At 73.9% G+C, this 115,343-nt stretch carries 24 protein-coding genes and 1 pseudogene (2 of these 25 only partly in view); 6 read left to right on the plus strand and 19 right to left on the minus strand.

The window, feature by feature from the left end; genetic code table 11:
- From H4696_RS18115 to H4696_RS50185, 3 genes and pseudogenes are all read right to left on the minus strand, one after another.
- A protein-coding gene (locus tag H4696_RS18115; RefSeq protein ID WP_420831566.1) for a type I polyketide synthase crosses the window boundary here: on the minus strand, nt 1–3,169 show its 5' portion. 16,343 nt of this gene lie to the left of the window's left edge; only the first 3,169 of its 19,512 coding nucleotides appear in the window; the start codon lies at nt 3,167–3,169; its stop codon lies off the left edge, out of view.
- A gap of 385 nt (nt 3,170–3,554) precedes the next feature.
- Nucleotides 3,555–23,519, minus strand: a complete 19,965-nt coding sequence (locus tag H4696_RS50180) for a type I polyketide synthase (protein ID WP_225956835.1) — start codon at nt 23,517–23,519, stop codon at nt 3,555–3,557.
- A gap of 23 nt (nt 23,520–23,542) precedes the next feature.
- Nucleotides 23,543–31,792 (minus strand): annotated as a pseudogene (locus H4696_RS50185) (type I polyketide synthase); the annotation flags it as partial.
- A 323-nt stretch (nt 31,793–32,115) separates the two neighbouring features.
- On the opposite strand from H4696_RS50185, the gene H4696_RS18195 reads away from it, so the two are divergent.
- Genes H4696_RS18195 through H4696_RS18205 form a run of 3 tightly spaced genes read left to right on the plus strand, consistent with a single transcriptional unit; the run spans nt 32,116 to nt 35,238 of the window.
- Nucleotides 32,116–33,513 (plus strand): glycosyltransferase, encoded by a 1,398-nt coding sequence (locus tag H4696_RS18195; RefSeq protein ID WP_086863764.1) that lies wholly within the window; start codon nt 32,116–32,118, stop codon nt 33,511–33,513.
- A complete protein-coding gene (locus H4696_RS18200; protein WP_086863763.1) occupies nt 33,510–34,481 on the plus strand; it encodes an ATP-binding cassette domain-containing protein in 972 nt (323 codons plus the stop codon). The genes H4696_RS18195 and H4696_RS18200 overlap by 4 nt, the downstream gene beginning before the upstream one ends.
- Nucleotides 34,471–35,238, plus strand: coding sequence for an ABC transporter permease (locus tag H4696_RS18205; protein ID WP_086863762.1), 768 nt, complete (start codon nt 34,471–34,473; stop codon nt 35,236–35,238). The genes H4696_RS18200 and H4696_RS18205 overlap by 11 nt, the downstream gene beginning before the upstream one ends.
- A gap of 76 nt (nt 35,239–35,314) precedes the next feature.
- Here the strand turns inward: H4696_RS18205 and H4696_RS51055 are convergent, their stop codons facing one another.
- The 4 genes from H4696_RS51055 to H4696_RS18225 form a co-directional block, all read right to left on the minus strand.
- Nucleotides 35,315–44,752 carry a type I polyketide synthase gene (locus H4696_RS51055; protein ID WP_192782384.1) on the minus strand — a complete coding sequence of 3,146 codons (9,438 nt, stop codon included), beginning with the start codon at nt 44,750–44,752 and terminating at the stop codon, nt 35,315–35,317.
- Between the two features lie 7 nt (nt 44,753–44,759).
- Nucleotides 44,760–69,920, minus strand: coding sequence for a type I polyketide synthase (locus H4696_RS18215; protein ID WP_192782385.1), 25,161 nt, complete (start codon nt 69,918–69,920; stop codon nt 44,760–44,762).
- Between the two features lie 26 nt (nt 69,921–69,946).
- Nucleotides 69,947–96,520 (minus strand): type I polyketide synthase, encoded by a 26,574-nt coding sequence (locus H4696_RS18220; protein WP_192782386.1) that lies wholly within the window; start codon nt 96,518–96,520, stop codon nt 69,947–69,949.
- 136 nt (nt 96,521–96,656) lie between these two features.
- The gene (locus H4696_RS18225; protein WP_086864921.1) at nt 96,657–97,688 is read right to left on the minus strand and encodes a GDP-mannose 4,6-dehydratase; all 1,032 of its coding nucleotides are present in this window, start codon (nt 97,686–97,688) and stop codon (nt 96,657–96,659) included.
- A gap of 195 nt (nt 97,689–97,883) precedes the next feature.
- Here H4696_RS18225 and H4696_RS18230 point away from each other — a divergent pair, with 195 nt between their 5' ends.
- Nucleotides 97,884–98,939 carry a DegT/DnrJ/EryC1/StrS family aminotransferase gene (locus H4696_RS18230; RefSeq protein WP_192782387.1) on the plus strand — a complete coding sequence of 352 codons (1,056 nt, stop codon included), beginning with the start codon at nt 97,884–97,886 and terminating at the stop codon, nt 98,937–98,939.
- 209 nt (nt 98,940–99,148) lie between these two features.
- Here H4696_RS18230 and H4696_RS18235 read toward each other — a convergent pair whose 3' ends face one another.
- The 11 genes from H4696_RS18235 to H4696_RS18285 all read right to left on the minus strand — a co-directional run bounded on the left by H4696_RS18235 (nt 99,149) and on the right by H4696_RS18285 (nt 112,356).
- Nucleotides 99,149–99,433 (minus strand): HPr family phosphocarrier protein, encoded by a 285-nt coding sequence (locus tag H4696_RS18235; protein ID WP_086863021.1) that lies wholly within the window; start codon nt 99,431–99,433, stop codon nt 99,149–99,151.
- Between the two features lie 24 nt (nt 99,434–99,457).
- The gene (gene ptsP / locus H4696_RS18240) at nt 99,458–101,125 is read right to left on the minus strand and encodes a phosphoenolpyruvate--protein phosphotransferase (RefSeq protein ID WP_086863020.1); all 1,668 of its coding nucleotides are present in this window, start codon (nt 101,123–101,125) and stop codon (nt 99,458–99,460) included.
- Nucleotides 101,126–101,159: 34 nt separating this feature from the next.
- Nucleotides 101,160–102,215 (minus strand): zinc-dependent dehydrogenase, encoded by a 1,056-nt coding sequence (locus H4696_RS18245; RefSeq protein WP_086863019.1) that lies wholly within the window; start codon nt 102,213–102,215, stop codon nt 101,160–101,162.
- Complete coding sequence (locus tag H4696_RS18250; protein ID WP_086863018.1) at nt 102,212–102,667, minus strand: PTS mannitol transporter subunit IIA; 456 nt, start codon at nt 102,665–102,667, stop codon at nt 102,212–102,214. The genes H4696_RS18245 and H4696_RS18250 overlap by 4 nt, the downstream gene beginning before the upstream one ends.
- A complete protein-coding gene (locus H4696_RS18255; protein ID WP_086863017.1) occupies nt 102,657–102,965 on the minus strand; it encodes a PTS lactose transporter subunit IIB in 309 nt (102 codons plus the stop codon). Before H4696_RS18255 ends, H4696_RS18250 begins: the two co-directional genes overlap by 11 nt.
- Before the next feature lie 34 nt (nt 102,966–102,999).
- Nucleotides 103,000–104,112 (minus strand): mannitol-specific PTS transporter subunit IIC, encoded by a 1,113-nt coding sequence (gene mtlA, locus H4696_RS18260; protein WP_192782388.1) that lies wholly within the window; start codon nt 104,110–104,112, stop codon nt 103,000–103,002.
- Between the two features lie 79 nt (nt 104,113–104,191).
- Nucleotides 104,192–105,127 carry a 1-phosphofructokinase gene (gene pfkB, locus H4696_RS18265; protein ID WP_086856994.1) on the minus strand — a complete coding sequence of 312 codons (936 nt, stop codon included), beginning with the start codon at nt 105,125–105,127 and terminating at the stop codon, nt 104,192–104,194.
- A gap of 272 nt (nt 105,128–105,399) precedes the next feature.
- On the minus strand, nt 105,400–105,669 hold the full coding sequence (locus tag H4696_RS18270; RefSeq protein WP_086856996.1) for a hypothetical protein: 270 nt from the start codon (nt 105,667–105,669) through the stop codon (nt 105,400–105,402).
- 16 nt (nt 105,670–105,685) lie between these two features.
- A complete protein-coding gene (locus tag H4696_RS18275; RefSeq protein ID WP_225955732.1) occupies nt 105,686–106,378 on the minus strand; it encodes a helix-turn-helix transcriptional regulator in 693 nt (230 codons plus the stop codon).
- A gap of 371 nt (nt 106,379–106,749) precedes the next feature.
- On the minus strand, nt 106,750–109,560 hold the full coding sequence (locus H4696_RS18280; RefSeq protein ID WP_086856993.1) for an AAA family ATPase: 2,811 nt from the start codon (nt 109,558–109,560) through the stop codon (nt 106,750–106,752).
- 6 nt (nt 109,561–109,566) lie between these two features.
- Nucleotides 109,567–112,356, minus strand: a complete 2,790-nt coding sequence (locus H4696_RS18285; protein WP_192782389.1) for an AAA family ATPase — start codon at nt 112,354–112,356, stop codon at nt 109,567–109,569.
- Between the two features lie 375 nt (nt 112,357–112,731).
- Here H4696_RS18285 and H4696_RS18290 point away from each other — a divergent pair, with 375 nt between their 5' ends.
- Both H4696_RS18290 and H4696_RS18295 read left to right on the plus strand, forming a co-directional pair.
- A complete protein-coding gene (locus H4696_RS18290; RefSeq protein WP_225955733.1) occupies nt 112,732–113,661 on the plus strand; it encodes a DUF742 domain-containing protein in 930 nt (309 codons plus the stop codon).
- Between the two features lie 40 nt (nt 113,662–113,701).
- Entirely contained in the window at nt 113,702–114,367 is a 666-nt protein-coding gene (locus tag H4696_RS18295) for an O-methyltransferase (RefSeq protein ID WP_086865743.1), read from the plus strand.
- A gap of 147 nt (nt 114,368–114,514) precedes the next feature.
- Here H4696_RS18295 and H4696_RS18300 read toward each other — a convergent pair whose 3' ends face one another.
- Nucleotides 114,515–115,343, minus strand: the 3' portion of a protein-coding gene (locus H4696_RS18300; RefSeq protein WP_211299777.1) for an HAD-IIIC family phosphatase. It continues 242 nt past the right edge of the window; 829 of the gene's 1,071 nt are visible here — the last part of the coding sequence; the start codon falls outside the window, past its right edge — the gene reads right to left on this strand; its stop codon occupies nt 114,515–114,517.

Consider the following 115,343-nt stretch of genomic DNA (forward strand, 5'->3'; position numbering starts at 1 on the left):
CCGGGTGCAGGCCGAACGACGCGGCTTCGGCCTCATGTTCCGGTGGCAGCGCGACTTCGGCGAGGACCTCGTCGCCCAGCCGCCAGGCCGCGCGCAGCCCCTGAAACGCCGGGCCGTAGCCGAGTCCCTGCCCGGCCAGGCCCTCGTAGAAGCCGTCCAGGTCCAGGGGTTCGGCGCCGGCGGGCGGCCACTCCCCCGGCAGGGCCGCGGCGGGCGCGCCGCCGACGCCGAGGCGGCCGGAAGCGTGCCGCACCCAGGTTTCCTCCTGCTGGGAGTAGACGCTGACCGACCGGCTCCCGTCTTCGGCGGCCGGACCGGCGACGACCTGCACCCGCACGCCCCCGGACGCGGGCAGCACGAGCGGCGCGGCGAACGTCAGCTCTTCGACGCGGGCGCAGCCGACCTGTGCGCCGGCCCGACCCGCCAGTTCCAGGAACGCCGTCCCGGGCAGGAGTTTCGTCCCGAGGATCTCGTGCTGGCCCAGCCAGGCCTGCCGCCGCACGGACAGCTCGCCGGCGAACAGGAAGCCGCCCGACTCGGGCAGTTCGACAGCCGCGCCGAGCAGCGGGTGCCCGGCGGGGTCGAGCCCGACCTGGCCGAGGTCGCCGCCGGCGCCGCCCTCGAGCCAGTAGGTGCGGCGTTGGAAGGCGTAGGTGGGCAGGTCGACGACGCGGGCGCCGGTGCCCTCGTGCCACGCCGTCCAGTCGAAGGCGCCGCCGCGGACGTGCCAGCGGGCCAAGGCCGCGAGCAGCGTGGCGGTTTCGTCGCGGCCGCGGCGGGCGGTGGGGATGCAGTCGGCGTCCGGGCCGGTCAGCTCGGCCGTCATCGCCGAGAGCGTCGCGTCCGGGCCGACTTCGAGGAACGTGGTGACGCCGCGGCCGGTCAGGTCGGCGACCGTGTCGGCGTAGCGGACGGCGTCGCGCACGTGCCGCACCCAGTAGTCCACTGTGGATACGTCGCCGGAGGCGATCATCGGAATCGACGGCGCGGCGAAAGTAAGCGTTTCCAGTACCGCGCGGAAGTCGTCGAGCATCGGGTCCATCAGCGGCGAATGGAACGCGTGACTGACCGTGAGCCGCTTGGTCTTCTCGAACCGCGCGGCGATGGCGAGGACCGCGTCCTCGGCGCCGGACACGACCACGGCGTCCGGGCCGTTGACGGCCGCGATCGAGACGTCTTCGGTCAGCAGTGGCAGGACGTCGGCTTCGGCCGCCTGGATCGCGACCATGGCACCGCCGGCGGGCAGCGCCTGCATCAAGCGGCCGCGGGCTTCGACGAGCTTGACCGCGTCCTTCAACGACAGCACGCCGGCCACGTGGGCCGCGGCGATCTCGCCGACGGAGTGCCCGGCGACGAAGTCCGGGCGCACGCCCAGGGATTCGAGCAGGTGGAAGAGCGCGACCTCGAAGGCGAACAGCGCGGGCTGCGCGAACCCGGTGTCGTCCACAGTGGACGTCTCCGGCAGGTCGAGCAGCGCGAGGATCTCTTCGCGTGCCTGGGTGAACACCGGGAAAGCGAGCGTCTCACCCATGTCGGCGCGCTGGGAACCCTGGCCGGTGAACAGGAACGCCGACGCGCCGGGGTGCCCGGCCGAGCCGGTGTGCACGCCGGGGGCGGCCGCGGAGGTGGCGAGCGCGTGCAGGCCGGTCAGCAGCTCGTCGCGGCCCGCGCCGGTGACCACGGCCCGGTGCGGAAAGGCGACGCGCGTGGTCGCGAGGGAGTGCGCGACGTCGAGCGGGGTGTGCCCCGGGCGGGCGTCGAGGTGGGCCAGCAGCCGGGCGGCCTGCTCGCGCAGCGCGTCCGGCGTACGGCCGGACACCGGCCACAGGTACCCGGCGGGCTCCCGGCGTTCGGGGGCTTCGACCGGTTCGGGGACCGGCTGTTCGAGGATCAGGTGCGCGTTGGTGCCGCTGATGCCGAACGACGAAACGGCGGCGCGGCGCGGCTTCCCGGTCTCCGGCCACGGGCGCGGCTCGGTCAGCAGCGAGACCCGCCCGGCTGTCCAGTCCACATGGGACGTCGGCGCGTCGACGTGCAGGGTCCGCGGCAGCACGCCGTGGCGCATGGCCTGGATGGTCTTGATGACGCCGCCGACCCCGGCGGCGGACTGCGTGTGCCCGACGTTCGACTTGAAGGACCCGAGCCACAGCGGCTCGCCCGCGCGCTCGCGGCCGTAGGTGGCCAGCAGTGCTTGGGCCTCGATGGGGTCGCCCAGCACGGTGCCGGTGCCGTGGGCCTCGACGGTGTCGATGTCGTCGGTGGTCAGCCCGGCGTTTTCCAGCGCCTGGCGGATCACGCGCTGCTGGGAGGGGCCGTTGGGGGCGGTGAGGCCGTTGGAGGCGCCGTCGGAGTTGACCGCGGAGCCGCGGATGACGGCGAGCACTTCGTGGCCGTTGCGGCGGGCGTCGGACAGCCGTTCCAGCAGCAGGAGCCCGGCGCCTTCGGAGAACCCGGCGCCGTCGGCGGCCTCGGCGAAGGACTTGCAGCGGCCGTCGGAGGCGAGGCCGCCCTGGCGGTCGAACTCGCCGTAGAGCCCGGGGGTGGCCATCACGGCGACCCCGCCGGCGAGGGCGAAGGAGCACTCCCGGGCCCGCAGCGCGCGGGCGGCCCAGTGCAGCGCGACCAGCGACGACGAGCACGCCGTGTCGACGGTGACGGCAGGGCCTTCAAGGCCGTAGAAGTAGGCGATGCGGCCGGAGATCACCGAGGATTCGGTGCCGGTGACCAGGTAGCCCTCGACGCCGTCGGGCAGCGCGGCGAGCCCGCGGCCGTACCCCATGGACCCGGCCCCGACGAAGACACCGCCGGTCCCGCCCTCGACCTCGCGCGGGTCGATGCCGGCGCGTTCGAAGGCTTCCCAGGCCAGCTCGAGGACGATCCGCTGCTGCGGGTCCATGGCCAGCGCCTCGCGCGGCGAGATGCCGAAGAAGGCGGGGTCGAAGTCCCCGGCGCGGTGCAGGAACCCGCCCTGGTGCCGGGATTCCGGCCAGCCGCGGCCCTCGGGGAACCCGGTGACGGCGTCGACACCGTCGTCGACGAGCCGCCACAGGTCCTCGGGCGACTGCACGCCCCCGGGATACCGGCAGCTCATGGCGACGACGGCGACCGGTTCGGCCGCCGCGGCGAGCAGCGTGGTGTTCTGCCGCCGCAGCTGCTTGTTCTCCTGCACGGCGACGCGCAGTGCTTCGACGACTCGATCCGACCCGGCCGGCATAGACATCTCCAGGGTGAGCGTGTTCTTACCCGGGTGACGCCACCGCGACGGCGTTCGGCGCCGAGCGACGTCCACTTGCCGGGGAGTCAACCGCACCCCCAGCAGGGAAACCCCCAGACTTGCCCTTCGACCTGCGGTCCGCCCCGAACGCCCCGGAACCCCAGCTCAGCCCCGGTCCCCTCCCGCCGCCCCGCGAGCGCCCCAATGTGGCGTTGGTTGCGTCAGACGCACCCAATGTGGCGTTCGGTGCGTCTGACGCACCGAACGCCACATTGGGGCGCTTGCCGGGCACGACCGACGCGGCACTTTCACGTGAAAGTGCCGCCTCCGTGAGCCCCGGTCAGGCTTCGTCGCCGCCCAGGACGAAGCGGACCAGGTCGTCCGCGTCCATCTCGCCCACGTCGCCGTCCTCGGACTCGGGGGTGGCATCATCCGAGCGCTCCGCCGCCTCCGACAGCAGCTCCACCAGCCCCAGGGAACGCAGCTGGTCGAACGACACCGAAGCCAGGAACTTCCGGACCCTCGCCTCCTCCGCCGACGCCGGGACGTCGGCCTCGTCGCCGAACAGCTCGCGGTGCAGGTGGGCCGCCACCGCCTGAGACGTCGGGTGGTCGAACACCAGCGTCGACGGCAGCCGCAGGCCGGTGCGCTCGCCCAGGACGTTGCGGACCTCCACCGCGGCCAGGGAGTCCACGCCCATCTCGCGGAACGCCTGTGACGGCTCGATGTCGCCCGGTTCGCCGTAGCCGAGCAGCTCGGCCGCCACCGTGCGGACCAGCTGGAGCAGCGCGTCCCGCCGTTCCGCCGGGTCCAGTCCGGCGAGTTCCTCGTGCAGCGTCGCCTCGGCCACCACCGCGTCGCGTTCGGAGCCCGCCGCCGACAACGCCTGGCGGACCTCCGGCAGCTCGCTGAGCAGCGGGCTTTCGCGGGGCAGCGTGAACGTCTGCGCGAAGCGGTTCCAGTCGAAGTCCGCCGCCAGCACCGAACCGCGGACGCTCAGGGCCCGCCCGAACGCCACCATCGCCTCTTCCGGGACCAGCGGCACCAGGCCGTGGCGCTGCATGTGTTCGAGCATGTCGCCCTGCATGGCCATGCCGGCCTCGCCCCACACGCCCCAACCGATCGACACCCCCACCAGGCCGCGGCGCTCGCGGTCCTCGGCCAGTGCGTTGAGGTAGGCGTTCGCGGCGGCGTACGCGCTGAGCTTGCCGCTGCCGAGCATGCCCGACACCGACGAGTACAGCACGAAGAAGTCCAGCTCCCGGTCCCCGACCAGCTCGTCGAGGTGCCGCGCACCCTCCACTTTGGACTTCAGGACGCCTTCGACCTCCTCCAGGGTCAGCGTGACAACGTCGGCGCCGTCCTGGGCGACGCCCGCGGCGTGCACGACGCCGCGCAGCGGGTCCGTCTCGGGGATGGCCGCCAGCACCGCGGCCACCTGGGCGCGGTCCGAGACGTCGCACGCGACCACCGAAACCTCGGCGCCGCGGCCGGTCAGCTCCTCGACCAGCTCGGTCGCGCCCGGGGCGGCGGGTCCGCGGCGGCTGGTCAGCACCAGCCGCCGGACGCCGGCGTCGGCCAGCCAGCGGGCCGTCTCGACGCCGAGCGCGCCCGTGCCGCCGGTGATGAGGACCGTGCCCGGCCCGGCCAGCGCCGGGGTGACCGACGGGGTCTCCGCCGCCGTCGTGCGCCGGAGGCGGCGGCCCAGCAGGCGGCCGTCGCGCAGGGCGATCTGGTCTTCGCCGCCGAGGCCGGCCAGCACGTGCGGCAGGTGCCGCAGGTCGGCTTCGCCGGGGTCGGCGGGCAATTCGACCAAGCCGCCCCAGGCCGCCGCGCGTTCCAGCGCGACGGTGCGGCCGAAGCCCCAGACCGCCGCCTGGCCGACGGTGTCCGCGGCCGCGTGCCGTCCCTCGACCGGCAGCGCTTCGCGGGTGAGACACCACAGCTTGGCTTCGACCCCGGCCCGGGCCAGTGCCTGGACCAGCACCGCGGTGAGCACGACGCCCGGTGGCGCGGTCGGCGCCGCGTCGATCGGGCGGGTGCTCAGCGCGAGCAGCGACACGACGGCGTCGAACGGCCCCGCCAGTTCCCCGAGCCGAGCGGTGAGGGCGGCCGGGTCGGGGTCGGTCACGGTGACGACGGTGACGTCGCCGGGGAGCGCAGCGAGCACCCGCGCGCCCCAGTCGCCGGTGTCCTCCGGGACGACGGCCAGCCAGCGGCCCGGCCCGGCGGCACCCGCCGGGGGCTTCAGCGGCGTCCAGTCGATGCGGTACCACCAGCGGTCGACGGCGGCTTCGGTGCGCAGCTTCTCCCGCCACGACGACAGCGCGGGCAGCACGGCGTCCAGCGCGGCCCGGTCGACCTCCAGCGCCGAGGCCAGCACCTCGCCGTCGGTCGCCGCGACCAGGCCCCACAGCCGCGCGTCGGCGGCACTCTCGCCGCCCTCGGGGACGGCCTGCGGAGCCGGTTCGGGCCAATAGGTCTTGCGCTGGAAGGCATACGTCGGCAGCGGCACCCGTGCGGTGACGCCGGCTCGTTCGTAGAACGCTTCCCAGTCGATCGTGACGCCTTGGGCGTGTGCCCCGGCGACCGCGGTGACCACCCGGCGCCAGTCGCCTTCGCCGGTGTGCAGCGTTTCCTGGAACACCAGCGGTTCGCCGGTGCGGTCCATGGTCTGTTCGAGGGCCATCTTCAGCACCGGGTTCGGGCTGGGCTCGATGAACGCGCTCGCGCCGCCGGCCACCATCGCGTCGGCCGCTTCGCCGAACAGGACGGTCTGGCGCAGGTTCCGGTACCAGTACCGGGCGTCCAGCTCCGCGGTGTCCAGCAAGCCGCCGGTCACCGACGAGTAGAACGGCACGTCGGAACTGCGCGGCGTCACCGGCGCGAGCAGTTCGAGCAGGTCGTCCTCGAGGAGTTCGACCTGCGGCGAGTGCGCGGCGAAGTTGACCCCGGCCAGGCGCCAGCGCATCATCCCGGCGGCAGAGAGCCGCTTTTCCAGTTTCGCCATGGCGTTCTCGTCGGCGGAGACGGTGACCAGCTTGGGCCCGTTCACCGCGGCGATCGAGACGTCGTCGCCCACGAGCGCGCGGACGTCGTCGACCGGGGCCACCACCGAAAGCATCACACCGGTGCGGGCAAGCTTCTGCCGGATCAGGCGGCTGCGCAGGGCGACCACGCGCGCGCCGTCCTGAAGGGACAGTCCACCCGCGACACACGCGGCGGCGATCTCACCCTGCGAGTGCCCGGCGACGGCGGCGGGTTCGACGCCGAACTCGCGCCACAGCGCGGCGAGCGACACCATCACCGCCCACAGCGCGGGCTGGACGATGTCGACCTCTTCGAGAGCTTCGGCGTCGTCGAGGACGTCGAACAGGGACCAGTCGACGAACTCGCTCAGCGCGGCGGCGCACTCGGCCATCGTCGCGGCGAACACCGGCGACGCGGCCAGGAGGTCGCGAGCCATCCCGGCCCACTGCGAACCCTGGCCGGGGAAGACGAAGGCCGGGTTGCGCGTGCCGAACGCGCGTCCGGTCACGACGTCCGGGGCCGCCTCACCCGCGGCCACCGCGGCGAGCGCCGCGACGAGCCCGGCCCGGTCCTCGCCGACGACGACGGCCCGGTGCCCGAACGACGTCCGGCCCGCCAACGCCCGGCCGACGGCGGAAACATCCTGGTCGGTGAGGTGCGCCAGCAGCCGTTCGGCCTGCCCGCGCAGGGCACCGGCGGTCCGCCCGGACAGCACCCACGGCACGATCGACGGCGGCTGCGCCGGTTCGGGCGCGGGCACCGGCGCCGGGCCGGCTTCGAGCACGGCGTGCGCGTTGGTGCCGCTGATGCCGAACGACGACACCGCGGCGCGGCGCACGCGCCCGGTCTCCGGCCACGGCCGGGCCGCGGCCAGCACCTCGACGCCGCTGTCGTCCCAGTCCACATGGGACGACCGGGTTTCGGTGTGCAGCGAGCGCGGCAGGACGCCGTGGCGCATCGCGAGGACCATCTTGATGATCCCGGCGACACCCGCGGCGGCCTGGGTGTGCCCGATGTTGGACTTGACCGAGCCGATCGGCAGCGGGTGTTCCCGGTCCCGGCCGTAAGTCGCGATGAGGGCCTGCGCCTCGATCGGGTCGCCGAGCGCGGTGCCGGTGCCGTGCGCCTCGACCGCGTCCACGTCCGAAGTGGACAGCCCGGATGCGGCGAGTGCCTGGCGGATCACGCGTTGCTGCGACGGGCCGTTCGGCGCGGTCAGGCCGTTGGACGCACCATCGGAGTTGACCGCGCTGCCGCGCACGACCGCGAGGATCTCGTGGCCGTTGCGGAGCGCGTCGGACTGCCGTTCCAGCACCAGCATGCCGACGCCCTCGGCGAAGCCCAGCCCGTCGGCGTCGTCGGAGAACGCCTTGCAACGGCCGTCGGCGGCGAGCCCGCGCTGGCGGCTGAAGCCGACGAAGGTGCCCGGCGTGGCCATCACGGTCGCGCCACCGGCCAGCGCCAGTTCGCATTCGCCGCCGCGCAGCGCCTGCGCGGCCAGGTGCAGGGTGACCAGCGACGACGAGCACGCCGTGTCGACGGTCAGCGTCGGGCCTTCGAAGCCGAAGGTGTAGGCGACGCGGCCCGAAGCGACGCTCGGGGAGCTGCCGTTGCTTTCGTAGCCGTCGGTGTCGGCGAGGTGGTTGAGCGTCAGGCCGTAGTCGTTGTACATCACGCCGACGAACACGCCGGTGCGGCTGCCGCGCAGGCTCACCGGGTCGATGCCGGCGCGTTCGACGGCCTCCCAGCCGGTCTCCAGCAGCAGGCGCTGCTGGGCGTCGGTGGCGAGGGCTTCGCGCGGGTTCATGCCGAAGAACTCGGGGTCGAAGTCGCCCGCGTCGTGCAGGAAGCCGCCTTCGCGCGTGTACGTCGTGCCCGGGTGGTCCGGGTCCGGGTGGTAGAGCGAGGCGACGTCCCAGCCGCGATTGGCCGGGAACGCCGTGATGGCGTCGCGTTCCTCGGCGAGCAGCCGCCAGAGGTCCTCGGGCGACTCGACGCCGCCGGGGAAGCGGCAGCTCATGCCGACGATGACGATCGGGTCGCCGGCCACCGCGGCCGGCTTCGGCGTCTCGTCGGCGACGGCCCCGGAGCCGAGCAGTGCCTCCAGGAGGTGCTCGCCCAGCGCGGCGACGGTCGGGTAGTCGAACACGGCAGTGGCACCGAGCCGGACACCGGTCACGCCGTCGAGCCGGTTGCGCAGCTCGAGGGCGGTCAGGGAGTCGAAGCCGAGCTGCTGGAACGTCTGGCCGGCGTCGATCGCGCCGCCGTCGGCGTGCCCGAGCACCTGCGCGACCTGGGTGGTGACCAGCTCGCGGACGGCACGGGTGCGCCCGGCGGCGTCGAGCGCGCCGAGCCGCTGGACGAGCCCGACGGCCGCTTCGGCGCCCGCCGCGGACCGCTTGAGCGGGACGCGGATCAGGCCGCGCAGCACCGGCGGGACGTCGCCCAGCGCACGCAGCACCGGCAGGTCGAGCCGGACCGGGGCGACGTCGGGGACACCCGCGGCGAGCGCGGCGTCGAACAGCGCGGTGCCGAGTTCGGTGGAGATGGCCGGAGTGCCCGCGCGGGCCATCCGCGCGAGGTCGGCGTCGGACAGGTCGCTGGTCATGCCGCTGCCGGACGCCCACGGGCCCCAGCCGAGCGAGGTCGCGGGCAGGCCCTGTTCGTGGCGGTGCCGGGCGAGGGCGTCGAGGAAGGCGTTGGCGGCGGCGTAGTTGGACTGGCCCGCGGTGCCGACGGTGCCGGCGACCGAGGAGAACACGACGAACGACCGCAGGTCCCGGGTCAGTTCGTGCAGGTTCCAGGCGCCGGCGACCTTGGGCCGCAGGACGCGCTCGAAGCTCTCCGCGGTCTGCGAGCCGAGGACCCCATCGTCGAGGATGCCGGCGCTGTGCACGACGGCGGTGAGCGGGTGCTCGAGACCGTCGATCAGGGTCCGCAGCGCGTCCCGGTCGGCGACGTCGCAGGCGGCGGTGGTGACTTCGGTGCCGTGCGCGGCGAGTTCCGCGACGAGGGTGGCGACTTCGGCGGGGTCGCCCCCGCTGCGGCTGACGAGCAGCAACCGCCGCATCCCGTGCTCGGCGGCGAGGTGGCGGGCGAAGACCGCACCGAGGCCGCCGGTGCCGCCGGTGATGAGGACGGTGCCGTCGGGGTCGCCGAATTCCCGTGCTTCGGGTTGAAGTGCGACGCGGGCGAGCCGTCCGCCGTGCACGCGGCCGTTCTTGACGGCGACCTGCGGTTCGCCGGCCGCCAGTGCGGCTTCGAGAGTGCTGCTTCCGTCGGTGTCGACGAGTGTGAGGCGGCCCGGGTGTTCGGCCTGGGCGGAGCGGACCAGGCCCCACACGGCCGCGGCGACGGGGTTGCCTTCGGTGGCACCGCGGGTGACGACGGCCAGGCGGGTCTCGCGGAGGCGATCGTCGGCGAGCCAGCGCTGGAGGAGGTCCAGGACGCGGGTGGTGACGGCGAGGGCGGTGGCCGCGGGGTCGTCGCCGGGCGGGTCGAGCAGCGGGAGGACGACGAGACTGGGCGCGGCGGTGGCGGCGGCTTCGAGGTCGGTGAAGGATTCTGCTTCCCGAAGCACATCAGCCGACCCGAGAACGCCGAAATCGGTGAGTTCCTTCGGCTCGACGGCCAGTGGGGTCCAGGTGAGCCGGTACAGGTTCTCCTGGCTGACCTGCCGGACCTCCGTCGGCTGCCGCAGGCGCAGCGTGGCCACCTCGGCCACCGGCTCCCCCGCGGTGTCGGCGATCGCGAGGGAAACCCCCGCGGCCGTCCGCGTGATCCGCACCCGGACCGAAGCCGCGCCGGTGGCGTGCAGCTGCACCCCTTCCCACGCAAACGGCAACCCGGCTTCGCCACCCAGCAAGCCGATCGCGTGCAGGCACGCGTCGAACAGCGCCGGGTGCAGGCCGAACGCGCCCGCCTCCCCCGCGTCGTCCGCGGGCAGGGCCACCTCGGCGAACACCTCGTCGCCGGACTGCCACGCCGCCCGCAGGCCGCGGAACGGGCCGTCGTACGACAAGCCGCCGTCGGCCAGGCGCTCGTAGTGGTCGGAAAGGTCGACCGGCGGAACCGCGGGCGGCCAAGGGAAAGCAGCCGTCGCCGCACGGCGTGGGCCGAGTACGCCGGTCGCGTGCTGGACCCACGTCAGGTCGTCGCCGTCTTCCGGTCGCGAGTGGACGGTCAGCGTCCGGCGCCCGTCCTCGCGCGGTGCGGACACCCGCAGCTGCAGCTGGACCCCGCCGCGCTCGGGCAGCACCAGCGGCGCCTCCAGGATCAGGTCGTCCAGGCACGGCGTCCCGGCTTCGTCCCCGGCCCGCAGCGCCAGCTCCGCGAACACCGTGCCGGGCAGCACGACCGCGCCGCCGACGACGTGCCCGCGCAGCCACGGGTGCCCGGACACCGACAGCCGGCTCGTCAGCAGCACCTCGCCCGACCCGGCCGGGCGCACCACGGCCCCGACCATCGGGTGCCCGCCGACGCCCAGGCCGGCCGCCGTCGCGTCGCCGCGCGGGGTCGCGCCGCCGCGGGGCCAGAACCGCTCGCGCTGGAACGCGTACGTCGGCAGGTCCACGCGCCGGCCGCCCGGCAGCACCGCGGGCCAGTCGACCCGGGCCCCGACGACGTGCAGCCCGGCGAGCCCGGCCAGCGCCGCCCGCGGCTCGGGGGTTTCCTTGCGCAGCAACGGAACCGTGACCGCGTCGGCCACCGTACCCGCCGTCATGGCGGAGAGGACGCCGTCCGGGCCGAACTCGGCGAACACGCGCACGCCGTGCTCGTGCAGCGCCGTCACACCGTCGGCGAACCGGACCGTCCGGCGCACGTTGTCAACCCAGTGCTCCGCGGTGAAGTCCGTGACGAGCGCACCGGTGACCGTCGAAACCACGGGGATCCGCGGCGGCGCGTAGGCCAGCTCCAAAGCCACCGCGCGGAACTCGTCGAGCATCGGGTCCATCAGCGGCGAGTGGAACGCGTGGCTCACCGTGAGCCGCTTGGCCTTCTCGAACCGTTCGGCGACAGCGAGCACGGCTTCTTCGGCTCCAGCGAGCACCACGGCGTCGGGGCCGTTGACCGCCGCGATCGCGACGTCGTCGCCCAGCAGCGGCTCGACTTCCGCGGCGGTGGCGCGCACGGACACCATCGCGCCACCCGCCGGCAGCGCACCCATCAGCTCGGCGCGCGCCCGCACCAGCGTGCACGCGTCGGCCAGCGACAGCACACCCGCGACGTGCGCGGCCGCGATCTCGCCGACCGAGTGGCCGAGCACGTAGTCGGGCCGCACGCCCCACGACTCGAAGAGCCGGTACAGCGTGACTTCGAGGGCGAACAGCGCGGGTTGCGCTGCGGCCGTGTCCGCGAGCCGCCGCGAGTCCTCGCCCCAGACGACCCCGGCCCACTCGCCGGGCAACTGCTCGGCGATCGCGTCCCAGGCCTGCGCGAAGACGGGGTACCGGGCATAGAGCCGACGTCCCATGCCGAGCCGCTGGGCCCCCTGCCCGGCGAACAACGCGGCCAGCTTCGCCGATTCGACGACCCGGCCGGTGACGACGGCGGGGTGCGATTCGCCGGACGCCAGCGCTTCCAGCGCCGCGGACAGTTCGGCGCGGTGCTCCGACAACACCACCGCGCGGTGGTCGAACGCGGCCCGGCCGGTGGCGAGGGTGTACCCGGCGTCGACGCGGTTGACGTCGAGTCCGGCCAGCCGCGCGGCCTGCTCCCGCAGCGCGCGTTCGGTCGTGGCCGACACCGGCCACGGCACGACCCCGGCGTCCGGCGGCGCTTCCGCGAGCACCGGTTCCGGGGCCTGCTCGATGATCGTGTGCGCGTTGGTGCCGCTGATGCCGAACGACGACACCGCCGCACGCCGCACCCGGCCGGTCTCCGGCCACGGCCGGTTGTCGGTGACGACCTCGACGTCCCCGGCTGTCCAGTCCACATGCGACGACACTTCCCCGGCGTGCAGCGACGGCGGCACGACCCCGTGCCGCAGCGCGGCGACCATCTTGATCACGCCCGCGACACCGGCCGCGGCCTGGGTGTGGCCGATGTTCGACTTCACCGAGCCGAGCAGCAGCGGCGTTTCCCGCTCCTGGCCGTAGGTCGCGAGCAGCGCCTGCGCTTCGATCGGGTCGCCCAGCGTGGTCCCGGTGCCGTGGCCTTCGACGACGTCGACGTCCGAAGTGGACAGACCGGCGACTGACAACGCCTGCCGGATCACGCGTTGCTGCGACGGGCCGTTCGGGGCGGTCAACCCGTTGGACGCGCCGTCGGAGTTGACTGCGCTGCCCCGGACCACCGCCAGGACCGGGTGGCCGTTGCGGCGGGCGTCGGAAAGCCTTTCCAGCAACAGCATCCCGGCGCCTTCGGACCAGCCGACGCCGTCCGCGCCGTCCCCGAAGGACTTGCAGCGGCCGTCCGGGGAAAGCCCGCGCTGGCGCGAGAACCCGACGAACGTGCCCGGCGTCGACATCACCGTGACGCCACCGGCCAGCGCCAGCGAGCACTCCCCCGAGCGCAGCGCCTGCGCGGCCCAGTGCAGCGCCACCAGCGACGACGAACACGCCGTGTCCACCGTGACCGCCGGGCCCTCCAGCCCGAGCACGTAGGCGACGCGCCCGGATGCGACGCTGCCCGCGCTGCCGTTGCCCTGGTATGCCTCCAGGTCCGCGCCCGCGACCAGGCTGTTGTAGTCGTTGTACATCACGCCGGCGAACACGCCGGTGCGGCTGCCGCGCAGGGTGCGCGGGTCGATGCCGGCGCGCTCGAACGCCTCCCACGAGACTTCCAGCAAGAGCCGCTGCTGGGTGTCGGTGGCGACGGCCTCGCGCGGGCTCATCCCGAAGAACGCGGCGTCGAACTCGGCGGCGTCGTGCAGGAACCCGCCGTGGCGCGTGTAGGACGTGCCCGGGTGGTCCGGGTCGGGGTCGTAGAGGGCGTCGACGTCCCAGCCGCGGTCGGCCGGGAACTCGGTGATCGCATCGGTGCCGCCGGTGACCAGCTCCCAGAGCTGCTCGGGGGTGGTGACGCCGCCCGGGTAGCGGCAGCTCATCGCGACGATCGCGATCGGCTCGTCGGCCACCGCCGCGGTCACCGTTGCGACGTCGACGCGGTCGCCGTCGCCCTCGCCCAGTTGCTCGCCGAGGTGGCGGGCCAGCGCGGTGACGGTCGGGTAGTCGAACACCGTCGTGGCCGGCAGCGCGACCCCGGACGCGGCGGTCAGCTTGTTGCGCAGGTCGACCGCGGTGAGCGAGTCGAACCCCAGTTCCTGGAACGTCTTCGCGGCCGGGACGGCCGTGGCGTCGGCGTGCCCGAGCACCAATGCGACCTGCTCGCGCACCAGCGTCAGCAGCGCGTCGGCGCGCTCTTCCGGCGTCAGCCCGGCGAGGCGGCGGAGCAGCCCGGCGGCCCCGCGGCCGGCCTGCTTGCGGCCGGTGACGCGGACGAGGCCGCGCAGCAGCGGCGGGATCTCCGGCTGGGTGCGGAGCACCGGGAGGTCGAGGCGGACCGGCAGCAGCACCGCGCGGTCGGTGGTGAGCGCCCGGTCGAACAGGCGGATGCTCTGCTCCGGCTGCAGCACGGGCATGCCGAGCCGGGCCATCCGCTCGAAGTCGGCTTCGCTCAGGGTGCGGGTCATGCCCGTCGCCGCGGCCCACGGGCCCCAGCCGAGCGACTGCGCGGGAAGGCCGTCGGCGGTGCGGTGCAGGGCGAGCGCGTCGAGGAAGGCGTTGGCGGCGGCGTAGTTCGCCTGCCCGGCGCCGCCGAAGGTGCCGGCGACCGAGGAGAACGAGACGAACGCGGCCAGGGGGAGGTCGCGGGTCAGCTCGTGCAGGTTCCAGGCCGCGTCGACCTTGGGCCGCAGCACAGCCGCGAGCCGTTCGGGCGTGAGCGAGCCGAGGACGCCGTCGTCGAGGACACCGGCGGTCTGCACGACCGCGGTGAGCGGGTGCTCGCTCGGAACGTCGTCGAGCAGCGCCCGCAGTGCGTCGCGGTCGGCGATGTCGCAGGCCCGGACGTCGACTTGGGCTCCGGCCGCGGTGAGCTCGGCGGCCAGCTCGGCCGCGCCCTCGGCGGCCGGGCCGCGGCGGCTGACCAGCAGCAGGTGCCGGGCGCCGTGCTCGGTGACCAGGTGCCGGGCCAGCAGCCCCCCAAGCCCGCCGGTGCCCCCGGTGATGAGCACGGTCCCGTCCGGGTCCCAGCCCGCACTTTCACGTGAAAGTGCGGCTCCCTGGTCGGCACTTTCACGTGAAAGTGCCGCTTTGCGGTTCAAAGCGTAGCTTTCACGTGAAAGTGCCGCGTCGGCGCGGGCGACGCGGGCGGCGCGGGGTTCGCCGTCGACGAGCGTGAGCTGCGGTTCTCCGGTGGTGAGCGCGTTGGGCAGGGCGGCCAGGGACGCATCGGTGCCGTCGAGGTCGATGAGCGCGACGCGGCCCGGGTGCTCGACCTGCGCGGTGCGGACCAGGCCCCAGACGGCGGCCGCGGGCAGGTCGGCCCCGGTCGTCGCGCCGCGGGTGACGAGCACGAGCCGCGCGGGCCGCTCCTCGGCCAGCCAGTCCTGCAGCAGGCCCAGCACGTGCGTGGTCAGTTCGTGCGTCTCCTGGACGACGTCGGCGGTCTCGTCGGCGGCCAGCGGCCACAGGACGACGCCCTCTTCGCCGTCCAGTGGGCCGGAAAGCCGGGTGGCGGCCGGGAAAACGCCCGCCACGCCGAGCGGATCGACGCCGGCGACCGAGACCGCGCCGGTTTCGGGTGCGCCGACGGCGATCGGCGTCCAGTCGAGCTGGAACAGCGAGTCGCGGTCGGCGGCCGGGGCCGCGGTCTGGGGCCGCAGCACCAGCGAGCGCACAGTCGCGACCGGTTCGCCGTCGAGGCCGGTCAGGTGCAGGGACACCGCGTCGTCGCCGAGGGGCGAGACGCGCAGCAGCACCGCGGTCGCGCCCGAGGCGTGCACGGTGACGCCCTCCCACGAGAACGGCAGGGCGCCCGGGCGGACGGTGGCGCCGAACGAGGTGGCGTGCAGGCACGCGTCGAGCAGCGCCGGGTGCAGCCCGAACGCCTCGGCGGGCTCGTCCTCGGGCAGCTCGACTTCGGCGTAGACGTCCTCGCCGTGGCGCCAGGCGGCGGTCAGGCCGCGGAAGGCCGGGCCGTACTCGAAGCCCTGGTCGGCGAACCGGTCGTAGAGGCCGTCGAGGTCGATCTCGGTGGCGTCGGCCGGCCGGACGACCGGTGCGGCGGGCTCTCCGGTGGCGCGCAGCGTGCCCCCGGCGTTGCGGAGCCACAGCTCGTCCGGCGCGTCTTCGCGGCGTGAGTAGATCGTGACGGGCCGGTCGCCGTCCTCGCCCGGTGCGCCGACGGCGACCTGGACCTGCGTACTGGCCTCCTCGGCCAGGACCAGCGGCGCTTCGAGGGTCAGCTCGCCGACGACCGGGCAGCCCGCCTGCTCACCGGCCGCGGCGGCCAGTTCCAGCAGCGCGGTACCCGGCAGCAGCAGCGAACCCGCGATCCGGTGCCCGGCCAGCCACGGGTGCGCAGCGAGGGAAAGCCGTGTGGTGTAGAGGAATCCGCCGGACTCGGGCAGCTCGATGCCGCCGCTGAGCATCGGATGCGCGACGGCGTCGAGCCCGGCACCGCCGGTCAGCAGTGCCACGCGCGGCCAGAACCGCTCGTGCTGGAAGGGGTACGTCGGCAGCTCGACGCGGCGGCCACTGTCCAGGTAGGACGCCCACTCAACTTCGACCCCGTGCAGGTGCAGCGCGGTGAGTGCGTCGACGACGGACTCTTCCTCGTCGCGGTCGCGGCGCAGGCACGGTACCGCGACCGCTTCCGGCGGCAGGGTTTCCGCGGCCAGCGCGCTGAGCACCCCGGCCGGGCCGAGTTCCAGGAACGCGGTGACGCCGTCCTGGACCAGGGTCATGATGCCGTCACTGAACCGGACGGCGCCGCGGACGTGCCGCACCCAGTAGTCCGCAGTGGACAGTTCCGGACCGGCGACCGCGCCGGTCAGGTTCGACACCACCGGCAGCTCGGCGGCCGCGTACTCGATCGTCTCCGCGACCGCGCGGAAGTCGTCGAGCATCGGGTCCATCAGCGGCGAGTGGAAGGCGTGGCTCACGGCGAGGCGGCGGGTACGGTGCCCGTCCGCGGCGAACGCGGCGGCGATCTCCGTGACGGCGGCCTTGTCGCCCGAGATGACGACCGACTCGGGCCCGTTGACGGCGGCGATGGACACCCGGTCGTCGAGTGCTTCCGCCACCACGGCTTCGGGTGCGCCGATCGCGATCATCGCGCCACCGGCGGGCAGGGCGGCCATCAGGCGGCCACGGGCGGCGACCAGCCGACACGCGTCCTCGAGAGAGAAGACTCCGGCGACGTGTGCCGCGGCCAGCTCGCCGATCGAGTGCCCGAGCAGCAGGTCGGGGGTGACACCCCACGAACGCACGAGCCGGTACAGCGCTACCTCGATCGCGAACAACGCGGGCTGGGCGACGTCAGTCGATTCAAGCGACGCCTCGGCGTCGAACATCCGCTCCTGCAGCGAAGGGTCGAAGTGCGCGCAGATCTCGTCGAGCGCGGCGGCGAACACGGGGAACCGCTCGGCCAGCTCGCGGCCCGCTCCGGCGCGCTGGGCGCCCTGACCGGTGAACAGGAACGCCGTCCGGACGCCGGATACCGCTTCGCCGACCGCGAGCCCGGGAGCGTCGGTGCCGTCCGCGAGGGCGGCGAGCGCGGCCAGGGGGTCGCCGGTCAGGACCGCGCGGTGCTCGAACGTGGTGCGCGTCGTGGCCAGGGACCAGGCAACGTCACCCGGGCCGGACGCCAGCAGCCGGCTCGCCTGCTCCCGCAGGGCTTCCGGGGTGCGGGCCGACAGCAGCCACGGCGCGGGCCGCCCGGCGGAAGCGGGTTCCGGCTCGGCGGCCGGGGGTTGTTCCAAAACGACGTGGGCGTTGGTGCCGCTGATGCCGAACGACGACACCGCCGCGCGGCGCGGACGCCCGGTCTCCGGCCACGGCCGGGTCGCGGTGACCAGCTCGATGTCCCCGGCCGTCCAGTCCACATGGGACGAAGGCGCGTCGACGTGCAGGGTCTTCGGCACGACACCGGACCGCAGCGCGTACACGGACTTGATCACGCCCGCCACACCCGCCGCGGCCTGGGTGTGCCCGAGGTTCGACTTGATCGAGCCGAGCAGCAGGGGCCGGAACTCGTCGCGGTCCTGGCCGTAGGTGGCCAGCAGGGCCTGGGCTTCGATCGGGTCACCCAGGGTGGTCCCGGTGCCGTGGCCTTCGACGACGTCGACGTCCGAAGTGGACAGACCGGCGGCGGACAACGCCTGCCGGATCACGCGTTGCTGCGACGGGCCGTTCGGCGCGGTCAGGCCGTTGGACGCGCCATCGGAGTTGACCGCGCTGCCCCGGACGACCGCGAGCACCGGGTGGCCGTTGCGGCGGGCGTCGGAAAGCCGTTCCAGGACCAGGACACCGACACCCTCGGACCAGCCGACCCCGTCGGCGGCGTCCGCGTAGGACTTGCAGCGGCCGTCGGCGGCGAGCCCGCGCTGACGGCTGAAGTCGATGAACGTCCCCGGCGTCGCCATGACGGTGACACCACCGGCCAGGGCCAGCTCGCACTCACCGCGCTGCAGCGCGGTCGCGGCCATGTGCAGCGCGACCAGCGAAGACGAGCACGCCGTGTCGACCGTGACCGACGGTCCTTCCAGGCCGAAGACGTACGAGAGGCGCCCGGACAGCACACTGCCCGCGTTGCCGGTACCGAGGTAGCCGAGCGAGTCGGCCGGGAACTCGACGTTCGCGCCGAGGTAGTCGTGGTACATGATCCCGGCGTAGACACCGGTGCGGCTGCCCCGCAGGGTTTCCGGCCGGATCCCCGCGCGCTCCAAGGCTTCCCACGACGTCTCGAGCAGCTGGCGCTGCTGCGGGTCCATGGCGAGGGCCTCGCGCGGGGAGATGCCGAAGAAGCCGGGGTCGAAGCCGGCGACGTCGTCGAGGAAGCCGCCTTCGCGGGTGTAGCTGGTGCCCGCGTGGTCGGGGTCCGGGTGGTAGAGGGCGTCGACCGGCCAGCCGCGGTCGCCCGGGAAGCGGGAGACGCCGTCGCCGTCGCCGAGCACGAAGTCCCACAGCTCGTCGGGCGAGGTGATGCCGCCCGGGTAGCGGCAGCCCATGGACACGATGACGACCGGGTCGGTCTCGACCGGGGCCGTACGCACCGGGGCCTGGACCGCTTCGAGGGTGCCGACGAGTTCGTCGTGCAGGTGGCGAGCGAGGGCGAGGACCGTCGGGTAGTCGAAGACGAGCGTCGCGGGCAGCCGCAGGCCGGTGTCGGCCTGGACGGCGTTGCGCAGCTCGACCGCGGACAGCGAGTCGAACCCGAGGTCCGAAAAGGACTGTCCGGGTTCGACCTGGCCGATCGAGCTGTAGCCGAGCAGGCCGACGACGTGCGTGCGGACGAGGTCGACGAGCGCTCGCTGCCGATCGGCCGGGGCCAGCCCGGCGAGGCGGGCGGTGAGCCCGGAGTCGGCGCGGGCCCGGCGGCGCGTGCTGCCGCGGACCAGGCGGCGCAGCAACGGTGGCACTTCGGGTGCGGCGGAAAGCGTATCGAGGTCGAGCCGGACCGGCGCGAGGAGGGCGTCGTCCGCGCCGAGAGCGGCGTCGAACAGGCTGAGGCCCTGGTCGAGGGTCAGCGGCGGGGTGCCGGCGCGGGTCATCCGGTCGAGGTCGGCGTCGGTGAGGGTGCCGGCCATGCCGGTCTCCCACGCGCCCCAGGCGAGGCTGACGGCGGGCAGGCCGCTCGCGCGCCGGTGGGCGGCGAGGGCGTCGAGGTAGGCGTTGCCGGCGGCGTAGTTGCCCTGCCCGGCCGCGCCGAAAACCCCGGCCACGGACGAGAAGAGCACGAACGTCTGGGCGTGCTCGGCGAGTTCGTGGAGGTGCCAGGCGGCGTCGACCTTGGGTCGCAGGACGGCGTCGAGCTGGTCTTCGCTCAGCGCCCCGAAAGTCGCGTCGTCGAGCACGCCCGCGGTGTGCACGACGGCGGTGATCTCGTGCTCGGCGAAGACCGCGGCCAGTGCTTCGCGGTCGGTGACGTCGCAGGCGATGGCGGTGGCTTCGACGCCCAGCTCGGCGATCAGCTCGGCCGCGCCCGGGGTGTCCGGGCCGCGGCGGCCGAGCAGGAGCAGGCGGCGGGCGCCGTGTTCGGCGACCAGGTGCCGGGCGAGGTGCGAGCCGAGCCCGCCGAGCCCGCCGGTGATCAGGACGGTGCCGTCGAAGCGGCCTTCGGACGCGGGCGCGACGGCGGCTCGGCCGAGCCGCGGGACGTGCAGCTTCCCCTCGCGGACGACGACCTTCGGCTCCCCCAGCGCAACGGCCGCGCCGAGCAGCGCGTCGTCGGTGGTGTCGACGAGGGTGATACGGCCGGGTTGCTCGGCCTGCGCCGAGCCGAGGAGGCCCCAGACCGGCGCGGTGGCGAGGTCGGTGGAACTGGCCACGACGACCAGGTGCGAGTCGGTGAAGCGGTCGTCTTCGAGCCAGGTCTGGACGGTGTGCAGGACTTCGCGCAGCGTCTCGCGGACAGCTTCGGGGGTGTCGCCGCCGGAGGGCCGGTAGACGACGTGGGAGGGCGTCCCTGTGGCCTCGCCGAGCGCCGGCCAGTCCACCGGGCCCGCCGCCGCGGTGGCCGGGACCGGGACCCAGTCCACGGTGAACAGCGATTCGTGCCGGGCCTTCCGCCCGGCGCCGGTGCCCGCGGCGACCGGGCGCAGCGCCAGCGCCTCCACCGACGCCACCGGCTCGCCCGCGGTGTCGGTGACCTCGATCGCCACCGACACCGGGTCGGCCGCGTCGATCCGGACCCGCAGCGCCGAGGCGCCCGGCGCGTGCAGCGTCACGCCCGTCCACGCGAACGGCAACAGCCGGTCGGCGTCCTCGCCGCGGTCGGCCGCGCCCAGGGCGTGCAGCGCCGCGTCGAGGACGGCCGGGTGGAGGCCGTACGCGTCCGTCGCACCCGCCTTCCGCGGGGCGGTGACCTCGGCGAACACCTCGGTGCCCCGGCGCCAGACGCGCTCCAGGCCCTGGAACGCCGGGCCGTAGCCGAACCCGGCGGACGCGAGGCCGTCGTAGAAGCCGGTGAGGTCGACCTCTTCGGCGTCCGCGGGCGGCCAGGCCAGCGGCACCGGATCGGCGGCCCCGGGGGCCAGCACGCCGCCGGCGTGGCGCTCCCACGCCGTGTCCTCGGGTTCGTCCTCGAGTCGCGAGTGGACGGTGAACGCGCGCCGCCCCGCGTGGTCCGGGGCGCCGACCAGCAGCTGCAGCCGGACGCCGCCGCGTTCGGGCAGGACCAGCGGCGCTTCCAGGGTCAGCTCGGCGACGCGCGGGCAGCCGACGCTGTCGCCCGCCCGCATCGCCAGCTCCAGGAAAGCCGTGCCGGGCAACAGGATCGCGCCCATGACGACGTGGTCGGCCAGCCACGGCGTCGCCGCCGCGGAGAGCCGGCCGGTGAACAGGTGGCCCTCGCCGTCGGCCAGGCCGGTGGCCGCGCCGAGCAGCGGGTGCCCGGCCGCGGTCAGGCCGAGCCCGCCCGGGTCGGTCGCCGCCGCGCCCGGCGGGGTCGCCTCGGGCCAGTAGCGCTCGTGCTGGAAGGCGTACGTCGGGAGGTCGATCAGCCGCGCGCCCGTGCCGGCGTAGAAGCCCCTCCAGTCCACGGGAACCCCGGCGACGTGCAGCGCCGCGACGGCCGTGGCCACGGACTGTTCCTCCGGCCGCCCGGACCGCAGCAGCGGCACGCACTTGACGTCGTCGCCACTCACCATCGCGGACAGCACGCCGTCCGGTCCCAGCTCGACGAACCGGGTGACGTCCCGCTCGGCCAGCCACCGCACGCCGTCGCCGAAGCGGACGGTGTCCCGCACGTGGGAGACCCAGTACGCCGGGTCCTGCAGCTCCCCCGCGGTCGCGGCGCGGCCGGTGCGGTTCGACACGACCGGCAGCGTCGCCTCGCCGTAGGAGATCCGGCGCGCGACGGCGGCGAACTCACCGAGCATCGGTTCCATCCGCGCCGAGTGGAAGGCGTGGCTGACCCGCAGCCGCTTGGTCCGCCGGCCGCTCAGCGCGGCTTCGAGCGCGACGATGGCCGCCGCGTCCCCGGAGAACACCACGGAGTCCGGCCCGTTGACCGCGGCCAGCGAAACCTCCGGGCCGGTGATCAGGCCGAGGGCTTCGGCTTCGGTGATTTCGGCGGCGAGCATCGCGCCACCGGCCGGCAGCTCCTGCATGAGCCGGCCGCGGGCGGTGACGAGCGCGCAGGCGTCTTCCAGGGAGAACACCCCGGCGACGTGTGCCGCGGCCAGCTCGCCGACGGAGTGCCCGAGGAGGTAGTCCGGCCGCAGCCCCCACGACTCCACGAGCCGGAAGAGCGCGACCTCCAGCGCGAACAACGCGGCCTGCGCGTGCTTCGTGTCGTCGAGCCCGGTACCGGTCCGCACGACCTCGGCGAGCGCCGGGTCGAGGTGGGCGCACACGGCGTCCCAAGCCTCGGCGAACACCGGGAACGCTTCCCGCAGTTCGAGACCCATCCCGGCACGTTGTGATCCCTGTCCGGTGAACAGGAACGCCATAGCGCCCGAAGTCGCGACACCGGAAGGGCCGTTCCCCTCGGCCAAAGCGGTGAGCCCGGCCCGCAGATCGTCCACAGTAGACCCAGTGAGCACCGCTCGATGAGGCAGCGCGGCCCGTGAAGTACCCAAGGAGAAAGCGAGGTCCAGCGGTGACGAGTCCACAACGGACAACAGCCGCGCGGCCTGGCCGCGCAAGCCCGCTGCGTTCTTGCCCGACACTGGCCAGTTCAGCACCCCGGGCACCCGCGGCGACGGCTCGGCGACGGCCTCGACCGCGGGCGCCTGCTCCAGGATGACGTGCGCGTTGGTCCCGCTCAGCCCGAACGACGAGACACCGGCCCGGCGCAGCCGCCCGGTCTCCGGCCACGGCCGGGTGCCGGTGACCAGGGCCAGCCCGCTGCTGTCCCAGTCGAGCGCCGACGTCGGCGCGTCGACACCCAGCGTCTCCGGCAGGACGCCGTGCTGCAGCGCCAAGACCATCTTCAGCACCCCGGCCACGCCGGCGGCGGCCTGGGTGTGCCCCAGGTTCGACTTCACCGAGCCGAGCCACAGCGGTTCGCCGTCGCGGTCCCGGCCGTAGGTGGCGGCCAGCGCCCGGGCTTCGATCGGGTCGCCGAGCGTGGTGCCGGTACCGTGCGCCTCGACGGCGTCGACGTCGGCCGGGGTCAGCCCGGCACCCGCCAGCGCCGCGCGGATGACGCGCTCCTGCGCCGGCCCGCTCGGGGCGGTGAGGCCGTTGGACGCGCCGTCCTGGTTGACCGCGCTCCCCCGCAGCACGGCGAGAACGCGGTGGCCGTTGCGCTCGGCGTCGGACAGCTTCTCCAGCACGAGCACGCCCGCGCCTTCACCCCAGCCGGTGCCCGCCGCGCCCTCGGCGAACGAGCGGCAGCGGCCGTCGGGCGCGAGCCCGCGCTGACGGCTGAAGGCGATGAACAACGTCGGGGTGGCCATCACGGTCGCGCCGCCGGCCAGCGCCAGCGAGCAGTCGCCGCGGCGCAGGGCGTGCGCGGCCAGGTGCATCGCGACCAGCGACGCCGAGCACGCCGTGTCGACGGTGATCGCGGGCCCCTCCAGGCCGAGCGCGTAGGCGACGCGTCCGGAAAGGACACTGGAGGCGTTGGCCGTGGAGAGGTAGTCCTCGGCGCCTTCGGCCGCGCTCGCGGCGAGGTGGATGTAGTCCTGGAAGTTCGTGCCGGAGAACACGCCGGTGGATGAGCCGCGCAGCGACGCCGGGTCGATGCCCGCGCGCTCGATCGCCTCCCACGAGATTTCCAGCATGAGCCGCTGCTGCGGGTCCATGACCAGCGCTTCCCGCGGCGAGATGCCGAAGAACGCCGGGTCGAAGTCACCGGCCTCGTGCAGGAAACCGCCGTGGCGCACCGAGGACGTGCCTCGCGAGGTGCCGTCCGGGTCGTGCAGCCGGTCGACGTCCCAGCCGCGGTCGGCCGGGAACTCCGTGATCGCGTGCCGCCCCGAGGACAGCAGGTTCCACAACGCTTCGGGCGTCGACGCGCCACCCGGGAAGCGGCAGCCGAGCCCGACGATCGCGATCGGTTCCTGGTCGGCCGTCTCGGCCTCCCGCAGCTTCGCGCGCGTCTCCTGCAACTCCACGGTGACGCGCTTGAGGAAGTGCCGGAGCTTCTCTTCGTTGTCCATCAGCGCTCGCCCATCCTGCGTGCTCACGAGATCCCGAACTCCTTGCCGAGCAGGTCGAACATTTCGTCGTCCGAAGCCGCGAAGACGTCTTCGCCGTCCGCGCGCTCCGGCCGCAGCCCGTCGAGCAGGCGGTGCAGCCGCCGGGACACCGCGTCCCGGCGGGTTTCGTCGAGGTCACCGGCCGTCATCGCCCGTTCCAGCGCGGCCAGCTCGGCGTCCAGCGGATCGGCCGCGGGCTGACCGTCCGGCACCAGCTCCGCGCGCAGGTACTGCGCCAGCGCGAGCGGCGTCGGGTGGTCGAAGACCAGGCCCTGCGGCAGGTTCAGCCCGGTGCGGCGGGCCAGGAGGTTGCGGAACTCGACCGCGCTCAGCGAGTCGAAGCCGAGCAGGCCGAACTTCGCCTCGGGCTCGATCGCGTCCCCCGAGGCGTGCCCGAGGATCATCGCGGCCGCCGTCCGCACCGCCTTCGACAACGTGCTGACGCGCTCGGGTTCCGACATCCCGGCCAGCTGCTCGGCGAGCGGCGCCTCGGCGGTATCCGGGGCTTTGCGCGCGGCTTCGATGGCCGTGCGGGCGCTGGGGATGCCGTCGAGCAGGTGCGTCGTCCGCATGAGCGCCATGCCGGGCGCGTACCGCGTCCAGTCGATGTCGGCCACGGTGACCGAGGTGTCCCCGCGGCGCAGCGCTTCCCCGAGGGCGAGCAGCGCCCGGCGCGGGGCGAGGGCGGCGGCGCCGCTGCGGCGCATGCGTTCCTGGATGGCCGGGTCGGCCGCCATGCCGACCTCGCCCCACGCACCCCAGGCGACCGACAGCGCGGGCAGCCCGGCGGCGGCCCGCTGTTCGGCGAGCGCGTCGAGCACGGCGTTCGCGGCGGCGTAGCTGCCCTGCCCGGGCCCGCCGACGGTGCCGGCGATGGAGGCGAAGAGCACGAAGAGGCTGAGGCCGGTGGTCAGTTCGTGCAGGTTCACGGCGGCGGTGGTCTTGGGCCGCAGGACCGTTTCGAACCGGCTCGGGTCGACGGCGTCGACCACGCAGTCGTCGAGCACCCCGGCCGCGTGGACGACGCCGCGCAGCGGGAACTCCTCGGGCAGGTTCTCGATGAGGGCCCGCAGGGCGTCCCGATCGGAGACGTCGCAGGCGGCGACGGTCACCCGTGCCCCGGCGGCGGTGAGTTCGTCGGCCAGTTCGCGGGCGCCGGGCGCGTCGAGCCCGCGGCGGCTGGTGAGCACGATGTGGCCCGCGCCGGCGTCGGCGAGCCAGTGCGCGAGCTTGCCGCCGAGGGCGCCGGTACCACCGGTGACGAGCACCGTGCCGTCCGTGGGCACCTCGCCTCCGTGTCCAGTGGACGGTCCGGCCGGGTCGGGCACGAGCCGTCGCACCAGCGCGCCGTTCGCGCGCAGGGCGATCTGGTCCTCTTCCCCGGCCGCGGCCAGGGTTCCGGGCAGCCGGGTCAGTGCGCGGGGTTCGAAGTCCGGCGGCACGTCGACGAGCCCGCCCCAGCGACCGGGGTACTCCATCGCGGCCACCCGCCCCAGACCCCACACCGCGGCCTGCGCGAGGCTGCCCGCCGCGTCGCCCGGCCCGGTCCGCACCCCGCCGGTGGTCAGGCACCACAGCGGCGCGTCGACCCCGGCGTCCCCGAGGGCCTGGACGAGCGTCGCCGTCGTGGCGAGGCCGCCGGGCACCGACGGCGCGTCCGGCGTCGGCGTCTCATCGAGTGCGAGGAGTGACAGCACGCCCGCCGGGCTCGGGAACGTCTCCAGCAGCGCCGTGATCCGCTCGGCCAGCGCCGCGCGGTCCGGCCCGTCGACGACCAGCCGGACGGTGTCCGCGCCCAAGACGTCGACGAGCACATCGACGCGCTCGTCGCCGTCGAGTGCGGCGGGCACCGCGATCAGCCAGTCCTCCCGGCGCGGCGCGGCCGTGCCCGTGAACGGCTGCCAGTCGACGCGGTAGCGCCAGCTGTCCGTTGTGGACCTGTCGACATATCCCCTGCGGTGCGCGGAAAGCGTGGGCAGCACCCGGGCCAGCTCGCCGGCGTCGGCACCGAGTTCGGCGGCCAGCGTTTCGACATCGGTGCCTTCGAGCGCGGCCCAGAAGCCGTCCGCGGGCTCGACCGGCATGGCAGCAACGGGTTCCGGCCAGAACCGCTCGCCCTGGAACGGGTACGTCGGCAGGCGGACCCCGCGCGCGTCGACCCCGGCGAAGAACCGGTGCCAGTCGATCGCCACGCCGTCGACATGCAACCGGCCCAGCGCCGTGACGATCGCCGTCTCCTCGTCGTGCCCCGCCCGCAGCAGCGGCACGAACGTGGCGTCGACGCTCTCGGCGGCCATCCCGCACAACACCGCGTCCGGGCCGACCTCGACGAACCGCGTGACCCCGCGCCCGGCCAGGTCCGCGACGACGTCGCCGAAGCGGACGGTCCGGCGCACGTGGTCGACCCAGTACTCGGCGGTGGCGAACAGCTCCTGTTCAAGCCGCCCGGTCACCGCGGAGAGCAGCGACCGCCGCGGCACCCGCAGGTCGAGCCCGGCGACGACCTTGGCGAAGTCCTCCAGCATCGGCTCCATCAGCGGCGAGTGGAACGCGTGGCTGACGGTCAGCCGCCGGGCCTTCTCGAACCGTTCCGCCACCGCGAGCGTGGCCGCTTCGGTCCCGGCGATCACCACCGACGACGGCCCGTTGACGGCGGCGAGCGCGACGTCCGGGCCGAGCAGCGGCTCGACGTCGGCGGCACTCGCCCGCAGGGCGAACATCGCCCCGCCCGCGGGCAGTTCCTGCATCAGCCGGGCGCGCGCCGCGACGAGCGTGCACGCGTCGGCCAGCGACAGCACCCCGGCGGCGTGCGCGGCGGCGATCTCCCCGATCGAATGCCCGGCCAGGTGGTCGGCCCGGACCCCCCACTCCTCCAGCAGCCGCAGCTGCGCGACCTCGACGGCGAAGATCGCGGGCTGCGCCCAGCCGGTGGTGTCCAGCCGGGCGGCGTCGCCGAAGACGACGTCCTTCAGCTCGGTGCCGAACTCCGCGCAGACCTCGTCGAAGGCGGCCCGGAACACGGGATAGCGGTCGTACAGGCCACGCCCCATACCGAGGCGCTGGGAGCCCTGGCCGGTGAACAGCAGTGCGGTGCCGCCGTCGCGCGCGGTGCCTTCGACGAGGTTCCCGGCCAGGTTTGAGCGCATCGTTTCGACGTCGGCGCCGATGACGACGGCGCGGTGTTCCAGCGCGGCCCGGCGGGTGGCGAGGGCGAGCCCGGTGGCGGCGAGCGGTGTTCCGGCGTCGGCCAGGCGCGCGGCTTGGGCGTGCAGCGCGGTCCGGCTGCGGGCCGACAGTACCCACGGCACCACGGCGGCCGGCGGTTCCGGCGCCGGGGCGGGTGCCTCGGGAGCCTGTTCGAGCACGACGTGCGCGTTGGTCCCGCTGACGCCGAACGCGGACACGCCCGCCCGGCGCGGCCGGTCCACCTCGGGCCACGGCGTCGCTTCGGTGACCAGGTCGATCGACCCGGCCGTCCAGTCCACATGCGACGACGGCGCGTCGACGTGCAGGGTCGGCGGCACCAGGCCGTGGCGCATCGCCTGCACGACCTTGATCACCCCGCCGACCCCGGCCGCGGCCTGCGTGTGACCGATGTTCGCCTTGAACGACCCCAGCAGCAACGGCGTTTCGCGATCCTGACCGTAGGTCGCGAGCAGCGCCTGGGCTTCGATCGGATCGCCGAGGGTCGTGCCGGTGCCGTGCGCTTCGACGACGTCGACATCCGAAGTGGACAGACCGGCGTCGGCGAGCGCGGCCCGGATCACCCGGCGCTGCGACGGGCCGTTGGGCGCGGTGATGCCGTTGGACGCGCCGTCGGAGTTGACCGCGGAACCGCGCACCACAGCCAGTACCTCGTGGCCGCGGCGGCGGGCGTCGGAAAGCCGTTCCACGACGAGCATCCCGACACCCTCGGCCCAGCCGGTGCCGTCGGCCGCGTCGGCGAACGCCTTGCAGCGCCCGTCCGGCGCGAGCCCGCCCTGCTGGCTGGTGCCGAGGAAGTAGTTGGGGCTGGACATCACGAGCACCCCGCCGACGAGCGCCAGCTCGCACTCCCCCGCCCGCAGTGCTTGCGCCGCCAGGTGCAACGCGACCAGCGACGAGGAGCACGCGGTGTCGACGGTCAGCGACGGGCCTTCGAGACCGAGCACATAGGACACTCGCCCGGAGACCGCGCTGGCCGCGTTGCCGAGCCCGGCGTGCGCGCCGACGTCGGCGTCGCTGCCCGCGAGGACGCTCGCGTAGTCCTGGCCGTTGGTGCCGACGAACACGCCGGTCGGGGTGGCGCGCAGGCCGAGCGGGTCGATCCCGGCGTCTTCCAAGGCCTCCCAGGAGGTTTCCAGGACCTGCCGCTGCTGCGGGTCCATCGCGAGGGCTTCGCGCGGGGAGATGCCGAAGAACGCGGCGTCGAAGCGGTCGATCTCGTCGAGGAACCCGCCGTAGGTGGTGGCGGACGCGCCCGCGGCGAGCGTCGCGAGGTCCCAGCCGCGGTCGCGGGGGAACGGGCCGACGGCGTCGTGGCCGTTCGCGACCATCGTCCAGAGGTCTTCGGGCGAGCGAACGCCCCCCGGGTAGCGGCAGCTCATGCCGACGATGACGACCGGGTCGTCGGTGCGCGCCCGGGCCCGGCGGACCGGGCCGGCGCGCTCGTCGTCGCCGAAGAGCCCGGCCAGCAGCAGGCGGGCGACGGCGGCCGGGGTCGGGTGGTCGAACACGAGCGTGGCCGGCAGGTCGAGCGCGGTGGCCGCGGTGAGCCGGTTGCGCAGCTCGACCGACATCATCGAGTCGAAGCCGAGGTCGGTGAAGGGATCGCCGGTACCGACGGCGCCGGTGTCACCGTGGCCGAGCACGGCGGCGACGGTGGTGCGGACCAGGTCTTCGGCCGCGCGGACGCGGTCCGCGTCACCGAGCGCGGCCCAGTCTCCGGCGACCGGGCTCGCCGGCACCCGGACCGGCGTGGCCGGCGCGGCTTCGATCTCGCGGACGGCACCGCCGAACTCGACCTCGGCGGCGGTGAACACGGGCCGGTCCGCGGAATCGAGCAGGGCGAGGCTTACCGTCGTGCCACCGAGCGGGGCGACGCGCAGCCGTAGCCGCGTCAATCCCTGTGCGTGCAGGGAAACCCCGCGCCAGGTCACCGGTTCCTCGCCGCACGCTTGAACAGCTTCGGCGAGGAGCAGGGGGTGGAGGTCGAAGGCGCCCGCGTCCCCTTCGAGCGAGACGTCGGTCAGGTAGGCGCCTTCGGCCAGCACGGCGGGTTCCGGGCCCGCGGTCGCGGCCAGGGTGCCGGTGGCGTGGTGGGTCCAGGCCGTGGTTTCGGTGGCGGAGTGGACGTCGACCTTCCGGCGGCCGTCGGGGTCGGGCGGGCCGACCCGCACCTGCAGCACGACGACGTCCTTCGCCGCCAGGACCAGGGGTTCGGTGAGGGTGAATTCGGCGATCTCCGGGCAGCCGAGGTTGCGGGCCGCGCGCAGGGCCAGTTCGAGGAAACCCGTGCCGGGGAAAGACGTCCGGCCGGTGAGCCAGGGCTGGATGGCCGGGGACACGGTGCCGGTGAGCACGGTCTCGGTGCTCGCGGCGACGTCGAGGACGGCGCCGAGCAGCGCGTGCCGCACGGGGGTGAGGCCGAGCCCGGCCGCGTCGCCGGTACGCGGGGTGAGCGTGGGCCAGTAGCGCTCGCGCTGGAAGGCGTAGGTGGGCAGGTCGACCGGGCGGGCGCCGGGGTGCACGGCCGCCCAGTCGACGGTGCCGCCCGCGACGTGCAGCGCGGCCAGCCCGGCGATCAAGGCGGTGGCTTCGTCGTGGTCCTTCCGCGCGAGGGGGATCGCGCCGTTCACGAGTCCGGAAAGGACGGCCGACGGGCCCAGTTCGGCAAACCGCGTGACTCCGGACTCGGTGAGCCGGTCGACGGCGTCGCCGAAGCGGACGGTGTCGCGGACCTGCCGCACCCAGTACTCCGGGTCGGTGACGTCGCCACCCGCGACGACCGGGATGTGCGGCTCGGCGAAGGAGAGTTTCGTTACCACGACGCGGAAGTCGTCGAGCATCGGGTCCATCAGGCGGGAGTGGAACGCGTGGGACACCTTGAGCCGCCGGGCTCCGGGGAACCTGGCGGCGACCGCGGTGACGGCGTCCTCGGGGCCGGAGAGCACCACCGACTCCGGGCCGTTCACGGCGGCGACGTCGACGTCCTCGGCGGCGACGTCCACTTCGGACGCCCGGACCGAGATCATCGCACCGCCCTCGGGCAGCGCGCCCATCAGCTTCGCGCGGGCGGACACGAGCGTGCAGGCGTCGTCAAGCGAGAGCACCCCGGCGACGTGCGCGGCCGCGATCTCCCCGACCGAATGCCCGGCCAGGAACGCCGGGCGCACGCCCCACGACTCCAGCAGCCGGAAGAGGGCGACTTCGTAGGCGAACAGCGCGGGCTGGGCGTGCTCTGTCCGATCGAGACGGTCGTCGGTGACCACGCCGAGGCGTTCCGAGATGTCGGCGAACGTCTCGGCGAAGACCGGGTGCACCTCGGCGAGCCGGGTGCCCATTCCGAGTCGCTGCGCGCCTTGGCCGGAGAAGAGGAACGCGGTCTCGCCACGCGACGCTGTTCCGGTGGTGACGTTCGCGGCGGAACCCTGCTCGAGCCAGGAACGCAAGCCGTCGCGCAGGTCCGCGGTGTCCGTTCCGGTGACCGCGAGACGGTGCTCGAAGGCCGTGCGGGTGGTCGCGGTCGACAAAGCGACGTCGGCCGGGTCGGCGTCGGTGGTGGCGGCTAGGAGGGCCTCGGCCTGGGCACGCAGGGCGGGTTCGGACCGGGCGGAGACGAACCACGGCACGGGTCCGGCGGCGCGCGGCCCGCGGTCGGCCGGCTCGGGTTCGGGAGCCTGCTCGATGATCGTGTGCGCGTTGGTGCCGCTGACCCCGAAGGACGAGACGGCGGCGCGGCGCGGACGGCCGGTCTCCGGCCACGCTTCCGGCTCGGTCACCGGCCGGACGGCACCGGCTGGCCAGTCCACTTCGGACGAAAGCCGGTCGGCGTGCAGGGTGCGCGGCACCTCGCCGTGCCGGATGGCCAGGACGGCCTTGATGATCCCGGCGACCCCGGCCGCGGCCTGGGTGTGCCCGAAGTTCGACTTGACCGAGCCGATCAGGAGGTCGTGCTCGCGGTCGCGGCCGTAGGTGGCCAGCAGGGCCTGTGCTTCGATCGGGTCGCCGAGCCGGGTGCCGGTGCCGTGCGCCTCGACGACGTCGATGTCCTCCGTGGACAGTCCGGAGGCGGCGAGCGCGGCGTGGATCACCCGTTGCTGCGATGGTCCATTGGGGACGGTCAGGCCACTGCTGGCGCCGTCGGAGTTCACCGCGGTGCCCCGCAGCACGGCGAGGACGGGGTGGCCGTGCCGCTGGGCGTCGGAAAGCCGTTCCAGGACCAGGATCCCGGCGCCTTCGGCCCAGCCGACGCCGTCCGCGCCGTCGGCGAAGGCCTTGCAGCGCCCGTCCGGCGCGAGGCCGCCCTGCTTGCTGAACTCGGCGAACGCTTCGGGCGTCGCCATGACCGTGACGCCGCCGGCGAGCGCGAGGGAGCACTCGCCGGAGCGCAGCGCCTGCGTCGCCCAGTGCGCGGCGACCAAAGAGGACGAACAAGCGGTGTCGACGGTGACCGACGGCCCTTCGAAGCCGAAGGAGTAGGCGACGCGGCCGGAGAGCACGGCCGCGGTGGTGCCGGTGCCGGCGTGGCCCTCGACGGTCTCCCCGGACGCGGCGAGCAGCTTGCCGTAGCTTTGGCCGTTGGTACCGACGAACACCCCGGTGCGGCTGCCGCGCAGGCTCGCGGGCACGATCCGGGCGCGTTCGAGGGCTTCCCAGGTGACTTCGAGCAGGAGGCGCTGCTGCGGGTCCATGGCGAGGGCCTCGCGCGGGGAGACGCGGAAGAACCCGGCGTCGAACCGGTCGGCCCCGTCGACGAACCCGCCGCGCCACGCGTCGACGTCCCCCAGGCTGATGGTGCTGCGGTCCACGCCGGCCAGTAGCGCGGACCACCCGCGGTCGGCCGGCAGCGGCCCGATCGCGTCGGTGCCGCCGGCGACCAGGTCCCACAGCTGATCCGGCGTCGACACCCCACCGGGAAACCGGCACCCGATCCCGACAACGGCCACCGGCTCCCCGGCGGCGGCTTCCATCTCCCGCACACGCTGCCGCGACCGGTGCAGGTCGGCGGTGACGCGCTTGAGGTAGTCACGCAGCTGGCTCTCGCTGGCCATCCTCGCCTCTCGGTGTCGTCCGGCCGGGACTCGCGGCACCGCGGTCCGGGTTCCGCATCGCTGGAGTCAACCGCGTCCGGCGCCCGCAAACCCTTAGTCTTCGCGCCGCCGGCCGTCCTCGGGCACTTGGCGGCAGCTCGCCAGCGTCTTGAATGACTCATTCAGGTCTTCAGCGGTCCTGAATGACCCATTCAAGACCTTTGCCGGGGCCCACCGAAGCCGTCGCGGAATGTAGGTGATTCACGGAAAGCCCGTTGTTACGGTCGCGGCGGCCGTGTGCTCCCGCCGAGGAAAGGTGCTTCTCCATGAGCCGAGAACGGCGTCCGATCCTGTTCGTCAGCTCACCCGACAGCGGGCTGGTCAACTCCCTGCTCGTGCTGGCGGCGGAGCTGTCCCGGCGCGGGGTCCCCGACGTCTACTTCGCCACCTTCGACAACCGCCGCGCCGAGGTCGAGGCCATCGGGGCCGACGGCACCGGCAGCCGGGTCGGGTTCCGGTCGCTCGGGGCGCCGATTCCCGAGTTGTCCTCCGGTGAATGGGACGACGAGACCTACCACGCGGTCACCCAGAAGTCCCGCTGGAAAGCCCACAAAGCCCTGATGCGCCACACCTTCGACACCCGATTCCGCGACCAGGCCTACCGCGCGCTCACCGAGATCGTGCGCGAGGTCGAGCCGGCCGCGATGGTGATCGATTCGCTGCTGCACGCCGGGTTCGAGCTGGCCGTCACGCAGCGGATCCCGCACGTCGTGAGCGTGCCCTTCTCGGTGAGCAACCACCTGACGAACCTGCCGCCGGGCTTCCCCGTCCCGCACTCCGGGCTGCCGCTGGACATGACCGCCGGGCAGCGCCTGGCGAACGCGTGGTTCGGGTTCCGCCGCAAGGCGCTCTACTTCACCGATTCCCTGCTGCGCAAGCGGGTCGTCGAGTACGTCAAGTCCAACAAGGAGCTCGGCGTCTCACGCCTGGCCGCCAAGTACACGTCCCGCATCGACGAAGCCGCGCTCGTGCTGGTCTACTCGCTCGCCGAGCTGGATTACCCGGTCGACATCCCGGCGCACTTCCGGATGCTCGGCGCGATCGTGCCGCCGCTGCCGGAACTGCCGGACGAACAGGACGTCAAGGGCTGGCTCGACCGGCACGAATCGGTGGTCTACATCGGGTTCGGCACGGTCGTGCGGATGAGCGAGGCCGAGATCAAGGGCCTGGTCGAGGTCGCGCGCCGGCTCGAGGGCAAGCACGCCGTGCTCTGGCGGCTGCCCGCCCAGTCGTGGCACCTGCTGCCGCCGGCCGACGAACTGCCGTCGAACCTGCGGGCCGAGAAGTGGCTGCCGTCGCAGCTCGACGTCCTCGCCCACCCGCACGTCCGCGCGCACTTCACCCACGGCGGCGGCAACGGCTACATCGAGAGCCTCTACTTCGGCAAGCCGCTGCTGCTGCGGCCGCTGTTCGTCGACGGTTACGACCAGGCCGTCCGGGCGCGCGACACCGGCGTCGGGCTGGTGGTCGAGTCCTCGCACGGCATCGACGTCGACGACGTCACCGCGAAGCTGACCGAAGTGCTCGAGAACCCGTCCTTTACCACGCGGGCCCGGGAAATGGCGCGGTTGCAGCACGAGCCGGGCCGGGGCCGGGAGGGTGCCGTCGACGCGCTGCTCGCGCTCGCCGCCGGGACGCCGGCCGCGACCGAGCCGGCCCGGTGATCGAGGCCGCGGGGCTGGCCCGCACCTTCACCTCCGGCGGCCGGGAAGTCGCCGCGGTCCGCGGGGTCGACCTGCGGGTCGAGGCCGGCGAGATCGTCGCGTTCCTCGGCCCGAACGGCGCCGGCAAGACCACGACCATGCGGATGCTCACGACGTTGCTGCGCCCGACCGCCGGGCAGGCCCGGATCGCCGGCGCCGACCTGCTCACCGAGCAGAAACGGGTGCGCCGCCACCTCGGCTACGTCGCCCAGGGCGGCGGCACGGTCGACGAGCGCAAGGTCCGCGAAGAGCTCATGCTGCAGGCCCGGCTCTACGGCCTCAACAAGACCAACGCCGCCGAGCGCGTCCGCGAGATTTCGGGTCAGCTGGGCCTGACCGGCCTGGAAGACCGGCTGACGTCGGACATGTCCGGCGGCCAGCGGCGGCGGCTCGACCTGGCGCTGGGCATGGTGCACCAGCCGGTGGTGCTGTTCCTCGACGAGCCGACCACCGGCCTCGACCCGCAGAGCCGCGCCCACCTGTGGAGCCACATCCGGCGGCTGCGCGACGAGCAGGGCGTGACGGTGTTCCTGTCCACGCACTACCTCGACGAAGCCGACGCGCTCGCCGACCGCATCCAGGTGATCGACGACGGCGTGATCGTCGCCGAGGACACCCCGGACGCGCTCAAGTCCCGCCTGCTCGGCGACGGCGTCGAGGTGACGGTGCCGCCGGACCGCGCGGACCACGCGGAACTGCTGCTCGCCGGCCTGCCCGGGGTACGCGGCCTGCGGCGCGAAGACGCGACGATACGGTTCCAGGTCGCGCAGAGCGAGGAGGTCCTGTCGCCGCTGGTGCGGGCGCTGGACCAGCAGGACATCCCGCTGGTGGCGCTGCGCGTGCAGCGCCCGACGCTCGACGACGTGTTCTTCGCCCTGACCGGCCGGGGTCTGCGCGAGCCGGTCAAGGAGGTCACCGATGCTGCGTGAAGCGATCCTGGTCTACCGCAGCGAGCTGGCGGTGGTGCTGCGGAACAAGCCGTACCTGATGCTGGGCATGATCCAGCCGGTGCTGTACCTGGTGCTGTGCGGGCCGCTGCTGGCGGTGCTGGTCAGCAAGACGCCGGGCGTCCCGGCCCAGACATCGTGGGTCGACCTGACCCCCGCGCTGATCATCCAGATCGCGGCGACGAACGGTGTCTACTGTGGATTCGTCCTGCTGTCGGGCATCAAGGCGGGCGCGGTCGACCGGCTGCGCGTGACGCCGGTGAGCCGCACGGCGCTGAGCCTCGGCCAGGCCCTGCCGTCGGTGACGCTCTCGCTGGTTCAGGGCGTGATCATCCTGCTGCTGGCGAGCCTGGTGTTCGGCGTGGCGGTGAGCGCGGTGGGCGTGGCGCTGGTCCTGGCGATCACGGCGCTGACGGCATTGTCGATCGCGTGCTGCGCGGACGCGATCGTGCTGAAGCTGCGCAACGAAGAGACGTTCTCGTCGATCGTGAACGTCGTGATCCTGCCGCTGACGCTGCTGTCGGGGATCCTGCTGCCGATCACCCCGGACCGGGCCCCGATGTGGCTTTACGTGCTCTCGCGGTTCAATCCGCTGGCGTATGTGGTGGACATCAGCCGGGCGAGTTTCCGGGAGACGTTACCGCTGGTGCCGACTCTGGTGGGTGCGGTGGTGATCATCGCGTTGACCGGGCTCGCGGTGCGCTGGAACTCGCGCACCTTCCAGGCCGTGGCTGCCTGATCTCGCTCCACGAAAAACCGGGCCGGGGATCCTTTCCCCGGCCCGGTTTTTCGTGCCCTCACGCCCCCCGCGGGGGTCAGTCCGTACCCAGCTCCGAGTCGATCAGGCGGAACAGCTCGCCGTCGCTCGCGGAGTCCAGGGACTCCAGGAACTCACTGTCCCCACCCAAACGGTCCAGCAGCGACCGCAGCCGGGTCGTCAGGAAGGCGACCGTCTCGGGCGCCAGCGCAGGATCCTCCGCCAGCGCCTCGAAGCGGGCGAACTCCGCCAGCACCCGCGACGACGGATCCACCGGCTCCGGGCTCAACAGGGACAGCAGGTGCGCGCTCAGCACCCGCGGGTTCGGGTGGTCGAACAGCACCGTCGCCGGCAGCGTCAGACCCGTCGCGTAGCCCAGGCGGTTGCGCAGCTCCACCACCGTCAGCGAGTCGAAGCCGATCTCCGTGAAGCCCGTGTCCGGGTCGATCGCCACCGCCGAGCCGTGGCCCAGGACGCTTGCCGCCAGTTCGCGGACCAGGTCCAGTAGCTCGCGGGTCTGGGCGTCCGGGGCCAGCTCGCCCAAGCGGGGCACGAACGAGCGGACGCCGTCGGAGTCGATGCGGGCCGTGCGGCGGGTTTTCGGGACCAGGTCGCCGAGCACCGGCGGGACGATGTGGCCGCGCAGCACCGCCAGGTCCAGGCCCACCGGGACGACCAGCGCGGCCGGGGACGCGAGCGCCGTGTCGAACAGCGCCAGGCCCTCCTCCGGGGTGAACCGGCGCATGCCGGACTTGGCCAGGCGCTGCGCGTCGACGTCGGCGAGCGTGCCCGCCATGCCGTCCTCCTGCGCCCACGGGCCCCACGCCAGCGACACCGCCGGCAGGCCCTCCGCTCGCCGGGCCGCGGCCAGTGCGTCGAGGAACGAGTTCGCCGCCGCGTAGTTGCCCTGGCCGACGCCGCCGAGCAGGCCGCTCGCCGACGAGTACAGGACGAACGCCGCCAGGTCGAGGCCGCGGGTCAGCTCGTGCAGGTGCCAGGCGCCGTCCACCTTGGGGCGCAGCACCTTCTTCAGGCGCGCCGGGGTCAGCGACCCCACGACGCCGTCGTCGAGAACACCCGCCGCGTGCACCACCGCGGTCAACGGGTGGCCTTCCGGGATGCCCGACAGCAGGTCGGCGACGTCTTCGCGGTCGGCGGTGTCGCACGCCGCGACGCGGACGTCCGCGCCCAGGCCCTTCAGTTCGTTCACCAGGTCCGCGGCCCCGGCGGAGCCGAGGCCGCGCCGGCCGGCCAGCAGCAGGTGGCGGACGCCGTGGTGGGTCACCAGGTGCCGGGCCAGCAGCCGGCCGAGGCCGCCCGTGCCGCCGGTGACGAGCACCGTGCCGTCCGGGTTCCCGATGCCGGGCTCCGGCCGGTCCGCCGCGGGCGCCCGGACCAGCCGGGCGCGGTGCGGGACGCCGTCGCGCACCGAGATCTGCGGCTCCCCGGAGGCGACGGCGGCCTCGACCGCGTCCCCTTCGACCAGCAGGAACCGGCCCGGGTTCTCCGACTGCGCGGCGCGGACCAGGCCCTGCACCGCCGCGGCCGCGGGGCCGTCGCCGGTCTGGAACACGACCTGGACGTCGGTGGCCAGGAAGGACTGCAGCTGCTCGAGGACCTGCGTGGTCGCGCGGTGGGTCGCGGCGACCGGATCGCCGCTCGTGTCCACCGGCACGACGACCACGGCATCGTCCGCCAGGTCGGTGGCGTCCTCGCCGAACACGACGAACCGCCTACCGGACGGCGCGACCGAAGGCAGCGGCGTCCACTCGAGGTGAAACAGCGAGTCGTGCCCCTGCTGCCGCGGGGTGGCGGCTTCCCCGAACGACACGGCTTCCGCGGACGCGATCAGCGCGCCGCCGGGGTCGGTCAGGGTGAGGGCGATCGTGTCCTCGGTACGGCGGAGGTGGACGCGCGCGGCCGCCGCGCCACTGGCGTGGAGCGCGAACCGGGTCCAGCCCGTCGCCGGGCGGAGGGGCAGGTCCAGCAGCGTGACCGCCTGCAGCGCCGCGTCTAGCAGCGCCGGGTGCAGCCCGAACGCGTCGTCTTGGCGCGCGGCGGGCAGCGCGACCTCCGCGAAGATCTCGTCACCCGAGCGCCACGCCGCTCGCAGCCCGCGGAAGGCGGCGCCGACCTCGGCGTGGTCGTCGTAGAAGCCGTCGAGGACCAGTTCCACCGCGGACGGCGGCCAGTCCAGGACAACCGCGGGATCTCCAGCGCCGGGCGCGAGCCGCCCGGCGGCGGTCCGCGTCCACGGCTGCTCGCCTTCGCCTTCCGGCCGGGTCCAGATGGTCAGTTCCCGCGTGCCCGCGGTGCTTTCCGGGCCGACGACGACCTGCGCGTGCACCCCGCCGACCGGCGGCAGCGTCAGCGGGACCTCGACGGTCAGCTCCTCGACGAGGTCGCAGCCGACCTCGTCGCCCGCGCGCACGGCCAGTTCCACGAACCCGGCCTCGGGGAACACGATCACGCCGTCGACGGTGTGGTCGGCCAGCCACGGCTGCAGCTGCGGCGACAGCGCGCCGGTGAACAGGAACCCGCCGGACTCCGGCAGCGCGACCCCCGCGCCGAGCAGCGGGTGCTCCGCCGAGTGCAGGCCGGACAGGCGCAGGTCGCCGTTCGCGCCGTGGAAACCTTCGGGCCAGTAGCGGTCCGGGGCGAACGGGTACGTCGGCAGCGCGACCGGGCGGCCGCCGCCGAAGAACTTCGCCCAGTCCACGGGGACGCGGGCGTGGTGCAGCCGCGCCAGAGCGGTCACCAGGGTCCGGGGCTCGTCCCGCACGGCCGCGACGACTTCGCCGCCGGTCAGGCTTTCGGCCGCCATCGCGGCGGCGACGCCGTCCGGGCCGACGTCGAGGAACGTCGTCACCCCCGCTTCGGCCAGCGTCGTGACGGCCTCGGCGAACCGCACGGCTTCGCGGGCCTGCCGCACCCAGTACTCCGGCGAGGTGAAGTCGGCGTCCCCGGCGACGGTCGAGACGATCGGGATCGACGGCGCCGCCAGCTCCAGCCCGGCCACGACCCGGCCGAACTCGGCCAAGGCGGGTTCGATGAGCGGCGAGTGGAAGGCGTGCGAAACGGCGAGCCGCTTGGTCTTGGCGAAGTGCTCCCCCACCGCGAGGACGGCGGCTTCGGTGCCGGAGACGACGACCGAGCGCGGGCCGTTGACGGCGGCGATCACGACGTCGTCGCCGAGCAGCGGGACGACTTCTTCTTCGCTCGCCACCACGGAAAGCATCGCGCCACCGGGCGGGAGGGCCTGCATGAGCCGGCCGCGCGCGGCGACCAGCCGGCACGCCCCGGCCAGGCTGAACACCCCGGCGACGTGCGCGGCCGCGATCTCGCCGACCGAGTGCCCGGCCAGCTGGTCCGGGGTGATCCCCCACGACTCCAGCAGCCGGAACAGCGCGACCTCGAACGCGAAGATCGCCGCTTGCGCGTACTGCGTCTGGTTGAGCAGGTCCGCGTCGTCGCCGTGCATGACCTCGCGCAGCGGGCGGTCCAGCTCGACGTCGAGGTGGGCGAGGACGGCGTCAAACGCGTTCGCGAACGCCGGGTAGGTGGCGGCGAGCTCGCGGCCCATGCCGAGGCGCTGGCTCCCCTGCCCGGCGAACAGGACGGCGAGCTTGCCCTCCGGCCCGGCGAGGGTCGGCCCGTCGATCTCGCGCAGGCCGGCCAGCAGCTCGTCCCGGTCGGCGGCGACGACCGCGGTGCGGTGGTCGAAGTGCGTGCGGGTCGTCGCCAGTGCGGCGGCGAGGTCGGTCAGATCCGGTTGCGTGGCAACGAAGTCCGCGATCTGCGCGGCCTGGGCGGCGAGCCGCTCCGGGGTGCGGGCGGAGAGGAGCACCGGCACCGGGCCGGTCACCGACGCTTCCTGCACTTCGATCTCGTCGGCCTGTTCGAGGATCACGTGCGCGTTGGTCCCGCTGACCCCGAACGACGACACGGCACCGCGGCGGGCGCGGCCGGTCTCGGGCCACGGGCGCTGCTCGGTCAGCAGCGAGATCGACCCGGCCGTCCAGTCCACTTGGGACGTCGGTTCGTCGAGGTGCACCGTCTTCGGCAGCACGCCGTGGCGGATGGCCTCGACCATCTTGATCACGCCCGCGACGCCCGCGGCCGACTGGGCGTGCCCGAGGTTCGACTTGATCGAGCCGAGCAGCAACGGCTCTTCACGGTCCTGGCCGTAGGTGGCCAGCAGGGCCTGGGCTTCGATCGGGTCGCCGAGGGAGGTACCGGTGCCGTGCGCCTCGACGGCGTCGACGTCTGATGTGGACAGTCCGGCGTTGGCGAGTGCCTGGCGGATCACGCGTTGCTGCGAGGGGCCGTTGGGCGCGGTGAGGCCGTTGGACGCGCCGTCGGAGTTGACGGCGGTGCCGCGCAGCACTGCCAGGGGGGTGTGGCCGTTGCGGCGGGCGTCGGACAGCCGTTCCAGCAGGAGCAGGCCGGTGCCTTCGGACCAGCCGGTGCCGCCCGCGGTCTCGGCGAACGACCGGCAGCGCCCGTCGGGGGCGAGCCCGCCCTGGTAGCTGAACTCGACGAACGCGCTGGGCGTCGCCATCACGGTGACCCCGCCCGCGACGGCCAGCGAGCATTCGCCCGAAGCCAGCGCCCGCGCGGCCATGTGCAACGCGACCAGCGACGACGAGCACGCGGTGTCGACGGTGACCGACGGGCCTTCCAGCCCGAAGAGGTAGGAGATCCGGCCGGACAGGACGCTGGTCGCGGCCCCGGTGAGCAGGTGCCCGGCCAGTTCCGGCGGCGGCGAATAGCCGTTGCCGGAACCGCCGACGTACACGCCGGTGGTGCTGCCGCGCAGGCCTTCGGGGTCGACGCCGGCGCGTTCGAACAGCTCCCACGCCACTTCCAGGAGCTGACGCTGCTGCGGGTCCATCGCGAGGGCTTCCCGCGGGGAGATGCCGAAGAAGCCGGCGTCGAAGTTCGCGACGCCGTCGACGAAACCGCCTTCGTGGACGTAAGACGCGCCGCCCTGCAGGCCGAGCAGGTCCCAGCCGCGGTCGCCGGGGAACTCCGTGATCGCGTCGGTGCCGTCGGCGACCAGGCGCCACAGGTCTTCGGGCGAGCGGACGCCGCCCGGGTAGCGGCAGCTCATGCCGACCACGACGATCGGGTCGCCGTCGACCACCCTGGCTGCGACCGGCGCCGCGGCCTGGTCGTCGTCACCGAGCAGTTCGGTGGCCAGTAGCCGCGCGACGGCGTCCGGGCGCGGGTGGTCGAAGACCAAAGTGGACGGCAGCGTCAGGCCCGTGGCCGCGTTGATCCGGTTGCGCAGCTCGACCGAGGTCAGGGAGTCGAAGCCCAGCTCCTTGAACGGGCGGCGGGGTTCGACCGCGGCCGCGCCCGCGTAGCCGAGCAGGCCGGCGACCTGCTCGCGGACCAGGTCCAGCAGCAGGGTTTCCCGCTCCCGCGGGTCGGCCTCGCGCAGGCGGGCCAGCAGCCCCGACGCCGCCGTGACGTCGCCCGACCCGGTGTCGGCGAGCGCGCGGACCTCGGGCAGTTCGCCGAGCAGGGTGCCGTCGCGGCGCGAGGTGAGCGCCGGGACGAACCGGTCCCAACGGACGTCGGCGAGCACGACGGCGGTGTCGTCGTGGGCGACGGCCTGGCCTAGCGCGAGCAGGGCCTGCTCTACCGGCAGCGGCGGGAGGCCGCGGGCGCGCAGGAACCCGGCGGTCTCCTCGTCTTCGGCGACGCCGGTGTCCGCCCAGGCGCTCCACGCGACGGCGGTCGCGGTCCGGCCGCGGTCGCGGCGGTGCCGGGCGAGCGCTTCGAGGCCGGTGTCGACGGCGGCGCGGTCGCGCTGGCCTTCGGCGCCCCACACCGCGCTCACCGACGTGAACAGCACGAACGCTTCGAGGTCGGTGTCGGCGAGGGCTTCGTCGAGCCGGACGGCGGTGGTCCACGCGTCGGGGGCACCGGTCATCCCGGCGGTGTGCAGGACGGCGGTCAGCGGCCGGTCCCCGGGGATCTCGGTCACGACGTCGGCGCCGGACGCGGTGATCCATTCGGCGACGCGCGCGCCGAAGCCTTCGTCGGCGCCGGTGACCAGCACGGTGCCGTGCGGGCGCCACGGTTCGGCGGCACCCCCGGCCGCGGCGTGGACCAGGCGGCGACCGAAGAGGCCGGACGCGCGGACGGCGACCTGGTCCTCCGGGCCGCCGAGCGCGGCGGCGAACCGGGCGGCGGCCCGCTCGTCGAGCGTTTCGGGCAGGTCGATCAGACCGCCCCACGCCCGCGGGTACTCCAGCGCGAGCACCCGCCCGGCACCCCACAGCGCGGCGCGGGCGGGGTCGGCGAGCGGGTCCGAGCGGCCGACGGACACCGCGCCGCGGGTGACCGCCCACAGCGGCAGCACCGGATCGGCCTCGGCGAGGAATTCGACGAGTGCGGCCGTCGTGGTGAAGGTCGTCCCGTCCAGTTCCAGGAAGGAGACGACGCCGGTGTGGTCGCCGAGTCCGGCCCGCAGGACCTCGACCGGGTCGGCGTCCGCTGCCACCACCAGGCGGTCTGCCTCGAATGGGAGGTCGAGGCCTTCGGGGACGAGTGCGAGCCAGCGTCCGGTCGCGACGGCCCCGGCGGGCAACGGCTTCCACGTGACGCGGTAGCGCCAGCCGTCCACAGCGGACTGCTCGCCACGGCGGCGGCGCCACGACGACAGCGCGGGCAGCACACGGGTGAGCGCGTCCTCTTCGACGTCGAGGGTACTGCTGAGCGCGGCGAAATCCGCGTCGTCGACGGCGGTCCAGAACTCGGCCTCGGCCGGGTCCGCCGTGCTCACCGAAGCGGGCTCGGGCCAGTAGTTCTCGTGCTGGAAGGCATACGTCGGCAGCGGGACGATCTTCGCGCCCTCGGCGAGGAAGGTCGCCCAGTCCGGGCTCACGCCGCGGACGTGCGCCTTGGCCACCGACGTCAGGAACCGGTCGAGGCCGCCGTCGGTGCGGCGCAGCGTGCCGGTGACGACCGCGCGGGCGCCGGCGTCCTCGGCGATCTCCTGCAACGGGACGTTGAGCACCGGGTGCGAGCTGACCTCCAGGAACGCCTGGTACTGCAGGGAAAGCAGTTCACGGATGGCTTCCTCGAACCGGACGCGCTGCCGCAGGTTGCGGTACCAGTAGCCGGCGTCCAGCCGGGTCGTGTCGAGCCACTCGCCGTCCACAGTGGAGAAGAACGGGATCTCCGACGGCCGCGGCTTCAGCCCGGCCAGCGCGGTCGCCAGCTCGTCCTCGATCAGCTCGACGTGCGCGGAATGCGAGGCGTAGTCGACGTCGATGCGGCGGGCCCGCAGCCCGGCCTCGGCCAGCTCGGCCAGGAACTCCTCCCCCGCCGCCGGGTCGCCGGCGACGACGACGGACGACGGGCTGTTGGCCACCGCGACCGACAGCTTGCCCTCGAACCGGGCGAGGCGGGCTTCGACGTCGGCGGCGGGCACCGAGACCGACAGCATCGTCCCGGCTCCGGCGAGTCGGCGCGCGATGGCCTGGCTGCGCAGGGCGACCACGCGGGCGGCGTCGTCGAGGTCGAGCGCGCCGGACACGCAGGCCGCGGCGATCTCGCCCTGGGAGTGGCCGACGACGGCGTCCGGGGTGATCCCGTGCGCCTGCCACAGCGCGGCCAGCGCGACCATCACGGCGAAGGACGCGGGCTGCACGACGTCGACGCGGTCGAGCGCGGCGGCCCCACGCAGGACGTCGGTCAGTGACCAGTCGATGTACGGGGCGAGCGCGGCTTCGCATTCGGCGATGCGGGCGGCGAACACCGGCGACTCGTCGAGCAGCCGGGCCCCCATGCCCGCCCACTGCGCGCCCTGGCCGGGGAAGACGAACACGACGCGGCCGTCGACGTCGGCGACGCCGGTCGTGACCGCCGGGCCCGGGGTGCCGGCGGCCAGCGCGGCGAGGTCGTCGCGCGGGTCCTCGGCGACGATGACGGCCCGGTGGTCGAGGGCAGCACGCGACTTCGCCAGCGACCACGCGACGTCGGCCGCGGAAGCGTCGCCGGAGTCGAGGTGGTCACGCAGGCGGGCGGCCTGCGCGGCGAGCGCGGCTTCGGTCCGCCCGGCCACGACGAACGCGCGCACCCCGGGCCGTGCCTCGGTGTCCGGGCGCTCGACGGGTTCGGGCTGTTCGAGGATGACGTGGGCGTTGGTGCCGCTGATGCCGAACGACGACACCGCCGAACGGCGGACGCGCTCGGTTTCGGGCCACGGCGTGTGCTCGGTGACGACCTCGACGGCACTGGCCGTCCAGTCCACATGGGACGACGGCTCGTCGAGGTGCACCGACTTGGGCACGACGCCATGGCGCATGGCCTGCACCATCTTGATCACCCCGGCGACCCCCGCGGCCGCTTGGGTGTGCCCGATGTTGGACTTGACCGAGCCCAGCAGCAGCGGCGTCGACCGGCCCTTGCCGTAGGTCGCGAGGAGGCTCTGCGCCTCGATCGGGTCCCCGAGGGGCGTGCCGGTGCCGTGGCCTTCGACGACGTCCACATCGGACACCGTCAGCCCGGAAGTGGTGAGGGCCTGCCGGATCACCCGCTGCTGCGAAGGACCGTTGGGGGCGGTGAGCCCGTTGGAAGCGCCGTCCTGGTTGACCGCCGAGCCGCGCAGCACGGCGAGGACTTCGTGGCCGTGGCGGCGGGCGTCCGAGAGCCGCTCCAGCAGGACGAGGCCGACGCCCTCGGCCCAGCCGACGCCGTCGGCGGACTCGGCGTAGGACTTGCACCGCCCGTCGCGCGCGAGGCCACCTTGCGCGGAGAAGTCCACAAAGGACCCTGGGGTGGCCATGATCGTGACGCCACCGGCGATCGCCAGCTCGCAGTCCCCGGCCCGCAGGGCCTGCGCGGCCCAGTGCATCGCGACCAGCGACGACGAACACGCCGTGTCGATCGTGACGGCCGGGCCTTCCAGGCCGAGGGTGTAGGAGACGCGGCCGGACAGCACGCTGCCCGCGGTGCCGACCCCGAGGAAGCCCAGTGCTTCTTCGGGGAACTGCGCGCCCTGGCCGTAGTCGTGGTACATCACGCCGGCGAACACGCCCGTTTTGCTGCCGCGCAGCGAAAGCGGGTCGAGGCCGGCGCGTTCGATCACTTCCCAGGAGACCTCGAGGAGGTGGCGCTGCTGCGGGTCCATGGCCAGCGCTTCGCGCGGGGAGATGCCGAAGAGGCCAGGATCGAAGCGGCCCGCATGGTCGAGAAAACCGCCTTCACGAACGTACGAACGTCCTCTTTCATCGCCGAACAAACCTCCCAGGTCCCAGCCCCGGTCTTCCGGGAACGCTCCGATGCCGTCGCCGCCGTCGAGCACGAGGTCCCACAGCTCTTCGGGCGAGGTGACCCCGCCCGGGTAGCGGCAGGCCATAGACACGATTGCCACGGGTTCCGGTTCCGCCGTTTCGAGCTCCTCGACGCGCTTGCGCGTCTTGGCCAGGTCGGCGGTGACCCACTTCAGGTACTCGACGAGTTTCTTGTCCTCGGTCATGACGGCCTCAGCCCTCCCGCTCGAGCCCGGACCCGTCGCCGAGCCGGCCCAGTTCGTGGTCGATGAAGGCGAACACCTCGTCCGTGCTGGCCGCGTCGAGCCGCTCGGAGACGTCTTCGCCGTCGGGCTCCGCGTCGGAGATCTTCGCCAGGAGCCGGCGCAGCCGGGCCGCGACGTCCGCCTCCGCGAACTCGCCCGCCGTGCCCGCGGCGACCAGCTCTTCGAGCCGGTCCAGCTCGTCCGGCAGCGAGGTCGCGGCGGCCGGGGCCGGCGCCAGTTCGGCCCGCAAGTGCGCGGCGAGCCCGGCCGGGGTCGGGTAGTCGAAGACGACGGTCGCCGACAGGGTCAGCCCGGTCGCGGCGGTGAGCCGGTTGCGGAACTCGACCGCGGTCAGCGAGTCGAAGCCCAGCTCGCGGAACTCCAGCCCGGCCCCGACCTGCTCGGCCGGGTGCCCGAGCACCGCGGAGACCTGGTTGCGCACCAGGGAAAGCAGCGTCCGTTCCTGCTCGCTCTCCCGCATCGAGGCCAGCTGCCCGCGCAGGTCGGCCGCGGCGGCCCGGTCCGGCCCGGCGGCCGCGCTGCGGCGTCCGGGACGGCCCACCGGGCGCAGCAGCCACGGCAGCTCGCCGCGGGTGCGCAGGGTCGGCAGGTCGACGCGTACCGGGACGAGGTGCGCAGTAGCACTGGCGACCGCGCGGTCGAACAGCTCGGTGCCCTGCTCGGCATTGAGCGGCGGCATCCCGCCGCGGACCATCCGCTCGCGGTCGGCGTCGGTGAGGTCGCCGGTCATGCCGGTGTCCCAAGCGCCCCAGGCCAGGCTCAGACCAGACCGGCCGCGGGCGATGCGGTGGGCGGCGAGGGCGTCGAGGAACGCGTTGGCCGCCGCGTAGTTGGCCTGTCCCGGCGTGCCGATCGTGCCGGCCACCGAGGAGAACAGCACGAACCCGGCGACGTCGCCGGCGAGTTCGTGCAGGTGCCAGGCGGCGTCGAGCTTCGGCGCGAACACTGTCTCCAGCCGTTCCGGGGACTGCGAGGCCAGCACGCCGTCGTCGACCACCCCGGCGGTGTGCACGACGGCGGTCAGGTCGGGCACCCCGGCCAGCACGGCGGCCAGCGCGTCCCGATCACTGACGTCACAGGCCACCACCCGGACATCGGCCCCCGCCAGCTTCGCGACCAGCTCGTCAACCCCCTCAGCCGCCGGACCACGACGACTGAGCAGCAGCAACTTCCGCGCCCCGCGCGCCACGAGATGCCGGGCGAAGACCCGCCCCAGACCGCCGGTCCCGCCCGTGATGAGCACCGTCCCCTCCGGGTTCCAGCCCGCACTTTCACGTGAAAGTGCGGGGCCCAGGTCGGCACTTTCACGTGAAAGTGCCGCTCGGGTCAGGCGGGCGACGCTCAGGGTGCCGTCGCGCAAGAGAAGTTGCGGTTCGCCGGTGGCCAGGGCCGCGCGGAGGGTGGCGCCGTCGGGCTCGTCGACGTCCAGCAGGACGAAGCGGCCGGGTTCCTCGGACTGCGCCGAGCGGACGAGGCCCCAGACCGCGGCCGCGGCGACGTCGTCCCCGGCGACGGCGCCCCGGGTGACGAACACCAGCCTCGGCGCGGGACTTTGCAGGTACCCCAGCACTTCCGCGGTGAGCGCGTGTGCCGAAGCCGCCGCGTCGGGCCCGCCGGTGACCGGGATGGCGATGACGTCGGCGCCGGACACCAGCGCGGTCGCGAAGTCCGGCTGGGCCTCGCAGCCGAGGGCGGTGGCGAGGTCGTCGCCGAGGGCCGCCCACGTTTCGGTGCCCGGCTCGGGGATCGGGACGGGCGTCCAGCGCAGCTCGAACAGCGCGTCGGCCTCGGCGGGCGCTTCGGCCGCGCGGAGGGTGACGCCGGTGGCCGTCAGGACCGGTTTCCCGGCGTCATCGGCCAGCGCCAGGGTGACGGAGTCGCCGCCCGCCGGGGTGATCCGGACGCGGGCGCGGCTGGCGCCGGACGCGTGCAGGGTGACGCCGGTCCACGTGAACGGCAGCCCGGCCGGGGCGCCTTCGCCGAAGCCGATGGCCTGCAGGGCCGCGTCGAGCAACGCCGGGTGCAGCCCGAACCGCCCGGCTTCGACGCTTTCGGGCAGGGCCAGTTCGGCGTAGACCTCGGCGCCGGCGCGCCAGACGCGGCGCAGGCCCTGGAACGCGGGCCCGTAAGCGAACCCGGCTTCGGCCGCGGAGGCGTAGAAGTCCGTGAGATCCGCTTCGACCGCACCGACCGGCGGCCACGTGTCGGGCAGCGGCTCGGCGGCGACCGCGCGCGGGACCAGGGTGCCGGTCGCGTGCCGGGTCCACTCGTCGTCGGCCCGCGACGAGATCGTCAGCTCGCGGCGGCCACCTTCGCCCGGCTCGCCCACGGCGAGCTGCAGCACGACGGCGCCGTCCGGGTCGAGGACCAGGGGCACGGCCAGGGTCAGGTCCTCGACCGCCGCGCAGCCGACCTCGTCGGCCGCACGGACCGCCAGTTCGAGGAAAGCCGCGCCGGGGAACAGGATCGTGCCGCCGACGACGTGGTCGCGCAGCCACGGCTGGGTGGCCGCGGACAGCCGGCCCGAGAACACCACGCCCGGCGAGTCGGCCAGCGCGAGGGTCGCGCCGAGCAGCGGGTGCCCGGCCGGGGCGAGGCCGAGACCGGTGGCGTCGCCGCCGGCGGCCGGCAGCGGCCAGAACCACTCGTGCTGGAAGGCGTACGTCGGGAGCGCGACGCGCCGGGCGTCCGGGAAGCGGGCGGCCCAGTCGACGGCGACCCCGGCGACGTGCAGCCGCGCGAGGGCTTCGGCGAGCGCGGTGGCCTCGTCCCGGTCCTTGCGCTGCACCGGGATGACGTGCGCGGCCGGTTCGTCGACGACCGCGGTGAGCGTGGCGTCCGGGCCCAGCTCGGCAAAGACCGTCACGCCCGCCTCGGTGAGCCGCTCGATCGCGTCGCCGAAGCGGACGGTGTCGCGGATCTGGCTGACCCAGTACGCCGGGGACGTGACGTCGCCCGCCGACACGACCGGCACCCGCGGCTCGGCGAACTCGAGCTTCGCCACGACGTCGCCGAATTCGGCGAGCATCGGCTCCATCAGCACGGAGTGGAAGGCGTGCGAGACCCGCAGCCGCCGGTACTTGGGGAACTTCGCCGCGACCGCGACGACGGCGTCTTCGTGTCCGGAAAGGACGACCGAGCCGCGGCTGTTCACGGCGGCGACGTCGACGCCTTCGCCGACGAACGGGAGAACGTCCTCTTCGGACGCCCGCACCGCGACCATGACGCCGCCCTCCGGCAGCGCGCCCATCAGCCGGGCCCGCGCGGAAACCAGCGCGCACGCGTCCGGCAGGGACAGCACCCCCGCCACGTGGGCGGCGGCGATCTCGCCGACCGAGTGCCCGGTCACGAAGTCGGGGTGCACGCCCCAGGACTCCAGGAGCCGGAACAACGCGACCTCGAAGGCGAACAGCGCGGGCTGCGCGAACTCCGTGCGGTCGATCCGGTCCTCGTCGTCGAGTGCGGCGCGCACCTCCGGGTCGAGCAGGGCCAGGACCTCGTCGAACGCGGCCGCGAACACCGGGTGCGCGACGTAGAGGTCGCGTCCCATGTGGATGCGCTGCGAACCTTGTCCGGCGAAGAGGAACGCGACCGGCGGGGCGACCCGGGCCTCCCCTTGCACGGCCGGATCCCCGGCGGCGATGGCGCGCAGTCCGGTGACGACTTCGGCGAGTTCGCTGCCGACGACGGCCGCGCGGTGCGTGAACGCCGCCCGGGTCGTCGCGGCCGCGTGCGCCAGGTCTGCCACCGGGATCTCGGTCGTCTCGAGGTGGTCGGCCAGGCGGGCGGCCTGGGCGCGCAGGGCTTCGGGCGTCCGGCCGGAGAACACGACCGGCACCGGGCCGGCGTCGGGCATGGCGGGCCGGGGCGCGGGCTGCTCGGCGGGCTGTTCGAGGATGACGTGGGCGTTGGTGCCGCTGATCCCGAACGACGACACCGCCGAGCGGCGGACGCGGCCGGTCTCGGGCCACGCGGTGGTGTCCGGCACCAGGTCGACCGCGCCTTCGGTCCAGTCCACATGGGACGACGGTTCGCTCGAATAGCGCGACTTCGGGACGACGCCGTGGCGCATGGCCTGCACCATCTTGATCACGCCCGCGACGCCCGCGGCGGCCTGGGTGTGCCCGATGTTGGCCTTGACCGACCCCAGCAGCAGCGGCGTTTCGCGGTCACGGCCGTAAGTAGCGAGGAGGCTCTGCGCTTCGATCGGGTCGCCGAGCGGGGTGCCGGTGCCGTGTCCCTCGACGACGTCCACATCGGACGTCGTGAGGCCGGAGACCGTCAGCGCCTGGCGGATCACCCGCTGCTGCGAAGGGCCGTTGGGGGCGGTGAGGCCGTTGGACGCGCCGTCCTGGTTGACCGCCGAGCCGCGCACCACGGCGAGGACCTCGTGGCCGTTGCGGCGGGCGTCCGAGAGCCGTTCGAGCAGGACCACGCCGACGCCTTCGGCCCAGCCGACGCCGTCGGCGGAGTCGGAGAACGACTTGCACCGGCCGTCTCGCGCGAGGCCGCCCTGAGCCGAGAAATCGACAAAGGCACCCGGGGTGGCCATGACCGTGACACCACCGGCGATCGCCAGTTCGCAGTCCCCGGCCCGCAGTGCTTGCGCCGCCCAGTGCATCGCGACCAGCGACGACGAACACGCCGTGTCGACGGTGACCGCCGGGCCCTCCAGCCCGAGCGCGTAGGCGACGCGGCCGGACATGACGCTGCCCGCGGTGCCGATGCCGAGGAAGCCGAGGGCCTCCTCCGGGAACTGCACGCCCTGGCCGTAGTCGTGGTACATCACGCCGGCGAACACGCCCGTCTTGCTGCCACGCAACGAAAGCGGGTCGACGCCGGCGCGTTCGATGACTTCCCAGGACGTTTCCAGCAGCAGGCGCTGCTGCGGGTCCATCGCGAGGGCCTCGCGCGGCGAGATCCCGAACAGGCCGGGGTCGAACATCCCGGCCTCGCCGAGGAATCCGCCTTCATGGACGTACGAACGGCCTCGATCGGCGCCGAAGAGCCCGGCGAGGTCCCAGCCGCGGTCGGCCGGGAACGGGCCGACGCCGTCGCCGCCGTCGAGGACCAGCTGCCACAGCTGTTCGGGTGAGGTGACCCCGCCCGGGTAGCGGCAGGCCATCGACACGATGGCGATCGGGTCGTCGGACACCGGCGCCTTGACCGTGGTGCGGGCGACCGGCACGTCCTCGCCGGCGAGTTCGCCGCGCAGGAAACCGGCCAGCACGACCGGGGTCGGGTGGTCGAACACCAGGGTGGCCGGCAACCGCAGGCCGGTCGCGGTGGCGAGCTGGTTGCGGAACTCGACCGCGGTGAGCGAGTCGAAGCCGAGGCCGCGGAACTCGCGCTCGACGTCGACGCTCGCGGCGTCGAACCCGAGCACGGCGGCGACCTGCGTGCGGATGACCTCCAGCAAGGCCTTGTGCTGCTCGCTCTCGCGGAGGCCGGAAAGCCGTTCGCGCAGGGCGTTGGCGACCGGGGTGGCCCGGCCCGCGCCGCGCCGGCTCCGGCGCCCGGCCGGGCGCAGCAGCCACGGCGGTTCGGCCAGGCCGCGCAGGCGTGGCAGGTCCATCAGCACCGGCACGAGCGCGGGTTCGCCGAGCGCGACGGCCCGGTCGAAGAGCGCGCAACCCTGCTCGACCGGCAGCGGCGGCATGCCCGCGCGGGTCATCCGCTCGCGGTCGGCGTCGGTGAGGGTGCCGACCATGCCGGTCTCCCACGCGCCCCACGCCAGCGACGTCGCGGCGAGCCCGCGGGCGTGCCGGTGGGCGGCGAGGGCGTCGAGGAAGGCGTTGGCGGCGGCGTAGTTGGCCTGTCCCGGCGAGCCGATGGTGCCGGCGACCGAGGAGAACAGCACGAACGCGCCGACATCGCCGGCCAGCTCGTGCAGGTTCCAGGCGGCGTCGGCCTTCGGGCGCAGCACGGTCTCGAGGCGCCCGGCGTCGAGGGAGCCGAGGACGCCGTCGTCGAGGACGCCGGCGGCGTGCAGGATCGCGGTCAGCGGGCGGTCGGCGGGGATGCTGCCCAGGAGCTTCGCGGCGGCGTCGCGGTCGGCGAAGTCGCAGGCGGCGACGGTGACTTCGGTGCCGTGCGCGGCGAGTTCGGCGACCAGTTCGACGACCCCGTCGGCGTCCCCGCCGCGGCGGCTGGCGAGCAGGACGTGCTTGACGCCGTACTCGGCGGCCAGGTGCCGGGCGAACACCCGCCCGAGCCCACCGGTACCGCCGGTGATCAGCACGGTCCCGTCGGGGTTCCAAGCGGCACTTTCACGTGAAAGCGGCGCGCGGCCGAGCCGGGCGACGCGGGCGGTGCCGTCGCGCAGGAGCAGCTGCGGTTCGCCGGTGGCGACGGCGGCGGGGAGTCCGGCGAGGGACGCGTCGTCGACGTCGGCGAGCACGAACCGGCCGGGGTTCTCGGTCTGCGCGGAGCGGACGAGACCCCAGACGGCGGCCGCGGCGAGGTCTTCCCCGGCGACGGCGCCTTCGGTGACGAAGACGATCCGGGTCTCGGTGGCCGTCTGGAGGATGGTGAGGACGTCGGCGGTGAGGCGGCGCGTGTCGGCGAGGACGTCGGTGCCACCGTGCACCGGGACCAGCAGGACGTCCGGTTCCGCGGCCAGCGCCGTGGGGAGGTCCGGGTACTCCGTGCCCAGGTCCGCGAGCCGGGAACCCAGCACCGCGTAGGTGCCCTCCGGTTCGGCGACGGACAGCGGCAGCCAGTCGAGGCGGAACAACGACTCCGGACCGGACTCGACCGGCGTCGCCGCGCGCAGGGTCAGCGCGTCGACCGACAGCACCGGCGCGCCGGTCTCGTCGGCCAGGTCCAGGGTCACCGAGTCGTCGCCGGCGCGGGTGATCCGCGCCCGCACCCGGCTCGCGCCCGTCGCGTGCAGTTCCGCGCCCGCCCAGGAGAAGGGCAGCCCGCCCGGCACTGAATCAGCGAAAGAAATCGCGTGCAGGACCGAGTCGAGCAGGGCCGGGTGCAGGCCGTACTCCTCGGCGTCGTCGCCCGGCAGCTCGGCTTCGGCGAAGACCTCGCCGTCGCGCAGCCAGACCCGCCGCAGGCCGCGGAACTGCGGCCCGTAGGCGAAACCGGCTTCGGCGAAGTTGTCGTAGAACCCGGTCAAGTCCACTTCGGACGCTCCCGCGGGCGGCCACTCCCCCGCGGCGAAGCCGGTCGGGAGCGAACCCGGGGCCAGAACGCCGGTGCCGTGCCGGACCCATTCGCCGTCGGCACGCGAAGCCACACTCACCTCGCGGCGGCCGTCCGCGTCCGGGGCACCGGCCACGACCTGGACGAGCGTCGCGCCGGACAGCACCAGCGGCGCCGCCACGGTGAAGTCCTCGACGCGGCCGCAGCCGACCTGGTCACCGGCGCGCACCACGAGTTCGAGGAACCCGGCGCCGGGGAACAGCACCTGGCTGCCGATCACGTGCTCGTCGACCCACGACGTCGCGAGCCGGCCGGAGAAGACGACCTCGCCGGAGCCGGCGACCTCGGTGACCGCGCCGAGCAGCGGGTGCCCAGCCGCGGTGATGCCGAGCTGGTGCGCGCCCGGGACGAGCCGCGGCCAGTACCGCTGCCGCTGGAAGGCGTACGTCGGCAGCGCGACGCGGCGGGCGCCGGTGCCGTCGAACAGCGCCGCCCAGTCGACCGGCACGCCGTTGACGTGCAGCGCGGCCAGCGCGGTGACGGCGGTGGTCTCCTCGTCGCGTCCGGCGCGCAGCACCGGGGCGAGCACTTCGCCGTCGACGAGCGCGGTGAGCACGGCGTCCGGGCCGAGTTCGGCGAACGCCGTGACGCCTGCGTCGATCAGGTGCGCGGTCGTGTCGGCGAAGCGGACGGTGTCGCGGACCTGCCGCACCCAGTACCCGGGCGAGGTGAAGTCGCCGACGACCGGGATTTCCGGCTCGGCGAACGTCAAACCTGCGACGACCGCGCGGAACTCGTCGAGCATCGGGTCCATCGCCGCCGAGTGGAACGCGTGGGACACGGTGAGCCGCTTGGTCTGCTCGAAGCCCGCGGCCGCGGCCAGGACGGCCTCTTCGGTTCCGGACAGCACGACCGACGACGGCCCGTTCACCGCGGCGAGCGAGACGTCTTCCGACAGCAGCGGCCGGACCTCGGCTTCGGTGGCGCGCACGGCGACCATCGCCCCGCCGGACGGCAGCGCCTGCATGAGCCGGGCGCGGGCCGCGACGAGCGTGCACGCATCGGCCAGCGACAGCACCCCGGCGGCGTGGGCGGCGGCGATCTCGCCGACCGAGTGCCCGGCCAGGTACGCGGGTCGCACGCCCCACGAGCGCACCAGGCGGAACAGCGCGACTTCGAGCGCGAAGAGCGCGGGCTGGGCCCAGCCGGTCTCGTCGAGCACCGCGGAGTCGTCACCGAAGACGACTTCGCGCAGCGGACGCGGCAGGGCGGTGTCGAGGTGGGCGCAGACCGCGTCGAAGGCGTCGGCGAACACTCCGAATCGCTCGTAAAGTCCGCGGCCCATGCCAAGCCGCTGCGAACCCTGGCCGGTGAACAGGAACGCCACCGACCGTTCCCGCGCGACTCCGCGGGCCACCGGGGAGCCATCGATGAGCACGGCCCGGTGTTCGAACGCCGAGCGTGTGGTGGCGAGCGAGAACCCGGCGTCGAGCGGGTCGAGGTCGTGGGGCAGGGCGGCGAGCTGGGCGTCGAGGGCGGCTTCGGACCGGCCGGAGACCGGCCACGGCACCACACCCGGCGTAACCTCCCGCTCCGGCGGCACCGGGGAAAGAGCCGGGGCCTGCTCGATGATCACGTGCGCGTTGGTGCCGGACAGGCCGAACGACGAGACACCGGCCCGGCGCGGGTGCCCGTTCTCCCGCCAGTCGACCGGCTCGGTGAGCAGTTCGACCCCGCCCGAAGTCCAGTCGACGTGCGTGGAGGGCTCGGTGACGTGCAGCGAGGCCGGGATCCGTTCCCGTTGCAGGGCAAGGATCATCTTGATCACCCCGGCGACGCCCGCCGCGGCCTGGGTGTGGCCGAGGTTGGACTTGACCGACCCCAGCAGCAACGGCCGCTCTCGTTCCTGCCCGTAGGCGGCCAGCAGCGCCTGCGCCTCGATCGGGTCGCCGAGGGTCGTGCCGGTACCGTGTCCCTCCACGACGTCCACTTCGGACGGTCGCAGTCCCGCACTGGCCAAGGCCTGCCGGATCACCCGCTGCTGCGAAGGCCCGTTGGGGGCGGTGAGGCCGTTGGACGCGCCGTCGGAGTTGATGGCCGAACCGGCCACCACCGCGAGGACGTCGTGGCCGTGGCGGCGCGCGTCGGACAGCCGCTCGACGACGAGCACGCCGGCGCCTTCGGACCAGCTCGTGCCGTCGGCGGAGTCGGAGTACGCCTTGCACAGCCCGTCCGGCGCGAGGCCGTTCTGGCGGCTGAACCCGACGAAGCTGACCGGCGTGGCCATGACCGTGACACCGCCGGCGAGCGCGAGGTCGCACTCCCCCGCACGCAGGGCCTGCGCCGCGAGGTGCAGGGCGACCAGCGAAGACGAGCACGCGGTGTCGATCGTCATCGCCGGGCCTTCGAGACCGAGCACATAGGACAGTCGTCCGGACACGACGCTCGCCGCGACGCCGGTGCCCGCGTGGGCCTCGACGTCGGTGGCGGAGCGGACGATCACCCCGGCGTAGTCCTGGCCGTTGGTGCCGACGAAGACGCCGGTTCGGCTGCCGCGCAGGCCGGCCGGGTCGATGCCGGTGCGCTCGAAGGCTTCCCACGACGTCTCCAGCAGCACGCGTTGCTGCGGGTCCATCGCCAGGGCTTCGCGCGGGGAGATCCCGAAGAACTCGGGGTCGAAGTCGGCGGCGTCGGACAGGAACCCGCCGCGGTCGACGTAGCTGCTGCCGCGGCCCTCGCCGGCCAGGGCCGACATGTCCCAGCCTCGGTCGGCGGGGAAGCCCGTGATCGCGTCGCGGCCCTCGGACAGGAGCGTCCACAGGTCTTCGGGGGTGCGGACGCCGCCGGGGAAGCGGCAGCTCATGCCGACCACGACGATCGGGTCGCTCGTGTCGCCGGCCGGGCCCGCGAGGGCGGTCACCGGGGTGTCGCCGCCGAGGACCTCGGCGAGCAGGAATTCGGCCAGGGCCAAGGGGTTCGGATGGTCGAACACGAGGGTCGCAGGCAGGCTCAGGCCGGTCACGGCGTCGAGCCGGTTGCGCAGCTCGATCGCGGTGAGCGAGTCGAACCCGAGGTCCGAAAACGCCCGTGTGGCCCCGATTTCCGCGGTGCCCGCGTGCCCGAGCACGGTGGCGACGTGCTCGCGGACCAGGTCCAGCAGCACGCTCACGCGTTCGGCGGCGGGGGTCGCGAGCAGCCGCGTCGCCAGTGCCCCGCCCGCCGCGGGAGCCGTATCGAGTTCGGCGAGCACCCGGCGGACGACCGGCAGGTCGGCCAGCAGCGGGCTGCGGCGGATGCTCAGCAGCGGCCGCAGGACGTCGGCGTTCTGGATGTCGGCGACGACGAGCTGCGCGTTCGGGCCGCCCGCGTCGGCGAGCACGGTGACGGCGAGGTCGGGGTCCAGCCCGCCGCCGAGACCGGCGGCCATGCCGTTCCCGGCCCAGGCGCCCCAGGCGATCGACGTCGCGGCCTGGCCGCGGGCGCGCCGGGCTTCGGCGAGCGCGTCAAGCACGGCGTTGGCGGCGGCGTAGTTGGCCTGGCCGGGGTTGCCGACGGCGCCGGCGACGGAGGAGAACAGGATGAACGCGTCGAGGTCGCCGGTCAGCTCGTCGAGCAGCAGCGCCGAGTCGACCTTCGCGCGGAACACGGCGTCGAAGCGGTCCGGGGTGAGGCCGCCGAGGACGCAGTCGTCGAGGACCCCGGCCGCGTGCACGACGGCGTCGGGCCGGTGTTCGGCCAGCAAGTCGGTGAGCTGCGCCCGATCCGCGACATCGCAGCGGGCGACGACCACGCGCTCGTCGGGGCCGGGTTCGCCGCCGGAGCGGCTGGCCAGCACGACCCGGTCGGCGCCCTGGCCGAGCAGCCACTTCGTGACGTGGCGGCCGAGCGCGCCGGTGCCGCCGGTGACGAGGACGGTGCCGCGCGGCTGCCACGGCGTGGTCGCGGCCGTGGCCGGGGTGAGGCGACGGCCGTAGACGCCGGAAGCGCGGACGGCGATCTGGTCGTCGTCACCGTCGAGAGCCGCGGCGAAGCGGGCCAGCAGCCGCGCGTCGAGGTCGGCCGGGAGGTCGGCGAGACCACCCCAGCGGCGCGGGTACTCCAGCGCGGCGACGCGGCCGAGACCCCAGATCGCGGCCTGCGCGGGTTCGGTGAGCGGGTCGGCCGGGCCAGTGGACACCGCGCCGCGGGTGACGCACCACAGCGCGGTATCGGCACCGAGGTCGTCCAGCGCTTGGATGAGTGCGGTGGTCTCGTCGAGCCCGAGGAACGAGACGACGACCGGGGCAAGGTGGTCACGCAGGAGGTCGGTCAGCTCCTCACGGTCCACAGTAGACACCGTCAGCGAGGTGCCCAGTGCGTCCGCGACCTCGCGAACCCACGGGTCGTCCGTGGGCGGGACGAGGACCAGCCGGTCACCCGCCGTCGCGGTCGACGTGGGCAAGGGTCGCCATTCGACGCGGTAGCGCCAGCCATCCACAACGGACTGCCGCTGACGGCGGGCGCGCAGGGCCGACAGCGCCGGGACGACCGACTCCAGGGCCGGGGCGTCCACTTGGAGGTCCGCCGCCAGCGACGCGAGATCGCCGTTCTCCACGACCGACCAGAAGGAGTCGTCCGCGGCGGTGCGCACGGCGGGTTCGGGCCAGTAGCGGCGGCGCTGGAAGGCGTAGGTGGGCAGGTCCGTGACGCGGGCGCCGGTGCCGGCGAACCAGGCGGCCCAGTCGATCCGGGTGCCGTTCCGGTACAGCGCGGCCACCGCGGCGGCGACGGCGGCGCGGTCGTCGCGGTCGCGGCGCAGCACGGGAACGACGGCCGCGCCCGGGACGTCGACCAGCGCGGTGAGCACGGCATCCGGGCCGACCTCGACGAACGACGTCACCCCGCGCTCGGCGAGCCCGGCGACCGCGTCGGCGAACCGGACGGTGTCGCGGACGTGCCCGACCCAGTACTCCGGGTCGGTGACGTCCCCGGCGGCGACGACCGGGATCTCCGGCTCGGCGAACGCCAGCCCGGCGACGACAGCGCGGAAGTCGTCGAGCATCGGGTCCATCAGGTGCGAGTGGAACGCGTGGCTGACCGCGAGCCGCTTGGTCTTCTCGAACCGTTCCGCGACGGCGAGGACGGCGTCCTCGGTGCCGGAGAGCACGACCGAGCGCGGACCGTTCACCGCGGCGAGGCCGACCTCGCCGGTCAGCAGCGGCCGAACGTCCGCTTCGGACGCTTCGACGGCGACCATCGCGCCACCGGGCGGAAGCGCTTGCATCAGGCGGCCACGGGCGGCCACCAGCGCGCACGCGTCCTCGAGGGACAGCACCCCGGCGACGTGCGCGGCCGCGATCTCGCCGACGGAGTGCCCGGCGACGAAGTCCGGCCGCACGTCCCACGACGCCAGCAGCCGCACCAGGGCGACCTCGATCGCGAACAACGCGGGCTGCGCGTGCCCGGTCTGGGCCAGAGCTTCGGCGTCCGCGCCCCAGATGACGTCCCTCAACCCGGGGTCGAAGTGGGCGAGCACCTCGTCGAGGGCGGCAGAGAAGACCGGGCACGTCTCGGCCAGCTCGCGGCCCATGCCGAGCCGCTGCGCGCCCTGGCCGGTGAAGAGGAACGTCTGCACGGGCGGACGGCCGGTCTCGGTGGCTCCGGTCAGCGCCCGCAGTTCGCGGATCGCCGCCGCCGGTTCGGTCGCGACGACCGCGGCCCGGTGCGCGAAGCTCGCGCGGGTGGTGGCCGCGGCGAACGCGACGTCGAGGAGGTCGCCGGACGTCTCGATCCGGGCGGCGAGGCGGGCGGCCTGGTCGCGCAGCGCCTCGGCGGTCCGGCCGGAGACGACAAGCGGCACCGGCGTCGCGGCGGCTGCCTCGCGCGGCTCCTCCGGCCGCGGCTCGGGAGCTTCGAGGATGATGTGCGCGTTGGTGCCGCTGATCCCGAACGAGGAAACCCCGGCCCGGCGGACGCGATCCACCGCGGGCCACGGAACGGCTTCGGAGACGACCTCGACCTCCCCGGCTTCCCAGTCCACATGGGACGACGGCTCGCCGACGTGCAGCGACTTCGGCACGACCCCGTGCCGCATCGCCTCGATCACCTTGATCATCCCCGCGACACCGGCGGCGGCCTGGGTGTGCCCGATGTTGGACTTGATCGACCCCAGCAGCAACGGCGTGCCGCGGTCCTGGCCGTAGGTCGCGAGCAGCGCCTGCGCCTCGATCGGGTCACCCAGGGTCGTGCCGGTGCCGTGCGCCTCGACGACGTCGACGTCCGAAGTGGACAGACCGGCGTTGGCGAGCGCGGCGCGGATGACGCGTTGCTGCGACGGGCCGTTGGGCGCGGTGAGGCCGTTCGAAGCACCGTCCTGGTTGACCGCGGAACCCCTGACCACGGCGAGGATCCGGTGCCCTTGGCGCAGCGCGTCGGACTGCCGCTCCACCACGAGCAGGCCCGCGCCTTCGGACCAGCCGGTGCCGTCGGCGTCGTCGGAGAACGCCTTGCAGCGGCCGTCGGGCGCGAGGCCGCTCTGGCCGCTGAACCCGATGAACCCGCCCGGCGTGGCCATCACGGTCACCCCGCCGGCCAGTGCGAGATCGCACTCCCCCGACCGCAGCGACTGCGCGGCCAGGTGCAGCGCCACCAGTGAGGACGAGCACGCGGTGTCGATCGTCATCGCCGGGCCCTCCAGGCCCAGCACGTACGAGAGGCGGCCGGAGGCGACGCTCGCGGCCAGCCCGGTGCCGGTCTGCCCGCGCAGGTCGGCGTCGGTCGTCATGAGCAGGTCGGAATACGTCTGGCCGTTGGTACCTACGAACACGCCGGTGCGCGAGCCGCGCAGGCCGGTCGCGTCCAGCCCGGCCCGCTCGAACGCCTCCCACGAGACTTCGAGGAGCAACCGCTGCTGCGGGTCCATCGCGACGGCTTCGCGCGGCGAGATCCCGAAGAACGCGGCGTCGAATTCGGCGGCGTCGTAAAGGAACCCGCCCGCCTGGGTGTCGCTGGCGGCCAGCGCGGCGGTGTCCCAGCCGCGGTCGGCCGGGAAGCCCGAAACGGCGTCACCGCCCGAGGCGACCAGGTCCCACAGTCCGTCGGGACCGGTGACGCCACCGGGGAACCGGCAGGCCATCCCGACGACCACGATCGGGTCGTCGGACACCGGCCCGGCGGCCACGACGGCGGTGCCGGTCCCGCCCGAGCCGACCAGCTCGGCGCGCAGGAACTCGGCGACCGCGCCCGGGGTCGGGTAGTCGAACACCAGCGTCGAGGGCAGCCGCAGCCCGGTCACCGCGGCGAGCCGGTTGCGGAACTCCACCGCGGTCAGCGAATCGAAGCCCAGCTCGCGGAACTCCCGCGTCGTCTCGACGGCTTCGGGCGCGTGCCCGAGGACGGTGCCGACCTCGGTCGCGACGTGCCCGGTGAGCACCCGCAGCTGCTCGGCCGCGCGCATCCCGGCCAGCTGTTCGCGCAGCGACCCGCGCACGTGCTCGGCGTCGCCACCCGCGCGGCGCCGGCCCGGCCGGGCGACCGGGCGCAGCAGCCACGGCAGCTCGCCCTGGGCCCGCATGGCCGTCATGTCCACGCGCATCGGCACGACGACGGCGCTCGGCGAACGCGTGGCCCGGTCGAACAGCCGGATGCCCTGCTCGACGGTCAGCGGCGGCACGCCACCGCGGGCCATCCGCTCGCGGTCGGCGTCGGTGAGCGTGCCGACCATGCCGGTTTCCCAGCCGCCCCAGGCCAAGGAAAGCGCGACCCGGCCTTCGACCTGGCGGCGCTGGGCGAAGGCGTCGAGGAAGGCGTTGGCGGCGGCGTAGTTGCCCTGCCCGGCCGAGCCGACCGTGCCGGCGACCGAGGAGAACACGATGAACGCCGACAGGTCGAGCTCGCGCGTCAGCTCGTCGAGGTGGACGACGGCGTCGGCCTTGGGCCGCAGCACGGTGTCCAGGCGCGCCGGGTCGAGCGAGGCGACGACGCCGTCGTCGAGGACACCGGCGGTGTGCACCACGCCCCGCAGCGGGTGCGCGGCCGGGATCCGGGCCAGGACGGCGGCGAGCTGGTCGCGGTCGGCGACGTCGCAGGCTTCGATGGTGACGTCGACGCCCAGCTCGTCCCGCAGCCCGGCCGCGCCGGGGGCGTCGGGCCCGCGGCGGCTGGTGAGCACGAGGTGCCGGACGCCGTAGGCGCGCACGAGGTGCCGGGCCAGCTCGCGGCCCAGCCCGCCGGTGCCGCCGGTGATGAGCACGGTGCCGTCGGGTTCCCAGCGCGGCGGCAGGGTCAGCACGATCTTGCCGACGTGCTTCGCGCGGCTCATGTGCCGGAACGCGGCCGGGGCCTGGCGCAGGTCCCAGCTCCGGATCGGCAGCGGCGTGAGGACACCGTCGTCGAAGAGCCGCAGCAGCTCGCCGAGCAGCTCGGCCGTGCGGTCGGGACCGGCCTCCCCGAGGTCGAACGCGCGGTAGCGGATCCGCGGCAGCGCGGCGGCGTCGCGGATGTCGGTCTTGCCCATTTCGAGGAACCGGCCGCCGTCGGCGAGCAGGTTCAGCGAGGCGTCGGCGAACTCGCCGGCCAGCGCATTGAGCACGACGTCGACGCCCGTGCCGCCGGTGACGCGGCGGAAGTCGGCTTCGAATTCGAGCGAGCGGGAGGAGGCGATGTGGTCGTCGGCGACGCCGAGTTCGCGCAGGACGTGCTGCTTGCCCGCGCTCGCCGTGGCGAAGACCTCGGCGCCGAGGTGACGGGCGAGCTGGATGGCGGCCATGCCGACGCCGCCGGCGCCCGCGTGGATCAGGATCTTCTGGCCGGGCTTGAGGTCCGCGAGGTCGACCAGCGCGTAGTACGCGGTCAGGAAGACCAGCGGGACGGACGCGGCGGTGCGCGCGGACCACGCGGCGGGCACTGGCGCGAGGTAGCGCGTGTCGGAGACGCTGTGGGTGCCGAACGAGCCGGGCAGCATGCCGAAGACGCGCTCGCCGACGCGGGCCGGGTCGACGCCCGGGCCGGTCGCTTCGATCACGCCGGCGCCTTCCGCGCCGAGGTCGCCGAGCTTGCCCGGGTACATGCCGAGCACGGACAGGACGTCGCGGAAGTTGAGCCCGGCCGCTTCGAGGCGGATCCGGACGTGCCCGGCGGGCGGGTCGCCGAGCACGTCCGGGCACGCTTCGGCGCCCAGGTCGTCGATCCCCGCGGGGCCGGCGGTGAGCCGCCACGCCGGTCCCGCGGGAGGCAGGAGGTCGCCGTTGCCGGCCAGGCGGCCGAGCCGGGCGACGCGGACGCTTTCGCCGCGGACGGCGAACTGGGGTTCCCCGGAGACGACGAACCCGGTGCCGGGCAGGGCGGCGCCGGCTTCGAGGTCGACGAGCACGAACCGGCCGGGCTGCTCGGACTGCGCGGAGCGCACCAGTCCCCAGGCGGCCGCGGCGGCGAGGTCGGCGACGCGGTCACCGGGCTCAACGGCGACGGCTTCGCGGGTCACGAAGACCACACGCCCGGCCCGTTCGTCGGCGCCTTGCAGCACGCTCAGCGCGTGGGCGGTGACTTCCCGGACGGCGGCGAGCAGCGGGTGCGCGGTCTTGAATGAGTCATTCAGGTCTTCGGAGGTCCTGAATGACTCATTCAAGACGTCCGGGGCGGCGGCGAGCGGGACCAGGAGGACGTCCGGCTCCAGGGACAGCGCCGTTTCGAGGTCCGCGCAGGGGCGGGCGACGGACGCCAGCAGCGGGTCGTCGCCGAGGAGGGCCCACGTTCCGGCGGGCGCGTCCTTGGCCAGGGCCGCCGGGACCCACGTCGTCTGGAACAGGGAGTCGTCGTCCGCGTCGCGCTGGGCCGCTTCACGCAGCTGCAACGACTGGACCGTCAGGACCGGCGCGCCCGTCTCGTCGGTGACGGCGATCGCCACCGACTCGCGGTCCACCGGCGTGATCCGGGCGCGGATCCGCGTCGCGCCCGAGGCGTGCAGCGACACCCCGGACCACGCGAACGGCAGGCCGCCCGCGACCGTGTCGAGCCGGTGGAGGGCGTGCAGGACCGCGTCGAACAGGGCCGGGTGCAGGCCGTACTCGCCGTCGGCATCGCCGGGCAGCTCGGCCTCGGCGAGCAGCGTGTCGCCGTCCAGCCAGGCGCGAGTCAGGCCGCGGAACGCGGGTCCGTAAGCCAATCCGGTCGCCACCAGCTCGGGGTACACAGTGGACACATCGATTTCGCCGGCCCCGGCCGGTGGCCACTCGCCGGCCGGCGCGGGCGGGTGCTCGCCGACCGCGACGAACCCCGCCGCGTGCTGCACCCACTCGGCGTCCGGGCCGGTGCCGCGCGCGGAGATGGTCAGCTCGCGGCGCCCGGCGTCGTCTGGGCCGCCGGCGGCGATCTGCAGCAGCACCGGCTCGTCCGGGCGCAGCCACAGCGGCGTGGCGATGGAGAGGCTCTCCACGGCCGAGCAGCCGACCTGGTCCGCCGCGCGGACGGCGAGGTCGAGGAACCCGGTGCCGGGGAACAGCACGTGCCCGCCGACGACGTGGTCGGCCAGCCACGGCTGCGCGTCCCGCGCCAGCAGCCCGGACAGCACGACACCGCCGGAGTCGGCGAGGTCGACGGCGAAGTCCAGCAGCGGGTGCCCGGCCGGGGTCAGCCCGAGGCGCTCGACCGCGCCGCGGCCCGGCACGACCCGCGGCCAGAAGTGCTGGCGCTGGAAGGCATACGTGGGCAACGTGATCCGGCGGGCGCCGGGGAACCACGGCGTCCAGTCGACGTCGGCGCCGGCGACGTGCAGCTTGGCCAGCCCGGTCAGGAAGGCATCGGGTTCCGGACGGTCCTTGCGCAGCAACGGGGTCACGAGCGCGCCGGGCTCGTCGACCATCGCCGAGAGCACGCCGTCGGGGCCGATCTCGACGAACGCCGTGACGTCCAGGTCCGCGAGGACGTCGGCGAAGCGGACGGTCTCGCGGACGTGGCGGACCCAGTACTCCGGGTCGGTGACGTCGCCGGTCGTGACGAGCGGGATTCGCGGCGCCGCGAAGGTCAGCCCGGCGACGACCTCGCGGAAGCCGTCTAGCATCGGGTCGATCAGGTGCGAGTGGAACGCGTGGCTCACCTCGAGCCGCTTGGTCTTGGCGAACTGCGCCGCCACGGCCAGCACGGCTGCTTCGGTGCCTGACAGCACGACCGCGCGCGGGCCGTTGACCGCGGCGATGTCGACGCCGTCGGCCAGCCGGGCGCGAACGTCCTCTTCGGACGCCTCGACCGCCACCATCGCACCCCCGCGCGGCAGCTCCTGCATCAGGCAGCCGCGAGCGGTCACCAGCGCGCAAGCGTCTTCGAGGGACAGCACGCCCGCGATGTGGGCGGCGGCGATCTCGCCGACCGAGTGCCCGGCGACCCGGGCGGGCCGGACGCCGTGCGCCTCGGCCGTGCGGGCCAGGGCGACTTCCAGGGCGAACAACGCGGGCTGCGCCCAGCCGGTCTCTGCGAGCAGGCTCGCGTCGTCGCCCCACAGGACGTCCCGCAGGCCGGGGTCGAGGTGGGCGAGGACGGCGTCGAGCGCGTCGGCGAACGGCTTCGAGGCGGCGTACAGCTCGCGGCCCATGCCGAGCCGCTGCGACCCCTGGCCGGTGAACAGGAAACCCACCGAGGGCGTGTCCGCGGTTCCTCGCGCGACCTCGCGGACGCCGTCCGGCGTGGCCAGGAGCACGGCGCGGTGCGGGAAGCTCGCGCGGGCCGTGACCAGCGAATACCCGGCGTCGAACGGGTCGGGCCGGGCCTCGGTGAGCCGCTCGATCTGGGCGGTGAGGGCGTCTTCGGTCTTGCCCGACACGACCCACGGCACCACCGGAACCTCCGGTCGCGGCGCGGAGACCGGCCGCGGCTCGGGTGCTTCGAGGATGACGTGCGCGTTGGTGCCGCTGATGCCGAACGACGAGACACCCGCCCGTCGCGGCCGGTCGGCCACGGGCCATGCGACGGCTTCGGCAACGACCTCGACGGAACCCGCTTCCCAGTCCACATGGGACGATGCCTCGCCGACGTGCAGCGACTTCGGCACGACCCCGTGCCGCATCGCCTCGATCACCTTGATCACTCCGGCGACGCCCGCGGCGGCCTGGGTGTGGCCGATGTTCGACTTCACCGAACCCAGCAGCAGCGGGGTTTCCCGGTCCTGGCCGTAGGTCGCCAGCAGGGCCTGGGCTTCGATCGGGTCACCGAGGGTCGTGCCGGTGCCGTGCGCTTCCACGACGTCGACGTCCGAAGTGGACAGATCGGCGTCGGCCAGCGCGGCGCGGATGACCCGCTGTTGCGACGGCCCGTTCGGGGCGGTCAGGCCGTTCGAAGCACCGTCCTGGTTGACCGCGGATCCCTTGAGCACGGCGAGGATCTCGTGCCCGGCGCGGATCGCCTCGGACTGCCGCGCCAGCACCAGGACGCCGACGCCTTCGGACCAGCCGGTGCCGTCGGCGTCGTCGGAGAAGGCCTTGCAGTTGCCGTCGGGCGCGAGGCCGTTCTGGCCGCTGAACCCGACGAACCCGCCCGGCGTCGCCATCACCGTGACCCCACCGGCCAGCGCCAGGTCGCACTCCCCCGCGCGCAGCGACTGCGCGGCCAGGTGCATCGCGACCAGCGACGACGAACAGGCGGTGTCGATCGTCATCGCCGGGCCTTCCAGACCCAGCACGTAGGACAGCCGGCCGGACACGACGCTGCCGGCGATGCCGGTGCCGGTCTGGCCACGCAGCTCGACGTCGGCGGTGAGGAACAGGTCGGAATAGGTCTGGCCGTTGGTGCCGACGAACACGCCGGTGCGGGAGCCGCGCAGGCCGGTCGCGTCCAGCCCGGCGCGTTCCAGGGCCTCCCACGACACTTCGAGCAGCTGCCGTTGCTGCGGGTCCATGGCGACGGCTTCGCGCGGCGAAATCCCGAAGAAGCCCGCGTCGAATTCGGCTGCGTCGTAAAGGAATCCGCCCGCGCGGGTGTCGGACGCGGCCAGCGCGGCGGCGTCCCAGCCGCGGTCGGTGGGGAAGCTCGACACCCCGCTGCAGCCGGTGGCGACGAGGTCCCAGAGGTCTTCGGGGCTCTCGACCCCGCCGGGGAAGCGGCAGGCGACGCCGACCACGACGATCGGGTCGTCGTCCCGCCGCCCGGCCACCACCGCGGTGGGCGCGTCTGCCCCGCCGAACAGCTCGGCCAGCACCAGCCGGGCGACCGCGACCGGCGTCGGGTGGTCGAACACGAGCGTCGAGGGCAACCGCAGGCCGGTGAGCGCCGCCAGCCGGTTGCGCAGCTCGACGGCGGTCAGCGAGTCGAAACCCAATTCGGAGAACGACTTCCCGGCTCCGACGGCGGCGGGATCGGCGTGGCCGAGGATGGTCGCGGCGCGGCCGCGGACGAGGTCGGTGACCTTCGCCAGCCGCTCTTCGTCGCTCAGGACACGCAGCTGCCCGGCGAGGTCGGCGGCCGCGGCGGACGTCGTGGCGGCCGAGCGGCGGATACCCCCGGCGAGGCCGCGCAGGATCGGCGGCAGCTCTTCCAGCAGGCGCAGGGCGGCGAGGTCGACGGCGACCGGCACCACCACGGGCCGCGGCAGCGCGAGGGCGGCGTCGAACAGCGCGAGGCCCTGCTCGAGTTCGAGCGGCGGCATGCCCGAGCGGGCCATCCGCGCGCGGTCGGCTTCGGCGAGCGAGCCGGCCATGCCGACCGTCCAGGAGCCCCAGGCCAGGGAGTGGCCGGGCAGGCCGGTGGCGCGGCGGTGGGCGGCGAGGGCGTCGAGGAAGCTGTTGGCGGCGGCGTAGCTGCCCTGCCCGGCGCCGCCCATGATCCCGGCGACGGAGGAGAACAGCACGAACGCGTCGAGGTCGTGGGTCAGCTCGTGCAGGTGCCACGCGGCGGCGGCCTTGGCGGCCAGCACCGGGGCGAGCCGCTCGGGGGTGAGGGCGGTGACGACGCCGTCGTCGAGGACACCGGCCGCGTGGATCACCGCGGTCAGCGGGTGCCCGGCCGGGATCGCGGCGAGCGCGGCGGCCAGGTCGTCCCGGTCGGCGACGTCGCAGGCGCGGATCTCGACGTCGACGCCGAGTTCGTCCCGCAGTTCACGGGCGCCGGGCGCGTCCGGGCCGCGACGGCTGAGCAGCAGCAGGTGCCGGACGCCGTGCTCACGCACGAGGTGCCGAGCCAGCTCGGCCCCCAGTCCCCCGGTGCCGCCGGTGATCAGCACGGTCCCGTCCGGGTTCCAGGCGGCACTTTCACGTGAAAGTGCCGCCCCCAGGTGGGCACTTTCACGTGAAAGTGCCGCGTCGACGCGGGCGAGGCGGGCGGCGCGGGCGGTGTTGCCGCGCAGGAGCAGCTGGGGCTCGTCGAGGGCGAGGGCGCGGTGGAGGACGTCGTCGGTGGTCTCGGCGTCGACGTCGGCCAGCACGAAGCGGCCTGGGTTTTCCGCTTGCGCGGTGCGGATCAGGCCCCACACGGCCGCGGCGGCGAGGTCGTCGGCTTCGGTCACGAAGACCAGCCGCGAAGTCGCGGAACGGTCGTCCGCCAGCCAGTCCTGAGCCAGTTCGAGGGCGCGGGTGGTCAGTGTGGTGAGGCCGTCGAGGGGGCTGCCGTCGCTGGTCAGCCGGACGAGGGTGACGTCGGTGGCGCCCTCCGGCGGCAGCACGACCGGCACCCAGCGCGGCTCGAACAGTGAGTCCACATCGGACTGAGTGGCTACGGCTTCCGCGCGCACGGAACCGATCGACGCCACCGGCTGTCCCGCGGTGTCGGTCAGGGCCAGCGATCCGCCGGCACCGGCCCGGATGCGGACGCGGGCCGCGCCCGCCGCGTGCAGCGAGACCCGGGTCCACCGGGTGGGGTATCCGGTGATCCCGGCGGTCCGCAGGACGTCCTCGAGGAGGCGGGGGTGCAGCCCGAAGCGGGCCGTCTCGGCTTCGTCCTCGCCAAAGGCGACTTCGATGTCCGACTCGCCGAAGTCTTCGTGGTGCGCACCGGTGGCGAGGATGCCCTCCGCACGGCGGACCCAGCTGCCCGCGGCCCGGGTGTGGATGTCGAGCCGGCGGCGGCCGGTCGCGTCCGGCTCGCCGACCGAAAGCTGCAGGTCGACGGCTTCACCGTCGGCCAGCTCCAGCGGGGCGCCGAGGGTGAGTTCTTCGATCAGGTCGCAGCCGAGGTCGAGGCCGGCGCGCAGGGCGAGTTCGACGAACCCGGTGCCGGGGAACACGCCGTCGGTGAGCCACGGGTGGGTGCGCGCGGAGATGCGTCCGGTCAGCAGCAGCCCGTCGGACCCCGCCGGCGCCAGGGATGCGCCGAGCAGCGGGTGGGCCACCGGGTCGAGGCCGAGCCCGGCGGCGTCGACGGAGACGTCCACAGTGGACGGCCAGAAGCGCTCGCTTTGGAACGGGTACGTCGGCAGGGAGACCGTGCGGGCGCCGGTACCGGCGTAGAACGTCGGCCAGTCGACGCGGATCCCGGCCGTGTGCAGCCTGGCCAGCGCTTCGGTGAGCACCGCGACCTCGTCGGAGTCCCGGCGCGCCACCGGAATCGCGGTGACATCTGCGATCAGCGGGGTGAGCGCGGCGTCCGGGCCCAGCTCGGCGATCACCGACGCGCCGGATTCGGCGAGCCGCGCCACGGCGTCGGCGAACCGGACCGGCTCGCGGACGTGGCGCACCCAGTACTCGGCCGTGGTGACGTCCCCGGAAGCGATGAACGGCAGCACCGGCTCGGCGAACGACAACCCGCCCACCACCGCGCGGAAGTCGTCGAGCATCGGGTCCATCAACGGCGAGTGGAACGCGTGCGACACCGAAAGCCGGCGCGGGCGCTCGAAGTTCGCGGCGGCGGCCAGGACGGCGTCTTCGGCCCCGGACAGCACGACCGAGCGGGGCCCGTTCACCGCGGCGATGGCGACGTCGTCGCTCAGGTACGGCCGGACGTCGTCCTCACTCGCGCGGACGGCGACCATCGCCCCACCGGCGGGCAGCGCCTGCATCAGCCGGGCCCGCGCGCCGACCAGCACACAGGCGTCGTCGAGCGACAGCACGCCGGAAACGTGCGCGGCGGCGATCTCGCCGACCGAGTGCCCGGCGACGAAGTCAGGCCGGACAGCCCACGATTCGAGGAGCCGGAACAGCGCGACCTCGACCGCGAACAACGCTGGTTGCGCATACCCGGTCTGGTCCAGCTCGGCGGCATCGTTGCCCTGCAACACTTCGCGGACGGCGGGGTCGAGCCGGTCGAGCGTCGCGGCAAGTGCGTCGGCGAAGACGGGGAACCGCGTGGCCAGCGCGCGGCCCATCCCGAGCCACTGCGCGCCCTGGCCGGTGAACACATACGCGAGCGCGGGCGGCCGCTCGACCGAGCCCGTGACGACACCGGGCGCATCACCGTCTTCCAGCCACGCGGACAACGCCGCACGAGGCTCAGCCCCGAAGACGCTCAGCCGCTCCTCGAACGCCGAGCGGGTGGTGGCGAGCGAGAAAGCGACGTCCAGGGGATCCCCTGTGACGTCGACGATCTGCGCAACCTGCGCGCGCAACGCGGCCGGAGTCCGACCGGAAAGCAGCCAGGGCGCCGGAACATCGGAACGCGGCGTCGTGACGACCGGCGCGTCGGGTGCCTGTTCGATCAGCACGTGTGCGTTGGTGCCGCTGACCCCGAACGACGACACCCCCGCCCGGCGCGCACGATCGACCGCGGGCCACGGCTCGTTCGAAGTGGCCAGCCGGACCGCACCGGCGCTCCAGTCCACATGGGACGACGGCGTGTCCGCGTGCAACGTCCGCGGCACGACCCCGTGCCGGATCGCCTCGACCACCTTGATGATCCCCGCGACACCGGCCGCCGCCTGCGTGTGCCCGATGTTGGACTTCACCGACCCCAGCAGCAACGGCGTTTCACGGTCCTGCCCGTAGGTGGCCAGCAGGGCCTGGGCTTCGATCGGGTCGCCGAGCTTCGTGCCGGTGCCGTGCGCCTCGACGACGTCGACGTCCGCAGTGGACAGTCCGGACGCGGCGAGCGCGGCGCGGATCACGCGTTGCTGCGAAGGGCCGTTGGGCGCGGTGAAGCCGTTGGACGCACCGTCGGAGTTGACCGCGGTGCCGCGGACCACGGCGAGCACCTCGTGCCCGTTGCGCTGCGCGTCCGACAGCTTTTCCAGCACCAGCACTCCGATGCCTTCGGACCAGCCGGTGCCGTCGGCGGCGTTCGAGAAGGCTTTGCAGCGGCCGTCGGCCGAAAGCCCGCCCTGGCGGCTGAACTCCAGCAGCGACCCTGGCGTCGACATCACGTTCACGCCCGCGGCCAGCGCCAGCGTGCACTCCCCCGCCCGCAGTGCCTGCGCGGCCAGGTGCACCGCGACCAGCGACGACGAGCACGCCGTGTCGACCGTGACGACCGGCCCTTCGAGCCCGAGCGTGTAGGCCACCCGGCCGGACAGCGCGCTCGCCGCGATGCCGGTGCCGACCGAGCCGTCGGCGTCGGCCAGCGACCGGACCATCAGGTAGGCGTAGTCCTGCCCGTTCGTCCCGGTGAAGACGCCGGTCCGGCTGCCGCGCAGCCGCCGCGGGTCCAGGCCGGCCCGCTCGATCGCCTCCCACGACACCTCCAGCAGCAGCCGCTGCTGGGGGTCCAGGGACACCGCCTCGCGCGGCGAGATCCCGAAGAACGCGGCGTCGAAATCCGTGACGCCGTCGAGGAACCCGCCCGCCTGGCTGACTCCCATGCCCCGCTCGTCGACCCCGGCGCCGGTGACCGCTTCGACGTCCCAGCCGCGGTCGGCCGGGAACGGCCCGATCGCGTCGCCGCCGTCTTCGACGAGCCGCCACAGCGCTTCGGGGCCGCGGACGCCGCCGGGGAACCGGCAGCCCATGGCCACGATGGCGATCGGCTCCGTGGCGGCGGCGCGCAGCTCCTGGTTTTGCCGCTTGAGCCGCTCGGACTCCTTCATCGCGGCACGGAGTGCTTCGACGACCCGGTCGCTCGGGGTGGACATGTGTCAGCTCCGTAGGTTCATCGGGGTCAGGTGGCCTCGCCGTCGAGCGCCGCGCGGACCAGGTCGTCGACCGACATGCCGTCGATGTCGGCGGCCTCGTCCCCGGCCGGGTCGGGCCCGGCCAGGCGGCGCAGGGTGTCCAGCACGCCGCTTTCGCGCAGGCGTGCCGGGGAAACGGCCGCGAGCAGGGCCCGCAGCTCGGAGTCCGGGTCCTCGGTGTCCGGGGCCAGCTGCCGCACCAGGTCGGCGGCGAGCACGGCCGGGGACGGCTGGTCGAACACGAGGGTCGCGGGCAGGTCGAGCCCGGTCGCCGCGGCGAGCTGGTTGCGCAGCTCGATCGCGGACAGCGAGTCGAAGCCGAGCCCGGAGAACGGCCGCTCCGGGTCGACCGCGTGCGGCCCGGCGAACCCGAGCACCGCGGCGACCTGGGTGCGGACGACGTCGAGCGCGGCTTTCTCGCGGTCGGCCGCCGGCAGCTTGCCCAGCCGCTCCCGCAGCACGACGCCGGCGTCGGCCGGTGCTTCCGCGGTGAGCCGGTGGTACTCCGGCAGGTCGGTCAGCAGCGGCGCCGGCCGGGCCGCGGTGAACGCGCGCAGGAAGGTGGCGTGGTCGATGTCGGCCACCACCGGCGCCGCGTCGGCCGCGAACACGACCTGCGCGAACGCGGCGAGCGCCAGCTCCGGCGCCACCGGCCGGGTGCCGGTGCGCTGGGCCCGGGCCGCCGCGTCGGCGGTCTCGGCCATGCCCGCCCGCCAAGCGCCCCAAGCGATCGAGGTGCCGGGCAGCCCGTCCGCGCGCCGCCGTTCGGCGACGGCGTCGAGCACGGCGTTCGCCGCGGCGTAGTTGGCCTGGCCGGCGTTGCCGACCGAGCTGGACGCCGAGGAGAACAGCGCGAAGACGTCGAGGTTCAGGTCCCGGGAGACGCGGTCGAGCACGAGCGCGGACTCGGCCTTCGCCGCGAACACGGCGTCGAACCGGTCCGGGCCGTAGCCCTCGAGCACGCCGTCGTCGAGGACACCGGCGGCGTGGATCACCGCGGTGACGTCCGGGGTCAGCAGGTCGCGGACGGCGGCCGGGTCGGTCAGGTCGCAGGCGACGACCGACGCCCGCGGGCCCAGGTCGGCCAGCAGCGCGACGGCGTCCGGGGTGTCCGGGCCGCGGCGGCCGGTGAGCACGACCCGCGCGGCGCCTTCGGCGAGTGCCCAGCGGGCGACGTGCTTGCCGAGCGCGCCGGTGCCGCCGGTGACGACGACGGTGCCGCGGGGCTGCCACGCCCGCGTCGGCTGACCGGCCGGAGCGCGCACGAGCCGCCGGGCGAACGCGCCCGCCGCGCGCACCGCGACCTGGTCTTCGGTCCCGGCGAGCACCGCGCCCAGCCGGGCGAAGGCGTGTTCGTCGAGGTCGGCGGGCAGGTCGGCGAGGCCGCCCCAGCGGTGCGGCTGCTCCAGCGCCGCGACTCGGCCGAGGCCCCAGAGCGCGGCCTGCGCGATCGAGGCGACCCGGTCCGACGGCACGGCGGTGACCGCGCCACGGGTCAGGCACCACAGCCGGGCCGCGCTGCCGGTGCCCGCGAGGGCCTGCAGCAAGGCGGTCGTGGCCGCGGCACCCGCGGTCGGCGTCGATTCGTCCAGGCCCAGCAGGGAAACGACGCCGGTGACACCGTCGAGCGCCGCAGTCAAGGTCTCCGGGCCGGTGACCTCGGCACCGAGCGCGGTGACCACGCCGGCGACCCACGGGTCTTCGGCGAAGCCGGCGGGCACGACGACCAGCCACTTGCCGTCCGGCACCGCACCCGGGGCACCGCCGAGCGGCTTCCACGTGACCCGGTACCGCAGCTCATCCACAGTGGACTGCTGGGCGCGCCGGGTTTGCAGGTCCAGCAAGGCGGGCAGCACGGCGTCGAGCGCGGCGCGGTCGACGTCGATCTCCTTGGCGAGCACGTCGGCGTCCAACCCGGACAGGAAGTCCGGCGTGACGGCCGCGGCCGGGGCGTCCGGCCAGAACCGCTCGTGGTGGAACCGGTAGGTGGGCAGGTCGACCGGCCGGGCGCCGTCGAACAGGTCCGCCCACTCGACCGGCGTGCCGCCGACGTCGAGCCGGGCGAGTGCCGAGACGAGCGTCGGCTCGTCTTCGCGGCCGGCGCGCAGGGCGGCGGTCACGGTGGCGGATTCGCCGGTCAGCGTCCGGGTGAGCGCGGCGAGCGTGCTGTCCGGGCCCAGTTCCAGGTACTTGGTGACGCCGAGCCCGTCGAGCGCGGCGACGGCGCCGGCGAACAGCACCGGACGCCGGACGTGGTCGGCCCAGTACGCCGCCGTGCCCAGCTCGCCGGTGACCGGGGACGCGGTGACGGTGGACACGACCGGGAGCGCCGGCGGGGCGAACTGCACCCCCGCGGCGATCCGCTCGAATTCGTCCCTCATCGCGTTCATATGCGACGAGTGAAACGCGTGGCTGACCCTTAAATGTCTAGTCTTTCGGCCGCGGGCCGCGACGAGGCCCGCGACGTCGGCGACCGCGTCCGGGTCACCCGAGACGACCACCGCTTCGGGTCCGTTGACCGCGGCGATCGACAACGGCCGCCCGCTGATCAGCTCTTCCGCCTCGGTCTCGGTGACCTGCAGCGCGGCCATCGCCCCGGCCGGCAGCTCCTGCATGAGCCGGCCGCGGGCGGCGACCAGCCGGGCCGCGTCGGCCAGCGACAGCACGCCCGCCGCGTGCGCGGCGGCGAACTCGCCGATCGAATGCCCGGCGAGGTAATCGGGCCGCACGCCCCACGACTCGACGAGCCGGTAGAGCGCGACCTCCACGGCGAACACCGCCGGTTGCGACCACCGGGTCTGGGCCAGCAGGTCGGCGTCGTCGCCGAAGACGACGTCCCGGAGCGGGCCGGGCAGGTCGAGATCCAGGTGCGCGCAGGCCTCGTCGAACGCGGCGGCGAACACCGGGAACCGCGCGTTGAGGTCCCGTCCCATGCCCGGGTACTGCGAACCCTGGCCGGAGAACAGGAACGCAAGCTTCCCGGTCGTGGGCTTGCCGGTGTGCACCAGCGGCGACGGCGTCCCGGCGGTGAGCGCGCCGAGCCCGGTCAGCAGTTCTTCGCGGTCCCCGGCGACGACGACCGCCCGCGACTCGAACCAGGCGCGGGTCGCCGCCGCCGAGAAGGCGATGTCGGGCAGCGCGAGCTCGGGGTGCGCGACCAGGTGGTCGCGCAGGGCCCGGGCCTGGACGCGCAGGCCTTCGCCGGTCCGCGCGGACAGCCGGACCGGCACGGTCGCCGGGGCGGCGGCCGGGCGCGGGTCCGCCGGCGGCGCCTGCTCCAGCACCAGGTGGGCGTTGGTGCCGCTGGCGCCGAACGCGGAGATCCCGGCCCGGCGCGGGTGCCCGGTCTCGGGCCACGGTTGGCTCTCGGTCAGCAGCGCGACGCGGCCCGCGGACCAGTCGACGTGCTCCGACGGCTTGTCCACGTGCAACGTCTTGGGCAGCAGCCCGTGCCGCATGGCCAGCACCATCTTGATCACCGCGGCCGCGCCGGCCGCCGCCTGGGTGTGGCCGAGGTTGGACTTGACCGAGCCGAGCAGCAGCGGCCGTTCGCGCTCGCGGCCGTAGGTGGCCAGCAGGGCTTGCGCCTCGATCGGGTCGCCGAGCTTCGTGCCGGTGCCGTGCGCCTCCACGGCGTCCACTTCGGACGGTGCCAGTCCGGACACGGCCAGGGCGCGCTTGATCACGCGCTGCTGGGCCGGGCCACTGGGCGCGGTGAGCCCGTTGGACGCGCCGTCGGAGTTGACCGCCGAACCCCGCACCACGGCGAGGATCCGGTGGCCGTGGCGGCGGGCGTCGGACTCGCGTTCCAGCACGATCATGCCGACGCCTTCGGACCAGCCGGTGCCGTCGGCCGCGTCGGCGAACGCCTTACAGCGCCCGTCCGGCGACAGCGCGCCCATCTCGCCGAACTCGACGAACCCGGTGGGGCTCGACATCACCATCACGCCGCCGGCCACGGCGAGGGAGCACTCCCCCGCCCGCAGCGCCTGCGCGGCCAGGTGCAGCGCGACCAGCGACGACGAACAAGCCGTGTCGACGCTGACCGACGGGCCTTCCAGCCCGAGTGCGTAGGAGACGCGGCCGGACAGCAGGCTGGCCGCCTGCGCGGTGGCCTGGTGCCCCGGCGTGTCGGCGGGCGGGGTGTAGTCACCCGAGCCGCCGCCGATGTAGACGCCGGTGTCGCCGCCGCGCAGGCCGGTGGCGTCGATGCCGGCGCGTTCGAAGGCTTCCCACGCCACCTCGAGGACGAGCCGCTGCTGCGGGTCCATCACGATCGCTTCGCGGGGCGCGATGCCGAAGAAGCCGGGGTCGAACTCGGCCGCGTCGTGCAGGAAGCCGCCTTCCTTGGCGGCGCTGCTGCCCGGGCCGTCGCCGGTCAGGGTGGCCAGGTCCCAGCCGCGGTCGGCCGGGAAGCCGCCGACGACGTCCCATTCGTCGACGACCGCCTGCCAGAGGTCCTCGGGCGAGGCGATGCCGCCGGGGTAGCGGCAGCTCATGCCGACGATGACGACCGGGTCGTCGCCGAGCGCCGCCGGGGCCACCTCGGTGGCTTCCTCCTCCTCGCCGAACAGCTCGGCCAGCAGGAACGCGGTCAGCTCGCGCGGGGTCGGGTGGTCGAACACCAGGGTCGCCGGGAGCCGTAGCCCGGTCTCGGCGCTCAGGGCCGTGCGCAGGTCCATCGCGGTCAGCGAGTCGAAGCCCAGCGCGGCGAACGCGCGGTCGGGTTCGATCCGGTCGGTGCCGGTGTGGCGCAGCACGGTCGCGGCGGCGGTCCGGACCAGGTCCAGGACGGCGTCGGACCGCTCGCCCGGGGCCAGGTCGCGCAGGCCGGGCCCGGTGGCCGGGGCCGGGGTGAACAGCGGGGACAGCAGCGGGCTCGGCCGGGCCGCGGTGAACGCCGGGCCGAAGCGCTCCCACCGGACGTCGGCGACGACCGTGGTGAGGTCCGCGGACCGGACGGCGGCGAGCAGTGCGGCGGTGGCGGCGGCCGGGTCGAGCACGGGCAGCCCGCTGTCGCGCAGGTGGGCTTCGTCCTCGCCGGTGCCCGCCCAGGCCGAGAAGGCGACGACGGACGCGGGTTCGCCGCGGTCACGCCGTTGCCGCGCGAAGGCCTCCAGTTCGGCGGCCTCGGCGGCTTCGTCACCGCGGCCGCGCACGCCCCAGACCCCGGCGACCGAGGTGAGCAGGACGAAAGCTTCCAGGGGCCACTCGGCGTACTGCCTTGCCTCTTCGAGACTTCCACTGTGGATGACCGCGTCCGGCGGGGACGCCAGTGCGGCCGGATCGCGGACAACGTCGACACCGGTCAACTGGTCGGCGAGCAGTGCGGCCGGGCCGTCGCCGGTGACGAGCACGGTGCCGCGCGGTTCCCAGCGCTCCCCGCCGGTGGCGGCGCGGGTCAGGCGGCGGCCGTAAACCCCGGCCGCGCGGACGGCGACCTGGTCTTCGTCCCCGCCGAGCACCGCACGCAGCCGGGCAGCGGTACGGGTGTCCAATTCGGCCGGGACGTCGACGAGCCCGCCCCACCGCTGCGGGTCGTGCAGGGCGGCGACGCGGCCGAAGCCCCACAGCGCGGCCGGTCCGTCGACGCGCTCGGCCGGGGTGACCGCGACGGCGCCGCGTGTCACGCACCAGACCGGGACGTCGACCTCGGCCAGGAGTTCCCTGGTGCCCGCAACGGTTTCCCGCAGCGAGACGACCACGTCGGCGTCGGCCAGGTCGCGACCGGCCCCGAGGGCTTCGGTGACCCGGTCCGCCCACTCGACGTCGTCGCCAGGCACGACCACGATGTTCGCGGGCTTGGATTCGGCGACGGTGACCGGCTGCCAGGTGATCCGGTAGCGCAGGTCGTCGGCCGCGGCCGCTTCGGCTTGCTTGCGCCGCCAGGTGGCGAGGGCGGGCAGCACGGCGTCGAGCGCGGCCGGGTCGACGGCGAGCTGCTCCGCCAGCCCGGCGGTGTCGGCGCGGTCGACCGAGGCCCAGAAGCCGTCGTCGGCCGGGCCGCTCGTGACCACCTCGGGCCAGAACCGCTCGTGCTCGAACGGGTAGGTCGGCAGCTCGGCGCGGCAGGCGCCGGTGCCGGCGAACCACGCGGCCCAGTCCGGGTTCACGCCTGCGGTGAACAGCGTGCCCAGCGCGATCGCCGCACTGTCCTCTTCGGACCGGCCGCGGCGTGCCAGCGGCACGATCACGCGGTCGTCGGCCGGTTCGACCAGCGGCGTCAGCGCGGCGTCCGGCCCGACCTCGACAAACAGCGAGACCCCGGACTCGGCCAGCCGGTCGAGGGCGTCGCCGAAGCGGACGGTCTCGCGGACGTGCCGCACCCAGTACTCGGGATCGGTGACATCGCCCTCGGTGACGAGCGGGATGACCGGGGCCGCGAACCGCAGCCGGGTCACGACGTCCCGGAACGCGGGCAGCATCGGGTCCATCAGCGGCGAGTGGAACGCGTGGCTCACGGTGAGCCGCCGTCCGCCGCCGAAGGTTTCGGCCACCGCGAGCACGGCTTCTTCGTCCCCGGAAAGCACGACGGACTGCGGGCCGTTGACCGCGGCGATCGCGACCCCGTCGGTCAGCCGCTCCCGGACGTCGGCTTCGGCGGTCCGCAGCGCGACCATCGCGCCGCCCTCGGGCAGCTCCTGCATCAGCCGGGCCCGGGCGGCGACCAGCGTGCAGGCGTCCTCGAGGGAGAGCACCCCGGCCACGTGAGCCGCGGCGACCTCGCCGACCGAGTGCCCGGCGACGAAGTCCGGGCGGACACCCCACGACTCCAGCAGCCGGAACGCGGCGACCTCGAACGCGAACAACGCGGGCTGTGCCCACCCGGTCCGGTCCAGCTCCGCCGCGTCCTCGCCCCAGGCGACGTCGCCCAGCGTCATCCCGAGGTGCGCGCAGACCTCGTCCCACGCGTCGGCGAACACCGAGTACCGCGCGTACAGCTCGCGGCCCATGCCCAGGCGCTGAGCACCTTGACCGGAGAACAGGAAAGCGCTGACCCGCTCGCGGGCCACTCCCCGGCTCACGACCTCGCCGTCGACCAGCACGGCCCGGTGGTCGAACGCGGCCCGTCCGGTAGCCAGGGTGAACCCGGTGTCGAGTGCGTCGCCCTCCACAGTGGACACCAAGACGTCCAAGGCCGCCGCCGAACGCGCGGACACCGGCCACGGCACCACCGTGGGCGCGGTCCCAGGAACGACCTCCCGCGCGGGCGGGGCTTCCAGGATCACGTGCGCGTTAGTGCCGCTGACCCCGAAGGACGACACGGCGGCGCGGCGCGGGCGGGCCGTCTCCGGCCACGGAGTCGCCTCGGTGACCAGGTTCAGGGCCCCGGTCGTCCAGTCCACATGGGACGACGGCTCGCCGACGTGCAGCGTCTTCGGCACCACCGCGTGACCGAGGGCGAGCACCATCTTGATCACCCCAGCGGCACCCGCGGCGGCCTGGGTGTGCCCGAGATTGGACTTCACCGACCCCAGCAGCACCGGAATCTCACGGTCCTGCCCGTAGGTGGCCAGCAGTGCCTGGGCTTCGATCGGGTCACCCAGCGTCGTCCCGGTCCCGTGCGCCTCCACGACGTCGACGTCCGAAGTGGACAGATTGGCGTCGGCCAGCGCGGCGCGGATGACGCGCTGCTGCGACGGGCCGTTCGGCGCGGTGAGGCCGTTCGAAGCGCCGTCCTGGTTGATCGCGGAGCCGCGCACCACGGCGAGGATCTCGTGGCCGTGCCGGAGTGCGTCGGACCGCCGCTCGACGACGAGGACACCTGCGCCTTCCGACCAGGCGGTGCCGTCGGCATCGTCGGAGAAGGCCTTGCAGTGCCCGTCCGCGGCGAGGCCACCTTGGGCGTCGAACTCGGTGAACGAGAACGGGCTGGTCATCACGGTGACACCGCCGACCAGCGCCAGGGAGCACTCGCCGTCGGCCAGCGCGCGGGCCGCCCAGTGCAGGGCGACCAGCGACGACGAGCACGCCGTGTCGACCGTGACCGCCGGGCCTTCGAGGCCGAGGGTGTAGGACAACCGTCCGGAAAGGACACTCGCCGTGGTGCCGGTGGCCATGTGCCCGGCGACGTCGGCGTCGGAGTTGAGCAGCAGCCCGGTGTAGTCCTGGCCGTTGGTGCCGACGAACACGCCGGTGGCGGTGCCGCGCAGGCTCGCCGGGTCGATCCCGGCGTGCTCCAGGGACTCCCACGACGTCTCCAGCAGCAGCCGCTGCTGCGGGTCCATGGCCAGGGCCTCGCGCGGGGAGATGCCGAAGAAGCCGGCGTCGAACCCGGCCGCGTCGGGCAGGAACCCGCCGTGGCCGTCGCCGAGCTTCGCGAGGTCCCAGCCGCGGTCGGCGGGGAACGGCCCGATCGCGTCGCCGCCGTCTTCGAGGAGCTGCCAGAACTTGCGCGGGGAGGTGACGCCGCCGGGGAAACGGCAGCCGATGCCGACGATCACGATCGGGTCGTCGGCGGTGGCGCGGGTGGTGACGGTCGTGGTGACCGGGGTGTCCGCGCCGACCAGTTCGCCGAGCAGGAACGTCGTGAGCGCGCGCGGGGTCGGGTGGTCGAACACCAGCGACGACGGCAGCGCGAGCCCGGTCGCCGCGCCGATGCCGTTGCGCAACTCGACCGCGGTGAGCGAGTCGAACCCGAGGTCGGCGAACGCGGCGTCCGGGGCCACCGCCCCGGCGTCGGCGTGGCCGAGCACCATCGCGACCTGCGTGCGCAGCAGGCCGAGCAGGTGCTTCTCGCGGTCGGCGGCCGGCAGCCCGGCGAGGGTGCCGCGCAGGTCGCCGCGCTCACCCGCTTCCCGGGCTTCGCTGAGGACGGCCTTCGCCCCTGGCAGGTCGGCCAGCAGCGGGAACGGCCGGCCGATCGTGAACGCGGGCACGAACTTCGCGAAGTCGATGTCCGCGATCAGGATCTCGGTGTCCCCGGCGCCGATCGCCCGGCGCATCGCGGCCACGGCCCGGTCCGGCGGCAGCAGCGCGAGCCCGCCGCGGCCGACGCGGTCTTGCACGCCCGTGTCCCCGCCGAGCATCCCGGCGCCCGCCCACGGTCCCCAGGCGATCGACGTCGCGACCCGGCCGGCGGCCCGGCGACGAGCGGCAAGGGCGTCGAGGTGGGCGTTGGCGGCCGCGTAGTTGCCCTGCCCGGCCGCGCCGAACGTGCCGGCGGTCGAGGAGAACAGCACGAACGCGTCGAGGTCGAGGTCAGCGGTCAGCTCGTCGAGGTGCTCCGCGCCGACGCACTTCGCCTCGAAGACGGTCGCGAACTGTTCCACGGTCAAGGAATCCGTGGTGCCGTCGTCGACCACGCCCGCCGTGTGCACCACGGCGGTCAGGTCCGGGATCGCCTCGATGACCCGGGCCAGCGCGTCGCGGTCGGTGACGTCGCAGGCCTCGACGGTCGCGTTCAGCTCGGCGGCCAGCTCGGCCGCGCCCGGGGCGTCCAGGCCGCGGCGGCTGAGCAGGACGAGGTGGTCGGCGCCCGCTTCGGCCAGCCGTCGCGCGATCTCCGCGCCGAGGCCGCCCGTGCCGCCGGTGATCAGCACCGTGCCCCGCGGGGTGTAGTCCGTTATACGGCCGGCTGGTGCGGTGGTGAGCCGCCGCGCGAAGACGCCCGAGGGACGGATGGCGACCTGGTCTTCGTCGCCGATCCCGCGCAGGACGGCGAAGAGGCGGCCGACCGCGCGGGCGTCGAGGACCTCGGGCAGGTCGACGAGCCCGCCCCAGCGCTGCGGCTGTTCCAGGCCCAGCACGCGGCCGAGGCCCCAGAGCGCGGCCGCATGCGGGTCGGGCGCGGGGTCGGCCGCGCCGGTGCTGACGGCGCCGCGGGTGCCCCACCACAGTGGAGCCTTGTCCCCGAGTTCCCGCGCGAAGTGCAGCGATTCGGCGGGGTCGGACAAGAGCGAAAGCACGTAGTCGGCTTCAGGAAGCTCAGCGCCCGGCTCGACCCGGGTACCGCCGATGGCTTCGGCGACCGAGTCCGCCCATGGGTCATCATGGGCCACGACCAGCACCCTGCTGGGCGCGGCGGGCTCGGCGCGGACCGGGCTCCAGACCACACGGTAACGCCATTCGTCCACTTCGGACTCTTCGCGCACGCGGTGGCGCCACGCGGTGAGCGCGGGCAGCACGGTGCCGAGCGCGTCCCGGTCGACGTCCAATGTGGTCGACAACTCTTCGACGTCCGCCGCTTCCAGTACGGTCCAGAAACCGGTGTCGGCTTCCGGTGTCGCGGGTGCGGGTTCCGGCCAGTAGCGAGACCGCTGGAACGCATACGTGGGCAAGTCGATCCGGCGGGCGCCGGTCCCGGCGAAGAACGCGGCCCAGTCCGGCCGGTAGCCGCGCGCGTGCAGATCGGCGAGCACCGCGGCGACGGTCTCCTCCTCCGGCCGGTCCTTGCGCAGCATCGGCTTCGCGGTGGACATCGCGGACAGGACCGCGTCCGGCCCGAGTTCGACGTAGGCGGTGACCCCGGCTTCGTCCAGGGTCGTGAGCGCGTCGGCGAACCGGACGGCCTCACGGGCGTGGCGGACCCAATAGTCCGGGCCGTCGGCGAGGTCCGCGCCGGCGACGGTGGACACGAACGGCAGCTCCGGCGCCGAGAAGGTGAGCCCGGCGATGGCGCCGCGGAACTCGTCCAGCATCGGCTCCATCAGCGAGGAGTGGAACGCGTGCGACACGGTCAGCCGCTTGGTCTTCTCGAACCGCTCCGCGAACGCGAGCACGGCTTCTTCACGTCCGGAGACCACAATGGACTCAGGGCCGTTGACCGCTGCGATGTCGCCGCTCTCCGGAAGCTGCGCGCGGACGTCGGCCTCGCTCGCGCGGATCGAGACCATCGCGCCACCGGCCGGGAGGGCCTGCATGAGCCGGCCGCGCGCCTGCACCAGCGTGGCCGCGTCGGCCAGGGACAGCACCCCGGCGACGTGCGCGGCGGCGATCTCGCCGACCGAGTGCCCGGCGACGTGGTCGGGCCGCACGTCCCAGGACTCCAGGAGCCGGAACAACGCGACTTCGATCGCGAACAGCGCGGGCTGGGCGTACCGGGTTTCGTTCAGCTGCTCCGCTTCCGGCTCGCTGAAGAGCAGCCGCTGATCCAGTCCGAGGTGCGCGAGGACTTCGTCGAGGGCCTCGGCGAACACCGGGAACCGCTCGTACAGCTCCCGTCCGGCGCCGGGCCGCTGACTGCCCTGACCGGTGAACAGGAACGCCGTCGTGGGCCGGGTGGCCGACGTGCCGCGCAGGACGTGCGCGGCGGGTTCGTCGTCGGCGATCGCCTTGAGTCCACTTTGGATCTCGTCGCGGGTGGCGGCCAGGATGACCGCGCGGTGGCTGAGGTCCGCGCGAGCCGTGGCCAGGGTGAAAGCGATGTCGGCCGGTTCGCCGGGCCACGCTTCGAGCCGGGCGACCTGGGCGCGGAGAGCTTCCGGTGTCCGGGCCGAGACCACCACGGGCACGGTCCCGAGCGTCCTCGGCTCCGGCGCCGCGGCCGGTTCGGGGGCCTGCTCCAGTACCGTGTGGACGTTCGTCCCGCTCAAGCCGAACGACGACACCGCGGCCCGCCGGGGCGCGCCCGTCTCCGGCCACTCGGCGGTTTCGTCGAGCAGCCGGATCGTGCCGCTCGACCAGTCGATGTGCGATGACGGCGTGTCCGCGTGCAGGGTTTTCGGCAGCACGCCGTGGCGCATGGCCATGACGAGCTTGAGCACCCCGGCGATGCCGGACGCCATCTGCGTGTGGCCCAGGTTCGACTTGACCGAGCCGAGCAGCAGCGGCCGCTCGCGGTCGCGGCCGTAGGTGGCCTGCAGCGCCTGGACCTCGATCGGGTCGCCGAGCGGGGTGCCGGTGCCGTGGCCCTCGACCGCGTCGATATCCGAAGTGGACAGGCCGGCGCTCGCCAGTGCCTGGCGGATCACGCGTTGCTGGGACGGGCCGTTCGGCGCGGTCATGCCGTTGGACGCGCCGTCGGAGTTCATCGCCGAGCCGCGGACGACCGCGAGGATCTCGTGGCCGTTGCGCTGCGCGTCCGAAAGGCGCTCGACGAGCACCAGCCCGACGCCCTCGGCGAGGCTCATGCCGTCGGCGTCGTCGGAGTAGGCCTTGCAGCGGCCGTCGGGTGCCATCGCGCGCTGGCGGCTGAACCCGATCCACGGCGCCGGCGTCGCCATCACGGTGACGCCACCGGCGAGCGCGAGCGAGCTTTCCCCCGAACGCAGCGACTGGCACGCCAGGTGCAGCGCGACCAGCGACGACGAGCACGCCGTGTCGAGCGTGACGGCCGGGCCCTCCAGCCCGAACAGGTAGGCGATCCGGCCGGAAAGGACACTCGACACCGCACCCGTGATCATGTGGCCTTCGGAGCCCTCGGCCGCGTTGAGCACGGTCGAGGCGTAGTCCTGGTAGCTGGCGCCGACGAAGACGCCGGTCCGGCTCCCTCGCGCCGCGGCCGGGTCGACGCCCGCGCGTTCGAAGGTCTCCCAGGCGACTTCGAGGAGCAGGCGCTGCTGCGGGTCCATCGACAGGGCTTCCCGCGGGGAGATCCCGAAGAAGCCGGCGTCGAAGTCCGCGACGCCGTCGAGGAAGCCGCCGAGCGTCGAGTAGGTCTTGCCGCTGCGGTCCGGGTCGGCGTCGAACAGCCCGGCGGCGTCCCAGCCGCGGTCGGGCGGGAACGACGAGATCGCGTCGCCGCCGCCGATGACCAGGTCCCACAGCGCTTCCGGCGACGTGACCCCGCCGGGGAACCGGCAGCTCATGCCGACGATGGCGATCGGCTCGTCGACGGCGGTGGCCGCGACGACGGTCTCGCCGCCCACCGAACCGTCCAACGTGGACAGGATGAACCCGGCGAGCGTGTCGGCGTTGGGGTAGTCGAACACGACGGTGCTGGGCAGGCTGAGCCCGGTCACGACCTCGAGGCGGTTGCGCAGGTCGACCGCGGTGAGCGAGTCGAAGCCCAGCTCGCGGAAGGCGCGGTCGGCCTCGACGGCGTCGCCACCGGAGTGGCCGAGCACGGCGGCCGCTTCGGCCCGCACGAGATCGACGACGAGCCGGCGGCCGGCGGTCGCGGGCAGTGCACGGACCCGGCCCGCGAACGCCGAGGCGTCCGCGGTGTCGTCGGCCGCTTCGGTGAGCCGGCGGACGGCCGGCAGCTCGGAGAACAGCGGGCTGGGCCGCACCGACGTGAACACCGGGTGGTAGCGGTCCCAGTCGAGATCGGCGATGAGCAGCGACGTTTCGTCGTCGGCCAGCGCGCGCTTGAGCCCGGCCAGCGCGAGGCGGGGTTCCATGAACCGCAGGCCGCTGCGCAGGATCCGGCCCGGGTCGACGCGGCCCAGCTCGCGGTCGTCGGCCCAGATGCCCCAGGCGACGGTGGTCGCGGGCACCCCGCGGGCACGCCGCTGCTCGGCGAGGGCGACGAGGTGGGCGTTGGCGGCGGAGTAGGCGCCGTGATCCCCGCTGCCCCACAGGCCGGCGGTCGAGGAGTAGAGGACGAAGTGCTCGAGTTCGCCTTCGTCGAGCAGCTCGTCGAGGACGGCGTCGAGGTTCGTCGCGCCGGTGACCTTGGCGTCGAGGACCTCGGCGAACGCGGTCGCGTCGGTGCCGGTGAGCGGGGCGAGCGCGATGTGGGCGGCGGTGTGCACGACGGTGGTGATCCGTCGTCCCTCGCCCTTGAGCCTGCCGATCAGCTCGGCGACGGCTTGCCGGTCGGTGACGTCGAGCGAGACCACCTCGGCCGACGTGCCCAGTTCGTCCAGCAGGGCCTGCGCGTGGGGGGCGTCCGGCCCGCGGCGTCCGGTGAGGACGATGTGCTCGGCGCCTTCGGCCGCGAGCCAGCGGGCCAGGTGCGGGCCGAGGGTGCCGGTGCCGCCGGTGATGACGGCGGTGCCGTGGGCGCGCCAGGGGCGCCGGGCAGGACCGGTGACCGGCGCGGGCACGAGCCGCCGGGCGAAGACGCCCCCGGAGCGGACGGCGAGCTGGTCTTCGTCCCCGGCCCCGGCGAGCACGGCGACGAGCCGCCGGGCGGCGGCCGCGTCGAGGGTCTCGGGGAGGTCGACGAGCCCGGCCCAGTGCGCGGGGTGTTCGAGCGCGGCGGACCAGCCGAGGCCGTGGACCTGGGCTTGGGCGGGGTCGCGGACGGGGTCGGCGGGGCCGGTGGAGACGGCCCCGCGGGTCAGCGCCCACACGCGCGGCGCGGGCTCGATCCCGGCGACGGCCTGGACGAGCGAGAGCGTGCGCAGGAGGCCGCGGTCGAGGCCCGGGTGGTCCGTCGGCGTGTGGTCGGCCGCGAGCAGCGACACGATCCCGGTGACGCCGTCGAGGTTCCCGGGCGTGAGGTCGTCGGTCTCGCGCACGTCGGCGCCGTGCTCGCGCAGGACGTTCGCGACGTCTTCGCCGTCGCCGAGGACCAGCCAGGTGCCGGACAGCGTCGTCCCGGCCGGGCGGACCGGGCGCCAGGCGATCCGGTACCGCCAGGAGTCCACAGTAGACTCTTCGTCGCGGCGGGCGTGCCACGCCGACAACGCGGGCAACAGGTCCTCGAGCGCGGTTTGCTGGCGCTCGTCCAGCTCCAGGAGATTCGTGAGCCCGGCACGGTCGTCGCGGGTGATGGCCTGCCAGAGTTCGTCGTCGGCCGGGGCTGTCGACGTCGCTTCGGTTTCGTCGATGGCCCAGTAGTGTTCGTGCTGGAAGGCGTAAGTGGGCAAGTCGATCCGGTGGCCGCCGGTGAGGGCGTCCGCCCAGTCGACCGCCACCCCGCGGGTGTGCGCCTCCGCGAGGGATTTCAGGAACCGGTCGACCCCGCCGTCGTCACGGCGCAGGGTGCCGAGCGCGGTCACCGGGACACCGGCGGTCTCGGCGAGTTCGCCGATCGCCATGCCGAACACCGGGTGCGGGCTCGACTCGACGAACACCGAGTGCCCGTCGGCGACCGCGGCCGACAGCGCCGCGGCGAACTCGACCGTGCCGCGCAGGTTCCGGCACCAGTAGTCACCCGTCAGCTCGGCCGGCTCGACGAGCCCGCCGGTCACCGTCGAGTAGAACCGCACGCCGGTGTCCCGCGGCGAAACCGGGGCCAGCAGCTCCGCCAGCTCGGCCGCGATCCCGTCGACCTGCGGCGAGTGCGCGGCGAAGTCGACGCCGTCGAGCCGCCAGCGCATCAGCCCGGCCTTGGCGAGCCGGACTTCCAGTTCGGCCAGCGCGGCGGGCTCGCCGGACACCGTGACCGAGCGCGGCCCGTTCACCGCGGCGACGGCGATCCGGTCGGCCAGGTCGCCGATCAGCGCCCGCACTTCGTCGCCGCCCGCGACGACCGACAGCATCGCGCCGTGCCCGGACAGCCGCTCGGCGATCAGCTTCGAGCGCAGCGCCACCACGCGGGCACCGTCCTCAAGGGACAGTGCACCCGCGACACACGCGGCCGCGATCTCGCCCTGGGAGTGCCCGAGCACCGCGACCGGCTCGACGCCGTGCGCGCGCCACAGCTCGGCCAGCGAAACGAGCACCGCCCACAGCACGGGCTGGACGACGTCGACGCCGGTCGCCGTGTCGTCGTGCAGGACGTCCGCCAGCTTCCAGTCGACGAAGGGGTCGAGCGCGGCGGCGCACTCGGCCAGCCGTGCGGCGAACACCGGCGACGTGGTCAGGAGTTCGCGCGCCATGCCCGGCCACTGCGAGTCCTGGCCGGGGAAGACGAACACCGGCGCGCCGGACCGCTTGGCCGAGCCCTGCACGAGCGCGGGGTCGGCGGCGTTCCCGGCGAGCGCGGCCAGCCCGCGCCGCAGGTCGGTGACGTCCTCACCGACGACCACGGCGCGCTGTTCGAACGTCGTGCGGTGGTGCGCGAGCGTCCAGCCGACGTCGACCGGGCGTTGCTCGTCGACGAAGTCCAGCAGCCGCGCCGCCTGGACCTTCAGCGCGGACGCGCTCTTCGCGGACAGGGGCCACACGACCGGTCCGGAATGCGGCGGCCGCGGAGCTTCTTCGACCGCGGGCGCGGCCTCGATGATCGCGTGGGCGTTGGTGCCGCTGATGCCGAAAGACGAAACGCCGGCGCGGCGCGGGTGCCCGGTCTCCGGCCAGGCCGTCTCCTCGGCGAGCAGCTCGATCGCCCCGGCCGTCCAGTCGATCTTCGTGGACGGCTTGGCGACGTGCAGGGTGCGCGGCAACACGCCGTGGCGCATGGCGTGCACCATCTTGATCAGGCTGGCGACCCCGGCGGCGGACTGGGTGTGCCCGATGTTGGACTTCACCGAGCCGATCAGCAACGGCCGTTCGCGCTCGCGGCCGTAGGTGGCCTGCAGCGCCTGGACTTCGATGGGGTCGCCGAGCGCGGTGCCGGTGCCGTGCGCGTCGAGCGCGTCCACTTCGGACGGTTCGAGTCCCGCGTTGGCCAGCGCCTGGCGGATGACCCGCTGCTGCGACGGGCCGTTGGGCGCGGTGAGGCCGTTGGACGCGCCGTCGGAGTTGACCGCCGTGCCGCGCACGACGGCGAGGACCGGGTGGCCGAGACGCTGGGCCTCGGAAAGCCGTTCCAGCACGAGCATCCCGGCGCCCTCGGCGAGGGACATGCCGTCGCCTTCGTCGGAGAACGCCTTGCAGCGGCCGTCGAAGGCGAGCGCGCGCTGGCGGCTGAACGCGACGAACGGGTCGGGCGAGGCCATCACCGTGACCCCGCCGGCGATGGCGAGCTCGGACTCGCCGGAGCGCAGCGACTGGCACGCCAGGTGCAGCGCGACCAGCGACGACGAGCACGCCGTGTCGACGGTGACCGACGGGCCTTCGAAGCCGAACAGGTAGGACAACCGTCCGGAAAGGACACTCGGGATGGTGCCGGTGACGAGGTGGCCTTCGGTGCCGTCGCCGGTCGCGACGCCGTAGTCCTGGAAGCTGGAGCCGACGAACACGCCGGTCCGGCTCCCCCGTACGGCCGCCGGGTCGACGCCCGCGCGTTCGAAGGCCTCCCAGGACACTTCGAGCAGCAGGCGCTGCTGCGGGTCCATCGACAGCGCCTCGCGCGGCGAGATGCCGAAGAAGCCGGCGTCGAACTCGGCCGCGTTCTCGAGGAACCCGCCCAGTGTCGAGTAGGTCTTGCCGCCGCGTTCGGGATCGGGGTCGAACAGGCCGGCGGCGTCCCAGCCGCGGTCGCCGGGGAACGCCGAGATCGCGTCCACCCCGCCGGTGACCAGTGCCCAGAGTTCCTCGGGCGTGGTGACCCCGCCGGGGAAGCGGCAGCCCATGCCGACGATGGCGATCGGCTCGTCGGTGGCCCCGGTCGCGGCGGCGACGGCGTCGGCGGTGCCGGAGCCGTCGATCTCGGTGCGCAGGAAGGCGACCAGGCCGAGCGGGGTCGGGTGGTCGAAGACCAGCGTCGCGGGCAGGGCCAGGCCGGTGGCGTCGGCGAGGCGGCGGCGGAACTCGACGGCGGTGAGCGAGTCGAAGCCGAGGTCGCGGAAAGCGCGTTCTTCGGCGACGGCGTCCGCGGTGACGTGCCCCAGCACGGCGGCGGCCTCGGTGCGGACCAGGTCGAGCAGCGCGCGGTCGCGTTCGTCCTCGGACATCCCGGCGAAGCGGGCGGCGAAGGCGCTGACCGCGGCGGTCACGGCGGCGGGCGGGGCCTCGGCGAAGGCGTCGAAGAGCCGGGTGGCGCGGGTGGCGGTGAAGACGGGCAGGAAGGTGTCCCAGGCGACATCGGCGACTACGACGGTGGTGTCGTCGCGCACGAGGGCGCGTTCCAGCTCGGCGAGGGCGTTGTCGGTCGGCAAGAACCCGAGCCCGCGGCGGCTCAGCTGCCCGGCGACGTGCTCGTCGGTGGCCATGCCCTCCTCGGCCCAGGCTCCCCAGGCGATGGACGTCGCCCGGCGGCCGTTGTCCCGGCGCGCTTCGGCGAGGGCGTCGAGGTAGGCGTTCCCGGCGGCGTAGGCAGCTTGGCCCCCGCTGCCCCAGACGCCCGCGACGGAGCCGAAGAGCAGGAAGAAGTCGAGGTCGTGGCCGGCGAGGAGGGCGTCGAGGTGGGCGGCGCCGGTGGTCTTGGCGGCCATCACGCGGGTCAGCTCGGCGAAGTCCGTGGTGTGGACGGGGTCCATGGCCTGCGCGATGCCCGCGGTGTGCACGACGCCGGTGAGGTCGGGGTGTTGGTTGAGCAGGGCTTCGACGGCGTTTTCGTCCCCGACGTCGGCCTTGGCGATGGTGACCCGCGCGCCGGCCGCGGTGAGTTCCGCTTCCAGTTCTCCGGCACCCGGAGCGTCTGGGCCGCGGCGGCTGACGAGCACGAGGTGTTCGGCGCCGGCGTTCGCGAGCCAGCGGGCGACGGACGCGCCGAGGGCGCCCGTGCCGCCGGTGATCAGGACGGTGCCCCGGGCTCGGAAGCGCCCGGGTGTTTCGGCGGGCCGGTAGCGCACGATGCGGCGGCCGAGGGCGCCTTGGGGCCGCAGCGCGATTTGGTCTTCGCCGTTCGTGCCGGTCAGGACGGCGGCCAGGCGGCGGCCGGTGGGGAGGTCGAGGGTGGCGGGCAGGTCGATCAGGCCACCCCAGAGCGCGGGCTGTTCGAGCGCGACGGTCCGCCCGAACCCCCAGATCCGCGCGGCGACGGGGTCGGGACCGTGGTCACCGGGGGTGGAGACGGCGCCGGAGGTGAGGCACCAGAGGCGCAGCCCGAGGTCGGCGTCGGTGAGGGCTTGGACGAGGGTGAGGAGATCTTGCAGCCCGCGGTCCCCGGCGGCCGGGAGGTGGATGACGCCTTCGGCCGGTCCGGCATCGGCCAGCGCGGCGGCAAGGGTGGTGCGGTCAAGGGTGTCTTGGTTCGAGGTCGCGATGCGGGTCACCGTCGCGCCGTGCGCGACCAGCGCCGACTCGACCTCCGTGCCCTCCTCCGCACCAGCCGTCACCAGCAGCCAACGGCCGCTCAGCACCGGTGCCTCCGCCGTGCGGAACGATGTCCAGTCCGTGCGGTACCGCCAAGACTTCGCCGTCTCCTCGGCCGCACGGCGGTCACGCCAGCCGCTCAGCGCCGGGAGCAGGGTCTCCAAAGACGACCGCTGCTCCTCCCCCAGATCCAGCAGCCCCGCCAGCTCGGACGCATCCCCGCGGCCGATCGCCTCCCAAAGCGGCCCCTCCGCCTGCTCAGGAGTCCGCGGAACGGCCGCCGCCCAGTAGTGCTCGCGCTGGAACGGGTAAGTCGGCAGGTCCACCGTCCGCCCGCCGCCCAGGAACGCACGCCAGTCCACCGCACAGCCGCGCGTGTACACCGTGGCCAGTGCGACAAGAGCCGACTCCACCTCAGGACGGTCCTTGCGCAGCAGCGGCACCGTCCCAGGCCGGTCCAGCAACGCCGACAGCGTCCCGTCCGGCCCCAGCTCCAGGTACGTCGACGCCACATCCGCGACCGTCTCTGTGAACCGCACCGTCGCGCGCACGTGCTCGACCCAGTACTCCGGCGAACACACGTCACCGCAAGAAACAAAAGACAACGTCGGCGAAGAGAATGTCAACGACGAAACCACGGACCGGAACGAGTCCAGCATCGGGTCCATCAGGTGCGAATGGAACGCGTGCGACACCGAAAGCCGCGTCGTCTTCCCGAAACGGGCCGCAACCGCCAGCACCGCCTCCTCGTCACCCGACAGCACCACCGACTCCGGGCCGTTCACGGCCGCCAAGTCGACACCGTCCACAAGCGCCGCCCGAACGTCCTCTTCGGACGCCCGAACCGCGACCATCGCGCCACCGGCAGGCAACGCCTCCATCAAGCGGGCGCGAGCCGACACCAGCGCGCACGCGTCCTCCAGCGACAGCACCCCGGAAACGTGCGCCGCCGCGATCTCGCCGACCGAGTGCCCGGCGACGACGTCCGGGCGCACGCCCCACGACTCCAGCAGCCGGAACGCCGCCACGCCGAACGCGAACAGCGCCGGCTGCGCGTTCCCGGTCCGCTCCAGCACAGCCGGATCGTCACCCCACACGACGTCGCGCAGGCCCGGGTCGCACCGGTCGAGCACGTCCGCGAACACCGAAGCGAACACCGGAAACCGCGAGGCCAGCGAGCGGCCCATCCCGAGCCGCTGCGCGCCCTGGCCGGGGAACACGAACGCGAGCCCGCCGTCGGTGACGACGCCGCTCACCACACCCGGCGCCGGCGCACCGGCGGCCAACGCCGAAAGCGCCAGCGGAACGTCCGGGCCGAGCACGACCGCCCGGTGCTCGAACGCCGTCCGCGTCGTCGCCAGTGACCACGCCAGGTCACCGCGCGGGAAGTCGACGCGGGAAAGGTTCGCGGCCTGGGCCCGCAGCCCCTCGGCGGTCCGGGCCGAGAGCAGCAGCGGAGCATCCTCGAGGGTCTCGACGGGCGACGGCGAAACCTCGGGAGCCGCTTCCAGCACCACGTGCGCGTTGGTCCCGCTGATGCCGAACGACGAGACACCCGCGCGCCGCGGCCGGTCCGCATCGGGCCACGGCGTCGCCGACGAAGCCAGTGACACCGCGCCGGCCGTCCAGTCCACATGGGACGACGGCGTCCCCGCGTGCGGCGAACCCGGCACCGTGCCGTGTTCCATCGCCAGGACCATCTTGATGATCCCGGCGACCCCGGCCGCGGCCTGTGTGTGCCCGATATTCGACTTCACCGAACCCAGCAACAGCGGCGTCGAGCGGTCCTGCCCGTAGGTCGCCAGCAGCGCCTGGGCTTCGATCGGATCACCCAACGTCGTTCCGGTGCCGTGCCCTTCGACGACGTCGACGTCCGAAGTGGACAGACCAGAGACGGCGAGCGCGGCGCGGATCACCCGCTGCTGCGACGGCCCGTTCGGCGCGGTCAGGCCGTTGGACGCGCCGTCGGAGTTGACCGCCGAACCGCGCACGACGGCGAGCACGCGGTGCCCGTGCCGGCGCGCGTCCGACAGCCGCTCCAGCACCAGCACGCCGACGCCTTCGGACCAGCCGACCCCGTCGGCCTCGTCGGTGTAGGACCGGCAGCGGCCGTCCGGGGAAAGGCCGCGCTGCCGCGAAAACTCGACGAACGAGTTCGGCGTGGACATCACCGTCACGCCGCCGGCCAGCGCGAGCGAGCACTCGCCCGACCGCAGCGCGTGCGCCGCCCAGTGCAGCGCGACCAGCGACGACGAGCACGCCGTGTCCACGGTGACCGCGGGTCCTTCGAGGCCGAGCGCGTAGGCGACCCGGCCGGACACCACGCTGGACGCCGTCCCGCTGCCCTGGAAGCCTTCGAAGTCACCCCCGGCCAGCACCAGGCCGTAGTCGTTGTACATCACGCCGGCGAACACGCCGGTCGCGCTGCCGCGCAGGGTCCGCGGGTCGATCCCGGCGCGCTCGATCGCCGTCCAGGACGCCTCCAGCAGCAGGCGCTGCTGCGGGTCCGTCGCCTCGGCCTCGCGCGGGCTCATGCCGAAGAACCCGGCGTCGAATTCGCCCGCGTCGTGCAGGAAACCGCCTTCGCGGGTGTAGGACGTGCCCGCGTGGTCGGGGTCCGGGTGGTACAGCGCGCCCAGGTCCCAGCCGCGGTTGACCGGGAACGGCGACGTCGTGTCGCGCCCCTCGGCCACCGCCGCCCAGAGGTCCTCCGGCGACGCGATGTCCCCCGGGAAGCGGCAGCTCATGCCGACGATGACGACCGGGTCGTCGTCGGCGACCGCGGTCCGGGTGACGGCCGGGCCGCCGTCGTCGGCGCCCAGCAGTCGGTCCCGCAGGTGGCCGGCGAGCGCGGCCGGGGACGGGTAGTCGAACGCCGTCGTGGCGGAGAGACGCAGGCCGGTCGCCGCGTCGAGCCGGTTGCGCAACTCGACCGCGGTCAGCGAGTCGAAGCCCAGCTCGGCGAACGACCGCGCCGGGTCGATCGCCCCGGCGCCCGCGTGCCCGAGCACGGCGGCGACCTCGCGGCGCACCAGGTCGGTCACCCGCGCGGCCCGACCGGCGTCGTCCAAAGTGGACAGCTGCTGGGCCAGCCGCCCGGCCCCGCCCGCGGCGCGTACCGTGCGGCGGGTGCCGACCAGCGCACGCAGCACGGCCGGCGGTTCCGGCTGCGCGGCGAGCACCGGCAGGTCGAAGCGGACCGGCACGACGGCGGGCTCGCCGGTCGTCAGCGCGGCGTCGAACAGGGCGAGGCCTTCGGCTTCGGTCAGCGCCGGGATGCCCAGCCGGGCGAACCGGCCGCCGGCGCCGCCCGCCATGCCTTCGCCGCCCCACGGTCCCCACGCCAGCGACACCGCGGGCAGCCCCGCGTCCCGGCGCTGCTGGGCGAGGGCGTCGAGGAACGCGTTGGCCGCGGCGTAGTTGGCCTGCCCGGCCGCGCCGAGGGTGCCCGCCAGCGAGGAGAACAGCACGAACGCGTCGAGTTCGCGGTCGCGGGTCAGCTCGTGCAGGTGCCAGGCGGCGTCGGCCTTCGGCGCGAGGACCTTCGCGATCCGGTCGGCGTCGAGGGTGTCGAGGAGCCCGTCGTCGAGGACGCCGGCGGCGTGCACGACGGCGGTCAGCGGGTGCGCGGCCGGGATCCCGGCCAGCAGGGCGGCCACGGCGTCGCGGTCGCTCACGTCGCAGGCGACCACCGTGACGTCCGCGCCGAGCCCGGCCAGCTCGGTGAGCAGGCCATCCGGCGCGTCACCGCGGCGGCTGGCCAGCAGCAGGTGCCGGACGCCGTGCTCGCGGACCAAGTACGCGGCCAGCACCCGGCCCAGCTCGCCGGTGCCGCCGGTGATCAGGACGGTCCCGTCCGGGTTCCAGCCGTGTGCCTCGCCGGTCGCCGTGCGCACCAGCCGCGGCGCCAGGACGCGCCCGTCGCGGACCAGGAGCCGGGGTTCGCCGGTCGACAGCGCCGTCTCCAGCACCTCGGCCGGTACGTCCTCAGTGGACTCGATCAGGACGAACCGGCCCGGGTGTTCCTGCTGCGCGGCCAGCACGAGCCCGCGCACCGCGGCGGCGGGCAGCTCGGCCGGAATGACCAGCGCCAACCTGCGCGCGTCTTCGGTCAGCCGCTCCCGCAACAACTCCAGGGCCTCCCCCGCGAGCGCACGGGCGGCCTCGGGCGGAGTTCCGTCCGGAATGGACAGCGTGACGACATCGGCGTCGGCGTCGGTGACACCGGTGACCGGTTCGGTCCAGTCCACCCGGTAGACGCTGCCGCCGGTCACCGGCGCTTCGGTCGAGATCGGACGGACGGTGAGGGATCCGACGGTCGCGACGACGTCGCCTTCGGGCGTGGACAGCGAAAGCGCCAGGGTGTCGTCGCCGGTCTTGCGCATCGCGACCCGCAGCGCGGTCGCGCCGACCGCGCGCACGGCGACGTCCTGCCAGGAGAACGGCACGCCACCCGGGCCCGCGAAGCAGGCCGCGGCGTGCAGGGCCGCGTCGAACAGCGCCGGGTGCAGGTCGAAGGTCTCGGCCTCGACGTCGTCGGGCAGCGCCACTTCGGCGAAGACGTCGTCGCCGTGCTGCCAGGCGGCGCGCAGCCCCTGGAACGCCGGGCCGTACTCGCGCTCGTCGTAGAAGCCGGTGAGGTCGACGGCGGTGGCGTCCGCGGGCGGCCAGGCGGCGGGGACGTCCGCCGGGGTGTCGATCCGCTCGGCCAGCCGGCCGACCGCGTGGGAGGTCCAGCCGACCTCGCCGTCGGGTCGCGAGTGGACGGCGACCGGGCGGCGGCCGCGCTCGTCGGGCGCGCCGACCCAGACCTGCACGACCACCCGCTCCCCCGCCGCGCCGAGCACCAGCGGGCGGGTCAGCGTCAGGTCTTCGACGTCCGGGCAGCCGGTCTCGGCGCCGGCGCGCACGGCCAGTTCCAGCAGCGCGGTGCCGGGCACGACGACGGCGCCGCCGACGCGGTGGTCGGCGAGCCACGCGTGCGTGCCCGCGTCGAGGCGGCCGGTCAGCAGCAGGCCGTGGGCGTCGGCGACCTCGACCGCCGTGCCCAGCAGCGGGTGGTCGACGCTGCGCAACCCCGCCGAGCGCAGGTCACCGCGGGCGCGGCCGGTGTCGCGCGGCCAGAACCGCTGCCGCTGGAAGGCATACGTGGGCAGCTCGACCCGGGTGCCGGTCCCGGCGAAGTACGCGGTCCAGTCCACGGCGACGCCGTCGCCGTGCAGCCGGCCGAGCGCCTCGGCCACCGACGTGAGCTCGTCGCGGTCCTTGCGCAGCACCGGCACGGCGAGCGCGCCGGGCACGTCGACCAGCGGCGTCAGCGCGGCTTCCGGCCCCACCTCGACGAACCGCCGCACGCCCGACTCCGCGAGCCGGGCGAGGACGTCGCCGAAGCGGACGGCGTCGCGGACGTGCCGCACCCAGAACTCCGGATCGGTGACGTCGCCCGCGGTCACCACCGGCACCGACGGCTCGGCGAACGCCAAGCCCGAGACGACCTCGCGGAACGCGGGCAGCATCGGGTCCATCAGGTGCGAATGGAACGCGTGGGACGCGCGCAGCCGGGTCGTGCGCTCGAAGCGCGCGGCGACCGCGAGGACGGCATCCTCCACACCGGACACCACCACCGACGACGGCCCGTTGACGGCGGCGATGTCGACCCCGTCCACCAAGGCCGCCCGGACGTCCTCTTCGGACGCGCGCACGGCGATCATCGCGCCGCCGGCGGGCAGCGCGCCCATCAGGCGGGCGCGGGCCGACACCAGCGCGCAGGCGTCGTCGAGGGAGAGCACCCCGGCGCAGTGTGCGGCGGCGATCTCCCCGGCCGAATGGCCCGCCAGGACGTCCGGCCGCACGCCCCACGACTCCAGGAGCCGGAACAGCGCGACCTCGAAGGCGAAGATCGCCGGCTGGGCCTGGGCGGTGTCCGCGAGGCGATCCGCGTCGGCGCCCCAGACGACGTCCCGCAGCCCGGGCTCGAGCCGGTCGAGGACCTCGTCGAACGCGGCCGCGAACACCGGGTACGCGCCGTGCAGCGCCCGGCCCATCCCGAGGTGCTGGGAACCCTGGCCGGTGCACAGGAACGCGGTCTTGGCCTTCGCCCGCGGCGAAGCGAAGCCGGTCAAGTCGCGCAAGGCCGCCACGACGGCGGCGGGGTCCGCACCGACCACAGTGGACCGGACGGCGAAGGCGGTCCGCGCGGTGGCGGCGGAGAAAGCCACGTCGGCGAGCGGAGTTCCCCGCTCGAGCACGTCGGCCAGGCGGGCAGCCTGCGCCCGCACGGCTTCCTCGGACTTGCCCGAGACCAGGATCGGCACCGGACGCGCGAGGTTTTCCCGCGCCGGCTCCTCAACGGCCGGCGCCTGCTCGACGAGCACGTGCGCGTTCGTCCCGCTCAGCCCGAACGAGGAAACCCCGGCGCGGCGCGGTTCCCCGGTCTCCGGCCACGGCGTCGCCGCGGTCGCCAGCTCGACGCTCCCGGCCGTCCAGTCCACATGGGACGACGGCGCGTCCACGTGCAGCGTCGGCGGCACGACGCCGTGACGCATCGCGAGGACGACCTTGATCACCCCGGCGACACCCGCGGCGGCCTGGGTGTGCCCGAAGTTCGACTTGACCGAACCGAGCAGCAGCGCGCGGTCGCGGTCCTGCCCGTAGGTCGCCATCAGGGCCTGCGCTTCGACCGGGTCGCCCAGCGTGGTGCCGGTGCCGTGCGCCTCCACGACGTCGACCTGGCCGGGCGCGAGCCCGGACGCCTTCAGCGCCTCGCGGATCACGCGCTGCTGGGACGGGCCGTTCGGGGCGGTGAGCCCGTTGGTGGCGCCGTCCTGGTTGACCGCGCTGCCGCGGAGCACGGCGAGGACCGGGTGCCCGTGCCGCCGCGCGTCGGACAGCCGCTCCAGCACCAGGACGCCCGCGCCCTCGGCCCAGCCGGTGCCGGCGGCGGAGTCGGCGAACGAGCGGCAGCGGCCGTCCGGGGACAGCCCGCCCTGGCGGCTGAACTCGACGAACGTCGTCGGCGCGGACATCACCGTCACGCCGCCGGCCAGCGCCAGCTCCGACTCGCCCGACCGCAGCGACTGCGCGGCCAGGTGGAGTGCGACCAGCGACGACGAGCACGCCGTGTCCACGGTGACCGCCGGGCCGACCAGCCCGAGGACGTAGGCGAGCCGGCCGGACAGCACGCTGTTCGTGTTGCCGGTCAGCAGGAAGCCCTCGGACGGGCCCGCCGCGCCGGTCAGGTACTCCTGCGCCATCGCGCCGACGAACACGCCGGTGCGGGTGCCCTTCAGCGCGGACGGCACGATGCCCGCGCGCTCGATCGCCTCCCACGCCGTTTCGAGCAGGATCCGCTGCTGCGGGTCCATTTCGGCCGCTTCCCGCGGGGAAATGCCGAAGAAGCCCGCGTCGAACTCGGCCGCGTCGAGCAGGAAGCCGCCGGACATCGCGGCCTCGCCGCCGTCCGCGGCGAGCGCGCCGAGGTCCCAGCCGCGGTCGGCGGGCAGCCCGGTGACGCCGTCACGCCCGGTGCTCAGCAGCTCCCAGAAGTCCTCGGGCCCGGCGACGCCGCCGGGGTAGCGGCAGCCCAGCCCGACGATCGCGATCGGCTCGGCCGCGCGGCTTTCGAGCTCCGCCAGCTTCTGCTGGGTGCGCACAAGGTCCGCGCTCGCCCGCTTGAGGTAGCTCCGCAGCTTCTGTTCGTTGTCCATGAATCAGCAACCCATCCCGACACGACGGCGAGCGGTGCGCCCCGGTGACGGCTGCTGCTCCGGCAACCCGGCGCCCGGCGGTGTGGCCGCCCGGGGCGCGAATGTCTTTTGGTTTCCCTCGCGGGAGAGAAAGCGGTTACCAGACGGCGGCGGTGAGCGCCTCACCGAGGTCCAGCTCACGGCTGGTCTGGTTCAGGTCGGACTCGACCATCATCCGCATCAGTTCTTCGAAGGTCACGACCGGTTTCCAGCCGAGCTCGGTGCGGGCGCGCGTCGCGTCGGCGCAGAGCACCTCGACCTCGGCCGGGCGCACCAGGCTCGGGTCGATGACGACGTGGTCGCGCCAGTCGAGCCCGACGGAGGCGAACGCGATCTCGGCGGCCTCGCGGACGGTGTGCATCCGGCCGGTGCCGATGACGTAGTCGACGGCTTCGTCCTGCTGCAGCATCAGGTGCATGGCGCGCACGTAGTCGCCGGCGAAACCCCAGTCGCGGACCGCGTCGAGGTTGCCCAGCCGCAGTTCGTCCTGCACGCCGAGCTTGATCCGCGCGACCGCGCTGGAGATCTTGCGGGTGACGAACTCCATCCCGCGCCGCGGCGACTCGTGGTTGAACAGGATGCCCGAGACGCCGTACATCCCGTACGACTCGCGGTAGTTGCGGGTGATGTAGTGGCCGTAGGCCTTCGCGACGCCGTACGGGCTGCGCGGGTGCAGGATCGTCCGCTCGTTCTGCGGGGTTTCCGCGGCCTTGCCGAACATCTCCGACGACGAAGCCTGGTAGAAGCGGATCCCGCCGCCGGTGGTGGGCCGCGACTTGTCGAGCCCGCAGACCATCCGGATCGCTTCGAGCACGCGCAGCGCGCCCATGCCGTTGACGTCGGAGGTGAGCTCGGCCTGCTGCCACGACATCGGGACGAAGGAGATCGCGCCCAGGTTGTAGACCTCGTCCGGCTGCACCAGGTCCACCGCCGCGACCAGGCTCGCCTGGTCCAGCAGGTCGCCGTTGACGAAGCTCAGCTCCGTGGCGAGCTTGCTGATGCGCAGCTTGCGTGGATTCGCCTGGCCGCGCACCAGGCCCCACACCTGGTACCCCAGGCCCAGCAGGTACTCGGCGAGGTAGGAGCCGTCCTGCCCCGTGATGCCCGTGATCAATGCTCGTTTCGTCATGGTTCTCCCACGTCCACCGGCCGGCTGCGCCCACGGCTTCCCGAGACTGCCGCTGATCGGATCCCATTGGACAACCCGCCGACTCGGGAAAACATTGGAGAATCCCGGTGATCCGCCGCGATCACTGGTGTTTTCCAGTCGCGGCCGGCCCCATTCTGGCGCTTTCCTCCCATCCCCGAGCCGAGCGAGGAACCGATGGCCTTTGCCTACCCCGTGTCCCAGCCGTACCTGACCGGGCGGGAGAGCGACTACGTCACCGAAGCGGTCGGCACGGGCTGGATCTCCGCGCAGGGACCGTTCGTGCCGCGGTTCGAGGCGGCTTTCGCCGAATGGAACGGCGTCGCGCACGGCGTCGCTTGCTCGTCGGGCACGGCGGCGCTGACGCTCGCGTTGCGCGCGCTGGGCATCGGCCCGGGCGACGAGGTGCTGGTGCCCGAGTTCACCTTCGTGGCTTCGGCGTGGGCGGTCACCTACACCGGCGCGACGCCGGTGTTCGTGGACTGCCGCGACGACCTGACGATCGACCCCGCCGGTGCCGAGGCCGCGATCACGCCGCGCACCAAGGCGATCATGCCGGTCCACGTGCACGGCCGCCGGTGCGACATGGACGCCGTCATGGAGCTGGCGTTCGAGTACAACCTGCGGGTGGTCGAGGACACCGCCGAGGCGCACGGCGTCCGTCCGGTCGGCGACATCGCCTGCTTTTCGCTGTACGCCAACAAGATCGTGACGGCCGGCGAGGGCGGGATCTGCCTGACCGACGACCGGCGCCTGGCCGCCCAGATGGCGCACCTGCGCGGGTTCGCGACCGGCAAGGCCCACGACTTCGTGCACAAGAACCTGGCCTACAACTTCCGGATGACCAACCTGCAGGCGGCCGTCGCGCTGGCCCAGGTCGAGCGGCTGGACGAGATCCTGGAACTGCGCGCGCAGATCGAAAAGCGCTACGACGAGCGCCTGGACTTCCCCGGGATCACGCGCATGCCCGGCCGGGACGTGCTGTGGATGTACGACCTGCTGGCCGAGGACCGCGACGAGCTGAAGGCCCACCTGGCCGCGGCGGGCGTCGAGACGCGGGTGTTCTTCCCGCCGATGAGCCGCCAGCCGATGTACCTCGACCCGTCGTGGCGCGCGCTGAACGCGGCGAAGTTCGCGGCCGCCGGCCTGTGCCTGCCGACCCACACCGGACTGTCCGAAGCGGACCAGGACTTCATCGCCGCCCGCGTCGCGGAGTTCTACGGCGCCCACTGAGAAGCGCCCCAATGTGGCGTTGGTTGCGTCCAGCGCACCCAATGTGGCGTTCGGTGCGTCTGACGCACCGAACGCCACATTGGGGCGCTTGGGGCGAGCGGCCCTGGACGTGGAGAAGCGCCCACCGGGGGTGGTGGGCGCTTCTCGGGTGGGGCTCCGGCGGGCCGCCCGCACAGTGGGACAGACGGCCCGCCGGAAGTTCGGGGCGGTCAGCCCGCGGGCTGCTCCGCCGAATCGAGGTCGCGGGCCAGCAGCTCGACGACCTGCGTCACCGCGTCCTCGGCACCTTCGCCTTCCGCCGTCACCAGCACCTCTTCGCCGCCGCGGACGCCGAGGGCCATCAGCGCGAGGATGCTGGCCGCGTCGACCAGCTGGTTCTCGTCGCGGCCGATCTTCACCGGGACCGGCAGGCGCCCGGCCAGCTCCACGAGCAGCTTCGCCGGCCGCGCGTGCAGCCCGACGGGCGAGCCGATCACCACTTTCCTACTGGACATCAGGATTTCCCCATCTCGTGAACGCTAGTCGACCGACCGGGCCGAGAACTCTTCGACGACCTTCCGCGCCGACGGCACGTCCGGTGCCCCCAGCACTTCACCGGCCAGGATCCGGCACTGTTCCAACGTGTAGTCCTTCAACGCGGCCCGCACCGCCGGGACCGCGGACACCGACATCGACAGGCTGGTGATGCCCAGCCCCGCGAACACCGGCGCCAGGCCGGGGTCGCTCGCCGCTTCGCCGCAGATACCGGCGGGCTTACCCGCTTCCTGCGCCGCCGCGGCGACGTTGGCCACCAGCGCCAGCAGCGCCGGCTGCCACGGGTCCAGCAGCTCCCCCAGCTCGCCGAGCATGCGGTCGGCGGCGTAGGTGTACTGCGAGAGGTCGTTGGTGCCGATGCTGACGAAGTCGACCTCCGCCAGGATGTCCCGCGCCCGGATGGCCGCGGCCGGCACCTCGATCATCACGCCGACCTTGCCGATCCCGTGTTCGCGGGCCAGTTCGCGGAACGCCGCCGCCTCCGCCGGGGTGGCGATCATCGGCGCCATCACCCGGACGTCCGCGTCGTGGTCGCCCGCCGCCAGGCTGATCGCCGCCAGCTGCGCGGCGAGCAGGCCCGGGTTCCGGACGCCGACGCGGTAGCCGCGCACGCCCAGCGCCGGGTTCGGCTCGTCCTCGGTGTTGGCGAACGGGATGTACTTGTCGGCACCGGCGTCGAGCGTGCGGATCACGACCTGGCGGCCGGAAAACCCGCGCAGCACTTCGCCGTACGCCGCCCGCTGCTCCTCGACCGTCGGCGCCTCGGTGCGGTCCAGGAACAGGAACTCGGTGCGGAACAGCCCGACCCCTTCGGCGTCGGCCGCCGCGTCGGACGCCGCCCCGCCGGCGCTGCCGACGTTGAGCAGCAGCTTGACCGGGTGGCCGTCCGCCGTGGCACCGGGACCGCTGTGGGCCGCGAGCTTTTCCTTCAGTGACGCCGCTTCCGCTTCGATCCAGTGGACGTAGTCGTCGTCCGGGTCGACGGCGACCGTGCCGCGCGTGCCGTCGACCGCGATCCGCTGCCCGTCCGCCAGGCCCGCGGCGCCGGCGCAGCCGACCACCGCGGGGATCCCCAGTGCCCGGGCGACGATCGCCGTGTGGCTGGTCGGGCCGCCCTTCTCGGTGACGATGCCGAGCACCTTCGCCGGGTCGAGCAGCACCGTGTCGGCCGGCGCGATGTCCTGGCCGACGAGGACGAACGCCCCGTCGACCGCCGGGATGCCCGGCTGGGCCAGGCCGAGCGCGGCGGCGATGGCCCGGTCGCGGATGTCGATCAGGTCCGCCGCCCGCTCGCCGAGGTAACCGCCGATGGCCTCCAGCGCGGCCACGTGCTTGCCGAACGCGTCGCGGATCGCCCAGGCGGCGGGGCGGCCGCCTGCCACCCCGTCCGAGATGCCGGTCCGCAGCGACGGGTCCTGCGCCATCATGATCTGGGTGTCCATGATGGACTTCGACTCGCCCGACACCGAAGCCGCGCGCTTCTCCAGGTCCGCCACCGCCGCGTCGAGCGCTTCGGTCGCCGCCGCCAGCTCCGCTTCGGGAGCCGCCGGGGCGTCCCAGTGCTCCGGCAGCACCGGGGGCGGCGTCAGCCGCACCACCGGGCCGGCGGCCGCGCCCGGGCTCGCCGGGTTGCCGCGCAGTTCGTCAACCACCGTTGGTCGCCTCCTCAGGGTCCGCACGCACCGCTTACGCGGAAACGGTGCCCGGCTCGATCGTCACCTTGATCGCCTCGCCGCTGCTGACGATGTCGATCGCCTTCAGCACGTCCGACAGCGGCAGGTGGTGGGTGATCAGGTCGTCGACCGGCACCTTGCCCGAGGAGATCAGCTCGATTGCCTGGCGGTTGTGGTCCGGGCTGGACCCGTTGGCGCCGTAGATGGTCAGCTCCCGGTAGTGCACCAGGTTCGAGTCGCACGCGATGATCGGGTTGTCCTTCGGCAGGCCGCCGAAGAAGCTGATCCGGCCGCGGCGCGCGGTCATCTTCAGCGCGTCCTCCTGGGCCTTGCCCGCCGCCGCGGCCGTGATGACCACGTCGGCGCCGTCGCCACCGGTGAGCTCGAGGACCTTCTCGACCACGTCGACCTCGCTGCCGCAGATCGCGGCGTCCGGCTTGACGAGCTCGGCCGCCAGGTCCAGCCGGTTGCGGTTGAGCTCGACCAGGTAGACCGCGGCCGCGCCCTTGGCGCGGGCCAGCCGCACGTGCAGGCAGCCGATCGGGCCGGCGCCGACGACCACGACGACGTCGCCCTCGCCCACCTGCGCGAAGTTCTGTCCGTTGAGGACACACGCGAGCGGCTCGGCGACCGAAGCCTCGGCGTAGCTGACGCCGTCGGGGATCCGGTTGACGCCATCGACCTTGAGCACCTGCTTCGGCACGATCATGTACTCGGCGAAGCCGCCGTCGAAGTGGTAGCCCATCGACAGCTGGTTCGGGCAGACCTGCTGCAGCCCCTTGCGGCACTGCTTGCACTCGCCGCACGGGATGGCGGCGATGACCTGCACGCGGTCACCGGCCGACCAGCCCGACACGCCGGCACCGGTTTCCACGACCTCGCCGGCGATCTCGTGGCCGATCACGCGCGGCGGGTCGATGTGGTGGTGCCCGTGCCGGAAGATCTTCAGGTCGGTACCGCACGTCGACGTGTTGTGCACGCGGATCTTGATCTCGTCCGGGCCGGGCTTCGGCTCGTCCGCGTCTTCGACCCGCAGATCACCCGGCGCGTAGAAACGTGCCACCTTCATCGGGAAAACTCCTCGTCCACTTCGTTCAACAGTCGCAGGATCGTTTCGGCGTCCGGGGCCTCGCGCAGCTGCTTGACCTGTTCGGCGTCCATCAGGATCCGGGCCAGCGAGGACAGGATCCCGACCTGCTCCGAACCCTTGGCCGCGATGCCGACGCAGAGCCGGACGTCGTTGCCGTCCCAGTCGACCCCGGCGGGGAACTGGAGGATCGCCAGCGCGGTGCGCTTGACGTACTTGCGGGATTCGTCGGTGCCGTGCGGGATCGCGACGCCCTCGCCGAGGTAGGTCGACACGGACTTCTCGCGTTCGTGCATCGCGTCGAGGTACCCCGGCTCCACCGCCCCCAGTTCGAGGAGCTTCCGCCCGACCTGGGCGATCGCGTCCGCCTGGTCGGGGGCGGTGCAGCCGATGAGCACCGACTCGGGCCCGAGGATGGTGGCGTCAGTCGGCAAGGGAACCGCCGTCCCGGATCGCCTGCTCGACGCGGTCGAAGACCGGGTCGCCGAGGAAGCTCTGGAAGCCCAGGATCACCGCGCCGGTACCGGCCTTGCGGGCCCGGCTGACCAAAGTGGACTGGCACAGCACGACCTGCGCGTCCGCCGGGATCTCGTTGACCGGGGTGTGCTCGACCTTGACCGAGTACGGCTTCAGCCGCTTGGCCAGCTGGGAGGCGACCATCACGCTGCTGCCCATGCCGGCGTCGCAGGCGATGATGACCTTCTTGACTTCCTTGCCTTCGATGCTGCTCATCCTCGTGGTTCCTTCCTTCGATCGACGGTGATCGTCACGCCACCGAGCCACCGGCGGCGATCGCCGCGGCACGTTCTTCCTTGCGGGCGTCCCGCCCGAACTTGAGCAGCACCGCCGCGACGATGAACGACACGGCCGCCGCGATCACGACACCGGCGACCACGCCCAGGTAGCCGCCCTTCGGCGTCACGGCGAGCACCGCGATGATGCTGCCCGGCGACGGCGTGGCGGTCAGGCCCGCGTTGAAGATGCTGAACGTCGCGACACCGGCCGCGCCACCGGCGATCGCGGCGAGGATCAGCCGCGGGGTCGCCAGGATGTACGGGAAGTAGATCTCGTGGATGCCGCCGAGGAACTGGATGACGATCGCGCCCGGCGCGGTGGCCCGTGCGCTGCGGGCGCCGAAGAAGGTCAGCGCCAGCAGGATGCCGAGACCGGGGCCGGGGTTCGGCTCGATCAGGAACTCGATCGCCTTGCCGTCCTTCAGCGCGTCCGCCACCCCCAGCGGGCTCAGCACGCCGTGGTTGATCGCGTTGTTGAGGAAGAGGACCTTGGCCGGCTCGACGATGATCGAGACCAGGGGCAGCAGGTGCGCGTCGATCAGGCCCTGCACGCCGCTGCCGAGCGCCTTGGTGATGCCCTGCACGACCGGGCCGATGCCCAGCATGCCCAGCACCGCCATGATGCCGCCGATGATGCCGGCGCTGAAGTTGTCGACCAGCATCTTGAAGCCCGGCGCGGTCTTGCTGCCGACCTTCTCGTCCCACAGCTTGATCAGGAAACCGCCCAGCGGGCCCACGATCATCGCGCCGAGGAACATGGGGATCGACGCGCCGACCGCGATGCCGACCGTCGCGACCGCACCGACGACCGCGCCGCGCTGGCCGTGGACCATCCGGCCACCGGTGTACCCGATCAGCACCGGCAGCAGGAAGTTGATCATCGGGTCGACGAGCTCGGCGATGTGCGCGTTGGGCGCCCAGCCGCTCGGGATGAACAACGCGGTGATCAAACCCCAGGCGATGAACGCGCCGATGTTCGGCATGACCATGCCGGCGAGGTGCCCGCCGAACCGCTGGATGCTGACCCGCGCGCGTTCCGCCCTCGACGGAGTGGCTTCCTCTTCGCGCTCCGCAGTGGTAGTCATCGTTGGCTTCCTTTTCTGGGAAAGGGGTTGGGGAGGGATCGCCATCCGGCGATGGCGGTGAGCGGTCCGGGACGGCGCGCTACTCGCGCACCTTCTCGTCCCACTCCGGACGCGGGTCCACCCGCACTCGACGCGCCCCCACGTCTTCGGGACCCGGCATCGTGCTTCCGGGCAGCGACACTGCTGCCGCTCCCCAGGCGACGGCTGTGGCCAGCGCCTGCGGGCCACTCCCCCCTGCCGCCAGGAAACCGGCGAGCATCGCGTCGCCGGCACCGACCGAGCTGCGCGGTTCGGCCGATGCGTTGGCGCACCAGACTCCCGCTTCCTCCACCAGCACGGCACCCTTGCTGCCGAGACTGGCGAGAACCGTGCCCGCGCCGAGGGCGCGGAGTTCCTGTGCGGCGTCGACGACGTCCCGCACGGTGTCCAGCTGCCGGCCGACCGCTTCCTCGAGCTCGTCGAGGTTCGGCTTGACCAGCGCCGGCCCGGCCTTGACCGACGTCCGGAACGCCGGGCCGCTGGTGTCCACGACGACCTTGGCGCCGGTCGTGGCCAGGCGCGCGATCAGGTCGGCGTAGAAGTCTTCGCCGGCACCGGGTGGCAGGCTTCCCGCCGCCACCACCCATTCCGCGTCGGCCACGTGGGACATCAGCGTGTCGCACAGGGTTTCCAGTTCCGCACCGGAAAGGTGCGGCCCGCTTTCGTTCACCTTGGTGACGGTCGCGTCCGGCTCGACCACGCTGATGTTGCTGCGCACGGGTTCCGCGGTCGGCACCCGGACCACGTCGATGTTGTAGTCGCGCAGCAGGCTGATCAGGTGGTCGCCGTCGGCGCCGCCGGCCGGGACGACGGCCCGGGCCTTGAGCCCGTTGCGCACGAGCGCGCGTGCGACGTTGATGCCCTTGCCTCCCGGCTGGACACGCGCACCCGTAGCCCGGTGCAGCTCGCCCCGGATGAGCCGGTCGACCTCGATCGTCCGGTCCACACTCGGGTTCGCTGTGAGGGTCACGAACACTTCAGCACACCTCCGCCGGGGTCCTCGTTGATTTGGTTGATATTGCCTGTGTTCATCTGCGTTTGCAAGACCCAACTTCACCGGAAGTTCAACCGTTATCTTCGGAAGCAGCTGATCTTTGCGCTGTGGCCTGGCAGAACGTCGACCACGCCGCGTGGCAGAAAACCAACACAAAGCCATATCGCCAACCCCGACGCCGAGCACGACAAGGCGGGCCGGGTGGCCCTCCGATTTTCCGGAGGTCACCCGGCCCGCCACGCCGTTTCCGCACGTCACGCCGCTTCGCCCACCGTCCCGAGCGCCGCGGCTCCGGCCGGCGTCAGCCGGGCCCGCACCCGCTGCCCGACCCGGCCCGGCCGCGCCGGGGCCACCAGGCCGCGGTGTGCGAGCCCGTGGGCGGTGTACTGGTCGCAGCACACCAGCCCGTCGATGTAGAGGTCGGGCTCGCAGCTGCAAGCGATTTCCGCCCGGCCGGCCGCGACCGCGCGCAGCATCGCCCGTGCCCGGTGGGTCAGTTCGTCCGGGAGCCTCGTCGCACCCATCGCGGCCACGGCCCCGTCACCGCACGAAGTCCGGCAGCGCACGCGGAGGCCACGACCCGACCCCGAAGATGCCCATGGAGTAGGCCTTCGAGATCAGCGCCGGCCGGTTCTTCACCTTCATCTTCCGCAGCAAAGTCGTCACGTGGTACTCCACGCCGCCGCGGCTCATGTAGAGGTTGGCCGCGAGCTGGATCGTGGAGACCCCGGAGGCGACCCCTTCGAGGATGCGAGCGTCGATTTCGGACAGGATCTTCTTCTTGCCGCAGGCCACCTGGTTGCCGCGCTCGTTCTTGTCCGGCCGGAACACGACCGTCAGGCTGTCGAGCCGGTCGCCGACGCCGTGCACCGTGGAGCCGATGAACTCACCGGAAAGCGTCGTGCCGTTCTCGCGCATCACCAGGATCCGCTCGACGAACCGGCTGCGCTCACCGCGGGCCAGCAGCCGCAGCTGGTTCTCGACCTTGCTCCGCACGCTGGGGTGCAGCAGGTCGCAGAGACCGGTGCCGGTGACCGCGTCCGAGCTGCGCTCGAAAACGCGGAAGAACTCCATGCTGGCCGACACGATCCGCAACCGGTGGTCGAGGTTCACCATGCACATTTCGGGGGTGATCGCCCGCAGCGCGGGCTTGCGGGGGGCGGTCCGCGCAGCCCGGTCCGCGACCACGGCCACCTCGGCACCCACAGCCAGATCCGCAACGTCCGCACTCATGAAGGCATTCCTTTCTCCGGCTGGAAGCTGAAGCCCCGGGGCGAGAAGGCCGCCGGCTGCGAGTCATTCGCCGAGCCGTGTCTCCGGGGTGATGCAGATCATGTTATGCACGCTTGATTATCCCGGGCAACACAATCCGGACACCCGCCCTTAACACTGTGGTGCGGGGGCGGTGGGGGTACGGAGGTACGGACCGCCGTGCGGTGCGGTGCGGTACCGAACCCGGGGGCGGGCGGGCAAGCCCGCTGCCCTTTTGGCTCCTGACCTGGGAAATCCATCGGAACGGGGGTCCGTACCCCCGCACCCCGCACCGCACCCGCGTACCGAACCCCGCACGCGGGGTGCGGGGGTGCGGGGTACGGCAACGGGAATCAGCTCTCCTGGTCGAGCGCGCCGAGCCGCTCGATGAGCTCGGCGCGGCCGCTGACCTCGAGCTTGCGGTAGGTGCCGGTGAGGTTCTTCTCGACCGCACGCCGGGTGACGCCGAGGGAATCGGCGATCCGCTGGTTCGTCCAGCCCCGCACGACGAGCCGCGCGACCGCGGCTTCGGTCTTGGTGAGGTTCCCCAGGCTGTCGCCGGAAAACCGCAGCACGGGGCCGTTCAGCTCGGTTTCGCCGCTGCCGTCCAACCAGGACGCGCCGATCGCCTTGACCAGTTCCCGGCCCTCGGCCAGCAGGTCTTCGGCGTCGGGCAGGCCGGCGTCGAGCAGCCGGGTGCCCAGCACGACGGCGGTGCGGGCGCGCTCGACCACGTTCTCCGACTCGCGCAGGATGCCCGCCGCCTCCTGCAGCAGCGCGATGCCGTCCGCGCCGCCGGTCAGCATCCCTTGCAGGCGCAGGGAACGCCCGACGCTCAGCGGGGTTCCCCAGGCTTGCGCGAACTGGTCCTCTTCGGCCGCGTGCGCCTGGGCGGCGGTCAGGTCGCCGAGGCGCTGGCGCACCAGCGCCGCCCAGATCCGCCACGGGTACTGGGGTGTGTTGACCCAGCCCTCGCGTTCCAGGCGCCGCCCGCAGTCGAGGAACCGGCCCAGCGCCGTCGCCGGGTCGCCGCGGACCAGGTCGATCATCCCGCGGGTCAGCCGCCGCGCGGCGAACACGCGGTGGTCGGTGCCGTCCATCGGCGTGCCCAGCAGGCGTTCGCCGAGCTCGGGATCCTGGGTCTCCAAGGCGATCTGGGCGAGCGTGGTGACCGACCGCGCGAGCGCGTCCGGCCAGGCCTCGTGGTCGGTGCCCTCCAGCACGCCGAGCGCGATCCGCCGCGCCTTGGCCAGGTCCCCTTGCGCCAGCTTGACTTCCGCGATCTCGGCGGCGATCAGCGAAGCGGTGTCCGGCCAATGCTCCTGCGCCGCCTGCGCGGCCGCGGTCAGCGCGGGCTCGAGCACGGCGGCGCGGTCGGCGAGGACCGTGGCGGACACCAGCAGCGGCAAGGACGTGTAGGCGTGCCGCGGGTCGAGCGGCTCTTCGCTGACCAGTCGCTTGAGGACGGTCTCGACGTCGTCGGCAGGCACGCTGCCGGAAAGCACCGCGGAGTGCAGCAGCACCACCGCGAGCTCCCGGCCGGCCGGGGTGTCCAGGCGCCCGGTGGGCTCGAGTTCGGTGAGGCGGGCCAGCGCGGCTTCGCCGCGGCCCGGCTGTCCGATCCCCGGGTACCAGGTCCGGGCTTCGGCCCGCAGCGCCAGCTCTGCCGGTTCCCCGTCGCGCAGCACGGGTTCGACGGCGGCACGCACGGCCGCGCCGACGTTCGGCGCCGCCGCGGCGAACGCGGGCGGGATCCACAGCGCCGCTTCCGCCTGCTGCGGCCCGGGCGGCAGCAGCGACAACGCCTGTGACAGGTGCCGGGCCGCGGCGACCAGGTCGAACCCGCGTTCCGCGGCGGCGAGCTCGACGAGCAGCCTGCCGCGTTCTTCACTGTCGGGCGCGGTGTTCAGCAGGGCCCGGCGCAGGTAGCGCGCCGCGAGCTCGCCGGCCCCGCGCTCCAGCACGCTGCCCGCGGCCGAGCTGAGGATCCGCACTTCCCAGGGATCCTCGGCGATGCCGACCTTCATCAGCGTCTCGGCCACCCGCTCCGCCGGGCGCCCGTGCTCGTAGAGCAGCCTCGCCGCCCGCCGGTAGAGGTCCTCGCGCAGCTCGACCGGGATCGCGGATTCGATGCCGTCGCGCACGCTCGTGGTGACGAAGCCGATCCGCCCGTCCTCGCGGCCGGCCAGGCCCAGCCGTTCCAGGTGCTGCACCGCGGAGGAGTACTCGACGTCGTCGAGCCCGACGAGGTCGGCGGCGAGCCCGGGCTCGGCGAGGTCGCCGAGCACCGCGACCGCGCGGGCGAGCGCGAGCACCGCGGGCGGCTGCGACCCCAGCGACATCAGGACGCGGTGGTCGAGCAGCCGCACGGCTTCGGCTTCCGCGGCCGCGGTCTGCGCGGCGACCGGCCGCAGCCCTTCGGCGACCAGTCCGGTGAGGACGGTCGCGACGTCGGCCGGGTTGCCCCGGGAAACCTCGTGCAGCATCGCGGTGAAGGGTTCCTCGGCGCGCTCGCCGAACGCGACCTCCGCCATCGAACCGACCGCGGACCGTGAAAGCGGTGCGGGCACGACGATCCGCGCGGCCGCGGTCACCAGTTCGTGCACCAGCGGGTACTTCGGCGCCTCGCATTCGTCGGCCAGCGCCAGCGCGAGCAGGATCCGCGACCCGCTCAGCCGCTTGGCGAGGTAGCCCAGCAGGCGCAGCGATCCCTGGTCGGCCCACTGCAGGTCGTCGACGATCACCACGACCAGGTCGTCGTGGGACATCGCGTGCACCACTGTGTGCAGTCCATAGAGGACGGCTTCGGTGGGCAGGTAGTGCTCGTGGCCGTCGGTGATGAGCCGTTCTTCGGTCAGGGCACGCAGGATCTGCTCGGACGCGCCCTGGAACCACCGGTCCCGCTCGGCTTCGCCGGCCGCGACGAGCACCGGGCGGCACAGCTGCTGGGCGATGCCGAACGCGAAGTCCTCTTCGAGCCGGGTGGCGTCCGCGCGCAGCACCCGGGCGCCCGCGCCGAACGCCGCCGCCATGGTGTCCCGCAGCAGCGCGGACTTCCCGCTGCCGGCCGGGCCGCTGATCAGCAGCAGGGAACCGTCACCACCCGCGGCCGCGTTCAGCGCGGTCGCGATCGCGGCCCGTTCGGCGTCACGTTCCAGCAGCACCGGCCATCAACTCGCTGCGGAGCCGGGGCTCATCAGCTCGGCGAGCTGCCCCCGGCCGGTCACGGTCAGCTTGCGGTAGATCCGGGTCAGGCGCAGCTCCACCAAGCGGCTGCTCAGCTGCAGCGCCCGCGCGATCTCGGGGTTCGTCCGGCCCGCGGCGGCGAGCGCGGCGATGCGAGCCTCCTGTTCGGACAGTGCGCCGGCGGGGCCGCCGGGCGCGGGCCGCGCGGCGGCGTCCGGCCCGCGGCGGGCCAGCCGGCCGGAGACGTCGCGGATCTTCTCCGCGAGTCCCGCCGGCAGCAGCTGCGGCCGCAGCGTCGCCACCCGCCCGATCAGCGCGGTGGCCTCGGCGACGTCCCCGTCGTCGAGGCACGCGGCGGCGAGTTCGGTGACGGCGGTGAGGAAGTCGACGCGCCGGGCCGTCCCCTCCAGCAGGAGGACGGCGCGTTCGAGGTGCGCCCGGCGCTCGCCGCCGGTGAAGACGTCGGCCAGGTGCAGGCTGGTGGCCCCGCGCGCGCCCGGCACGCCCCAGGTTTCCGCGCGTGCCAACGCTTCCCGCGCCAGCTCGACGGCACCCTCGGCGCCGGAGCGGGCCAGCGCCAGCGCCGCGCCGGTCCGCCACGGCAGGTCGACGGGGTTGCCTTCGCGCCGTCCGGTGGTCCCGCGGCCGGCCGCGCGGAACGCTTCGAGCGCGGCGCGCGCGTCGCCCTTGGCCAGGAGCGCGCGGCCGCGTTGCAGCAGCAGGTACCCGGCGGCCAGCCCGTCGTCCGCGCCGGCCGGGAGCACCGGTGCCACCGCGCGCTCGGCTTCGTCGAGCCGCATCGCGGCCAGCGCCGCTTCCGCGCGCACGGCCCGCAGGCCGGGCAGTGCCCGCGGGTGCCACGCGGATTCGGGCAGCCGCGCCACCGCGGCGTCGAGATCGGCCTGTGCCTGGCCGAGGTTGCCGCGGCGCAGTTCGCAGCGCGCCCGCAGCAGCACGGCGTTCGCCGCGACCGCGCGAGCGCCGGTGCGGACCGCGTCCTGGTGGACGTCGGTGAGGCCGAGCACCGCCTCGGAAAGCTCGTCGGTGCACAGCAGCACCCACGCGGCCCGCAGGCGCAGGGTGTGCGGCAGGTTCGCGCGCGGCTCGAGCGCGAGCCGGGCGAATTCCCTGGCCCGGCCGGGCTCCCGGCCGCGGCGCGCGAGTTCCACCGCGGTCGTCGCCGCGCGCACCGGGTCGGTTTCCCCGGACTCCGCGGGCGGCACGTCGAACGCGGGCGCCGGGACGACCGGACCGGCCGCGCAGTCCTCTTGGGCCAGCCGGCCGAGCGCGGCCAGCGCGGACGTGCCGGCTTCGAACCCGCTGCGGCGGCGGCAGGTCGCGGCGATCACGCGGTGCGCGGTGCGGGTGTCCCCGCGGGCGAGCAGGTGGTCGGCCGCCTCGAGCAGCACCGCGCCGGAGACCTCCGGGCCGGTGTCGAGCAGGACGCGCTGCAGGCGCTGGTCGCTCAGCTCCGGTTCGTCGGCGACCTCGGCCAGCGCGAGCCCGAGCATCAGCTTCCGGCGTTCGGCCGGGCTGACCGGTTCGCGCAGCGCCCGGCCGAGCAGCCGCGCCGCGCCCGCGTCGTCCCCGAGCACCCGGCGCCGTTCGGCGGCCCGGCGCAGCGTCGCGACCGCCCACGACGCACCGACCGGGCGCACCGCGGCGAGCAGTTCGGCGAGCTGGTCGTCCGGCACCGCCGCGCGGTAAGCCAGTTCGGCGCACCGGTTCGCGAGCTCACCCCGGTCGGCCGCGCTCAGCGTGCCGAGTGCGGCGTCGGCGGTCGCGCGGTCGGCGATGCGCGTCGGCGCCCCCTCCCGCACCAGGCCGAACCCGACCAGCTGGCGCAGGGCGTCGCCGACGCGGCCGGCGAGCGGGCCGGCCAGGTTCGTCACGAGGTCGAAGTCGAGCAGCCCGCGGCACACCGCGATGGCGCGCAGCAGGGCCAAAGCGTCGGCGGGCAGCGCCGCGATGGACACGGCCAGCTCGGCGGCGCGGACGTCGGCGAGGTGCGCGGTGACGGCGGGCAGGTGCTCGGCCACCGGCCCCTGCCCGGCGGCGGCGAGCCGTTCGAGCACCGGCGCGACGAGCGCGGGCCGCCCGCCGGTGACGCGGTGCAGGCCCGCGGTGAAGCGCGGGTCGGGCAGGCTGCCGGGGAAGCGGTCGGCGACCAGCTCCCGCAGGCCGTCTTCGCTGAGCAGCCGGACGGCGACGGTGTCCCCGCCCGGCACGGCCGCGTGCTCACCGGTGGCGAGCACGGATCGCACCAGCAGCATCGGCGCCTGCTGCAGCCGGTGTTCCATGGCTTCCAGCCAGGCTTTCGAACCGGGGTCGGCCCACTGGGCGTCGTCGACGGCGATCAGCAGCGGGCCCTGGCTCGCGACGCCGACAAAGTCGCCGCACAGGGTCGGGATGGAGCGCTCGGCCGAGGCCCGGCCGCAGGAGCGCGGGCCGCCGTCGAGCCGGCAGTCGGCGTCGGCGATGTCGGCGAAGAGCCGGTTGATGACGCCGCGGTGCACGGCCGATTCCCCGGGCGAGCAGGAGGCGAAGGCGGTGATCACGCCGGCGACCCTGGCTTCCCGCACGACGGCGGCGAGCAGTGCGCTCCGCCCCGCCCCGCGCGGCCCGACGACGGTCACCTGCCCCGACCGCCCGGCCAGCACCCCGCGAATCCCCCGCCGCAGCACGGCGATCTCGTCTTCCCGCTCCACCAGCCGCGTTTCGGCGGTGCGGCGCGAGCGGTCGTCCCGCTCCCCGAGCCAGGGAACGGTGAGCACGGGCGCGGCAACGGGTGCACCGCCCGGCCGGGCGGTGACGGCAGGGCGTCCGGAGGGCAGGACAGGCGCGATCGGCCACGCCGATCCGGCACTCCCTGGTCCGGGCACCACCATCACCCTCCGCCCCACAGCGGCTGCTTACCGTCACGCACCGGCGGTGTGCCGGTGGGTGACGTGGCTCTCCAGCCTAAGGCGCCCAATGTTGGTTTAACAAGTGCAGCACCTTCGTTTTGTCTGCGGTTGGCCCCTCCCGACAACGCACTACCCACGAAGACCCAGAAATCCCTACATTAAGGCAAAGTGACTTGACACCCCGCCGGGGCCGTGGGTGAAGGTGACTCGACACCCCGCCCGACCGGTTTCGAGGCCGCGAACATGAAAAACTCCCACGATCGCCGCCGCGCGAAGCTCGGATCAGCCGCCCTGTCGTTCGGCGGGTGGGGCGACTACGAGGTGTGGGCGGCGCATGGATTCACACCCAAACCCAACTCCGACCCGGCGCATGCCCCGGTGGATGGTCCGAAGTCCGAGGGGGTTGGGGGCGTCGGCAGGTCCGCGGAAGCGCAGGCGGACCGCACCGGTGCTCCGGCTCGGGGTAAGCGCGGCCGTAGTGCCGGCACGACCGCCGACTCCGCACCCCGCGGCACCACAGGCGCTCCCGTCCGAGGCAAGCGCGGCGGCAAGCCGGCGGCCTCCGCACCCGGCGACACGACCCACACCCCCGCCCGCGGGGAGCACCGCCCCCGCAACCGCGCGATCACCGAAGCGGCCGACGCTCGTGGCTCCAGTCCACACCGGACCGGAGCCGCGGATGACGCGAGCGTCCCGAACCGCACCGGCGAAGCCACCGGTGCCCGCGAACCCCGGCCCGGCAGGCCCGTCGATCCCACCGACGACGACCGCACGCGTGGCCGCCGGGCGGCCAGCCTCGGCAACCGCCGCGAAGAGCCCGTCGCCCCTCGGCCCACCCGGGAACGACCGTACGTCCGCGGCAGCAAACCCCCACCCCCGCAACCCCGCCACGTCCTCCCTCCAGAAGTCATGCTCTTCGCCACCGGCCGCCACCGCACTGCCACCACCGGGCTCGACCCGGATCTCGCCGCGCTCTGCCGGATGTGCCAGATCCCCACCTCGATCGCCGAGGTCTCCGCCTACCTCCGCCTGTCCCTCGACGCCACCCGCGCCCTCGCACAACACGGCATCGACCGCGGGCTGGTCGTCGCCGACGTCGCGGACCTCGGGCGGGAAGGGCGGCCGCCGCTGGCTCTCCTGCAGCGCGTCCACCAAGGACTGCTGCGGCTGTGAACTAGACACTTCCAGGATCCGGCGAACCTAGGCTTCCGCCATGGCGACCCAACTACTGGCGTCCTCCGACGTGCTCGGCTACGTGAGCGAGCATTCGCAAGCCGAGGACGAGATCCTGCGCGAACTGCGCGACGAGACGGCCTCGCTGCCCATGGGCGCGGCGATGCAGGTGTCCGCGGAAGAAGGCCGGCTGCTCGCGCTGCTGGTCAAGCTGACCCGGGCGCGCCTGGTGGTGGAGGTCGGCACCTTCACCGGCTACAGCTCCCTCTGCATGGCCCGGGCGCTGCCCCCGACCGGGCTGCTCATCACCTGCGACGTCACCGACCGCTGGCCGGCGTTCGGCCGGCCCTACTGGCGGCGGGCCGGGGTCGAAGACCGGATCGACCTGCGGATCGATCCCGCCACGCAGGTGCTCGACGCCCTCTTCTACGAGTACGGGCCGGGCACCGTCGACCTGGTCTTCATCGACGCCGACAAGGTCGGCTACGCCGCCTACTACGAGGCCGCGCTCGGGTTGCTGGCGCCCGACGGGCTCATCGTCGTCGACAACACCCTCTTCTTCGGGCGCGTGACCGATCCCGAGGCGCAGGACCCGGACACGGTCGCCATCCGCGAGTTCAACCGCTTCGTGCGCGACGACCCGCGCGTGGAGATCTCGCTGCTGCCGATGGCCGACGGCATCACGCTCATCCGCAAAGTCAGCTGAAGCGCCCCAATGTGGCGTTCGGTGCGTCAGACGCACCGAACGCCACATTGGGTGCGTCAGACGCACCCAATGCCACATTGGGGCGCTTGGCCCCCGCACCGAGAAAGGCCCGCTCCCGAACCCGGGAGCGGGCCTTCCACAATGGACTCAGCGGACCCCGACCGGCTCGCCGAGGTCGGGCGCCACCAGGGTCACCGTCGTAGGCTCCTCCTGCGGTACCGGCTCCAGGTGCAGCCGCTGCAGACCCGGGACCTCGCCCGACGGCAGCACGGCCGTGCACGCGCACGCGTCGTCGGCGAAACCGGCGAAGCGGTAGGCGATCTCCATCATCCGGTTGCGGTCGGTCGCCCGGAAGTCGGCGACCAGGTGCGCGTCGGCGGCGGCCGCCTGGTTGGCCAGCCAGCGCAGGATGATCGAGCCCGCGCCGAACGACACCACGCGGCACGACGTCGCCAGCAGCTTCAGGTGCCAGAACTCCTCGAACGTCTCGAGCAGGATCACCCCGACCGCGCCGTGCGGCCCGAAGCGGTCGCGCATGCTGACCACCAGCACCCGGTGCGACGGGTCGTCCAGCAGCTCGCGCAGCTTCTCGTCGGAGTAGTGGATGCCGGTGGCGTTCATCTGGCTCGTGCGCCGGGTCAGCTCCTCCACCCGGGACAGCTCGGTGTCGGTGGCCGGCAGGATCGTCATCCGCAGGTCCAGCGAGCGCAGGAAGTCCTCGTCCGGCCCGGCGAACCCGGCCTGGGCCTCCTGGCGGCGGAAGGACGCCTGGTACATCTGGCGCCGCCGCCGCGAGTCGACGGTGACCGTCTCCGGGCTGAACTCCGGCAGGTTCGCCAGCTCCAGCACGTCCTCGGCGCGGTAGGTGCGCACCTGCGGGTGGTGGTAGGTCACCTCGGCCAGCTCGCTGTCGCGGTCGTCGACGAACGCGATCGTGTCGAGGGCGAACTTCAGCTCGTCGGCGATCGCCTTGACC

This window comes from Amycolatopsis lexingtonensis, from assembly GCF_014873755.1.
GTDB lineage: Bacteria > Actinomycetota > Actinomycetes > Mycobacteriales > Pseudonocardiaceae > Amycolatopsis > Amycolatopsis lexingtonensis.

Coding starts and splice junctions, on each gene's coding strand:
- H4696_RS50180 (WP_225956835.1), bottom strand. CDS start 23,519: ATGGACAACGAAGAGAAGCTCCGGCACTTCCTCAAGCGCGTCACCGTG.
- H4696_RS18195 (WP_086863764.1), top strand. CDS start 32,116: ATGAGCCGAGAACGGCGTCCGATCCTGTTCGTCAGCTCACCCGACAGC.
- H4696_RS18205 (WP_086863762.1), top strand. CDS start 34,471: ATGCTGCGTGAAGCGATCCTGGTCTACCGCAGCGAGCTGGCGGTGGTG.
- H4696_RS51055 (WP_192782384.1), bottom strand. CDS start 44,752: ATGACCGAGGACAAGAAACTCGTCGAGTACCTGAAGTGGGTCACCGCC.
- H4696_RS18215 (WP_192782385.1), bottom strand. CDS start 69,920: ATGTCCACCCCGAGCGACCGGGTCGTCGAAGCACTCCGTGCCGCGATG.
- H4696_RS18220 (WP_192782386.1), bottom strand. CDS start 96,520: ATGGACAACGAACAGAAGCTGCGGAGCTACCTCAAGCGGGCGAGCGCG.
- H4696_RS18225 (WP_086864921.1), bottom strand. CDS start 97,688: ATGACGAAACGAGCATTGATCACGGGCATCACGGGGCAGGACGGCTCC.
- H4696_RS18230 (WP_192782387.1), top strand. CDS start 97,884: ATGGCCTTTGCCTACCCCGTGTCCCAGCCGTACCTGACCGGGCGGGAG.
- H4696_RS18235 (WP_086863021.1), bottom strand. CDS start 99,433: ATGTCCAGTAGGAAAGTGGTGATCGGCTCGCCCGTCGGGCTGCACGCG.
- H4696_RS18245 (WP_086863019.1), bottom strand. CDS start 102,215: ATGAAGGTGGCACGTTTCTACGCGCCGGGTGATCTGCGGGTCGAAGAC.
- H4696_RS18255 (WP_086863017.1), bottom strand. CDS start 102,965: ATGAGCAGCATCGAAGGCAAGGAAGTCAAGAAGGTCATCATCGCCTGC.
- mtlA (WP_192782388.1), bottom strand. CDS start 104,112: ATGACTACCACTGCGGAGCGCGAAGAGGAAGCCACTCCGTCGAGGGCG.
- H4696_RS18270 (WP_086856996.1), bottom strand. CDS start 105,669: ATGGGTGCGACGAGGCTCCCGGACGAACTGACCCACCGGGCACGGGCG.
- H4696_RS18275 (WP_225955732.1), bottom strand. CDS start 106,378: ATGAGTGCGGACGTTGCGGATCTGGCTGTGGGTGCCGAGGTGGCCGTG.
- H4696_RS18290 (WP_225955733.1), top strand. CDS start 112,732: ATGAAAAACTCCCACGATCGCCGCCGCGCGAAGCTCGGATCAGCCGCC.
- H4696_RS18295 (WP_086865743.1), top strand. CDS start 113,702: ATGGCGACCCAACTACTGGCGTCCTCCGACGTGCTCGGCTACGTGAGC.